The following is a 115,343-nucleotide window of genomic DNA, read 5'->3' on the forward strand; positions in this document are numbered from 1 at the left end:
CCCTTGAGGTCTACCGCAATTTGTTGCTCAACTACCACCCCTCGCCCGCTACTATTCAATGATCCCTGTGTTGCGCTTGGACTTGAAACTGCCCATACAGATCGGGCGCAAGCTGCTATCAATTTTGATGAATTTTAGCTTGCAAGATGATTGAAGAGTCACCGCAAAGGCGGCTCTGTCCTATACGCACTGCCAGCAACAAAAAAGGGCCTTATCGGCCCTTTTTGTTCAATGCATCAACCCACCCATTTGCGCGCGTTGTGCCACAGCTGCATCCACGGGCTGGCGTGGCCCTTGTCCAGGTTCGTCCAACTCATCTGCACATTGCGAACGACGCGCTCGGGGTGTGGCATCAGCGCCGTGAAGCGCCCGTCTGCCGTGGTCACTGCTGTCAGACCGCCTGCGCTGCCGTTCGGATTGGCCGGATAGGCGTCGGTCGGCTGGCCGTGGTTGTCGGTAAAACGCATCGCGGCAATCGCCTTTGACGCATCGCCCCGATGCGCAAAGTTCGCATAACCCTCGCCATGCGCCACGGCAATCGGCAGTCGGCTGCCGGCCATACCGGCAAAGAACAGGCTTGGGGATTCCAGCACTTCCACCATCGACAGGCGGGCTTCAAAACGCTCGCTCTGGTTGGTGGTGAAGCGTGGCCAGGCTTCAGCGCCGGGAATGATGTCGGCCAGTTCGGCAAACATCTGGCAACCGTTGCACACGCCCAGACCAAAGGTGTCGCTGCGGCCAAAGAACCCGCTGAACTGCGCAGCCAGCACCGGATTAAAGGTGATTGAACGTGCCCAGCCAATGCCCGCGCCCAGCGTGTCGCCGTAGCTAAAGCCGCCACAGGCGACAACACCGGCAAAGTCGGCCAGTTGCGCACGGCCCGTTTGCAAGTCGGTCATGTGAACGTCGATGGCTTCAAAACCCGCTTGCGTGAAGGCATAGGCCATTTCCACATGCGAGTTCACGCCCTGCTCGCGCAGCACCGCCACTTTGGGCCGCGACAGCATCAGCGCCGGCGCGTTCAGGCTCACAGCTTGCGGCAAGAAAACATGCAGACCCGGATCAGCCGGTTCACCAGCGGCGGCGTGTTCCGCGTTGGCGCAGGCCGGGTTGTCGCGCTGCTGGCAAATCTTCCAGCTCACGGCATCCCAGACCTGATGCAGGTCTTGCAGCCTGGCCTTGAACACCGCTTTGGTGTCGCGCCAGACCTGCACTTCGCCTTTGCCGACTTCCAGCGACGCGTGGTCGGGACGGGTCTTGCCGACAAAATGACTGAACTTGGACAGCCCGTGCGTGCGCAGCGTCTGCATCACGTCATTGCGGGCCGAGGTGGCGACCTGAATCACCGCCCCCAGCTCTTCATTGAACAGCGCTTTCAGCGTCAGCTCATCGCGGCGGCCACCGACTTGCGACGCCCAGTTTTTGCTGTCGCCGGTGTCCATGCGGCTGTCGCTGATGCCGTCGCCTTCCAGCAGCAGCATGTCGATGTTGAGCGACACGCCGACATGGCCGGCAAACGCCATTTCGCAGGCGGTGGCGAACAAGCCGCCATCGCTGCGGTCGTGGTACGCCAGGATTTTTCCCTGAGCGCGCAATTCGTTGATGGCGTTGACCAGATTGACCAGGTCTTTCGGGTCATCCAGGTCGGGCACGTCGCCGTCTTCCAGGTTCAAGCTTTGCGCCAGGATGGAGCCGCCCATGCGCATCTGGCTCTTGCCCAAATCGATCAAAATTAGCGTCGTGTCGGCTTCGACCGTGTTCAGCTCGGGCGTGAGCGTGCCGCGCACGTCGGCCAGGGTGGCAAAGGCGCTGACGATCAGCGACACCGGCGAGGTGACTTTCTTGGCTTGGCCGCTGTCGTCTTTCCAGACGGTGCGCATCGACAGCGAATCCTTGCCGACCGGGATCGACACGCCCAGCGCCGGGCACAGTTCCATGCCCACGGCCTTGACAGTGGCGTACAGCGCGGCGTCCTGCCCCGGCTCGCCACAAGCCGCCATCCAGTTGGCTGACAGCTTGACGCGCGGCAGTTCAATCGGTGCGGCCAGCAGGTTGGTGATGGCTTCGGCCACCGCCATGCGGCCCGACGCGGCGGCATTCACGGCAGCCAGCGGCGTGCGTTCACCCATGCTCATGGCCTCGCCGCCAAAGCCTTTGTAATCGGCCAGCGTGACGGCGCAATCAGCGACCGGCACTTGCCACGGGCCGACCATCTGGTCGCGGTGCGTCATGCCGCCCACGGTGCGGTCGCCGATGGTGATGAGGAAACGTTTCGACGCCACGGTCGGGTGACTCAGCACGTCGATGCAGCTTTTTTGCAGATCAACACCGGTCAGGTCAATCGGCTTGATCGTCTGCGCGACAGTTGACACGTCGCGGTGCATCTTGGGTGGTTTGCCCAAGAGCACATTCATCGGCATGTCCACTGGCGCGGGCGCATCGTTGTCCGACAGCACGAGCTGCTTTTCTTCAGTCGCCACGCCAATCACGGCAAACGGGCAGCGCTCGCGCAGGCAAAAGGCTTCGAACTGCGCCAGCGATTCAGGCGCAATCGCCATCACGTAGCGCTCCTGGCTTTCGTTGCTCCAGATTTCTTTGGCGCTCAGGCCGCTTTCTTCCAGCTTGATGGCGCGCAAATCGAAGCGTGCGCCGCGTCCAGCGTCGTTGACCAGTTCGGGGAAGGCGTTGGACAGGCCGCCCGCGCCCACATCGTGAATCGCCAGAATCGGATTGTTCAAGCCCAACTGCGCGCACTGGTTGATAACTTCCTGCGCGCGTCGTTCGATTTCAGGGTTGCCACGCTGCACCGAATCGAAGTCGAGCTGGGTGGCATTCGCGCCCGACGCCATCGAGCTGGCTGCGCTGCCGCCCATGCCGATGCGCATGCCGGGGCCGCCGATCTGGATCAGCAGCGTGCCGGCGGGGAACAAAATCTTGTGGGTCAGTTCGGCATCGATGGTGCCGACGCCGCCGGCAATCATGATGGGCTTGTGGTATCCCCAGCGCTGGCCGCCCACGGTTTGCTCGTATTCGCGGAAGTAGCCGTTCAGGTTGGGCCGGCCAAATTCGTTGTTGAACGCCGCGCCGCCCAATGGGCCTTCCGTCATGATCTGCAGCGGGCTGGCGATGTGGCCGGGCTTGCCGTAATCGCCATCAAACAGTTTAGACACCGTGAAGCCCGTCAAACCGGCCTTGGGTTTGGAGCCGCGTCCGGTCGCGCCCTCGTCGCGAATCTCGCCGCCCGCGCCGGTTGATGCGCCGGGGAACGGTGAAATCGCCGTCGGGTGGTTGTGCGTCTCGACCTTCATCAGCACATGCGTCAGCACGTCGTCACTGGCGCTATAGGTTTGATAGCTGGTAGCGCCCGTCCCGTCTGCGCCAGAGGCTGATTTGGCATAAAAACGCTGGATTTTTGCGCCTTCCATGACAGACGCGTTGTCGGAATACGCCACCACCGTGTGCTGGGGATTCAGCTTTTCGGTGTTGCGGATCATGCCGAACAGGCTCATGTCTTGGCGCACGCCGTCAATCGTGAAGTCGGCGTTGAAGATTTTGTGGCGGCAATGCTCGCTGTTGGCCTGCGCGAACATCATCAGTTCGACATCGGTCGGGTTGCGCTGCAGCTGGGTGAAGGCGTTGACCAGGTAGTCGATTTCGTCAGCGGCCAGCGCCAGGCCGAACTCGGTGTTGGCTTGTTCCAGCGCGGCTTTTCCGCCCTGCAGCACGTCAATGGTTTGCAGCGGCTCGCCGTGCAATTCGGTAAACAGACCCACGGCGGCTTGCGCCCGCTCGGTCATCACGCTTTCGAGCATGCGGTCGTGCAGCAACGCGGCGACTTGCGCGCGCTGCGCCTCGTTCAGGGCCGACTTGCTGAAAAAGCCTGATTTCAGGCTCAAGCGGTATTCGGTGATGCGCTCGATGCGCTTGACGCCCAAGCCGCAGTTGTGCGCAATGTCAGTGGCTTTGGACGCCCACGGCGACACGGTGCCAAAACGCGGCGAGACGATGAACAGGATGTTGTCGGCGGCATTGGCGGCGGGTTGCTCGCACGGTTCGCCATAGCTGAGCAAGGCCGCCAGCTGGGTTTTCACGGCCTCGGGCGGAATCGCTTCTGTAGCCACCAGATGGACAAACCGGGCGCTGATGCCCACGATCTTGTCGTGAATGGCTTGCAGGCGAGGAAGAAGTTGCTGGACGCGAAAGTCGCTCAGGGCACTGATGCCGTGGGCTTCGCCCTCAAAAGTCGTCAAGTGCAGAGTCACAGTAGCAATAGCCTTTTGGTGGAGGAATGGGTGGCAGCTGGCAAGCTGAATGTTGAGTTTGGCGCACCCGGTCGGGGCAAATTTCAGGCAACTGAATCAACGTCTGCGGGCGCGCGCGTCAGCGGGCAATTTTATCAGCGCCCCGGCTGCGTCGCTGAAACGGCTCGCCCGCCCCTTTTTGCCCCATTTCTCGCGCCAATAGGGTGCCAAAAACCTTTGCCAAGCAGAGTTAAAGCAGGTGCTGGAGTCCGGTGGGATAATTCCGGCATGAGTATTACTTACAAAAATGCAGCAGAAATCGAAGGTCTGCGGGTGGCGGGCAGGCTCGCTGGTGAATTGCTGGACTACCTGACGCCCTTTGTCAAACCCGGCGTGACCACCAACGAAATTAACCAGTTGACGCACGACTACATGGTCAATGTGCAGCACACCATCCCGGCGACGCTGGGTTATGGGCCGCCGAGCTATCCGCCTTATCCCAAATCACTGTGTACCTCGGTCAACCATCAGGTCTGCCACGGCGTGCCGAACGACAAGCCACTCAAAAAGGGCGACATCGTCAATCTGGATGTCACGGGCATCAAGGACGGCTGGCATGGCGACAGCAGCCGCATGTTTTTGGTGGGCGACGTATCGATTGCGGCCAAGCGGCTGTGCCAGGTGACTTATGACGCCATGTGGAAAGGCATCATGTGCGTCAAGCCCGGCGCGCACCTGGGCGATGTGGGCCACGCCATCCAGACGTTTGCAGAAAAGCAGGGTTACTCCATCGTTCGCGAGTTCTGCGGCCACGGCATCGGTGCCAAGTTCCACGAAGACCCGCAGGTCATGCATTACGGCCGCCCCGGCACGCGCGAAGAACTCAAGCCCGGCATGGTGTTCACCATCGAGCCGATGATCAACATCGGCAAGCGTGACATCAAGGACGGCCCGGAAAAAGACGGCTGGAGCATCGTGACACGCGACCATTCGCTTTCGGCCCAATGGGAGCACATGGTGCTGGTCACCGAAACCGGCTACGAAGTGCTGACACTGTCCGCTGGCAGCCCGCCGATTCCGGACTTTGTGCCACAAACTGCGACCGCACCCGCCAAGACCTGATCCGGCTTTGAGTCGCCATGCTCAGCGCTTTGCCGGGCAGCCCTTTCGTATTTTCAAGTCAGGTGTTTCATTCATGACTGAACTGGCTTTCTTTCGCGAACAATACCGCCTGGGCAAAGAAGCGGTGCTGGCCTCCCTTGCGGGCAGCGGCGCTTCCGCACGGGGCATTCATGGTTTGCTGCAAAAGCTGGGCCGGCTGACCGACACGGCCTTGCAGGGGTTGTGGCAGGCAGGCGACTTTCCACCCGAAGCCTGCTTGATCGCAGCCGGCGGCTTTGGCCGGGGCGAGCTGTTTCCCCATTCCGATGTCGATGTGCTGCTGCTTCTGCCCGATGCAGTCTTTGACATTGAAGACCACCCGCTGCTCAAGGCCAAGGTGGAAACCTTCATCAGCAACTGCTGGGACTGCGGCCTGCACATTGGCTCCAGCGTGCGCACAGCGGCCCAGTGCGTTGAAGAAGCCGCCAAAGATGTCACGGTGCAGACATCGCTGCTGGAAATGCGCCTCATCACCGGCTGCAAAGCGGGCTATGCGCGGCTGCAAAAGCAGCTTGACGCCGTGCTGGATCCGAAAGCTTTTTTTGTCGCCAAAACGCTGGAAATGCGCCAGCGCTACAACAAGTTTGAAAATACGCCGTACGCGCTGGAGCCCAATTGCAAGGAATCCCCAGGCGGACTGCGCGACCTGCAAGTAATGCTCTGGGTGGCGCGCGCGGCAGGTCTGGGCAAGTCCTGGGACGAGTTGGCACGCAATGGCCTGGCGACTGCTTTTGAAGTGCGGCAGATCAAGGCCAATGAAGCGCTGCTGAGCCTGATACGCGCACGGCTGCACATCATTGCCGGCAGGCGCGAAGACCGGCTGGTGTTCGACCTGCAAACGGCAGTGGCTGAATCCTTTGGCTATTCCGCCCAGATTGACCACCGGATTGAACAGCCCCACGCGCTCGATACCATGCAGGCGGCGCTGCCGCTGGACCACGCCATGTCACCCCGAGGCAGCCGCTCGGCAAAACGCCCGCCCACGCGCCCCAGCGAAGCGCTGATGCGCCGCTATTACTGGACGGCCAAGGCCGTCACGCAGCTCAACCAGATTTTGCTGCTCAATATTGAAGAAAAGCTCAACCCCTGCGACTATCCGCCGCGCCCCCTGAATGAGCGATTTTTCGACAAGGCCGGCATGCTGGAAGTGGCCAGCGACGATTTGTACCTGCGCCATCCGCACGCTATTTTGGAAACTTTTTTGCTGTTTGAAACCAACGTCGGCATCAAGGGCCTGTCGGCGCGCACGCTGCGGGCGCTGTACAACGCCCGGGGTGTGATGGACGCCAAATTTCGCAGCGACCCGGTCAACCGGGCGACATTTTTGCGCATCCTGCAGCAGCCCCAAGGCATCACGCACGCCATGCGGCTGATGAACCAGACCTCGGTGCTGGGCCGTTACCTCTGGGCGTTTCGCAACATCGTCGGGCAGATGCAGCATGACCTGTTCCATGTCTACACGGTTGACCAGCACATCTTGATGGTGCTGCGCAATGTGCGGCGCTTTTTCATGGCCGAGCATTCGCATGAATACCCGATGTGCTCGCAACTGGCCGCCGGCTGGGACAAGCCCTGGATATTGATCATTGCCGCACTGTTCCACGACATTGCCAAGGGGCGCGGCGGCGACCATTCCGAGCTGGGGCGCAAGGAAGTCCGCCTTTTTTGCCGCCAGCATGGCATTGCCGCGTCGGACGCCGAGCTGATCGAATTCCTGGTCGGCGAGCATCTCAGCATGAGCCAAGTCGCCCAAAAGCAAGACCTGAGCGACCCGTCGGTGATTGCCGCTTTTGCCCAGCGAGTCGGCAATGAGCGTTACCTGACGGCCCTGTACTTGCTGACAGTCGCCGACATTCGCGGCACCAGCCCCAAGGTCTGGAACGCCTGGAAAGGCAAGCTGCTCGAAGATCTGTACCGTTACACGCTGCGGGTGCTGGGCGGCCGTGCGCCCGATGCGGCGGCTGAAGTGGAAAGCCGCAAGCGCGAAGCGCTGACCCTGCTGGCGCTGCACGCGCAGCCTTTCGAGTCGCACAAGGCGCTGTGGGACACGCTGGACATCAGTTACTTCATGCGTCATGAGGCAGCCGATATTGCCTGGCACGCACGCCACCTGTCGCGCCATGTCGGCAAGGCCACCGTCATTGTCCGCGCCCGCCGCTCGTCTGTGGGGGAAGGCATGCAGGTGCTGGTGTACACACCCGATGCGCCCGATTTGTTCGTGCGGATTTGCGGCTACTTTGACCAGGCTGGTTTCAGTATTCTGGATGCCAAGATTCATACGGCTAAAAATGGCTATGCGCTGGATACCTTCCAGGTCACCAGTCCGTCGCTGGAAGAGCATTACCGCGAGCGCGGCGCCATGGTCGAGGCCGATCTCAACCGCACACTTGAAGAACGCGGCGCGCTGCCTGCGCCCGGCAAAGGCCGCGTATCACGCCGCGTGAAAAGCTTTCCGGTCATTCCGCGCGTGGATTTGCGCCCCGATGAAAAAGCCCAGCGCTGGCTGCTCAGCGTGTCGGCCAGCGACCGGGTCGGGCTGCTTTACCTGATTGCACGGGTGCTGGCCAAACACCATATCAACGTCAAGCTGGCCAAAGTGACAACACTGGGTGAGCGCGTTGAAGATACTTTTTTGATTGACGGCCCCGAGTTGCAGCACAACAAGGCGCAAATCGCCATCGAAACCGAGTTGCTGCAGGCGTTGAACGAGTGAAAACCCTCAGCAATCTCTGAGAAATTATTGCTTTTTGACAGCCAATAGCTGCTAAATTACCGCGATTGCCGCTCCACCGAGAGCTGGCATGCATCAATCAGCCGCTACAGGCTACCTGGTGTCGGAAGAGTCTGCAGTGCCGCTTCAAGCATCGCTGCAGCGCCGAAGGAGCAACCACCCCGGAAACTCTCAGGCAAAAGGACCGGCATCATTATTGATCTCTGAAGAGCTGTCGCAGGCCACGTCATGCGGCGCACCGAAGGAGCAAGCCGCCCTCGCCACAAGCGAGGGCTGGTGAATCTCTCAGGTCCAGAACAGAGGGGGTGCCCGGTGCGCAGTTGCGCGCGGGCTCAACCCCCCTGACGTTGCTGGAGCCTTTCATGAAAAAAATCGCCGTTATCGGTGGCGGAATCACCGGCGTGACCACCGCCTACTCACTGGCCAAACGCGGCTTTTCAGTCACCTTGTTTGAAAAGCATCGCTATGCCGCCATGGAAACCTCGTTTGCCAATGGCGGGCAGCTTTCTGCGTCCAACGCCGAAGTCTGGAACCACTGGTCCACCCTGCTCAAGGGCTTGAAGTGGATGCTCAAGAGCGACGCCCCGCTGCTGGTCAGCCCCAAGCCCAGCTGGCACAAGATTTCCTGGTTCGCCGAGTTCATCGCCAACATGCCCCACTACCGCAGCAACACCATAGAAACCACGCGCCTGGCCGTTGCCGCACGCAGGCACCTGCTGGGCTGGGCCGAACAGGAAGGCATTGACTTTGACCTGAAAAAAGAAGGCATTCTTCATATTTACCGCAACAAAGCCAGTTTTGACCATGCCGGCAAAGTCTCGCAACTGCTGGCCGAAGGCGGCTTGCCACGCCGCGCCGTCAGCCCTTCAGAGATGCGCGCCCTGGAGCCGACGCTGGCCGGGGAGTATTACGGCGGCTATTTCACCGAGAGCGACTCGACCGGCGACATCCACCGCTTCACCAAAGGCCTGGCCGAAGCCGCCGTGCGACTGGGCGTGACCTGCCTGTACGAGCAAGATGTGACCCGCGTCACAGCAGACGCAACCCAGGCCTGCGTGACGGTGGGTCATGGCGAGCATGCAACCCGCGCGGTTTTTGACGGTGTGGTGGTCTGCGCCGGCACCGCCAGCCGCGCGCTGGCCGCCTCGCTGGGCGACCGCGTGAACATCTACCCCGTCAAGGGCTACTCCATCACCGTGAACCTGCAAGACGCGCAAAGCCAGGCGGCTGCGCCGGTGGTCAGTTTGCTGGACGATGAAACCAAGCTGGTCACCAGCCGCCTGGGTCTGGATCGCTTCCGGGTGGCCGGCACAGCCGAGTTCAATGGCTACAACCGCGACATTCGCGCTGACCGCATCAAGCCGCTGGTGGACTGGGTGCAGCAGTGCTTTCCCGGTGTCAACACCCAGAGCGTCATACCCTGGGCGGGTTTGCGGCCCATGATGCCCAACATGCTGCCGCGCGTTGGCCGGGGCCGCTCGCCCTGCGTTTTTTACAATACCGGCCACGGTCACCTGGGCTGGACACTGTCAGCCATCACCGCCGAGATGGTGGGCGATGTGGTGAGTGAAGCCTTCAAACCCACGGGCGTGCTGCAAGGAAAGCCCGTTCCGGCCTGAAAACCCAAGCCTCATGCGCCAGTTGACATCTGGCGCTGACGGCTTTTCCTGATGCGGCTGCGATTGGCTAGAATCGCCCGCCGCCATCAAAACCACCAGACCCTGCCGGCCCACAAGCCAGGATATTTATCAATAACCGCCAGCGGCGGGTGGGCTCGTTTGCCTCAATAACTATTATCCGGAGACAAAATTATGGAAACACTGACTTCAATCGTCGCAGCGATCAACGACTTCGTCTGGGGGCCGCCCATGCTGGTGCTGATTCTCGGCACCGGCCTCTTTCTTCAGCTGCGGCTCAAGCTGATGCCGATTTTGCGCATCGTCACCGGCTTTCGCATGGTCTGGAAAGGCCGCAAACCCGAGTCGGGCGCCAAGGGGGAAATCACCCCCTATGCCGCCTTGATGACCGCGCTGGCCGCCACCGTGGGCACGGGCAACATTGCCGGCGTTGCCACGGCCATTGCCATTGGCGGGCCGGGCGCGCTGTTCTGGATGTGGATGACGGCGCTGGTCGGCATGGCCACCAAGTACGCCGAGGTGCTGCTGTCGGTGCATTTTCGCGAGGCCGATACGCAGGGCGAATACATGGGCGGGCCGATGTTCGCCATCAAGAACGGCCTGGGCAAGCGTTGGGCCTGGCTGGGTGCGGCTTTTGCACTGTTTGGCGGCCTGGCCGGCTTTGGCATCGGCAATATGGTGCAGTCCAACAGCATCGCTGCCGTGCTGACCGCCAGCTTTGGCATCTCGCCCTGGGTGTCGGGCGTGGTGTTGACGGTGCTGACCGGCTTTGTGCTGCTGGGCGGGGTCAAGCGCATTGGCGCGGTGGCTGAAAAGCTGGTGCCGGCCATGTGCATTGGCTACGTCGTCGCCTCGCTGATCGTGCTGGGCCTGTATGCCGACCAGATTCCGGCCGCTTTCGCGCTGATCTTCAAGCACGCCTTCACGCCGCTGTCGGCCACGGGCGGCTTTGCCGGTGCCACCCTCATGCTGGCCATGCGCTATGGCGTGGCGCGCGGCATTTTCTCCAATGAAGCCGGACTGGGAACAGCCGGCATCGCGCAGGCCGCCGGCCAGACCAAAAGCGCCGCCGAGTCCGGACTGGTCGGCATGATGGGCACTTTTATTGACACCATCGTTGTCTGCACGATGACCGGCTTGGTGCTTATCGTGACGGGTGCCTGGAACAGCGGGCTGAAGGGAGCTGAGTTGAGTTCGAGCGCCTTTGCCACGGCCTTTCCGGGGTTTGGTCAGTATTTTCTGGCGATTGCACTGGCGGTGTTCGCCTTCACCACCATTTTGGGCTGGGCCTATTACGGTGAAAAATGCTGGGCCTATTTGTTTGGCAGCAAGATCGAAGTGCCTTACCGCGTGCTGTGGACACTGTTTGTGATGGTCGGTGCGGTCACGCACCTGGACTTCGTCTGGCTGCTGGCCGACACCCTGAACGCCTTCATGGCTTTCCCCAACCTGGTGTCGCTGGTGCTGCTGTCGCCGGTCGTGAGCAAGGTCACCAACGACTACTTTGCGGGCAAGGCTGACGCCGTGCCGGTGCGCTACAAGATGTCGGCTCCCAAGTGAACTAATCAGACGGCAGCGGGCGCGGCCGGCTCAGTCGTCGGCCGCGTCCAGCCCCGGAAACAGCACCTCGGTGTAGCCGAACTGGCTGAGGTCCCGAATCCGCATCGGGTAGAGCTTGCCGATCAGGTGGTCGCATTCATGCTGCACCACGCGCGCATGAAAGCCGTCAACGCTGCGGTCAATCGGATCGCCGTACTGGTCAAACCCGGTGTAGCGGATGTGCGAGAAACGCGGCACCTTGCCGCGCAGGCCGGGCACTGACAGGCAGCCTTCCCAGTCGGTTTCTTCGTCCGCACTCAAAGCCGTAATCACGGGGTTAATCAGCACAGTGCGCGGTACCACGGGTGCATCGGGGTAGCGCGCGTTCAGCTGGTCGCTGCCAAAAATCACCACCTGCAGGTCCTCGCCAATCTGCGGCGCAGCCAGGCCCGCGCCATTGACCGATTGCATGGTGTAGAACATGTCCGAGATCAATACATGCAGCGCATCGGTGTCGAAGGCTGCCACGGGTTGGGCGATGCGCAAAAGCCGTGCATCGCCCATTTTGAGAATTTCACGAAGGGTCATGGACGTCAAGCATAGCGGCTGACGGCACAATCATGAACATGGCCCCTGAAGATAACCCGCCTTCCCTGCCGCCGCTCGCTGGCGCACCGCCCGCCAGACGCGCGCTGCCGGCGCCGGTGCGCTGGCTGCTGTTGGGGTTGGCGCTGCTTAGCCTGGCGCTGGGCATCGTCGGCATCTTTTTGCCAGGGCTGCCCACGGTGCCGTTTGTGCTGCTGGCCGCCTGGGCCGCCAGCCTCAGCTCACCCCGGCTGTCGCGCTGGCTGGACAACCATCCGCAGTTTGGCAAGCCGCTCAATGAATGGCGGCGGCACGGCATGGTGCGCCGGCGCGCCAAGTGGGCGGCGACGCTTGGCATGACCGTCAGCGCCACGGCGTCGCTGGTGCTGCTGCAAGCCCACTGGGCGGCGCTGCTGGCCGTCGCCTGCATGGCGTGCGTACTGGTCTGGCTATGGCGCAGGCCCGAACAGCCGGCGGATTGAATCAACAGCGGTTCGCCAGCCACCGGCTCCAGCCCGTATCAACCCAGGTCAATCCGGCACAGTCTGTCAGCAGCGCGCCTACTCGGTGGTGCTGGAACTCCAGTAAGCCTGGCGCACCATGGGCAGCGCCGACAGATGGTCAATGATGCGGTCCATCACAACGCCATCGACCGACGTGGCAGTCAGCGTCGCCTGAATCTTCACGTTGCGCTCGCCAAAGGGCAGCACTTGCAGGTCGCGCGTCGGGTAGTCGCGGTCTGCAAGCTCCTGCTCCAGCAAGGCCAGCGCCTCTTTTTGCCGGTCACTGCGGGTGACGACGTAAACGCTGTTCGTCACTTCGGCCGACGTGACATCCAGCGGCTGGCGGTTGATCTTGTCCACGATGGGCCGCAGCAGCGTGTTGGCCGCCAGCACAAACAAAGACCCCATGATGGCTTCGACCACCAGCCCCGCACCGCAGCACGCGCCCACCGCAGCCGAGCACCACAGCGTGGCGGCTGTATTGAGGCCGCGCACATTGCCTTCTTCGCGCATGATGACGCCGGCGCCCAAAAAGCCGATGCCCGACACCACATAGGCCACCACCCGCACCGCGCCCTCCGCGCCAAACAGCGCGGTGGCCATGTCGACAAAAATCGTCGCGCCCAACGCCACCAGCACATTGGTGCGCAGCCCGGCAGTGCGCTGGCGGTACTGGCGCTCCACGCCAATCAGGCCGCCCAGCACAAAAGCTGCCGTCAGGCTGATCAGGGTGTCAAACAAAGAGGAATAGTTAAGGGTCTGAATCGCTGGCATAGGCCGGTGATTGTCCCCTCAAACCAGCGTGGCTTTTTGCGCGCCATAGGCGCAGTAGCTTGAGTTGATGCAGTCGATTCGGCGGTTTCAGTCGCCCGGCGACTCAAGCAACGCCCGCAGCGCAGCCTCGTCAATGACGGCCAGCCCCAGCGCTTCGGCCTTGACCAGCTTGCTGCCGGCGTCAAGCCCAGCGACCACGTAATCCGTCTTCTTGCTGACCGAGCCGGCCACCTTGCCGCCGGCCAGCTCGATCATGTCCTTGGCCTCGTCACGGCTTAGACAAAAATACTTATTTTAATTCTCCTGTCTCTAAAAAATCCATGAATTCACTCTTACTCAAAATCTTCGTTCCCTGATCTTGTGCCTTTTTAAGCTTTGAAGGTCCGGCAGACTCACCGGCGACAAGGTATTGCAAATCTTTGGTCACACTGGAAACAACTTTTAGATGAGCCTGTTCGGCGGCTAATGCCAGCCCCTCCTTATCCGAATTACCAAATCCTGTAAAACATACCTGAAATCTATTATCTTTAGCTGCAGCTTTTAAAGTCCCCTTTGCATAAATCAACGCCCAGCCGTCTTGTTCACTCAGCAGATCAATGTCTGCGTTAGTCATGTCAGTTTTTGATAACAAAATTCGCCTAAGCTTATCGCTTATTTGCATTTTTTTTACTTCATTAAAGTTATTCACCATAGTTGTCCACCCGAATCCAAAATCATCAACTTCTTTAATTACTGTACACCACGGCTCCTCTCGAAGTTTTTGTGCAAAAATTCGATAGTAATTAGGCATTATCAAGTCAGATGCAACGGCATTTAATAACAATCTAGGACTATGGAACTCAGTTGCTAGTTGTTCATATTTTTTATCACCAATTCCACTTAAAAAGCCAGCTGTAATTGGTATATTAATAAGTTTTAAACTTTCCAACTCCTCTTGCCTAATTGCTTTAAGCAAACGTTGAAAATTAATTGGCTCAGATTTTTCATCTAAATTCTGAAGAACTATTCCAGAATTATTTATTAACTCATTAATTACAATACGATTGTGATCTTGTTGGAAAAATAAATAAATTGATATGGCCGTTTCATGACCGACATCATCAAAAAGTTCCAAAATAGATGACGACGCTGCTCTTAATTTATTTATTTCACCGAACTGTTTAGCCAACTGCTTAGAAGTAGTCACTCCTACATTAGGTATTCCCAACGCAAAAATAAAATTTCGCAACCTTGCTTGCTTAGATTTATTAATCGATTCAAGCAAATTAGTTACAGACTGATGCTGTAAAGTAGAATTACCTCCCAGTGATAAGCCAAGCAATTGGTTATACTTAAGCTTATATAAATCAGCTGAAGTTTCAACCAGTCCAGTCTCTACTAGCTTATCAATTAACTCTTCTCCAAGACCATCGATATTCATTGCCGTACGTTGTGAAAAATGCCAAATAACCTGTTTTTGCTGGGCTGGACAGAAAAGGCCACCTGTACAGAAGTAATCAGCTTTACCTACCTCGCGCACAGCGTCGGAGCCGCAAATCGGACACTGGTGTGGCATAGTGAATTTTCCAGCCCCTTTCTCCAGCAAACTGTTTCTTTTTCTTTTCTGAAAAAATTTCCGTCTCTCCCTTTTAACGAGAGGCCTAGAGCGCTTTATAGATCTCTTCACACTTTTGATCCGTTTTCGCTTTGGATATGGCAATTTCAAAGGAACGCGCTTGTCAAGCAGCACGCTGACCACCTCGGGAATCACGTCGCCGGCACGCCGCACGATGACGGTGTCGCCGACGCGCACATCCTTGCGCCGCGCTTCGTCCTCGTTGTGCAGCGTGGCGTTGGTCACGGTCACGCCGCCGACAAACACCGGCGCTAATTTTGCCACCGGCGTCAGCTTGCCGGTGCGCCCGACCTGAATGTCGATCACCAGCACCGTGGTCAGCTGCTCTTGCGCCGGGTATTTGTGCGCCACCGCCCAGCGTGGCTCACGCGTCTTGAAGCCCAGCTCGCGCTGCAGTGCCAGACTGTTGACCTTGTAGACCACCCCGTCGATGTCGTAGGGCAGCTGGTCGCGTTGCTGCCCGATGCGCTGGTGAAACGCTATTAATTCAGAAGCGCCCAGCACAGACTGCGTCTGCACTGCGACCGGAAAACCCCATGATTTGAGGGTTTGAAGCAAGCCATAATGCGTGGCAAATTGCGGCCCGCCCTGATCGGGCGGCGTGACTTCGCCCACGCCATAGGCAAAAAAGCGCAGCGGGCGCTGGGCGGCAATCGCCGGGTCGAGCTGGCGCACCGCGCCGGCGGCGGCGTTGCGCGGGTTGACGAAAGTTTTTTGGTCGCGCGCGCGCTGCGCTTCATTCAGGCGCTCGAAGTCAAGACGCGCCATATAGACCTCGCCGCGCACTTCCAGCACGGGCGGCGCTTCTGGCGGCAGCACCAGCGGAATCTGGCGCATCGTGCGGATGTTGTGCGTCACGTCCTCGCCGACCTCGCCGTCGCCGCGCGTGGCGGCATGCACCAGCACACGGTTTTCGTAGCGCAAATTCATCGCCAGGCCGTCGAACTTGAGTTCGGCCACGTACTCGACGGGCGCGCCATTCACCACGTCCAGCGCAGCCTGCGACAGCGGCTGCGTGCGCCTGGCGCCTTCCAGCTTGCCCTCGAACCGGCGCTGCTCCGTGGCCAGGTAAGTGCGCAGTTGCTGCTCGAACTTTTCCGCGCCTGCAGCCGACACGTCGGTTTCGGTGTGAATCGACAGCATGGGCACGGCGTGGCGCACCGGTGCCAGGTCGGACATGGCCGCGCCGCCCACGCGCTGGGTGGGCGAGTTTGGCGTCACCAGTTCGGGGTGCTGCGCCTCCAGCGCCTCAAGTTGCTGGTAAGCGCGGTCGTATTCGGCGTCGGGCACCTGGGGCGCGTCCTGCACGTAATACTGGTGCGCCCACTGGTTAAGCTGCGCGCGCAGCTCGTTTACTTCTTTTTTAATAGCAGGTGACGCCCGCCCAGCTTGCGCAGGGTCATCAAACAGTCCTGGATTCATGGTGATTAACGCCCCTTGACGCCTCAGCTGAACAGCCGCCGGCCCAACGCCGAGCCTGCCGACAGTTCGCGCGCATCCATGTGGTCGTACAGCGCCTCCAGATCGGCATGGATCACCTCCATCGCCTCGGGTCTGACGCGAACGGCGTTGTCGTCGATGATCACGCCGTCCATGCTGCGCGCCAGCGTAATGGCCACTTCACACATGCGCGCAAAAGGTGCTTCGTCGCGCAGCACTTGGGGCACATCGAGCATTAAAGACAGCTCATACAACGCGGTTTGCTCGGACTCTTCCGACTGGGCCGACTGCGCATCAAAGGTCAACAACAAGATCGGGCCGTGCCCCGGCTGACTCGCTGGCAGCAGCATGCGCCCGGCAATCGAGGACGGAACAAACCCCATGCTGGCCGCGCATTGCTGCAGATAACCCGGACTCCAGGCGGTCTTGACGGCGCGCACGGTAAAGCTCAGCTGGGCGTCGTGCGCGCCGGCAAAATAGTCCAGCTCACGGGCGCGGGCGACTTCCCCCTGCATTTCCGCAAACTCTACTTCGCCGCCGATGGCATCGGAAAAAGCCTGGGCTTTGATGACGAATTCCGAATACTCAATCGCATTCAATGCGCCCGTGCGGTTTGCCAACTGAACGCCGCACTGAAAAGCGCTGTAACGCTGCTCGGCTGCAGGAAATTCCCATTGGCCGGTGGCCGCATTCAACCCTTCAATCGCAAAAGGCTTGCTGCCCACACGGCGCGTCGTGGGCATGGCGGCCAAGGCCACTTCGCCGGCCAGCGGCGACTCCAGCACCACGGGCGCTATCGCATCAATCAGGATGTCCAGCCCCGGCTTTTTCTCCAGCTTGGTGAACTGCGTCAATGAGGCCAGGCCAGAGTCGGCCTCAAGGCTGTGTTCCTGCGGCTCGGCGGGCGAAGGGTTTTGCTGCAGCGACGACTGGGTTTGCGGCGCGGGTGGTGCCGGGGTTTCGGCGCTGGCAGCCACTTTGGGCGTGGCCTGCTTGGGCAGGTTTTTGCGGGCTGTCCATGCGCCGTGGGCCACCACGCCCGCCAGGACCAGACTGCCACCGACCGCTAAACTGATTTGTAAGGATGTGCTCATGATTTTTATGGGTTCAGGCTGCTTCGGCAAAACTCAGGGCGACCTGCATGTCAACGGCGACGATGCGGGACACGCCCTGCTCTTGCATGGTGACGCCAATCAACTGCTCGGCCATTTCCATGGCGATCTTGTTGTGGCTGATAAATAAAAACTGGGTCTCTTTGCTCATGCTGGACACGAGTTTGGCATACCGCTCGGTGTTGGCGTCGTCCAGCGGCGCATCGACCTCGTCCAGCAGGCAAAAAGGCGCCGGATTGAGCTGGAAAATCGCAAACACCAGCGCAATCGCCGTCAGCGCCTTCTCGCCGCCCGACAGCAGGTGAATCGTCTGGTTTTTCTTGCCCGGCGGCTGCGCCATGACCTGAACGCCGGCATCCAGAATTTCGTCACCAGTCATCATCAGCCGCGCATTGCCGCCGCCAAAAAGCTCCGGGAACATGCGGGAAAAATGCCCGTTGACGGCGTCAAACGTGCTGGACAACAAATCACGCGTTTCCATGTCGATTTTTTTGATCGCATCTTCGAGCGTCGCCATCGCCTCGTTCAGGTCGGCCGACTGCGCGTCCAGAAACTGCTTGCGCTCCCGGGCCGTGCACAGTTCGTCCAGCGCCGCCAAATTCACCGCGCCCAGCGCCTGAATATCGCGCTGGATGCGGTCAATTTCGCCTTGCAACCCGGTCATGCGCACTTGGCCGGCTTGAATCGACGCCTCAACGGCGGGCAAGTCGGCCTGGGCTTCCAGCAGCAACTGGGTATATTGCTCAAAACCCAGCCGCGCCGCCTGCGCCTTGAGCTGGAATTCGGTGATGCGCTGGCGCAGCGGCTCAAGTTCACGCTCCAGTTGCAGCCGCCGCTCATCGCTGGCGCGCAGCTTGTGGCTCAAGTCGTCGTACTGGCTGCGCTGGGCGGCCACGTCAGCTTCGCGCGCCAGCTTGGCATTCAGCGCATCCTGCAGCCCGCCCTGTGCGGCGGCGTCGTTCAGGCGCGACAACTCGTCGCGGGCGCGGGTTTCTTCGGCGGCAATCGAAGCGGCCTGGCTGGTGGCAATGGCGATAGAACGCGACAGCTCTTCGCGGCGCGCGGCCAGGCTGCGCAGCGCAAACTGCGCCTCCTGCATTTGCCGCTCCAGCGTGCGCTGCTGTTCACGCGATTCAGCCCGGCGGCGCTCGGCATCAATCACCCGGTCGTCCAGCCGGGCGTGGCGCTCCTGGCTGTCGGCCAGCTGCATGTCGAGCTCTTCAAAGCGGGCTTCTGCGGTGAGCTTGCGTTCCTGCAAGGCTTCAAGCTGGACTTCAATTTCGGCCCTGTCGGCCTGAATCTGCTGACTGCGCGCACGCGCCTGCTCGGCCAGCTGGCCGAGGCGCAGCACTTCGACCTGCAGCGCATGGTTCTGGTTCTGGCTGTCAGCGGCTTCGCGGCGCGCCGCCGCCAGGCGCTGGCTGGCGTCTGCATAAGCGGCTTCGGCCCGGCTCAGGGCGGCTTTGGCTTCTTCGCTGATCAGCAGTTGCGCGCGTAAACTTTTCTCGAGGTTTTCAATGTCCTGCGCCCGCGCCAGCAAGCCGGCCTGCGCAGAATCAGGCGCATAAAAACTCACGCTGTGCGCGCTGACGGCATGGCCACTCATGACATAAATCGCCTCGCCCGCCTGCAGGCGTTCGCGTGCCGCCAGCGCGTCGTCCAGCGTGGGCGCGGTGTAGCTGCCGTGCAGCCAGTCGCCCATCAACGCCGACAGGCCGGCATCGTTCAGGCGCAGCAAATCAGCCAGTGGCTTGAGGTTGAGCGCCGGGTTGGATCGGCCAGGCGCTGCGGCGTTGGGTGGCGAATAAAACGAGAGTTTGGCAGGCGGGCCTTCCTGGCTGCCGCGTCCGTCAGTGCCCGCAAAACCCCGCACCATCTCCAGCCGGCTGACTTCCAGCGCGCCCAGACGCTCGCGCAAGGCGGCTTCCAGCGCGTTTTCCCAGCCTTGCTCGATATGCAGGCGGCTCCACAGGCCCTGCAGGTGTTCCAGGCCGTGCCGCGCCAGCCAGGGCTTGAGCTTGCCGTCGGTCTTGACTTTTTCCTGCAGCGCCTTGAGCGCCTCCAGCCGCGCCGACAAGTCGGCGCGGCGGGCTGATTCGGTGTTGACGTTGTGCTGCAAAGCGCGCCGGTCTGCATCCAGCTGCGGCACGCTATCGGTCAAGTCTTGCAGGCGGGCCTCGGCCTGGGCCTGCGCTTCCTGCGCGCCGGCCAATTGCGCGCCCAGGCTGGCAAGCCGCGCTTCATCGGGCACATTGAGCGCCTTCTGGTCAGCCGACAAGCGCTCATGGCGCAGGCCCAGCGTGCGCAGTTGCTCTTCAACATGGCGCTGTTCGGCGGCCAGCACCTGGAGTTGCTGCTGCACCTGCGTCACGCCGGCGCGTTGCGCATTCGCCGCGGCCTGGGCCTGGCGCAGCGCTTCTTCAAGCGCTGGCAGTTGGTCTTGCTGCTCTTCAAGCTGTGCGGTCAGCAACCCGGCTTTTTCTTCGGCATCAAAACTTTGCCCGGCCAGCGTTTCGGACTCCAGGGCGGCGTCTTCGCTGCGCGTGGCCCACTGGGCGGATTGCTCTTTCAGCTGAACCAGGCGCTGTTCGACACGGAGCCGGCCATCGACCACGAAGCGGATTTCTGCTTCCAGCCGGCCCACCTCGGCGCTGGCTTCATAGAGTTTGCCCTGCGCCTGGTTGACGTGGTCGCCCGCCGCGTAGTGGGCCTGGCGGATGGTTTCCAGATCGGCTTCGATATGGCGCAAATCGGCAATGCGGCTTTCCAGGTCATTGACTGATTTTTCGGCGTCCAGCCGGACTTTGGACTGGTCGGCTTCGCTCTCGGCGCGCTTCAAAAACCACAGCTGGTGCTGCTTCAAGGTGCCGGCGGCCTGCAGTGTGTTGTAGCGCAGCGCGACCTCGGCCTGCTTTTCAAGCCGCTCCAGGTTGGCATTGAGTTCGCGCAGGATGTCGTCAACGCGGGTCAGGTTTTCGCGCGTGTCGCTCAGGCGGTTGGCGGTTTCGCGGCGGCGCTCCTTGTATTTGGACACGCCAGCGGCTTCCTCCAGGAACAGGCGCAACTCTTCGGGCTTGGACTCGATGATGCGGCTGATGGTGCCCTGGCCAATGATGGCGTAGGCGCGCGGCCCCAGCCCGGTGCCCAAAAACATGTCCTGCACATCGCGCCGGCGCACCGGCTGGTTGTTCAGGTAATAGCTCGAATTGCCGTCGCGGCTCAGCACCCGCTTGACGGCGATTTCCTCAAACTGGCCCCACTGGCCGCCGGCGCGGTGGTCAGCATTGTCAAACACCAGCTCGACGCTGGCGCGGCTGGCCGACTTGCGCGTGGTGGTGCCGCTGAAAATCACGTCCTGCATCGACTCGCCGCGCAGCTCGGACGCTTTGGATTCACCCAGCACCCAGCGCACGGCGTCCATGATGTTGGACTTGCCGCAGCCGTTCGGCCCGACCACGCCCACCAGCTGCCCCGGCAGCTGGAAATGGGTCGGATCGGCAAAGGACTTGAATCCGGCTAACTTGATTGAATTGAGACGCACGGCTGACCTGTGTTGTTGAGCCTGGGGCTGACGCGTTGATGCTTTTTGACGCTGGTGAACCCGCAGCGCCACTGACGGGCTTGCACACGGCCTGTGATGTTACCCGAGCGCAGGGCGGACTTTTAACGCTTGCCAAACACCTTAATGCTCACTATTGAGCCCCGCATAATCGTGCGACATCCTTGAATCTCGGACTCATGACTGAAAAATCACTCTTTTCCTCGCACGGCATCAAAGACAACCACAACCGAGGCAAAGTTGCCGACTTTTTACAAGCCCGGCTGGTCAAAGGAAGTAGCCTGTCCGTGGTGTCGGCTTATTTCACTATTTACGCCTATGAAGCCTTGCACAAGGAACTCGACGGCATCGAATCGCTGCAATTTTTGTTTGGTGAACCGCGCTTTATCCAGTCACTTGACCCCGCCAAGACCGACAAAAAAGCTTTCAAGATAGAAGACGAAGGCTTGAGCCTGGCCAATCGCCTCCAGCAAAAGGAAGTCGCCCGCCGCTGTGCCGAATGGATCAGCGGCAAGGCTGAAATCCGCTCCATCCGGCAAACCAACCTGCTGCACGGCAAGCTGTATCACATTGACGACGGGCGGCGCGAGCACGCATTGATGGGCAGTTCCAATTTCACCCGGCGCGGTTTGGGCCTGTCCGCCACGCCCAATATTGAACTCAACATGGTGGTGGACAGTGACCGCGACCGCACCGACCTAAAAGCCTGGTTTGACGAACTATGGCAAGACACGGCGCTGGTGGAAGACGTCAAAACCCAGGTGCTGGACTACCTGGCGCAACTCTATGTGGACCATTCACCAGAGTTTATTTACTTCAAAACCCTGTTTCATGTTTTTGAAAAACACCTCTCAGGCCAGCAAGCGCAGGCACAGTTTTTTGAAAACACCGCCATTACCAGCACCGGCATCTGGAAAGCCTTGTTTGAATTTCAGAAAGATGGTGCCAAAGCCGCCATCCAGAAAATCAACACCCACAACGGCTGCATTCTGGCCGACAGCGTGGGCTTGGGCAAAACCTATTCCGCCCTGGCGGTCATCAAATACCATGAGCTACGCAACCACCGCGTGTTGGTGTTATGCCCCAAAAAACTGCGCGACAACTGGACGGTTTACCTCAGCAACAGCGAACTCAACCCCTTTTGGGGCGACAAGTTTTCATACCATGTGCTGTCGCACACTGACCTTTCCCGTGAAACCGGCAAAGTAGGCGACCTAGACCTCGGCCAGCTCAATTGGGGCAATTACGACCTGGTAGTCATCGACGAATCCCACAACTTTCGCAACAACGTCAAAGGCAGGCGCGACGAAGACGGCAACGTCATCAAGAAAAGCCGCTATGAATGGCTGCTGCAAGACATCATCCAAAAAGGCGTCAAAACCAAGGTCATGCTGCTCTCGGCAACGCCGGTCAACAACGACCTGAAAGACCTGCGCAACCAGCTTTACCTGGTGTCAGAGGGTCAAGACCATGCGTTCATGCAAAGCACCGGCATTGTCAGCATCAAGCAAACCCTCAATAACGCGCAAAAAATCTTTAGTGACTGGGCCAAACACACCAGCGAGCGCAACCCCAAAGACCTGATGGACCGCCTGCCCGCAGGCTTTTTTACCCTGCTTGACGAGCTGACTATTGCCCGCTCCCGCAAGCACATTCAAAAGTATTACCGCGCTTCATTGGCCGAAATTGGCCAGTTCCCCAAGCGTGCCAAGCCGTTATCGGTGTACGCGGACATCGACAAAAAAGGCCGTTTCCCCACCTACGACAAGCTCAATGCAGAGATTGAAAAATACCAGCTTTCGATTTTTAAGCCGTCAACCTACGTTTTTGAAGAATACAAAGACCAGTACCAGAGCGCCAAGGATGTGCGCAACTTCAGTCAGGAAAAGCGTGAAAAGTTTTTGATCGGCATGATGAAGGTCAACTTCCTGAAACGGCTGGAGAGTTCGGTGAAATCGTTCGCCATCACCATAGACCGCACCGTCAAGAAGATCGAAGACCTGGAATATCGCCTGCGCGCCTTTCAGACACTGCGCGACGGCAAGGCCGAAGACCTGCAAGCCACCTTGTTTTTGCTTGAAGCCGAGGAAGACGAAGAGCTGCGGGAAGTTTTTCAAGTCAGCAGCCTGAAATACCAGCTCGAACACATGCGTGTCGATGACTGGCTGGCCGACTTGGTCGCTGACAAGCAGCAGCTCTCCTGGCTGGCTGAAAGCGCCAATGCGGTGGATGCCGAGCGCGACGCCAAGCTCGCCAAACTCAAAAAGCTCATCGAGACCAAAGTCACCCAGCCCAGCATCAACCGCCAAGGCGAAGCCAATCGCAAGATCATCGTTTTTTGCGCCTTTGCAGACACCGCTGCCTATCTGTATGAACAGCTTGAAAGCTGGACTCAGCAAACGCTCAAGGCAAACATTGCCCTGGTGTCCGGCGGCACGCGGCCAAACCGCAGCACCTTTGGCGCGGCAGACTTCAATCAAATTCTGACCAACTTTGCCCCCCGCGCCAAGCAGCGCAGCAAAATGCCAAAAATGCCGCAGGACGGCGAAATTGACATCCTGATCGCCACCGACTGCATCAGCGAAGGCCAGAACCTGCAAGACTGCGACCTGCTCGTCAACTACGACATTCACTGGAACCCGGTGCGCATCATTCAGCGCTTTGGCCGGATTGACCGCATCGGCAGCCTGAACGACAGCATTCAGCTCGTCAACTTCTGGCCCACGCCCGACCTGAACAAATACCTCAACCTTAAAAACCGCGTGGAAGCGCGCATGGCGCTGGTGGATATTTCCGCCACCAATGAAGACAACGTGCTGAGCCACAGCGAACTCGAAGAGCTGATTCACCAAGACCTGAAATACCGCGACAAACAACTCATGCGCCTGAAAGACGAGGTGCTGGACCTGGAAGACTTCAACGAATCGGTGGCCCTGAACGAGTTCACGCTGGACGATTTCCGCATGGACCTGAGCAACTACCTGGCCGCCAACCGCGCCCAGTTGGAAGAAGCGCCCTATGGCTTGTATGGCGTCGTGCCCGCCAGTGCCGAGCTGGCAAGCGTCAAGCCCGGCGTGATTTATTGCCTGCGCCAGCAGCAAGCGCCCGCGCAAGGGCATGAAACCGTGAATCCGCTCAGCCCCTATTTTTTGCTCTATGTCCAGGCCGACGGGTCGATACGCTACAACTTCACCGCGCCCAAACAGGTGCTCGACATCTTCCGCGCGCTGTGCCAGGGCAAGACTGAACCCCATGCCGATTTATGCAAGCTGTTTGACGCTGAAACGCGCCATGGACAAGACATGAGCGCCTATTCCGCCCTGCTTGAAAAAGCCATAGAAGCCATCGTCGCCCAGTTCAGCCGAAAGAATGCCGCCAACCTGTTCACCGGCCGGGGCGGCAAGCTCATGGATGCCACCAAGGCCGTGAAAAGCAATGGCGACTTTGAGCTGATTACCTGGCTGGTGATAAAGTAGATACATTTTCATATCTACTTTAAGGAGTTTGCCATGCCAGCAACTGCAAAAGTTTTTTCGACCGGCAACAGCCAGGCGGTGCGCCTGCCCAAGGCGTTTCGGGTCGATGTGGCTGAAATGTGGATCACCAAAAACGAGGTGACGGGCGAGATCACCCTCAAGCCCAAAAATGAAGACCAGCGCCAGCGCAATCTGGCGGAACTGCTGCGCTTGATCAAGGAATCCCCTTTTTCAGAAGATTTCATTCCTCCGCGCGAGGATGCCTGGGCGCGTGACCCGTTCGCGGACTGGGTTGAACCGTCGCCCGACGAGGGTGCCAAGCTGTGACCCCTTATTTGCTCGACACCAACATCCTGAGCTATTTTTTAAGGGACAGTCATCCGGGTCTGTATGCGCGCATGGCTGAGGTGCTGGACCGCAAGGAGGCGGTTATCTCTGCCATTACCCGCGCTGAAGTGCGATTTGGCCAGAGCCGCATGACGCTGCAAGACAAACGGCGTCGGCGCATTGACCTGCTGCTGGAGCAATTGCCCACATTGCCCTGGACACAAGCGGCAGCCGATGCCTATGGCACTTTGAAAATGCAATTGCAAAGCATGGGACGGCCCATTGGCGAACTCGACACCCAGATTGCCGCCCACGCGCTGGCCGAAGACCTGATTTTGGTCACCCACAACACCCGCCACTTTGAAAAAGTGCCGGGTTTGAAACTTGAAGACTGGATGATTTGAAGATGAGCAGCCCACAATTCCTCGGCAAGCTTCAATCCGCGCTGCAAAACCTGGCTACTGGCGACCTGCACGCCAGTGCCACTGCCCTGCTGGCCACGCTGGGCTACACCAGCCCCAAGACGCTGGACCTGCCCACTCAGCCCCAAGCTTTTGTCCACGAAGTGGAAAACCTTCTGGGCGACAGCCAACAACTGAACCCCGTCAACGCCAAACTGGCCGACTGGAAAAGCGCCGCCTTTCTGTTCCAGCTCACCAACGACGAGTTGCCAGCGCTGGCCGCCGGGCAAGCCAACTTGCTTGACGGCGGCAGCGTGCAGACCTGGCAGGTGGAAAGCTTCGTCTTTCTGGCGCTGGATTTAAAACCCGGCACCTGGAGCCGCACCCGGCTGGCCGCGCTGACACGCGAAGTCAACCGCCTGTTCCCCATGCCAGCGATTTTGCTGTTTCGCCATCCCGGCGAAGACGGTGCGCCGCTGCTGTCTATTTCCGTGATTCACCGCCGCGCCAACAAACGCGACAGCGCGCTGGACGTGGTTGAAGGCAAGTTGTCCCTCATCAAGGACATTGACCTCCAACAGCCCCACGCCGCCCACCTGCGCATTCTGGAAAGCATGGCGCTGACAGAAGTGGACACCAAGTACATTCCGTCCAGCTTTGAAAAGCTGTACGCAGCCTGGCTCAAGGTGCTCGATGTCAAGGCGCTCAACGACCGTTTTTACAAAGACCTGGCCGAGTGGTATTACTGGGCGATTCGCAAAAGCACCGGCGTGGAGTTTCCCAAAGGCCAGCCGCTTGACGATTCAGACGACCCGGCCACCAGCGGCCGCCCCACGGTCGCCCTGATTCGCCTGCTGACCCGGCTGATCTTTGTCTGGTTCCTGAAGGAAAAGCGCTTGGTACCCGCCGAGCTGTTTGACGAAACCGCGCTGGGCAAGCTGCTCAAAATGCCGCCCGACCAGCATGGCGCGCAGGGCAACTACTACCGCGCCATTTTGCAAAATCTGTTTTTCGCCACACTCAACACTGAAATGACAGACGTGGACGAAAACGGCCACAAGCAGCGCGTCTGGCGCGAAGCCGCCGGCTTCAAGCGCATGGACAAATACCTGATTCACACGGTTTACCGCTACAAAAGCGAATTCAAGGACGCTGACCGTGCGCTGGCCTTGTTCAAAAAGGTTCCATTCCTGAACGGCGGCCTGTTCGAGTGCCTGGACAAGCTGGTCACGCCCGAAGACTTGCAACGCGATTCGACACTGGCCGCGTTGGTCGCAGCCGAAGGCAAGCAAACCGTGTTGCGCGTCGATGGCTTTTCGGAACGCGCCGACAACGCCATGCACATTCCCAACGCGTTGTTCTTTGGCGAGGGCACCGACGAAGTGGACCTGAACGACGTATTCGGCACCAAAAACCGCAAGTACAAGCCACGCGGCCTGCTGAAGATTTTTGACAGCTACAAGTTCACCATCGAAGAAAACACGCCCGTCGAAGAAGAAGTGGCGCTGGACCCGGAACTGCTGGGCAAGGTGTTTGAAAACCTGCTGGCCAGCTACAACCCCGACACCCAAACCACCGCCCGCAAGAAAAGCGGCTCCTTCTACACCCCGCGCGAAGTCGTGGACTACATGGTCGATGAAGCCCTGGTTTGTTACCTCGAAAGGCCTCTAGCGCAAGCAGAACGGGCGCAACCAGCTATTCAATCGATAGCAAACGGATTGCTCGACCTGGACGACGGCCCCGGCGATCTGAACTTTGCCGCCGAATTACGCCCTCTCCCTCTGGGAGAGGGCGGGGGTGAGGGCCTCCCCGCACGCTCCCCCGACAGCCAAAACACGCAAGCCCGCCTGCGCCGCCTGCTCAGCTACCGCCACACCCGCCACGATTTTTCAACCGTCGAAACGCACACGCTGATGGCCGCCATCGAGCGCCTTCGCGTGCTCGACCCGGCTTGCGGCTCGGGCGCTTTCCCCATGGGCATGCTGCAAAAGCTGGTGGCCGTGCTGCGCAAGCTCGACCCCGACAACGTACTGTGGAAAGGGCAAAACCGCGCCCCGCTGGCCGAGCGACTCGCCAGCGCCAAAACGGTGCCAGACCCGTCTCTGCGCGACGAGCAAACCACCACGGCCATCGCCACGCTGCAAAAGTTCGATGCCGACTTTGCCGACCCCCACTACGCCGACTACACCCGCAAGCTCTACCTGATTGAAAAGTGCCTGTACGGCGTGGACATTCAGCCCATTGCGGTGCAGATTGCCAAGCTGCGCTTTTTCATCAGCCTGGTGGTCGAGCAAAAGCCCGGCAACCGCCAGCTCACGCCGCTGCCCAACCTGGAAACCAAAATCGTCGCCGCCAACACATTGCTGCCTATTCCGCGTGGCGGTAGCGGGCAGCAGGATTTGCTGGCCAACCCAGCGGTCGCCGAAAAAGAAACCGAGTTGCGCGACGCCAACGCCAGCCACTTTGCCGCCAAACGCTTTGCCGACAAACGCAAGCGCAAGGAACGCATCCTGCGTCTGCGCGACGAGCTGGCCGCCCTGCTCCAGTCCGAGCTGACGCTCAAACCCGGCGACGCCGAACGCATGACCGCCTGGGACCCGTTCGACCAGAACCGCCATGCCGGTTTCTTCGACCCCGAATGGATGTTTGGTTTTCAAAGCGGTTTTGACATCGTCATCGGCAACCCGCCCTATGTGCGGCAGGAAGCCTTCAAGGACGACAAGCCCCAGCTCAAGCCGCACTACGCCACCTACAGCGGCACGGCCGATTTGTATGTGTATTTTTACGAGCGCTCGTTTCAGCTGCTCAACCCCGGCGGCTGCTTGAGTTTCATCACCAGCAACAAATGGTTTCGCGCCAAATACGGCGCTGACCTGCGCCAGTACATGGCCACGCATACCGAGCTGCGCCAAATCATTGACTTTGGCGACGAAGCCGTGTTTGACGCGTTGGCCTACCCGACCATCGTGATTGCCATCAAGCGCGACAAACCCGTGGCGCTGATGGATGCCCAAAACGAGGTGCTGGTGCTGAACTGGGACAGCCAGAACCCCGACTACCGCGTCAGCGACTTTCCCGACGTGTTTGCCGCCGAGCGCTTTGCCGTGCCGCAATGCGAACTCAAGCCGGGCGGCTGGCAACTGGAGCCGCCGCGCAAGCGAAAGTTGCTGGAGCGGCTGCGCAAAGCGGGCCAGCCGCTGGGGGAGTATTGCAAGGGACGGTTTTACTACGGCATCAAGACCGGACTGAACGAAGCCTTTGTCATTAACCAGGAGCAACGCGATGCGCTGGTGGCGCAAGACCTGAAATCGGTGGAAATCATCAAGCCGTATTTGAAAGGGCGAAACATTAAACGCTGGAGTATTGAGCCAGATGACGAGTTTCTGGTCTATGCATATCGAGGCGTAGATATTAAAAATTACCCCGCTGTGCTTACGCACCTCCAGACCTTCAAGACAAAATTGATAGAAAGATCTGGTGAACAGCAATGGTACGAGTTGCAAGCGTCGCCCGCAGACACTGACCGTTTTACATCCCCAAAAATTATTTACCCTGACATTGCCACTGGTCCTCAGTTTGCTTGGGATAAGGATCAATTTTTTTCAGCCGATACAACATTTATGATTCCGAATGCTGAAAAATCGACGCTCGGCATTCTCAATAGCAGTGTTACTGCATGGTTTTTTTCGCAAATCAGTCCGAGCGTAATGAACAGCTATTTCAGATTTAAATCACAGTATTGCCAACAAATTCCTATTCCGCCTACCAACACGCAACAGGTGGATGTACTGGAATGCATCGTGGAAGCCATCACCGCTGGCACCCGCCGCCCCGAATACGAACGCCTCCTCAACGGCCTGGTCTATGAACTCTTCTTCCCCGAAGACCTGCACGCCCAAAGCATCCGCCTGTTCGACGCCTGCGCCGCCGCCGGTATCTGCACGGGCATGAATGCCAAAGCCCTGGCCGCAGAAATCTTTCACCCCCGCCACCCGATTTGCGGCCAGTTGTTCGAGTTGCAGACGCTCGAAGTCGTGCGCCTGATCGAAAACCAACCCCCGGCCCCGGAATCTGCCTCGTTTTTTGAATCAAATCAGCCTCTAGCGCAATCTGTATAAGCGCAAGCAGCTATTAAATTCATAGTAAAAATGAAATCTAAACTCGTTAAACCCGACCCCGCAGCCCAGCCCTGCGGGCTAAATTTCGCTCGATGGATACGGTTCAATGTCAAGTAGTTTCACCGCCTATATAGACGAGTCCGGCGACGAGGGCTTTGTGTTCCTGCCTGGCGAAAAGGGCAGCAGCCGCTGGCTGGTGCTTTCAGCCGTGGTGTTTCGCAAATCCAAAGACTTGGAAGCCGTGCGGGTGATGCGCGAGGTGCGTGCTTTGCTGGGTAAAGACCCCAAAAAGGCGCTGCATTTCCGCGAAATGAAGCATGAGCACCGGGTGCCGTATGTACGGGCACTGGCTACGGCGCCGATTCGCACGGTGAGCGTGCTTATTCACAAACCCTTCATCACCGAGCCAGAAAAATTTCAGAGCGAGGCGTTTCGCCTGTACCGCTATGCAACCCGTTTGCTGGTTGAGCGCGTGTCGTGGCTGTGCCGGGACACCCGAAAAGACAATGAAGGTGACGGCAGTTGTGAACTCATCTTTTCAAACCGCAGCGCCATGTCTTATGAAGACCTGCGCAACTACCTGTTGCACCTGAAAGACAAGCCTGGCACCGACGCGCGAATTGACTGGAACGCCATAAAGCCCGAGCAGGTTCGCGCGGTAAATCACGACCAATTGGCTGGGTTGCAAATGGCTGATGCAGTAGCTTCAAGCCTTTTTTTCGCGGTGAATTTGACGCAGTACAGTGAGGTTGAAGACCGTTATTTCAGGATGCTGCGACCCACTATCTACCGCCATGCGAAATCTGGCGAGCTGGGTTACGGTTTGAAGTTTTGGCCGGGTAGCCTGGAGGCACTTGCTGAAAACATGACTCATCTAGCCAGCTTTCTGCCCCCAAAGTGATGCTTGTATAAAACAAGCACCCAAAAAAATGCAGGCCCCAAGTTCGAGTGTCCCACCCATTCGGGCTGCCAGTGTTGCCACTGGCCTCTACAAACCTTGCGCTTGCCTGCAGTTTCTATTTTAGCCAACTAAACAAAAAAAGTGAAGCTCGCTAAATTATGGGAAACCCCGGAGAGGCAACGCAAAGGCACCCAGTGCAGGAAAAACTGCCCCTCGAAGGTGGTAACCCAGCCTCTGAAGGTGGTAAGCGGAGCTTGCCACCTTGCTCGGCAAAGACCTCAAGTACCTGCGCAACAAGCACTTGTCAGCCATGGTTCAGGCGGGTGAGCTGGTCTTTCAATTCACCGAATCACAGATTACAGGCTTACCAGTTGCCAAAAACCCGATGAAACTTGATGCCAACCAACTCCTTGACCACAAATACTGGCTGCTGCACGCCTTGGGCAATGGCGGATTTGGCGAGGTTTGGCTTGCTCAGGATACGGTGCTGGGAGATCACCACGTCGCGATCAAATTTCTAACGGCTTGCAGTCCCGACCAAGACAAAGCATTTCTGGTTGAAATGCGTGCGCTGGCGGGGTTGAACCTGCCGGGCATCGTGACTTTTCATCACCATTTCCGCCATCAAAAACAACTGGCTCTGGTCATGGCGTATTGCGCAGGTGGCAGCCTGTTGCAGCGGCTGCGCGACAGGCTGCCAGAGGATGCGCAGGGTTGGGTCAATCAGGTGGCGGACTGGATGCTCCAGCTCTGCGAAACGCTGGCTGTCGTTCATGCGCGGGGCTTGGTGCATCACGACATCAAGCCTTCAAACATTTTGTTGCGCGATGGCATGGCCGTGATTGCGGACTTCGGCATTGTGAACACGACGGGCGGCACCGTCATTTACAGCTCGCCCGGTAAAGGCTTGGGCCTTGCCCGTCGGGATGATGCACGGGAAGATATTTATGCCTTGGGCGTGACACTACTGGAACTCTTGAACCGTGCGCATCCGTGGAACGCATTGACGGGCGAAGCATTGGAGCAAGCCAAACACCTTCGCACCTTGCCAGCCGGTTTGAACCAGCCGACGTGGTTGATTGAGATTGCGCTGAAGGCGATTCACCCTGAAGCTGAGCTGCGTTTTCAAACCGCCGCCGACATGGCTGCCGCGCTACGTGCCCGCAGTGTGCCGGTCAGCGTGGATCGCAATGCCATGAAGGCGCACCGGGCGGTGCTGGCGGGGGAGCAGGCGTTAAAACGCGGTGCCTGGCGCAAGGCGGAACAAGCAGCTGCGGGCGCGCTGCGGCTCAGTCCACGTTTGCCAAGTGCTGTCTTGCTGGCGGGCCGCATCAAACTGCTGCAACATCAAACCGATGCGGCTTTTGACATTCTCAAAGATGCTGCCCACGGCCCCAGCCGAAACCTGATGGGCGTGGAGCTGGGCTGGCTTTACTTGCAGCGTGGCGAAATGGCGATGGCGCTGTCCACGCTGAGCGATGAAGTCACCCGCAATCCTTTGAATATCGAAGCGCATTGCCTGTTGCTGGAGTGCTATTGGAGCGTCAGGCGTTTTGACGAAATGAAGCATCTGGCTGAAATTTTGCGGGCGGAAAAATGTGACAACTCGGCCATCGAAAACGCGGGCCTTCTGGCGCGGCTCGGGCTGCGGGAGCTGGATCCTGACTGGTTGCAAAAGCAACTGGCCCGCGCCAAAGGCAGCCCGTTTTCGATCTACAACGCCCAGGTCGCTTTGGTGGGGCCGCAAGCGTTGGGGGGCTGGGACTGTTTATTACAGAAACTGGTGTTTCAGGACTTCCGCTTTGGCGTATCCGCTGCCAGTAAATCGACGAACACAGTGATGGTTGAATATCAGGGCAACAAGGTGGCGTTCACTGACAAGCTGATTTCGATTGGAAAACTGGCAGGGAATAGTTTGCAGATTGATTCACCATCGACCAGTCGGCGGCATGCCGTGATCGTGAATATGGGGAACGAAGTCTGGCTTCACGATTTGCACAGCACCGTTGGAACATGGGTTGATGGCATCCTGGTTCGTGGAAAGCAGCCGTTGCTGGGCGTGCATGACGTGAAAATTGGCCGTGTTCCGCTGCGAGTGTGGTCGCGCGAGGATAGGGTTGTATGAAAATGGCCCTGCGCACCGTTTTTCAAGCCAAATCAACCTCTAGCGCAAGCTGCGTATGTACAAGCAGCTATTAAATTTATAGTAAAAACACTCAGCCTTACTCATGAAACAACCGTCCGACATCAAGCAGCGCATCCGGCAGGCCCAGACGCGGGCGGTGCTGGCGGTCAAAGCGGAGCTGATTCGCCTGTATTGGGAAATCGTGCAGATGCTGGACGCCCATTTGTGCCACAAGCTGCGGCACAAATGGGCGTTGCTGAAAAGGTGATAACCCAGCATCTAAAGGTGTTCGTAAACTCTCAGTTTTTAAGAGCGTCGTCCCCGCGAAGGCGGGGAACCAGCAACACGGACTGAAACGCTCAAACAAGTCTGGATTCCCGCCTGCGCGGGAATGACGGCCGACTCAAGCCCGCAAGAGCTGCAAACCAGCCTGCCCAGCATCGAGCAGATTGAACGGGAGCCGGGGCGCCGTCAGAGATAATCGCCCCCCATGAATCCCCTGCTTTCCCGCCTTCAGCCTTACCCCTTCGAGCGGCTGCGCCAGTTGCATGCCGATGTCACGCCCAACCCGGCCTACAAACCCATCAGCCTGGGCATTGGCGAGCCGCGCCATGCCACGCCGCAGCTCATCAAGGATGCGCTGACCGGCAGCCTGGCGGGCCTGGCCAGCTACCCCGGCACGCTGGGCGAGCCCAAGCTGCGCCAGACCATGAGCGACTGGCTGGCCCGGCGCTACGGCGGGCTGAAGGTGGACATGGCGACGCAAATCCTGCCGGTCAATGGTTCGCGCGAGGCGCTGTTTGCGCTGGCGCAAACCGTGATTGACCCGAGCCAGCCGGGCGCGACGGTGGTCTGCCCGAATCCGTTTTATCAAATCTACGAAGGCGCGGCGCTGCTGGCCGGCGCGCAGCCGTGGTTTGCGCCGAGCGAGGCGGCGCGCAACTTTGGCATCGACTGGGCGGCCGTGCCTGAATCGGTGTGGCAAAAAACCCAGCTGCTGTTTGTCTGCTCGCCGGGCAATCCGACCGGCGCGGTGATGGGCCTGGACGAGTGGAAACTGCTTTTTGAACTCAGCGACCGCTACGGCTTCGTGATTGCCTCGGACGAGTGCTACAGCGAGATTTATTTCCGTGACGAGCCGCCGCTGGGCGGACTGCAAGCGGCGGCACAACTGGGCCGGATTGATTTCAAAAACCTGATCTCGCTGACCAGCCTGTCCAAGCGCAGCAACGTGCCCGGCCTGCGCAGCGGTTTTGTCGCCGGTGACGCGGCGCTGATCAAATCGTTTTTGCTCTACCGCACCTACCACGGCAGCGCCATGAGTCCCATCGTGCAAACCGCCAGCATTGCCGCCTGGGCCGATGAAGCGCATGTGGTGGACAACCGCGCCCAGTACCGCGAAAAGTTTGCGCAGGTCACGCCGCTGCTGGCGGGTGTGATGGACGTGGCGCTGCCCGACGCCGGTTTTTACCTGTGGGCGGCCATTCCCGAGGTGTTCAAGGGGTCGGACACCGCGTTTTCGCGCGAATTGCTGGCTCTTTACAATGTGGTTGTGTTGCCCGGCAGTTACCTGGCGCGCGATGCGCAGGGCGTTAACCCGGGTGCCGGGCGGATTCGCATGGCGCTGGTGGCCGAAACTGCCGAATGCGTCGAAGCGGCGCAGCGCATCGTTCAATTCATTCAATCCAAAGTTCATTGAAAAAACCAACATGACTCAAGACAATTTGCAAGCCATCATCGACGCCGCCTGGGAAAACCGTGCCAACCTGTCGCCTTCTGCCGCGCCCAAAGAAGTGCTCGATGCCGTCGAATTCGCGATTGAGCAACTCAACACCGGCAAACTGCGCGTCGCCACCCAGCAAGGCGTGGGCCAGTGGACGGTGCACCAGTGGCTCAAAAAAGCGGTGCTGCTGAGCTTTCGCCTGAAAGACAACGAACTCATGCGCGCCGGCGAGCTGGGTTTTTACGACAAGGTGCCGACCAAGTTTGCGCACCTGAGCGACCAGGAAATGCGTGCCACCGGCGTGCGTGTGGTGCCGCCGGCGGTGGCGCGGCGCGGCAGCTACATTGCCAAGGGCGCGATCCTGATGCCCAGCTATGTCAACATCGGCGCTTACGTCGATGAAGGCACGATGGTCGATACCTGGGCCGCCGTCGGCTCGTGCGCGCAGATCGGCAAAAACGTGCACCTGTCGGGCGGCGTCGGCATTGGCGGCGTGCTGGAGCCGATGCAGGCCAACCCGACCATCATTGAAGACAACTGCTTCATCGGTGCGCGCTCCGAAGTCGTCGAAGGCGTGATCGTTGAAGAAAACTCGGTGCTGTCGATGGGCGTGTACATCGGCCAGAGCACGCCGATTTATGACCGCGAGCTTGATACCGTGAGCTATGGCCGCATTCCGGCCGGCTCGGTCGTGGTGTCGGGCAACTTGCCCAAGGCCGGCGGCAAGTACAGCCTGTACTGCGCGGTCATCGTCAAGCGCGTGGACGCCAAGACCCGCGCCACGACCAGCCTGAACGACTTGCTGCGCGATTGAGCATGCCCCCACGCTTGTCGCTTCGCGTACTGCGCTGCCCCCCGAGGGGGCGCTGCGCCTGCGGCCCGGCAAAGCCGGTTCCGCGGCCCCTGCTGGGCTGGAGCGGGCCGCTTGCTTACCTTGATGCGCACGTTGCGCCTGCAGCGTGTTAACGCAGAGCCCTTGAATCAACTCTGACGAAAGCTGAACCATGAGCATGATGGAAAGAATTCTGCGTTTGATGGTGGACAAGAAGGCGTCTGACGTTTACCTGTCGGCCCATTCGTCCGCCCTCATCAAGATCAACGGGCAAGCCATCCCCATCAACGCGCAGATTCTGCCCGCCGATGCGCCGCGCAACCTGCTGGCCGAGGTGCTGCCGCCCAAGCGGATTGAAGAACTCGAAGAACTCGGCGAGCTCAACATGGGATTGGCGGTGGAGGGCCTGGGCAATTTCCGCATCAGCGCATTCCGGCAACGCAGCAGTTATGCGGTGGTCATTCGCTACATTCCCACCATCATCCCGCCGCTGGCCAGCCTGAAGCTGCCGCCGGTGCTGAGCGAGCTGATCATGGAAAAGCGCGGCCTGCTGCTGATGGTGGGTGCCACCGGGGCCGGCAAAAGCACGACGCTGGCCTCGATGATCGACCGGCGCAACGAGACCGTAGCCGGCCACATCCTGACGATTGAAGACCCGATTGAGTACTCCTTCATCAACAAGAAATCGGTCATCAACCAGCGTGAAATCGGCAGCGACACCCAGTCGCTGCAGGTGGCGCTGAAAAACGCGCTGCGCCAGGCGCCCGACGTGATCATGATCGGCGAGATTCGCGACCGCGAAACCATGTCCGCCGCGATTGCCTATGCGCAGTCGGGCCACCTGTGCCTGGCCACCATGCACGCCAACAACAGCTACCAGGCGCTCAACCGCATCCTGAGCTTTTACCCGGTCGAAGTGCGCCCCACCATGCTGGGTGACCTGGCCGCTGCCCTCAAGGCCATCGTCTCGCAGCGTCTGCTGCGCACCAGCACCGGCGCGCGCCTACCCGCCGTCGAGGTGATGCTCAACACCAAGCTGGTGTCCGAGCTGATCGAGCGCGGCGACTTTTCCGGCGTCAAGGAGGCCATGGAAAAATCCATGGCAGAAGGCTCCCAGACGTTTGAGAAAGATATTGCCAAATTGATTGGCGAAGGCGCAGTGACGCGCAAGGAAGGCCTGCTGCATGCCGACTCGCCCACCAACCTGATGTGGCGGCTTGAAAACGACTTTACAGCGGCCAAAACCCGTTCCAACGCAGTCGTGGCCGACCCGGATGATCACCCTTCATTTACTGAAATCACGCTGGATGTGAGGCATTGAAAATGCCTGCCCGCACGCTTTTCACTGCGTTTAACTTTCGGCCCCTTCGGCTGCGACTGCCCTAACTATGTCCCGAACACTCCTGCTGGCTGAACAGCTGATTTCCCGCCCTTCCATCACCCCTGACGATGCGAATTGTCAGGCCATCCTGATGGCACGGCTGGTGCCGTTGGGTTTCACATGTGAAACCATCGTCAGCGGCCCCGAGAATTTTCGCGTCACCAATTTGTGGGCTAAATTTGAAGGTTTTAGCCCCTCTGTGCAAGCTGAACGGGCACAGACAGCTATTGAATCCATAGCAAATTCCAGCTTTTCAAAAGCTCCGGTCAAGACGCTGGTTTTTGCCGGCCACACCGACGTGGTACCGACCGGCCCGCTGGAGCAGTGGCACAGCCACCCGTTCACGCCCACCCACCGTGCGGGCAAACTGTACGGACGCGGCGCGGCTGACATGAAAGCATCGATTGCCGCCATGGTCGTGGCTGTCGAGGAATTTCTGGCGGTGCAGCCCCAACCCGCCTTGTCCATCGCCTTCCTGATTACCAGCGACGAAGAAGGCCCCGGCATCGACGGCACGGTGGTGGTCTGCGAGCAACTCAAGGCGCGCGGCGAGGCGCTCGACTACTGCATCGTTGGTGAACCCACTTCGGTCACGCAGCTCGGCGACATGATCAAGAATGGCCGGCGCGGCACGCTGAGCGGCAAACTCACCGTCAAGGGCGTGCAGGGCCACATCGCCTATCCGCATCTGGCCAAAAACCCGATTCACCTGTTTGCACCGGCACTGGCCGAACTGGTCACCGCCCGCTGGGACGAAGGCAATGATTTTTTCCCGGCCACCAGCTGGCAGGTGTCCAACATGCATGGCGGCACCGGCGCCACCAATGTCATTCCGGGCGACCTGACGGTGGACTTCAACTTCCGTTTTTGCACCGAATCAACGCCCGAAAGCCTGCAGCAGCGGCTGCTGGCCATTTTGAGCAAGCACCAGCTGGAATACGACCTGAAATGGACGCTGGGCGGCCTGCCCTTTTTGACCACGCCCGGCACGCTGGTCGAGGCGGTGCGCGGCGCAATCCGGCAGGAAACCGGCCTGGACACCGCGTTGTCCACCACCGGCGGCACCAGCGATGGCCGGTTCATCGCCAAAATCTGCCCGCAAGTTATTGAACTGGGTCCGATCAACGCCACCATCCACCAGATCAACGAGCATGTCCTGGTGGCATCGCTCGACCCGCTGAAAAACATTTACAAGGGCGTTCTGGAACGCTTGGCAGGCTTGGACGTTCCGGCGGAATCCAGCGCTTGCGCCACCACGCCATGACATCAGTCAACCCTGAGCTCACCGTTCTTGCGCTGATCGAACACATGGCTGACCGGCTGGAAGCGGCTGGCTTGACCTTTTCCGACGGCTTCGGCCACGGCACGACCAATGCCTTCGATGAAGCCGCCTGGCTGGTGCTGTGGAAGCTCGGTCTGCCGATTGACGACCTTGATGCTTGTGAAAAAATGCCGGTAGCGCCCGCAGATCAAGCGCGGGTCGCTCTTCTTTTTGACGAGCGTATCAACAGTCGCCAACCTGCCGCCTACCTGACCAACGAAGCCTGGCTGATGGGCGTGCCGTTTTATGTCGATGAGCGCGTGATCATTCCGCGCTCCTTCATCGCCGAGCTGCTGGTTGAGGGCAGCATTGACGACTGGCTGAGCGACCAGACGCAGCGCGTGCTCGATTTGTGTACCGGCAACGGCAGCCTGGCCGTGCTGGCCGCCATGGCCTACCCGGAAGTGGTGGTGGACGCCGCCGATATCAGCCTGGATGCGCTGGCCGTGGCGCGCATCAATGTGGACCGGCACCAGCTGGCTGATCGCATCACGCTGATTGAATCGGACGGCTTGGCCGATTGCCCCGGCGGCTACGACCTGATTTTGTGCAACCCGCCGTATGTCAATGCCGCCAGCATGGCCGCCCTGCCGGCTGAATTTCGGGCCGAGCCCAGCCTGGCGCTGGCGGGCAATAGGCACGGCGGCAGCGACGGCATGGACTTCATTCGCAGCCTTTTTCTGACGATTGCCGCGCAAATGAACGAAAATGCCGTGTTGGTGCTGGAAATCGGCAACGAGCGCGCGAATTTTGTACGCGCTTTTCCGCACCTGGAGCCGCTCTGGTTTGAAACCAGCGCCGGCCCCGACCAGGTTTTGCTGCTGACGCGGGAACAGCTGGCTTGACCCTTGGCTTCTATTTCAGACCGCAAGCGCTTTGCCGGGCGCGCTGCGGTCTGATCCTATTTCTTCAGTCTGTTAATTAAATGATTACCCTTAAAAACGTGGTGCTGCGTCGCGGCTCCAAAGTGATTCTCGACAGCGCGTCTGTCACCCTGAACCCTGGCGAAAACGTCGGTCTGGTGGGCCGCAACGGCGCGGGCAAGTCGTCGCTGTTCGCCATGCTCAACGGCACGCTGCACGAAGACGGCGGTGAATACTACATTCCGGCGCAATGGAAGATGGCGCAGGTCGCGCAGGATATGCCCGAAACCGAGCAAAGCGCCACCGACTACGTGATCGAAGGCGACGTGGTGCTGCTGGCCGCGCAAACCGAGGTCGATGCGGCCGAAGCCAGCGGCGACGGTGACCGCATGGCCCACGCCTACATGGACTTGTACGACTCGGGCGCGCACGATGCACAGGCACGCGCGCAGGCCTTGATTCTGGGGCTGGGCTTCAAGCTCAACGAACTCGACAACCCGGTCAACAGCTTTTCGGGCGGCTGGCGCATGCGCCTGCAATTGGCGCGCGCGCTGATGTGCCCGTCGGATTTGCTGCTGCTGGACGAGCCGACCAACCACTTGGACCTGGACGCGCTGGTCTGGCTGGAAGCCTGGCTCAAGCGCTACCAGGGCACGATGCTGGTCATCAGCCATGACCGCGAATTTCTGGATGCCGTGACCGATGTGACGATGCACATCGAAAGCGCCAAACTGACCCGCTACGGCGGCAACTACAGCAAGTTTGAAGACCTGCGCGCCGAGCAGATGGCGCTGCAGCAAGGCGCTTTCAACAAGCAGCAGGACAAGATAGCCCACCTGCAAAAGTTCATCGCCCGCTTCAAGGCCAAGGCCAGCAAGGCCAAGCAGGCGCAAAGCCGCGTGAAAGCGCTCGACCGTATGGAGAAAATCGCGCCATTGCTGGCCGAAGCCGATTTCACCTTCGAGTTCAAGGAACCGGCGAACCTGCCGAACCCGATGCTGTCGATGCAAAACGCCTACTTCGGTTACCCGGCCCCTGAAGACGCGCCCGAAGGCACGCCGCCCACGGTCATTGTGCAAAACGTCAGCAAATCGGTGCTGGCCGGCCAGCGCATCGGCATTCTGGGCGCCAACGGTCAAGGCAAGTCGACGCTGGTGAAGACCGTGGCGCGCGCGCTGGCGCCGATTGAAGGCGAGATGACCGAAGGCAAGGGCCTGAACATCGGCTACTTTGCGCAGCAGGAACTCGACGTGCTGCGCCCGGCGGACAACCCGCTGGAGCACATGATCCGGCTCGTCAAGGAAGTCAGCGCCGCCGGCAAGATGGGCAGCCAGCCGACCCGCGAGCAGGACTTGCGCAGCTTTCTGGGCAACTTCAACTTTGGCGGCGACATGGTCAAACAGTCCGTCGGCTCCATGAGCGGCGGCGAAAAAGCGCGTCTGGTGCTGTGCATGATCGTCTGGCAACGGCCCAATTTGCTGTTGCTTGACGAGCCGACCAACCACCTGGATTTGGCCACGCGCGAGGCGCTGTCGATGGCGCTCAATGAGTTTGAAGGCACGGTGATGCTGGTCAGCCATGACCGCGCCTTGCTGCGCGCCGTGTGCGACGAGTTCTGGATGGTCTCGCGCGGCGGTGTCGAACCATTTGACGGCGACCTGGACGACTACCAGCGCTATTTGTTGGATGAAGCCAAGCGCATGCGCGAAGAAGCGAAGAAGTCGAACAACAGCGCCGCCACCCCGGCCGCTACCAAAAAAGTAGCTGCCAGCGCAGATGCAGCAAGCGCCACAGGCACTTTTGAGGCTAAAAATTCGTCTGGCAAGAAAGAAGACGCCCAGCGCCGCCAGCAGCAGCTTGACGCCGCCAAGCCGCTGCGCAAGGATCTGGAAAAAATCGACCGCCAGATGCTGAGCATGAACAGCGAAAAATCCAACCTGGAGACGCTGCTGACCACCTCCAAATCGCCGGCAGAAATTGCCCAGGCCGGCAAGCGCCTCAAGGTGATTGAAGCCGACCTGGCCAAGCTGGAAGAGCGCTGGATGGAAGTGACGGAAAAGCTCGAAGCCGTCGCCGCCTGAAACGCCACAGACCGAGCCGGTGATTGGCTAGAGGCGATGGCTGACAAGCCTTGCCGTGTGATAAAAGCCATTGCACGCAAGACGCCACCCCATGAAAGGTTTTTTGAACCATGCCTACTGCCCTGCAACTGGCCGCTGACGACGCGGCGCTTCAATCAGCGGTCATTCGCAGCCGCAAGCTGCTGCACAAGCGCGCGATGTTCGCTGCTGTTGCCAGCGCTGTGCCGGTGCCCGGCCTGGACTGGGCGGTGGATGCGGCGCTGCTGTCCAAACTGATTCCCGCCATCAACAAGGAGTTTGGTCTGGCGCCCGAACAGATCGACCAGCTCGACCCGAAAAAACGCGAGCAGGTGCAAAAAGCCGTGGCCATGGTCGGCTCGGTGCTGGTGGGCAAATTCATCAGCCGCGACCTGATCATCAAGGCGACTACCCGGATTGGCACGCGCATGGCGACCAAGCAGTTGGCCAAGTACATCCCGCTGGCCGGCCAGCTCGTGGCGGCCAGCGTGGGCTATGCTGCCATCCGTTACTTTGGCGAGGAGCACATGAAGGACTGCATCCGGGTGGCCCAGCAGGCGCAACTGCGGTTGAACTGAAGCGGCCCGTCTACCGGAACCAGGCCGCACCGGAAACCGCTGCTTAAACGGTTTCCATCCGGTCCCGGATCTGCTGCAGGGCGCCCGGATCATCCATGGACGTCAGGTCACCGGCATCGCGGCCTTCGCACACCGCCTGAATCACGCGGCGCAGCAATTTGCCACTGCGCGTCTTGGGCAACGCTGTCACAAAACGAACCCGCGCCGGCCGGGCCACTGCGCCCAGGTCACCGTCCACGCGTTTCATGATCTCGGCTTCCAGCTTGGCGCAGGCTACGCTGTCGCCCATCACGCCGGAATCCTTCAGCACCACAAACGCCATGGCGACCTGGCCCTTGAGCCCGTCGGCCACGCCCACCACCGCCACCTCGGCCACCTGCGCATGGCCGGAAATGCTTTCCTCGATCTCGCGCGTGCCCAGGCGGTGACCAGCGACGTTGATCACGTCGTCGGTGCGGCCCAGGATGAAGAAGTAGCCGTCCGCGTCGCGGATGCCCCAGTCAAAGGTGCTGTACACCAGCTTGTCCGGAATGCTCTTCCAGTAGGTGTTGACGAAGCGCGCATCGTCTTGCCAGATGGTCTGCATGAAGCCCGGGGGTGTTGGGCCTTCGATGACGACCACGCCTTTTTCGCCAGGCTTGGTGAGTTCTTCGCCGGTGGCTTCGTGCAGCAGCTTGACGTTGTAGCCGTACATCGGAACGCCGGGGCTGCCGAATTTACTCGGCTTGGGCTCAACACCGTTGGCAATCGTCAGAATCGGCCAGCCGCTTTCGGTCTGCCAGTAGTTGTCGATGATTGGCACGTTGAGGCCTTCGCTGATCCAGCGCGCCGTCGGTTCGTCCAGCGGCTCGCCAGCCAGAAACAGCGCACGCAGGCTCGACAAATCGTATTTCGTCAATAGCGCGGGGTCTTGCTTTTTCAGCACGCGCACGGCGGTGGGCGCGCTGAACATGACCGTGACCTTGTACTTTTCGACCAGTTCCCACCAGATGCCGCCATTGGGCTTTTTGTCCATGCCTTGCGTCGGCAGGCCTTCGTACATGATGGTCGCCATGCCGGCAATCAGCGGGCCATAGACGATGTAGCTGTGGCCGACGACCCAGCCGATGTCGCTGGTCGAGAAGAAGGTTTCGCCCGCCTTGCCGTCGAAAATATGCTTCATGCTGGCGGCCAGCGCCACGGTGTAGCCGGCGGTGTCGCGCTGCACGCCCTTGGGCTTGCCGGTGGTGCCGCTGGTGTAGATGGTGTAGCTGATGGCGGTCGAGTCCAGCCATTCGCACGGCACTTGCGCGTCGAAATGCGTGGTGCGCAACTCGTTCCAGAGATGGTCGCGACCCTCCACCAGTTCCATCTTGGCCAGGCCCCGGTCGGCCAGCAGCACGGCGCCCGGCTTGTGGCTGGACAGGCGAATCGCCTCGTCGAGCAGCGGCTTGTACGGCAGCGCCTTGCCACCGCGCGAGCCGCCGTCGGCGCTGACGATGACTTTCGGTGCGGCGTCCTCGATGCGCGACGCCAACGAGCCGCTGGCAAAGCCGCCGAACACCACGCAATGGATGGCGCCGATGCGCGCGCAGGCCAGCATGGCAAAAGCCGCCTCGGCAATCATGGGCATGTAGATCAACACGCGGTCGCCTTTTTCGACACCGAGCGCCTTCAGGCTGGCGGCCATACGCTGGACCTCGGCATGCAGGTCGGCGAACGTGTAAATTTTCTCGGTGCCGGTTTCGCTGGAAACGGCGATCAGCGCGGCCTGGTCGGCGCGGTCTTTCAGGTGTCGGTCGACGGCGTTGTGGCACAGGTTGGTCAGGCCGCCTTCATACCATTTGACGAATGGCGGGTTGTCGTAGTTGCAGACGCGATCAAACGGCTTGTGCCATTCGATCAGCCCCGCCTGTTCGGCCCAGAAGGCATCGGGCTGATCGATAGACTGGCGGTAAAAGTCGGCGTAGCGGGTCATGGGGTTCTCCGGGTTTTGCAGAGGCTTCGCCCATTTCATTTCCCGTTCGATGCAAATCGAAAACCACCCTATCGCAGAAGGCTTTTATTGCATTGAAGGAACTTGAACAAGCGGTGTCTCCGGGCGATGGGCGCGTGCCTGAAACGTTAAAACTGAATTCATAATTATGAACAACGGTCTTGCGGCAAGCTGACGGCGACGCACCCAAGCGTGCGAGTTGCGGCTATTCGCTCTGTTTTTAATAGCTGACAACGCCCGTTGCTATTGCGCAAGGACTGTTTTTTATGCTGAAAATTGATTTTTCAGCTGCTGCGCTTCAGCATTGCGGCGTTTCGGTGCCCCATCGGCGGCCCGGCCCGCTGACGCCGTTGCCCGTTGCGTTGTATAGGGCGGGGCGAGGCGCTCAAGCGGGTAGCGCTGGGTGCGATAACAGCGCCATCGCGCTGATTCGCGCCCTTATTATTTGATCAGCGCCAGCAAATCCCTGAAGGCTAGGTGTTCACAGGTACGCGCCCATTCAAAAGCCACCATCTCGGTCGTGACCAGTTCCGCGCCGGCACCGGCCAGGCGGTCAAAGGCGGCGTCACGGTTGCGCTCGCTGCGTGAGCTGCAGGCGTCCGTCACGACCCACACGTCGAACTCTTCTTCCAGCAGTTCCAGCGCCGTCTGCATCAGGCAGACATGGGCTTCGCAACCGGCGATGACGATCATGCTGCGGCCTTCGTCTGGTTGGGACTCGGGTGGTTTTTGCATGTGCTTGGGCAGACTGCGGGCGTTGCCGCCTTGGGCCGGCTTGCGCACGGGCGGGCGCAGCCACTCGACCAGGCCATCAGACGCGGCGCTGAAATGCATCTTGGCCATGGTTTTGCCGCCGGCAGAATCAATGGCCGCCTGCAACTCGGGCAGGTTCTGGCCGAGCTTTTCGGGGTTTTGCGCCGTGCCCCAAACCGGTACGTCCATGAGGCGGGCCATGCGCGCCAGCCGCAGCGCATTGGCGACCACCATTTCATTTTCAAAAATCACCGGCATCAGGCGGGTCTGGTAATCGATCAGCACAAGTTGGGAGTCGTCGGCATCTAGCAGCATGGTTATTCCTTAGGGTTGGCGGCCATTATCCCTGCCCTTGCGGGGGGTGACGGCGGCGGTGGCGCGCTAGCAGGGGCTTGACGAAAGCCTGTCGCCCGCCAGCGGCGCGTCATGAATTTCTCAGGATTTGGCCGGCTTGGGCAACTCTGCAAACTTCAGCAGATGCGTCGCCAGCAGGGTTTCAGTCAAAAAGCAGACCAGCGCCGACAGGAAACACACCACACCAGCCAGAAAGCAGACGGTGGCGATCTTGAAAATCGGCAGTTCGCTGGTTTCGCCCAGGAACAGCAAGACGATGGTGGTGCCGATCAAAATGGCACAAAACGTCAGCAAGGCCAGGCAGCCATTGACCAGCCAGCCCCGGTGCCTGAGCCGGCGCAGTTCGTCATAGATCTTGGCGGCGCGCACGGCTTCGATCACACCGGTTTCAAGCCGTCCCTCAAGAAACCTGGCCCGGTCGATGATGCGCGCCAGCCGCCCGGCCACGGCGCCGATCATGCCGGATACGGCAGTCAGCAAAAAAACCGGGGCGACGGCCAGTTGTATGCCGTGGCTCACAGAAGAAAGGTCGGTCGCAAAATTCATCCGGGCTCCGCTGCATGAGGTAATGGGCGGTCATTCTCCCATGCCAAGCGCGCGGTTTTGGCCATCACAACGCAATGCACGACCTGTCATGGCACACTGCCGGGCCAACACTTTTCGTGTTTTACCTCTCTACCAAGGATCACCATGCTGCCCAACAAAGAAGGACAACACGTCCCGCAAGCCACCTTCAAAACCCGCAAGAACGACAAATGGGTTGACATTACCAGCGCCGATCTGTTCGACGGCAAGACCGTCGTGGTGTTCTCGCTGCCCGGCGCCTACACGCCGACCTGCTCGTCCACCCACCTGCCGCGCTACAACGAACTGGCCAACACCTTCAAGGCGCATGGCGTTGATAACGTGGTGTGCATTTCGGTCAACGACGCCTTCGTGATGAACGAATGGGGCCAGGCGCAGGAAGCAGAAAACCTCACGCTCATCCCCGACGGCAATGGCGAATTCACCGAAGGCATGGGCTTGCTGGTGGACAAAAGCAGCCTGGGATTCGGCAAGCGCTCATGGCGCTATTCGATGCTGGTCAAAAACGGCGTGATTGAAAAAATGTTCATCGAGCCTGAAAAAGAAGGCGACCCGTTTGAAGTGTCCGATGCCGACACGATGCTCGGCTACCTCGCCCCGGGCGCGAAAGCTCCCGAGCCGATCACGGTGTTCACCAAGCCCGGCTGCCCGTTTTGCACCAAGGCCAAGTCGCTGCTGCGCGAAGCAGGCCTGCGCTTCGAGGAAATCTCGCTGGGCAATGGCATCACGTCGCGTAGCCTGTACGCGGTAGCCGGGGCAGGCACCGCACCGCAGGTGTTTTGCGGTGGCCAGAAAATCGGCGGCTCTGAAGATCTGGAGGCCTGGCTGGCACAACGCGGTCAATAATCCGCCTTGCAACTTACGAGAACTTGCGCTGGGCGTCCAGCGCAAGTCCGGCACCGATGCTGCCGAACAAATCGCCTTCAACGCAACGGGCCTGCGGCGTCAGCGCCAGCACCCGTTCGCGCAGCAAAGGCACACCGCTGGAGCCGCCGGTAAAAAATACCGTGTCAATGGCCGACGCCGTGATGCCGGCATCCACCAGCAGGCGGGAAACCGTCTGCTCTACCGAGGTGACCAGGGCATCAATGGCGCGGTCGAGTTCAGCCCGGTGCAGCGTCACCGTCTCGCCAGCGGCAATGCGGCCGATGTCGATGTGCGCCACCGACGCGCCGGACAGGGAAATTTTGGCTTCTTCGACCTGCAGCGCCAGCCAATGGCCGGCCCGTTCGCGCACCAGACTTTGCAGTCGTTCCAGTTTGGGTTTGTCGGCGGCATCGCGGTGCAGTTCGGCAAGTTGCGCCCAGGCCTTGCGGGTGTAGGCCTGGTTGATGGTGTGCCAGGTCGCCAGGTTGAAATAAGGCGACGAAGGCATTTCGCGTCCGCTTTTAAGCAGGCTGCCCAGCCCCAGCATGGGCATCATGCTGGCCAGGCTCAGCGCCTTGTCAAAATCGGTGCCGCCAATATGCACGCCGCCACTGGCCAAAATGTCATCGCGCCGCTCAGCGCGGCCGGCACGCTCGGGACCGACGCGGATCAAGGTGAAGTCGGACGTGCCGCCGCCAATGTCGACCACCAGCACCAGCTCTTCGCGCGAAATCTGCGACTCGTAGTCAAACGCGGCGGCAATCGGCTCGTATTGAAAAGCGATGTCACGCAGGCCCGTCTTGCGGGCAATCTCTTCGAGCGTGTCTTGCGCCCGCTGGTCGGCGCTGGCGTCGTCATCGACAAAAAATACCGGACGCCCCAGCACGGCACGGGTGAATTCACGGCCAGCGGCCCGTTCGGCCCGGCGCTTGAGTTCGCCAATGAACTGCGCCAGCAAATCCTGAAACGGCACCGCACGGCCCGCCACCTCGGTATGCTCGTCCATCATGGACGTGCCCAGCAGGCTTTTGAGCGAACGCATCAGCCGGCCTTCGTGGCCGTCGAGGTAATCGGCCAATGCGGCGCGGCCATAACTGACATGGGCGTCTTCAGCATGAAAAAAGATCACCGAAGGCAGCGTCAGCTTGTCATCTTCGAGCGGCAACAGGGCGCGCTGCCCGGGCCGGCTCCAGCCTGCGGTGGAGTTGGACGTTCCAAAGTCAATGCCGCAGGCGGCCACGGGCAAAGGCATGGCGCTCATCGTTCGGCCGTCTTGCTGAAGCCGTTTTCTGCCCAGGTCACGGCGCTGGCGCGGTTCAGCTTGAAGGAAGGCGGCACCTGCACTTCGGCCAGAAGTTCGCCAGTGTCGTCATGGGCGCTGAGCACCGCATGCGGATGCTCTTCATCCGGAACGATGTCGAGCGACACGGTGATGCGTGCGGCGTTGGCTGTCACGGTGATGCGCTGGTGCAGCGTCGCGTGCAATTGCTGCTCATGCCGGCGCACAAACTCCGAGGCCGTTTTCACCAACGTATTGAAGGCGTTGACATCGAGCGGCTTGGGATTTTTCTTGTCGCGCCCCATGGTCCACGGCCCGATCAGCGCCGGCTCGGGTTCGCCGTCCTTGATCATGGCGACGGCCCAGCCATCGTCGTCTTCGTTCTTGAGCACGCGGGCAGTCCAGCCGTCGCCGCACCACAGGCGCGGCTCCTGGACTTTGGGACTATCGCTGGAAAAAAGGTCGGTGGCCGGTTCAGGCGTCGGGAGGCGGGGATCAGTCAAGGCAGTGGCACTCAGGTCAAAAATCGCGCCCTGAAAAAAGGCGGCGCAGGATGGGATGCGGATTTTACTGTTGGCGGGACGGCCCCACATCGAAAGTGCCGGACAGAAACGGTGTTAATGCATTAAAACGGGCGCTGGCGCTGCACACCAAGCTGCTCTGGAACTTCAGGGACAACACCCGTTTTTACTAAAGTCGCCCTGAAAATCCAGGCGCCTGGCTGCGCTGGCCGCGATGGCAGCGTGATGCCCGCTCTACCTCAACCCTGAATCTCGAAGTGCGCCTCGCCCATGTAGCGGTTGGGGCCAAACGCGGCGGTCACGGCGGCCGATTCGGCCGCCTGCCACTGGTCAAATACCTGCTGCTCTGCGTCAGTGAGCGTGTCAGGTGCGGGCGCATCACCATAAGTGGCCACCATGCGCCGGTAAGCGCCGTAGACCGGCAGCACCAGGCTGGCATCGCCCAAGGTGTCATCAAGCGCCGCTCTGAAGCGCTGTTCGGCGGCTTGGCGTTCCCGGTCGGACACGTCTTCATAGGTGTAAAGCTTGAGGGTGTAGCTCATTTTTCATCTTTCGCGGGGGCTTTGGCGGATGCAGCGGTGCCTTGTGCGATGGCGATGCGCCGGCGCAGGCGGGCTGCCTCTTCAGTGTCGCCGCCCTGCTCTGCGCGCTGGGCCTGCACGCCCAGCCAGGCCAGCAGCGGACGCCGCCAGCCCTGGCTTGAGGCGGTGTCGATGGCCTGCGCAATCACGGGCGGGCTGGCTTTGCCGGTCTGCAGCAAGACACCGGCGGCGACCAGCTGCGACAGCGGGTCAGCAATGCCTTTGAGGGCCGTGGCGTCGCCTGCAGCCGTGGCGCGCTGGGCTTCGGGCAGCAAGCCGACATCTTGCAGTTGTCCCTGGCCGCGCAGGTAATCGGCATAGGCTTGCTGCGCCCGGTTGGCGTCAAGCCTGAGGGACTCAAAACCCGCACACGGTTCAAACACCAGGCTGGCGACACGGGTGGCGCAGTGCAGCAACTCGGCCGTCGCCAACAAATCGGGGCGGCCGGTGCGCGACAACTGGCTGCGCGCACGCCTAAGTTCGGCGGTTTCGACACGGCTGTTGCCTTCCATATAGGCGGCCACGGAACGCTCCATCGAACCCTTGGCTTCGACTTGCCAGTCAGGCGGCTTGGGGCCGCTGCTGCAAGCGGCCAGCACCCACACGGCGCTGAACGTCAATGCGCTTTTCATCCATACAGGGTAATTTTTCATGGCAGTTTGATCTCCGCATCACGGGCGAACGGCCATTTCCGGTTGATCTCGGTCACCAGGGCTTCGACTTTTCGCAGGCTGGCTTCCACATCCCCGCGCAAAGCGCCCAGATCGGACGTGGCGTCTTTGGCGTTGGCGGCGACGGCTTGTGCATCGACCAAAATAGCATCGACCTTTCTCAAACTGGTGCGCGCCTCGCCCAGCATGGCATTGAGCTGCACGACGGTGGCGCGCGTCTCGGGCAACACGCCTTTGTCGCCAAATACCTGGCTATCGGTTTTGGCGGCAATGCCGTCGAGCTTGGCCAGCAATGAATTGGTGCGATCCAGCGTGGCAGAAAACTTCTTCGCCTCGGCTTCGCTGCCCAGTAGCACCGTCAATGCGCCGCCAGGGCCGTTCAGGCGTCCGGTCAATACCTGCAAATTGGCCAGGCTGGCCCCCACCGAACCGCTGCTGCCTGTCAGGCTGTTGAGGTTGTCGATCAGATCTTTGGCGGCCGCGATGACTCTGGGAATTTCTGCGCTGGCATCGCCCTGGAGCACGGTGCGCACCGCGCCATCGGGCAGAGGCGGGTCGTTCATCAGCCCCGTGTAGGCACGGATATTGGGCCCGCCGACAATGCCTTTGACCAGCGTGAAGACGCTGGACGTGCGCAGCCAGTGCGCATCTTTTTCGGCCACATCCACCAGAATCCGGGCCTTGCCGTCTTCGGCCAGTTCGATGCGCTGGACACGGCCAATCGGAAAACCGGCAAACGTGATGTCCATGCCCGCCACCACGCCTTCTGAATCCTCCGCCATCAGCACCAGGCGCTGGGTACTTTCAAAGGCACCACGCGCATACAACACATACAGCGTCGAGCCGCACACCAGCAGCAGCATGAACAGCAGCAGCAGCCTGGCTTTGAGCTCCAGATTGGTGACGTTTTCAGGGGCCGGAAACGGTGCGGGAGGTGGTGCGGATTGCGATGTGTCTTGCGCCAGGGGCGGCAACAACGGCGGCATGGGACTGTGGGGTGAACTCATGAAGGTGTCGTTTTAGAGAAGTCAGTAATAGTTGCCAACCAGCGAAGCCACTTCAATCAACAAGATGACAGCAAACATGCGCACCAGACCGCGCATTTCAGCACTGGTGCGCACACTGGCACCGCGCATTCCGTACAGGGCTGATGCCATCGGAATCAGCGATACGGCCAGGCTGAAAAAGATGGTTTTCAACACAAAAATCAGCGTCACTGCCGGCGTAAAGACTTGTCCAAAAAGCCGCGTGTACCCCGGCAGCCCGGACACGGAAAATCCATAGACCGCCACATAAGCCACCATCAGCGCCACGACGCTGCTCAACGCCGCCAACGTAATGCCAGAAAACATGCCGGCGACGACACGCGGCAGCACCTCGCGGCGCATCGGCTCCACGCCTTTGCGGCGCATCTCGTCCAGCTCGCCGCTGGCCTGCATGGCCGTCAGTTCTGCCCCATCGGGAATGGTGCAGCGCAAAGCCACAAACATTGCGGCGGTCAGGGGAATCAGCTCCAGCACCAGCACACGAATAACCACCTGCAGCGCATACTGCGACAGCCCGTAGCTCATCGCAGTGACCAGCACAATGCGCGTGAGCACCACCGTCACCAGGGCGCACAGCAGGGAAAAGCCCAGCAAAATGGGCGCCGTATTGAGGTAGATATGCCGCCCAAGCACCACACGGCTTTCGCGGCTGTAGCTTGACGGCGACAGCGTCAGCACCATAATCACCGCGCCCAGATGCGCCAGTTGCCACCATTCAAAAATCCAGTGCTGCGCTGCCTGACCCGTTCGTGTCAGACGGCTGTGCCAGGTAGGGGTGGGATTCATGCGTGCATGATAACGGCGGGCCTGTTCAATGCCTGTAGGATGCGCGGCTAAACTTCTTCGCCTGATTTCGCCTGGGGCTTGCCCCTTGGCCACAAAAAACCTCTTATGGCTCTTACCACCTGGACTGCTTACTTTTTCGCCTCTGTCCTGATTGCGCTTTCACCCGGCTCGGGCGCGGTGCTGGCGATGAGTCACGGCCTGAGTTACGGCGTGCGGCGCACCCAGGCGACCATTTTCGGGCTGCAGGCCGGCCTGCTGGTCATTTTGCTGGTGGCGGGCGCTGGCGTCGGGTCGCTGCTGGTGGCGTCCGAGCTGGCTTTCAGCATCGTCAAAACGCTGGGCGCGTCTTACCTGATTTACATCGGCTGGATGCAGTGGCGCTCTACCCAGGGGCTTGCTGGCGACAATGCAGCATCGTCGCCAGCCTTTGAGAAATCAGCAAAACTACTGTCGCCCCGCAAGCTTTTTCTCACCGGCCTGCTGACCAACGTCACCAATCCCAAGGGCATTTTGTTCATGGTGGCGGTGCTGCCCCAGTTCATCAACCCCCTGCGTCCGCTCTGGCTGCAGTTGCTGCTGATGGCCATCACCACGGTGGCTGTCGATCTGGTGGTCATGCACGGCTACGCCTATGCCGCCAGCCGCCTGCAAAAACTGTTCAAGAACGCCCAAGCCATCAAATGGCAAAACCGTGTGTTTGGCGGCCTGCTGATGGCCGTGGGCGTCGGCCTGTTTTTTGTCAAGCGCAGCCAGCAGGCCGTGCTTTCTGCTTGAAGAGCGACGCACTGCCGCATGCTACCTAATGACCTGACCGGCCAGGCAGCAAGCGAATGAGCTTGCCGTTGGCGCTGTCGGTCAGCACATAAAGCAGTCCGTCAGGCCCCTGCCTGACATCGCGGATGCGTTCACCGATATCCGTCAGCAGCTTGTTTTCCCGCACCACTTTTCCGCCAAAAGGCTGCGACAGCTCAATGCGGTCGAGGTAAGAAAACTTGAGCGATCCGACAAACAGGTTGCCGCGCCAGGCCTTGCCGTAACGCTCGCTCGTCAAAAAAGCCATGCCCGAAGGCGCAATCGACGGCACCCAGTAGTGCAGCGGTTGCGCCGTGCCGGCTTGCTGCGTCAGCCCTGCGCCGATCTTGCCACCGCCATAGTTTTCGCCATAGGTGACGACAGGCCAGCCGTAATTGGCGCCCGGTTGCGGCAGGTTGATTTCGTCGCCGCCCTGCGGCCCGTGTTCATGCGTCCAGAGCGTGCCGTCAGGGGCCAGCGTGGCGCCCTGCATATTGCGGTGGCCATAACTCCAGATTTCTGGCAGCGCACCGGCTTTGCCGACAAACGGATTGTCTGGTGGCACCGAGCCGTCCTTGTTGATGCGCACGACCTTGCCGTGGTGGTTATCGAGCTTTTGCGCATCTTCCTTGCGCGAAAAGCGCTCGCCCAGCGTCAGGAACAACTTGCCATCGGGCAGTCCATCAATACCCGCAGCGCGGCTTTCAACAATGCGGCAGCCAAAATGGGCAGTACTGGCAAATTTCGGCTTCTGGCTGAATATGACCTTGACCTGCTCCAGCCGGGCATTGTCAGCACTGAGCGTGGCGCGCGCCAGCGCCGTGCTGTTGGCCCGTCCGTCAGCGGAAGGCTCAGAAAAACAAAAAAAGATCTGCCGGTTGCGCACAAAGTCACTGTCGGCAATGACATCAAGCAACCCGCCCTGCCCGCCCACCGCCATGCCGGGCAGGCCTGTGACAGGCGCACCCAGCTTGCCGTTGGCCGCCACGACGCGCAGCCGCCCGGGTCGTTCGGTTACCAAAAATTGGCCTGCGGGCAAAAAAGCCAGGCCCCAGGGGTTTTGCAAGCCGGCGGTCACAATTTCAGGGCGCACTTCCTGCGCCTGGACGCAAGGAAGCACCAGACTTGAAAACAAAACGGTGACAGCGGGCAGCCAGCGTCTGCCAAAGGTTGGAAACATGGTGAGGTCCTTGAAGGGGTTGTCGGGTTTGGCAAATTTCTCCTGGCCCGATGAATCAGGCCATTTAAAAACCTGATGACGTACGACAAACAATTTACAGCCAGAAAGAAAAATCCTGCTTCATGAACGACTGTTGATAAAAAACCAACATTACGATCAGCAAGTGTGATTATTCGCACCAAAGACGCAAAAAACACACCACCGCTCAATGCTTTCGGGTAGAAGTTTTGCATTGACGTAGGACTAGACCTTCAAGTATGCTTGCCGCCATGCGAATGACCCCCCCTGCTCTCGTCCTGGCCATCGCTGGCCTTTTTTGTTCCATTTCAGCCCATGCGGCACCGGGCAGCTCCGGCGACGATATAGAAAGGTTGTTATCCGACAGAGGTCTGATGACCAAAATTGATCAGGTTCGCCAGAACGTCAGCCAGACAGCTTCCGATCTGGTCATCAACGCGATGGGACTTTTGGGCGTTCCCTACAAATGGGGCGGCAACACAACAGAAACCGGGTTTGACTGCAGCGGCTTTGTGGTTTCTGTCTACCAGCAAAGCATCGGGCTGCTGCTTCCGCGAAAAGCCGAACAGCAGGCAGCGGCTACCGAAAAAATCGACAAAACCGAGCTGCAGCCTGGCGATCTGGTGTTTTTCAACACCATGCGCCGCGCGTTCAGCCATGTCGGGATTTATGTGGGCAATGGCAAATTTATCCATGCACCCAGAGCAGGCTCTGAAGTACGCCTCGAAAGCATGGGCAGCAGCTACTGGCTGCAGCGTTTTGATGGTGCCCGCCGGGTAGCCACCGGACAATCAAATATGGCCACGCAGCCAAGCCAAGCAGCTCAGGCACTGGCCACGACAACCTTCAACCTGAAGGCTTTCTCGGCTTTCTCCAGCGACGCAAATTCGCTGCGCTAACCGCCGGCTCAACCAGAAGATTGACAGCCACTGCCGCTGGCTTTCTTCTGCCAATATTCACTACATATTTGATAGCAGCTTGCGCACACCCTGCATGCGCAAGCGGTGTCTTTTGTTAAATATTTTCCAGCAGCGTGACGGGCAGACGCTGACAACAACGCAATCACCTCACGCCGCAGTTCACCCCTAAAAAAAGCGCCTCAAGTCCAATTACCCGGACTTGAAACGCTTTTTCCATTCCGGCATTTCACCGGATTTATGAAAACTACTTGCGCGCTGGCGGCAAGTCCGTGCAACTGCCATACGCCACTTCCGCCGCCATGCCGATGCTCTCGCCCAGCGTCGGGTGCGGGTGAATCGTCTTGCCGATATCGACCGCGTCCGCGCCCATTTCAATCGCCAGCGCCACTTCGCCAATCATGTCGCCCGCGTGCGTGCCGACCATACCGCCGCCCAGTATCTTGCCGTGGCCGTGCGCTTCCGGGCTGTCGTCAAACAGCAGCTTGGTCACGCCTTCGTCGCGGCCATTGGCAATCGCGCGGCCCGAGGCCGTCCACGGGAACAGGCCCTTTTTGACCTTGATGCCTTGCGCCTTGGCCTGGTCTTCGGTCAGGCCGACCCATGCGACTTCCGGGTCGGTGTAGGCGACACTTGGGATCACCCGCGCATTGAACGCGGCGCTGGCCAGTTCCTTGTTGCCTTGCAACTCGCCGGCAATCACTTCGGCGGCCACATGCGCCTCATGCACCGCTTTGTGCGCCAGCATCGGCTGGCCAACGATGTCGCCGATGGCGAAAATGTGCGGCACGTTGGTGCGCATCTGAATGTCAACGTTGATGAAACCGCGATCCGTCACGCTGACGCCGGCTTTTTCAGCCGCCAGCTTCTTGCCGTTGGGTGTGCGACCGACGGCCTGCAGCACCAGGTCATACACCTGCGGTGCGGGCGCGGTGCCGCCCGGCTCAGCGCTCTCGAACGTCACCTCAATGCCTTCGGGCAGAGCGCGGGCACCCACTGTCTTGGTCTTGAGCATGATGTTGTCAAAGCGCGGCGCGTTCATTTTTTGCCAGATTTTGACCAGGTCGCGGTCGGCGCCCTGCATCAGGCCGTCGAGCATTTCCACCACGTCCAGGCGCGCGCCCAGTGTGCTGTAAACCGTGCCCATTTCCAGGCCGATGATGCCGCCGCCCAGAATCAGCATGCGCTTGGGGACTTCCTTGAGTTCCAGTGCGCCTGTCGAGTCGACCACGCGCGGGTCTTCAGGCATGAAAGGCAGGCGCACGGCTTGCGAGCCCGCGGCAATGATGCAGTTCTTGAAACCGATGGTCTGCGTCTTGCCGGTTTTTTCCTGCGATGTGCCGCTGGTTTCCTCGACTTCGACATGGTTGGCACCGACAAAAGTGCCGTAGCCGCGCACCACGGTGACCTTGCGCATCTTGGCCATTGCGGCCAGACCGCCGGTCAGCTTGTTGACGACCTTTTCCTTGTGCCCACGCAGTTTGTCGATGTTGACGCTGGGCGCACCAAAATCCACGCCGAGCGCCGCCATGTGGCTGACTTCGTCCATCACGGCGGCAACATGCAGCAGCGCCTTGGACGGAATGCAGCCCACATTCAGGCAGACGCCGCCCAGCGCGGCATAGCGCTCGACTAGCACGACCTTCAGGCCGAGGTCAGCCGCGCGAAAGGCAGCCGAATAGCCGCCGGGGCCGGCACCGAGCACCAGCAGGTCGCAGTCCAAATCAGCCGTGCCGCCAAAGCTGGCGGCAGCTGGCGCTGCAACGGCGGCGGCAGGCGCTTCAGTTTTGATAGCTGTTGGCGCAGTCGCTGCTTGCGCAGGAGCCTGTTTGGGTGCTTCAACCGGTGCTGCAGCCGCATTGGCGGCACCAGCAACTTCCAGCGTCAGCACAACCGAGCCCTGCTTGACCATATCGCCAAGCTTGACCTTGATTTCCTTGACCACGCCGCCTTGCGACGCCGGGATTTCCATGGACGCTTTGTCGCTTTCCACGGTGATCAGGCTTTGTTCGGCCTTGATGGTGTCGCCGGGCTTGACCAGCACTTCGATGACGGAGACTTCGTCAAAGTCGCCAATGTCAGGCACCTTGATGTCGATGAGGTTTGCAGAGGCACTCATGAGGAGGCTTTCAATTTGAGGGTGAATACGTCAATCGGTCTGCCATGCCCATCAGGTTGACACTTTCAGACGTGTCAACCTTGAACAGCTGGCTGTTCGCTTCAAAACGGTGGCTCAGGCGGGTATCGCCAAAGGTCATAAACGTGTCAGCAGCCATTACCACCCGGCCCACTTTTTTGACCCCCACCCGATTTGTCACAGAAAGACGCGACGGAAATCTGCCAGCACCTGGCCAAAATAAGCGTTGAAACGGGCGGCGGCCGCACCGTCAATCACGCGGTGGTCCCAGCTCAGCGACAGCGGCTGCATCAGACGCGGCGCAAAAGCCTTGCCGTCCCAGACCGGCTCGATGCGGCTCTTGCACACGCCCATGATGGCGACTTCAGGCGCATTAATGATGGGCGTGAAATAGCGCCCGCCAATACCGCCCAGCGACGAGATCGTGAAGCAGGCGCCCTGCATGTCGGCCGGACCAAGCTTGCCGTCGCGCGCTTTCTTGGCCAGCTCACCCATTTCCTGCGAAATCTGGATGATGCCTTTCTTGTCGGCGTCCTTGATCACCGGCACGACCAGGCCGTTCGGTGTGTCCGCGGCAAAGGCAATATTGAAATACTGCTTGAGCACCAACTGATCGCCGTCGAGCGAGGAATTGAACTGCGGAAACTTCTTGAGCGCGGCCACCGAGGCCTTGATCAGGAACGCCAGCATGGTGATCTTGACGCCAGACTTTTCGTTTTCCTTGTTCATCTGCACGCGGAAGGCTTCGAGTTCGGTGATGTCGGCATCGTCGTGGTTGCAAACGTGCGGAATCATCACCCAGTTGCGGTGCAGGTTGGCACCGCTGATCTTCTTGATGCGCGACAGCGGCTGACGCTCGACCGGGCCAAACTTGGTGAAGTCGACCTTCGGCCAAGGCAGCAAGTCCAGGCCGGCACCGGTGCCGCCACTGCTGGCTGCCGCTGCGGGCGTTTTGGCAATCTGCGCCTGAGTACGCGAATCGCCGGCCATGACGGATTTGGTGAAACCCTGCACATCGTCCTGCGTGATGCGGCCTTTGGGGCCGGAGCCCTTGAGTTCAGCCAGCGGCACGCCCAGCTCTCTAGCAAACTTGCGCACCGAAGGCGAAGCATGCGGCAGGCTGGTGGACGTCGCTGCCGTGGGTTGATGCGCGGGCTGGGCCTGGGCAGCGGCGGGCGCAGACGCCGGAGCGCTGGGCGCGGGCGCAGCAGATGCGGTAGCAGCGGCTGGAGCAGAAGCTGCCGGGGCAGCAGCTGCAGGCGCACTTGCTACCGCGCCTTCCAGAATCGCCAGCAGGTCACCGATATTGACGGTGTCGCCCAGCTTGACCTTAAGCTCCTTGATCACACCCGCATGACTGGACGGGATTTCCATCGAGGCCTTGTCGGACTCCACGGTGACCAGCGATTGCTCGACCTTGACGGTGTCACCTGCCTTGACCAGCACCTCGATCACGACCACATCCTTGAAGTCGCCAATATCGGGAACCCTGACTTCGACCGGGCCGGACGCCGCTGCGGCCGGGGCTGCAGGTGCCGGTGCAGCCGTTGCTTCGGTTTTAGGAGCTGCAGCAGCAGGCGCAGCCTGCGCGGGAGCCTGTTTTGGCTCCGATTCCGCAGCGCCTTCAACTTCCAGCGTCAGCACGACCGAGCCTTGCCTGACCTTGTCGTCGAGCTTGATCTTGATCTCTTTCACCACGCCAGCGTGGCTGGACGGGATTTCCATCGAGGCTTTGTCGGACTCGACCGTGATCAGCGACTGCTCGGCCGTCACGGTGTCGCCGGGCTTGACCAGCAGTTCGATAACCGTGACTTCGTCAAAGTCGCCGATGTCAGGGACTTGTATATCTACCAATGCCATGTTCTTGTCTCCGTTTACTTGCGTCTTGAACTGAATTTTTTACGTCAAGCGTAAAGCGGATTGATCTTGTCGGCATTGATGCCGTATTTCTGGATCGCTTCGGCCACCTTGGCGACCGGCACCGTGCCCTCTTCGCTGAGCGCCTTCAGGGCCGCCACCACGATGTAATGGCGGTTGATCTCGAAGTGCTCGCGCAGCTTGCTGCGGAAATCGCTGCGGCCAAAGCCGTCGGTGCCCAGGACCTTGTAGGTGCGGCCCTTCGGAATGTAGGAGCGAATCTGCTCGGCATAGGCCTTCATGTAGTCGGTCGAAGCGATGACCGGGCCGGCATGGGCTTGCAACTGGTCTTCAACGAACGAGGTACGCGGGGTTTCCAACGGGTGCAGCAGGTTCCAGCGCTCGGTGTCCTGGCCGTCGCGCGCCAGTTCGTTGAAGCTCGGGCAACTCCACACATTGGCCGAAACGCCCCACTCTTTTTCCAGCAGTTCCTGTGCGGCAATCGATTCGCGCAAGATGGTGCCCGAGCCGAGCAATTGCACCGTGGGCGCCAGTTTGGGGCCTTCCTGGCACATATACATGCCCTTGATGATCTGCTCTTCGGTGCCGGGCTTGAGGCCTGGCATGGCGTAGTTCTCGTTCAGCAGCGTGATGTAGAAATAGACGTTTTCCTGCTTTTCAACCATGCGCTTGAGGCCGTGGTGCAGGATCACGCCGACTTCGTGCGCATAGGTCGGATCGTATGAAATGCAGTTCGGAATCGTGCCGGCCAGGATGTGACTGTGGCCGTCTTCGTGCTGCAGGCCTTCGCCGTTCAGTGTGGTGCGGCCCGAGGTGCCGCCGAGCAGAAAGCCGCGTGCCTGCATGTCTCCCGCCGCCCAGGCCAGGTCGCCGACACGCTGGAAACCAAACATCGAGTAGTAGACGTAGAACGGCACCATGATGCGGTTGTTGGTGCTGTACGACGTGGCCGCTGCGATCCAGCTGCTCATGCCGCCGGCTTCGTTGATGCCTTCCTGCAGAATCTGGCCCTTCTTGTCTTCCTTGTAGTACATCACCTGGTCTTTGTCGACCGGGGTGTACTGCTGTCCAGCCGGGTTGTAGATACCGATCTGGCGGAAAAGGCCTTCCATGCCGAAAGTGCGGGCTTCGTCGACCAGAATCGGCACGACACGCGGGCCGAGCGCCTGGTCACGTAGCAACTGCGTCAGGAAACGCACATACGCCTGGGTGGTCGAGATTTCGCGGCCTTCGGCGGTGGGCTCCATGACGGCCTTGAAGGTCTCGATGGCCGGCACGGTGAAGTTTTCATCGGCCTTGGTGCGGCGATGCGGCAGGTAGCCACCCAGTGCCTTGCGGCGCTCGTGCAGGTACTGCATTTCGGGGGTGTCGTCAGCCGGTTTATAAAACGGCAAGTCGGCCAGCTGGCTGTCAGGAATCGGGATGTTGAAGCGGTCGCGAAAGGCCTTGATGTCCTCGTCGCCCAGCTTTTTGGTCTGGTGGACATTGTTCTTGCCCTCGCCAATCTTGCCCATGCCAAAACCCTTGACAGTTTTGATCAAGAGCACGCTGGGCTGGCCGGTGTGGTTCACGGCTGAATGGAACGCGGCATAGACTTTTTGTGAATCATGACCGCCACGGGTCAGCTTCCAGATGTCGTCGTCGCTCATCTTGGAGACCATCTCCAGCGTGCGCGGGTCGCGGCCAAAGAAGTGCTTGCGCACATAGGCGCCGTCGTTGGCCTTGAACGACTGGTAGTCGCCGTCGTTGCATTCCATCATGATCTTCTTGAGCGCACCTTCGGTGTCGCGTGCCAGCAATGGATCCCAGCCAGAACCCCAGATCAGCTTGATGACGTTCCAGCCAGCGCCCCGGAATTCGCCTTCGAGTTCCTGGATGATCTTGCTGTTGCCGCGCACCGGGCCGTCGAGCCGCTGCAAATTGCAGTTGATGACGAACACCAGGTTGTCGAGCTTTTCACGCGCGGCCAAACCAATAGCGCCCAGCGATTCGACTTCGTCCATCTCGCCGTCGCCGCAGAACACCCAGACCTTGCGGTTTTCGGTGTTGGCAATGCCGCGTGCATGCAGGTATTTCAGGAACCTGGCCTGATAAATCGCCATCAGCGGGCCAAGGCCCATCGACACCGTCGGGAATTGCCAGAAATTGGGCATCAGTTTGGGATGCGGGTAGCTGGACAGACCCTTGCCATCGACTTCCTGGCGGAAATTGAGCAATTGCTCTTCGCTCAGGCGGCCTTCAAGGTAAGCGCGGGCATACACGCCGGGTGACACATGGCCCTGGATGTAGAGGCAGTCGCCGCCGTGGTTTTCGTTTTCGGCATGCCAAAAATGGTTGAAGCCGGCGCCAAACAGGCTGGCCAGCGAGGCGAACGAGCCGATGTGGCCGCCCAGGTCGCCGCCATCGACCGGGTGCAGGCGGTTGGCCTTCACGACCATGATCATGGCGTTCCAGCGCATGTAGGCGCGCAGCCGCTGCTCAATGATCAGGTTGCCGGGCGAGCGTTCTTCCTGGTCGGTCTCGATGGTGTTGACATAACCGGTGGTGGCCGAGAAAGGCATGTCGATGCTGTTCTGGCGGGCATGCTCAAGCAGTTGCTCCAGCAGGAAGTGGGCGCGCTCGGAGCCGTTGTTTTCAATGACGGCGGACAGCGCGTCCATCCATTCGCGCGTCTCCTGCGTGTCTTTGTCGGGGGTCGTGCCGGTAATAGCACCCGCATTGGGGTTACCGGCTGCTTGGTTTTCGATGGGATTGGCCGCCATTTTGTCTCCTGGATAAATCTTATTCACTGATTGCCTGCAACGCGTTGCCCAGTTGGGCACCTGCATACAGGAGTGCATTTGTCTCGTGTTTTAAACGCAATGTAGGTTTAAGTCTCTAGTTTCTCATAATTTTTTGTTAATTTCAAATTGTGCTTGATGATTTTGTATTGTGAAATAAAACAAGCCAAATTTATGTTTTTTCGACTTCAGGATTAGCACATCCGTATTACACAGAGCTGAAATCAAACGGCGCGGACGGCCCAAAAAAGCGTTCATCTAAAATAAATATCCAGTCTATGTCCGATTCACACCTCCCCTCCGCTACCGACGTAGCTGCCAGCACTTTGCCTCTGCCCTTATGGAAACGCTGGTGGCGAAAACAGTCCCCTTCCCGGCAAGACCGCTTCATCACCCTGGGGCCGCTTTTTGCGGTGGTTCTGTTTCTGGCGGCGGTGGTTGCAGCTTTTGGCTACCTTCGGATTGAAGAAATTGACCGGGAGCAGCAAGCCGTTACCCGCGATGTCGAATACGCCCAGCAGCGCCTGCGCCTGCGCCTGCTGGAGCGGCAAGAGCAGCTCATGCGCATTGGGCGGGATGTGTCGAACAAGGAAATCGACGCCGAAGAATTCATCGTCCAGTCCGAAGCGCTGGTCAATCAGTACCCTGAACTGATGGCCGTCAGCTGGATCGACAGCAAACGGCGCATCAGGGCGACGTATGTGTCGCCCAGCGCCAACTTCACCGAATTGCGCGCTGTCGGCGAGCAACTCAAGGTGGGCGAGACAGACGGAACCTACGAGCTGGCGCGAGACTTGCGCCAGCCGGTTTATTCCCGGCCACTGATCGTGCAGGACACACGGCGCTACAACGCGGCCAGCCTTCAATTGCAAGTGCCGCTTGACGAGCAAGGAAAATTCACCGGCGTCATCATGGGCGAATACTCGGTAGACGGCCTGCTGCGCTTTGGCATTCCCACCGAAATCACGGCCAAATACGCGGTGGCACTGGTCGATGACAAGGGAACGGTGCTGGCGGGCAACCTGCCGCCAGCCCGCAAAGGCGCCGCTCAATTACTGCCCTGGACCGATGGCGCTGCCAAATACGAAATACCGGTTTCCCCGGTCGGCAACAGCCTCTTGATTCGGGCGGAAGGTTATCGCGCCTCGCTCGGTGTAGTCGGCAGCGGTTTTTTCTGGCTGGTCAGCGCACTGAGCGCATTAACCGTCTGGATGCTGCTGGGCAACTGGCGTCATACCCGTCGCCGCGTGCAGGCCCAGCAAGCCTTGCTGACGGAAACGCATTTTCGGCGGGCCATGGAAAACTCCATGCTGACCGGCATGCGCGCACTCGACCTGCAGGGCCGTATCACCTACGTCAACCCGGCCTTTTGCCAGATGACCGGCTTGAACGAAGACGAACTGGTCGGCTGCACCGCGCCCTTCCCGCATTGGCCTGAATCAGAGCTCGATATGTTGATGGCCAGACTCGATGACGAGTTGCAGGGCCGCACACCGCCCGGGGGTTTTGAAGTGCGGGTCAAGCGCAAGAACGGCAAAATCTTTGACGCCCGCATGTATGTGTCGCCGCTGATTAATCCGCAAGGGCAGCAAACCGGCTGGATGACGTCGATGACCGACATCACCGAACCCAAGCGCATCCGCGAAGAACTCACCGCCTCTTACGAACGCTTCACCACCGTACTCGAAGGCCTGGATGCGGCGGTATCGGTCGCGCCGCTGGGCAGTGAGGAATTGCTGTTTGCCAACAAGCTGTACCGCTCCTGGTTTGAAGGCGAGGTTTCAGGCCATCTCAACCTGATAGCCCAAGCCGGCGTACCTACTTTTGCGCCAACCGGCGATTCGCTCGACGCCGTTGACAGCATGGCGGGTTTGCCGACCGATTCGCTGACCGACGCCCAGACCGCCAATGCGGAGATTTTTGTGCCTGAGCTGGCCAAGTGGCTGGAGGTGCGTTCGCGCTACCTGACCTGGGTCGATGGCCGGCTCGCGCAAATGGTGATTGCCACCGACATCACGCCACGTCGCCATGCCGAAGAGCAAGCCGCCCAGCAAAACGAACGCGCGCAAAACGCCAGCCGCCTCATCACCATGGGCGAAATGGCGTCGAGCGTGGCGCACGAGTTGAACCAGCCGCTGACCGCCATCAACAACTACTGCAATGGCATGGTGTCGCGCATCAAGGCCAACCAGATCAGCAACGACGACCTGCTGATCGCGCTGGAGAAAACGGCCAAGCAGGCGTGGCGCGCCGGGCAGATCATCCAGCGCATCCGCGCTTTTGTAAAACGCAGTGAACCGAACCGCGCTTCGGCCGATGTGGCTATCCTCGTCAGCAACGCGATGGAACTCGCCGAGATCGAGCTCAGGCGTCACCATGTCCGCCTGATTCACTACATCGCAGCCCGCTTGCCCGACGTGATGGTGGACCGGATCCTGATTGAGCAGGTGCTGATTAACCTGATGAAAAACGCGGCTGAATCGATTGCCCAGGCCAATCGGCCCACGGCAAACCGCAATGTCGAGTTACGCGTGGTTCCCAAGCAAATCAACGAGCAAAGCGTGGTGGAGTTTTCAGTGCTTGACTCGGGTCAGGGCCTGTCGCCTGAAGTGATGGAAAAGCTGTTTGAAGCCTTCTATTCCACCAAGGCCGAAGGCATGGGTATTGGCCTGAAACTGTGCCGCAGCATTGTGGAATCCCACCAGGGCAGGCTGGAAGCGATGAACATCTACAATGGCGACGAAGTGGTCGGGTGCCGGTTTACTTTCTGGATTCCAGTGATACCCCCACTGTCACCGGCAACGTCTGCTCCCGATAGCATAGCGGCTGAAGACGCAGAGCTTCACTGAACACGCCCCCCTCATTTCATTTCAAAGTTCACGAAGAAAGCAAGGCATGAGTTTGACTCCCAAAAAAGGCACGGTTTATGTCGTTGATGATGACGAAGGCGTGCGCGATTCGCTGCAATGGTTGCTCGAAGGCAAGGACTACCGGGTGCGCTGTTTTGATTCAGCCGAGAATTTTCTGAGCCGCTACGATGCGCGCGAAGTGGCTTGCCTGATTGTCGATATCCGCATGGGCGGCATGACCGGCCTGGAGCTGCAAGACCGGCTGATTGAACGCAAGTCACCGCTGCCCATCGTGTTTATCACCGGCCACGGCGATGTGCCGATGGCCGTGGACACGATGAAAAAAGGCGCGATGGATTTCATCCAGAAGCCGTTCCAGGAAGATGCATTGGTCAACCTGGTTGACCGCATGCTAAGCCAGGCCAGAGAAGCCTTCAGCGACCATCAACAATCGGCCAGCCGTGACGCGCTGCTGGCCAAGCTGACATCCCGCGAAGCGCAGGTGTTAGAGCGCATTGTGGCGGGCCGCTTGAACAAACAGATTGCCGACGACCTGGGCATCAGCATCAAGACCGTCGAGGCGCACCGCGCCAACATCATGGAAAAGCTCAACGCCAACACGGTGGCCGACTTGCTCAAGATTGCCTTGAGCTCCAACGCCCCGAAAGCCTGACCCTCTCTCAAATAGCTATAATTTTTATAGCAAATAACGCCCGTAGTCAATGCACTAACGGGCGTTTTTACTTGGAAAATCAACGATGACAGCCCAACTCATTGACGGCAACGCCCTTTCCCGGCAACTGCGAAGCGAAGTCGCCCTGCGCGCAGCCGCCCTGCGCGCGCGCGGCATCACCCCCGGCCTGGCCGTGGTGCTGGTCGGCGACAGCCCGGCCAGCCAGGTGTATGTGCGCAACAAGGTCAAGGCCTGCGAAGACAACGGCCTGTATTCGGTGCTGGAGCGTTATACGGCCGACATGAGCGAAGCCGAATTGCTGGCGCGGGTCGAGGCGTTGAACAACGACCCCGCGATTCACGGCATCCTGGTGCAGTTGCCGCTGCCGGCGCACATCGACGCGCAAAAGGTCATCGAGGCGATTTCACCCGCCAAGGATGTGGACGGCTTTCATGTCGGCAGCGCCGGCGCGCTGATGGTCGGCCAACCGGGTTTCTGGCCCTGCACGCCTTACGGCTGCATGAAGATGCTGGAAAGCATCGGCTACGACCTGCGCGGCAAGCACGCCGTGGTGATTGGCCGCAGCAACATCGTCGGCAAGCCGATGGCGCTAATGCTGCTGCAGAAAAATGCCACCGTCACGATTTGCCACAGCGCCACCGCCGACCTAAAAGCCATGACGCTGCAGGCCGATGTGATTGTGGCGGCCGTCGGCAAGCGCAACGTGCTGACCGCTGACATGGTCAAGCCCGGTGCGGTGGTGATTGACGTGGGCATGAACCGCAACGACGAAGGCAAGCTTTGCGGCGACGTGGATTTTGACGGCGTGAAAGAAGTGGCGGGCTACATCACGCCCGTGCCCGGCGGTGTCGGCCCGATGACCATCACCATGCTGCTGGTCAACACCCTGGAAGCGGCGGAACGCGGCTAGAACGGGCAGCGGGCCGTTCATTCAAGCGGCGTGCTCTGACGCCGCGCTGCGTGGTTACCGCTCCAGGCGGGCGCTCAAACGCCACAACGTGAATCCGGCGCACAGCCACTGGCCCAGCAGCATCGCGCTGCCCAGTCCGTGCCAGAGCCGCAAATTGCCGCCCTCAACGCGGGCGCTGACAATGCGCGGTGCCACGGCAAATTCAACCAGCAAGGCCAGCAACATTCCGGCCACTATGAATTTAATAGCTGCATGCACAGGTGCAGCTTGCGCAAGCGGGTCTTTTTGATTGAAAACCAGCAATATCAGCAAGGCGCAGCCCGTGCTGAGCCAGGTTTGCGCGCCAAACAGTTTGGCCGCCATCGCGCCCGCAGCCGCCGGGCTTCCCAAGTGCATGAACAGCATTGGCACGACGACAAAACCAAGCGCCGTCAAGCTGCCCCACCACAGGGCCGCCGCCAACAGCCCGATTCGCGGGGCGACCTTCGGCGGCATCAACGGTAGCTGACCGACACGATCTCGTAGCGACGGATGCCACCGGGTGCCTGCACCTCGGCGCTGTCGCCCTCGTCCTTGCCGATCAGCGCGCGGGCAATCGGCGAGCCGATGTTGATCAGGCCCAGCTTGATGTCGGCCTCGTCTTCACCCACGATCTGGTAGGTCACGCTGTCGCCGGTGGTTTCGTCTTCGAGTTTCACGGTCGAGCCAAACACGACGCGCGTGCCCGGCTCGAAAGTGGTGGGATCGATGATCTGGGCCGCCGACAACTTGCCTTCAACTTCCTGGATGCGCCCTTCGATGAAGCCCTGGCGGTCTTTGGCGACTTCGTACTCGGCGTTTTCACTCAGGTCGCCCTGGGCACGCGCTTCTGAAATCGCGTTGATGACCCACGGACGCTGAACCGTCTTGAGGTTGTGCAATTCGGCTTTCAGCTTTTCTGCGCCGCGCTTGGTAATAGGTAAGGTTGTCATATTTTTTTTGTCCTGCAAAATGCGAAACCGCCACCAGTCACCTGGCGGCGGCGTATTGAATCGACTTGAACTTTTAGTTTAATGCAAGTTCAGTCGGGATCGACCGGGTGTTTCACCTGATCATCAAGCGGCCTGCGCCGCCAGTTGGGCATGCAGTTCCTGAATCGAATAAATGCTCAGGTTGTCCAGGTACTTCATGCCTTCGACGGCCGCTTCAGCGCCGGCGATGGTGGTGAAGGTCGTGACGCGGGCCAGCAGCGCCGAGGTGCGGATCTGCCGCGAATCGGCAATCGCATTGCGACGCTCTTCCACCGTGTTGATGACCAGTGCAATCTCGTTGTTCTTGATCATGTCCACGACGTGCGGCCGGCCTTCGGTGACCTTGTTGACCACGCCGCAGGCAATGCCGGCGGCGTTGATAGCCGCGGCCGTGCCCTTGGTGGCCACCAGCTCGAACTTGAGATCAACGAGTGCACGCGCCACGTCCACCGCACGCGCCTTGTCGTTGTTCTTGACCGTCAGGAACACCTTGCCGGACCTTGGCAGCTTGGTGCCTGCGCCGATTTGCGACTTCACGAACGCCTCGCCAAAGGTCTTGCCGACGCCCATCACCTCGCCGGTGGACTTCATCTCGGGGCCGAGAATCGTGTCCACGCCGGGGAACTTGACGAAGGGGAACACCGCTTCTTTCACGCTGAAGTAAGGCGGCGTGACTTCATGAATCACCCCTTGCGACGCCAGCGACTGGCCGACCATGCAGCGCGCAGCCACCTTGGCCAGCTGAATGCCCGTGGCCTTGCTGACAAACGGCACGGTACGCGAGGCGCGCGGATTGACTTCCAATACGTAGATGACATCCAGACCGTCGATGTGTTGAATGGCAAATTGCACATTCATCAGTCCAACCACGTTCAGCGCTTCGGCCATGGCGGCGGTCTGGCGCTTGATTTCGGTGACCGTCTCAAGGCTCAGCGAATACGGCGGCAGCGAACAGGCCGAGTCACCGCTGTGAACGCCAGCCTGCTCGATGTGCTCCATCACACCGCCGATGAAGGTCTTGCCTTCTGAGTCGCGGATGCAGTCGACATCGCATTCAATCGCATCGTTCAGGAAGCGGTCGAGCAACACCGGCGAGTCATGGCTGACCTTGACGGCTTCGCGCATGTAACGCTCCAGGTCGCGCTGCTCATGAACGATTTCCATCGCGCGGCCGCCCAGCACGTAGCTTGGGCGCACCACCAGCGGATAGCCCAGTGCGGCAGCTTTTTCAAGCGCTTCAGGCTCGGTGCGGGCCGTGGCATTCGGCGGCTGGCGCAAGTCGAGCGCATGCAGCAGTTTCTGGAAACGCTCGCGGTCTTCGGCCGCGTCGATCATGTCGGGCGAGGTGCCGATGATGGGCACGCCGTTGGCCTCAAGATCCAGCGCCAATTTCAAGGGCGTCTGGCCGCCGTACTGGACAATGACGCCGTATGGCTTTTCCTTGTCAACGATTTCCAGCACGTCTTCCAGCGTCAGCGGCTCGAAGTACAGCCGGTCGGACGTGTCGTAGTCGGTCGAAACGGTTTCGGGATTGCAGTTGACCATGATGGTCTCGTAACCGTCCTCGCGCATCGCCATGGCAGCATGCACGCAGCAATAGTCGAATTCAATGCCCTGGCCGATACGGTTCGGGCCGCCGCCCAGCACCATGATTTTCTTCTTGTCCGTCGGTGCGGCTTCACATTCGCTGCCTTCGGCTTCGTAGGTCGAGTACAGGTACGCGGTGTTGGTTTCGAACTCGGCGGCGCAGGTATCGACGCGCTTGTAAACCGGGCGCACGCCCAGCGCAATGCGCTTTTCGCGAATCGCCGTGTCGGTGGTCTTCAGCTGGCGCGCCAGGCGGCGGTCGGAAAAACCTTTTTGCTTCAGCGCGCGCAGCGTGGCAGCGTCAATCTGGTCCAGCGTCGTGGTTTCCAGCTCCAGCTCGATCTTGACGATCTGCTCGATCTGCACCAGAAACCAGCGGTCGATCTTGGTCAGCGCAAACACTTCATCGACGCTCAGCCCCATCGCAAACGCATCGCCCACGTACCAGATGCGGTCCGGGCCCGGCGCGCCGAGTTCCTTTTCCAGCACTTCGCGGTCTTGCGTCTTTTCGTTCATGCCGTCCACGCCTACTTCGAGTCCGCGCAAGGCTTTCTGGAACGACTCCTGGAAAGTCCGGCCCATCGCCATGACTTCGCCCACCGACTTCATTTGCGTCGTCAGGCGCGAATCGGCGGTCGGGAATTTTTCAAACGCAAAGCGCGGAATCTTGGTGACCACGTAGTCGATGCTCGGCTCGAAGCTGGCTGGCGTCGCGCCGCCGGTGATCTCGTTGCGCAGTTCGTCCAGGGTGTAGCCCACGGCCAGCTTGGCGGCTACCTTGGCAATCGGGAAACCCGTCGCCTTGGACGCCAGCGCCGACGAACGCGACACACGCGGATTCATCTCGATGACCACCATGCGGCCATCGTCCGGGTTGATGGAGAACTGGACGTTGGAGCCGCCGGTATCGACGCCAATTTCACGCAGCACAGCCAGGCTGGCATTGCGCAAAATCTGGTATTCCTTGTCGCTCAATGTCTGTGCCGGTGCCACGGTGATCGAGTCGCCGGTGTGCACGCCCATCGGGTCGAGGTTTTCAATCGAGCAGACGATGATGCAGTTGTCGGCAGTGTCGCGCACCACTTCCATTTCGTACTCTTTCCAGCCGAGCAGCGATTCTTCAATCAGCAGCTCGTTGGTAGGCGAGGCTTCGATGCCGCGCTTGCAGATTTCCTCGAACTCTTCGGGGTTGTAGGCAATGCCGCCACCGGTGCCGCCCAGCGTGAAGCTGGGGCGAATGACGGTCGGAAAACCCAGCGTTTTCTGCACAGTCCAGGCTTCTTCCATGGTGTGCGCAATGCCCGAACGCGCCGACCCCAGACCAATCTTGGTCATGGCATCCTTGAACTTCAGCCGGTCTTCGGCCTTGTCGATGGCTTCGGGTTTGGCACCGATTAGCTCGACATCGTATTTCTCGAGTACGCCATGACGCCACAGATCCAGCGCGCAATTGAGCGCAGTCTGGCCGCCCATGGTCGGCAAGATTGCATCAGGCCGTTCCTTGGCGATGATTTTTTCAACCGTCTGCCAGGTGATCGGCTCGATGTAGGTCACGTCGGCCGTGGCCGGGTCGGTCATGATCGTGGCCGGGTTGCTGTTGATCAGGATGACCTTGTAACCCTCTTCGCGCAGCGCCTTGCAGGCTTGCACGCCGGAATAGTCAAACTCGCAGGCCTGGCCGATGATGATCGGGCCGGCGCCAATGATGAGAACTGATTTGATGTCTGTGCGCTTAGGCATTCTTCTTCTCCTGGCTTTGCGCCATCAGCGCCGTAAAGCGGTCGAACAGGTAGGAAATATCGTGGGGTCCGGGCGAGGCTTCAGGATGGCCCTGGAAACAGAACGCCGGCTTGTCGGTGCGGGCCAGGCCCTGCAGCGTGCCATCAAACAGGCTGATGTGCGTCGGCCGCAGGTTGGCGGGCAACGTGGTTTCATCAACCGCAAAACCGTGGTTCTGGCTGGTGATGCTGACGCGGCCGGTGTCCAGGTCTTTCACCGGGTGGTTCGCGCCGTGGTGGCCGAACTTCATTTTGAAGGTCTTGGCCCCGCCGGCCAGCGCCATGATCTGGTGACCCAGGCAAATGCCGAACGTCGGGATACCGGTTTCGATCAGTTCGCCAATCGCCTCGATGGCGTAGTCGCAAGCCTGCGGATCGCCCGGGCCGTTGGCCAGAAAAATACCGTCAGGATTGAGCTTGAGCACGTCGGCAGCCGAGGTTTGCGCCGGCACCACCGTGATGCGCGCGCCGCGTTCGGTCACCATGCGCAGGATGTTCTTTTTCACGCCGAAGTCATAGGCGACGACATGAAAGCGGGGCGTGATCTGCACGCCGTAACCTGAGCCGAGCTTCCACTCGGTCTGGGCCCATTCGTAGGTATGCTTGACCGACACGACTTTGGCCAGATCCAGGCCGTCCATGCTCGGCGTTGCCTTGGCAGTGGCCACTGCCTTGTCGATGAATGACTGATTGACCGTCTCGCCAGGCGCGAGCGCCAGAATGCAGCCATTTTGCGCGCCGTGAATGCGCAGGTGGCGCGTCAGCTGGCGGGTGTCAATGCCGGCAATCGCGACGATGTTTTCGCGGATCAGGTAGTCGGCCAGCGTCATGGACGCGCGAAAGTTTGACGCGATGAGCGGCAAGTCCTTGATGATCAGGCCGGCGGCATGGACTTTGCTGCCTTCAACGTCTTCGGCATTGATGCCGTAGTTTCCGATATGCGGGTAAGTGAGGGTGACGATCTGCTGGCAGTAGCTCGGATCCGTGAGGATTTCCTGATAGCCGGTCATGGCGGTGTTGAACACCACCTCGCCGATCGTGGAGCCGGGCGCTCCAATCGAATTGCCGATAAAGACCGTGCCGTCTGCGAGCGCCAGGACGGCGGGCGGGGTATTTCCCTGTAGAGACAAAAGCACTGGGTTCTCCGGTTGTGTACGGTTCGCCCAAGCGTGCACGAAAAGTGTCTTCTCAGACGCTTGCGGGCTGCTTTTATGAATGGGTTTTGCTTGTTGTGCGCTTGGGCGAAGCTGGGATTTGAAAAGCCCACGATTATATAACGCCCCCACGCTCCCCACTGCGTGTGGTTCGCTGCCCCCCGAGGGGGCCGCTGCGCCTGCGGCCCGGCGAAGCCGGTTCCGCGGCCCCTGCTGGGTTGGAGGCCTCGCGCCCTTGCCTCGCGTTTGGTGTTATGCAGTTTTTGCTGCGCTTTCAGGGCTTCGTGCGTTTGAAGGCGCTTGCTGTGTCAGATCAGCGTGCGGCAAGCGACAGTGAACTGGCGTACAGGCAGATGGCTGCGGCGGCGGCGACGTTCAGGGATTCTTCGCCGCCGGGCTGGTCGATGCGCACTTTCAGGCTGGCGCGGTCCATGAGGTTATCGCTGACGCCCTGCCCTTCATGGCCCATCGCCCAGGCGCAGGGCATGGGTAATTTCTGCTGATGGACGAAGCTGCCGTGGTGTGAACTGGTCACCACAATCGGCACCGTCAGTGCCGCTAATGCCTCGGAGTCAACGCCTTCGACCAGGCGCAGGGCGAAATGCGCGCCCATGCCGGCGCGCAGCACTTTGGGCGACCACAGCGCGGCCGTTCCCTTGAGCGCAATGATCTGGCTGAAGCCAAAAGCCGCCGCGCTGCGCAGGATGGAGCCCACATTGCCGGCATCCTGCACGCGGTCCAGAATGACCGATGCCGCGCCGGGCTGGAGTTCAGGCACGGCCGGCAGTTCGAGCACGAAGCCCATGCGCGCCGGCGATTCGAGTCCACTGATCTCGGGCAGCAGCGCATCAGCGATCACTATGTTTTTCATAGCTGCCTGCGCCCACTCAGCATGCGCAAGAGGCCAAAAAGACTCTGAAAATACGGCCAGGACAGGTTTCAGGCCGCGCGCCAACGCAGCGCGGCATAAATGGTCGCCCTCCAGCCAGACCCGGCCCTGCTTGCGGTAAGCGGTGTTGTCGTGCGACAGCCGGTGCAGGTCTTTGACCAGCAGGTTGTCGCGCGACGAAACATGCGTGACGGGAACCGAAAAGCCGCTGGTCATCGCAACACTCCGGCCACGGGCGCGAACGAGCGCCGGTGCTGCGGGCAGGCGCCGTGCTGGCGCAAGGCGGCCAGGTGTTCGGCCGTCCCGTAGCCCTTGTGACCGGCAAAACCGTATTGCGGGTACTGCAGGTGATAGTCGCAGCACCAGCGGTCGCGGTAGACCTTGGCCAGAATCGACGCCGCCGAAATGGCCGGCACCAGTGCATCGCCCTTGACAATCGCCTCGGCCAGCATCAAGAGCCGGGGCAACTGGTTGCCATCGACCAGCACCTTTGACGGCTTGAGCCGCAAGCCTTCCACCGCACGTTTCATGGCCAGCAGGGTCGCCTGCAGAATATTCAGGCGGTCAATTTCTTCCACGCTGGCCATGGCAATCGAGCAGCACAGCGCCTTGGCCTGGATTTCGTCATACAGCTTTTCGCGCCGCAGCGCGGTGAGCTTTTTTGAATCCGCCAGGCCTGCGACGGGATTGAACGGGTCCAGGATGACGGCCGCCGCCACGACCGGCCCGGCCAGCGGCCCGCGCCCGGCCTCGTCGACACCGGCCATCAAGCCGGGCGAGTGCCACGAAAAAACAGTCTGCTCAGGTTTCAAGGATTTTCTGGATTGCATCGGTAGCCAATTGGGAAGTGTCTCGCTGCAGTTCTGCATGCAGCTGGGTGAATCGCTGTTCGACAGCCCTTATTTTCTCGGGGGCCGACGATTTTGCACCAATCCATTCACACAGCGCCTGCGCCAATGCCTCGGGCGAGGCCTGATCCTGCAACAGTTCAGGCACAACAAAATCACGGCACAAAATATTCGGCAAGCCGACCCAGGGCTGCAGTTGCTTGCGCTGCATGATCTGCCACGACAGCCAGTTCATGTTGTAGGCAATCACCATCGGGCGCTTGAACAGCACCGCTTCCAGCGTCGCGGTGCCGCTGGCAATCAGCGTGACATCGCAGGCCGCCAACACCGTGTGCGACTGGCCGGCAACGATCTGCACATCAGCGCGTACGCCAGCCTGATCAGCCAGTTGCTCGATCAGCGTTTTCAGCGCCGGAATCGCCGGTACTATGAATTTAATAGCTGGATACGCAAGCTTGACAAGCGCTGCAGCCTGAAAGAATCGCAAAGCCAGGTACTCTATTTCCGATTTCCGGCTGCCGGGCAAAATGGCGACGACCGTGACTTCGTCGCGCAAGCCCAGCGCCTGCCGGGCGGCCTGTCGGTCAGGCTGCATCGGAATCACGGCCGCCAGCGGATGGCCGACATAGGTTGCGGCAATCCCGTGCGTCGCCAGCAGGGCCGGCTCAAACGGAAAGATGCACAGCACATGATCCACGCTGCGCCTGATTTTCTCTACCCGGTCGGCCCGCCAGGCCCAGATTGAGGGGCAGATGAACTGCACCGTCTTGATGCCCTCAGCCTTCAGCGCCGCCTCCAGCCCGAGGTTGAAATCAGGCGCATCGATGCCGATGAAGACATCGGGACGCTTCCCTGGGCCCGTCAACAAGCGTTTTTTGAGTTGCTCGCGAATGCCGGAGATTTCGCGGTAGTGGCGCAGCACCTCGACATAGCCGCGCACAGCCAGTTTTTCGCTCGGCCACCAGGCCTCAAATCCTCGACGGGTCATTTGCGCGCCGCCGATGCCGCCAGATTTCAGCGCCGGCCAGCGTGACGTGAGGCCATCAAGCAGCAAGCCCGCCAGCAGGTCACCCGAGGTTTCACCTGCGACCATGACAATGTTCGGCGCCGAGTGTGCTTGGGAACTGACAGAAGTGCCCTGCCCGCTCCGGGGCAGCAGGGATTGTGGCGCGGCCGACATGGCAGCCCTAGCGAACGATTCCGCGCTGCGGCGAGGCTTGCTCTAAAAACAAGAGCATCATCTGCACGTCTGGCGCGGACTCTGGATGTTTTTGAGTCAATTCAGCGATCTGCAGCTTGGCCTGTTCCAGTGTCAGCCCGTCGCGGTACAGCGCCTTGTGCATGGCCTTGACGGATGAAATGCGGTCGGCCGAAAAACCCCTGCGACGCAGTCCTTCAAAGTTCATCGAGCGTGCCTTGGCCGGTTGCCCCTGGCACATGACAAAGGGCGGCAAATCAGCCAGCACCACCGAAGAAACGGCAGTAAAACTGTGGGCGCCCAGCCGCACGAACTGGTGTACGCCGGTAAAGCCGCCCAGGATCACCCAATCGTCAACATGCACATGACCGCCCAACGTGGTGTTGTTGGCAAAAATCGTCTGGTTGCCGACCACGCAGTCATGCGCCACATGCACGTAAGCCATGATCCAGTTGTCGTTGCCCATACGCGTCACGCCCAAGTCACCGGGCGAGCCGATATTGAAAGTGCAAAACTCGCGAATCGTGTTGCGGTCACCAATCACCAGCTCGCACGGCTCACCGGCGTATTTCTTGTCTTGCGGAATACCACCCAGGGCGTTGAACTGGAAAATCCGGTTGTCGCGGCCAATACTCGTGTGGCCTTCGATCACGCAGTGCGCGCCGACCGACGTGCCAGCGTCTATGCGGACATGGGGACCGATCACGGTGTAAGGCCCGACGGTCACCGAACTGTCGAGCTGGGCCCGGGGGTCAACCAGGGCCGTCGCATGGATGCCCGAAGGCGCGGCTGGCAGCGTCATGACCGTGCCCTCAGGCGACTGTGCGCATGGTGCACATCAGTTCGGCCTCACAGGCAATGTTTCCATCGACACGGGTCACGCCCTTGAACTTGAAAATACCGGCTTTCATGCGCAGCAGGCTCACGTCCATGATCAGCTGGTCGCCAGCAGTCACCGGACGCTTGAAGCGCGCGCCGTCAATGCCGGCAAAGTAATACACCGTCTTGTCGTCAGGCGTGACGCCGAGCGTGGAAAACGACAGCAGCGCCGCCGCCTGCGCCATCGCCTCAATCATCAGCACGCCGGGCATGACCGGATGCTTGGGAAAATGGCCCATGAAAAAAGGCTCGTTGATGGTGACGTTTTTCAACGCCTTGATGCTTTTGCCGGTTTCAAGCTCCAGCACCCGATCGACCAGCAGGATGGGATAGCGGTGCGGCAATAACTTCAGAATCTGGTGAATGTCCATCATGATTTTTCTTCTTTGAGGCTGTCCTGCAGTTGCAGCAGGGTTTTTTCTGTTTGTTTGAGCCGATCACGCAGTGCATGGAGTTGCTTGAGCGTGGCGGCATTTTTTTCCCAGGCGGCATTGTTGTCGATGGGAAACAGGCCGGTGTAGTGGCCAGGCTTCAGCAGCGACCGGGTCACGGTCGTGGCAGCCGAGACATGAACGCCGTCTGCCAGCCGCAAATGGCCGAGTACGATCGCGCCGCCGCCGATGGTGCAGTGCGCACCAATCGTCGCGCTGCCGGCGACACCGGCGCAGCCCGCCATCGCGCTGTGTTGGCCAACGCGCACGTTGTGGCCGATCTGCACCAGGTTGTCGAGCTTGACGCCGTCTTCGAGCACCGTGTCTTGCAGAGCGCCGCGATCAATACAGGTGTTGGCGCCGATTTCCACATCGTTGCCAATCACCACGGCACCGAGTTGCTCGATCTTGACCCACCGGCCATCGTGCGGCGCAAAACCGAAGCCGTCGGCGCCAATGACGGCACCGGGATGGATGATGCAACGTTCGCCAATGCGGCAGCCGTCTGCCACCGTCACACGCGCCGAGAGCCGGCTGCCTGCGCCAATGACTGCATTCGCGCCAATGACGCAATGCTCGGCAATGCGCGCGCCTTCGCCCACCACTGCGCCCGCAGCAATGCAGACGAACGCCCCGATGGATACGTTGGGTGCGAGGATGGCTTGCGGGTCAATCAGCGCACTGGGATGAATACGGGGTGCAGGAGCCAGGAAATGCGTGCGCTTCCATAGCTGCGTGATGAGCGCAAAGTAATGGTAGGGGTCATCCACCACGATGCAGGAGGCGCGCTGCATGGCGACCGCGCGTGATGAAGGTGCTACCACCACACATCCGGCTGCAGACTTGGCAAGCTGATTGCTATATTTTGGATTGCTCAGGAAGGTCAGGTCATTCGGGCCAGATGACTCCAGCGTGGAGAGCCGCTCGATCTGGAGTTCCGGATTGCCCACCAGTTCAGCTTGAACCTGACCCGCCAGTGACTGAACAATCTCGGCAAGACGAAGCGTCATGCGACGCCTGCCATTTCTGCATCCATTTTTAGGGGAACGCCCGTGCTTAACGCGAAGCGTTCAATGACTTGATGACCTTGTCGGTGATGTCATGCTTTGGGTTGACATACACCGATTCCTGCAGGATCAGGTCGTATTTCTCGGTTTCGGCCAGGGATTTAACCACCTTGTTGGCGCGTTCGATGACTTGCTGCAACTCTTCATTCTTGCGGGCGCTCAGGTCTTCCTGAAATTCACGGCGTTTGGTCTGGAAGGTGCGGTCTTGGTCAACCAGCTGGCGCTGGCGCGTGGTGCGCTGGCTTTCTGCCAGTGTTGGTGCTTCGCGCTCAAATTTGTCTGACTGCGATTTCAGCTGGGTGGCCATGTCAGTCAGCTCTTTTTCACGCTTGCTGAACTCCTGCTCGAGTTTGGTCTGGGCTGCTTTGGCGGAATTGGCTTCGCGGAAAATGCGGTCCAGGTTGACGACACCCACCTTGAACTCCTGGGCGCTGGCGGAGACACCTGCCGCTGCAATCACAAGGCCAAGGAGAATTTTGCTGGAAAAGTTTTTCATTAGAAAGAGGTACCAATTTGGAATTGCAGACGTTCGATTTTATCGCCGTCTTGTTTACGTAAAGGCAATGCATAGGCAATGCGAAGAGGTCCAACCGGGGAAATCCAGCTGATGCCAATGCCGGTAGAGGCCCGCAAGCCGTCCGTACCACTCAGCTTGTAGCTGTTTTCAAATACATTTCCGGCGTCAAAAAAACCGTACATGCGCAAGGTGCGGTCGTTTCCGGCGCCTGGAAACGGTGCAATCAGTTCGGCATTGAGCGTCAACTTCTTGGGTGCGCCGACTGACAGACCCGAAGAGTCACGGGGACCGAGCGAGCCCTGCTGGTAACCACGCACTGATCCCAAACCGCCTGAATAGTAGTTTTTGAACAGGGGATAAGGCTGGCCGTTCAGTCCTTTGCCCCAGCCCAGTTCACCGTTCAGGGCCACTGTGAATTGCTTGTTGAGGGGAATGTATTGTTGAATCTGGTAGTTGGCACGTACAAAGCGGATATCACCGGCGATACCCCAGTCGCCATAGACGCGTTGAAAGCGTCCTGATGTGGGAACCAGGGCGCTGTCACGGCTGTCACGGGACCAGCCAACAGTCAATGGAATTGAATTGCTCTTTTCGCCGAATTTATTAATATAGTCTTGGTAGCTCACGGGCAGGTTGTTTCCCGGAACAATCGTCAGCGACTCATACCCAGTACCAAAATAGACCGTGTCAGTTTCAGTAAATGGAACACCGAAACGGATACTGGCGCCGCGCGTTTTCAGTTTGTAGTCGCCGCCCTGCCCTGACAAAGGCTGGGAGGTGCGGTCATAGACATCAATCGAGCGAGAGATGCCATCGGCTGTGAAATAAGGGTCAATCGTGCTCAACACCAGTTGGCGATTGGACTTGCTGGTATTGACTTCAATGCCCAGGTAGTTGCCTGAGCCGAAAACGTTTTCCTGCTTGATGCCGAATGTCAAGGAAAGGCTGTCAGCACTGGAGTAACCAGCGCCCAGTTGCAGATTGCCGGTGGGCTTTTCAGCCACATTGACGTTGATATCGACCTGATCCTGCGTACCGCTGACTTCCTGGGTTTCCACATTCACTTCGGTGAAGAAACCCAGACGGTCAACCCGGTCACGGGAAAGACGGATCTTGTCGCTGTCGTACCATGAAGACTCGAACTGGCGGAACTCGCGGCGTACGACTTCGTCACGTGTGCGGTTGTTGCCGGCCACATTGATGCGCCGCACGTAGGCCCGGCGTGAAGGTTCTGCCTGCACCACGAAGACCACGCGGTTGTTGGCCCGGTCAATTTGCGGCACCGCTTGAACCTTGGCAAATGCAAAGCCGAAAGTGCCGAAATAGTCGGTAAATGCCTTGGTCGTTTCAGCTACTGCATCGGCGTTATAGGGCTCACCGGGTTTGATGGTCACCAGGGATTTGAATTCCTCTTCCTTGCCCAGATAATTGCCTTCGAGCTTCACGCCCGACACGATGAAACGTTCGCCTTCGGTCACATTGAGGGTAATCGCAATGCTCTGCTTGTCAGGGGTAATCGCTACCTGGGTGGTCTCAACCTTGAATTCCAGATAACCGCGTGAGAGGTAATAAGAGCGCAGGGTTTCTATATCCGCATTGAGCTTGGCGCGGGAGTAACGATTGGATTTGGTATACCAGCTCAGCCAGCCGCCGGTGTCCAGATCAAACAGACCCAATAACGTGGATTCACTGAAAGCCTTGTTGCCCGTGATGTGGATTTCCTTGATTTTTGCAACATCGCCTTCGACGACGGTGAAGGTCAGATTGACCCGGTTGCGCTCAATCGGTGTAACGGTGGTGATGACCTCGACGCCATACATGCTCTTGTTGATGTACTGGCGCTTGAGTTCCTGCTCGGCCTTGTCGGCCAGCGCCTTGTCAAATGGCTGACCATCAGCAATGCCTGCATCGCGCAACGACTTTTTCAGAATGTCCTTGTCAAACTCCTTGGTGCCGACAAAGTCCACATCAGCGACAGTAGGACGCTCTTCAACAATCACGACCAGCACGTCACCACTGGTTTCAAGCCGCACATCCTTGAACAGACCCAGGCCGAACAGGGCTCGAATGGCGCTGGAGCCCTTGTCATCGTTGTAGGTTTCGCCCACGCGAAACGGCAGCGAAGCAAAGATGGTGCCGGGCTCAACACGCTGCAAACCTTCGACCCGGATGTCCCTGACGGTGAAGGGATCTACCGCCCAGGCGGCATTAGCGAAAAACAGGCTGGCAGCGATGGCGCAGACAGCACGAACTTTGAATTGATTGATTTGCTTTTGCATGAATTGGAAGGAAGTTAGCCGACAAGCCGGGCGACATCATTGAAGAGGGCAATACACATCATGCCCAGCAGGATTGCAACGCCACCGCGCTGCAAACGGTCCATCCAGGCGTCGGACACGCCATGACCTGTGATCCATTCCCAAAGATAATACATCAGGTGACCACCGTCCAGAACCGGCAGAGGCAGCAAGTTCAAGACGCCCAGACTGACGCTGACCAGCGCCAAAAACACCAAGTAGGAAGTCCAGCCCAGCGAAGCGGACTTTCCGGCATAGTCGGCGATGGTGAGCGGGCCGCTCAAATTTTTAAGAGAGGCCTGACCAATCACCATCTTGCCCATCATCTTGAGCGTCAGCACGGACACTTCCCAAGTGCGAACAGCGCCGCCCCATAAACCCTCCAGCGGGCCATAACGAACCGTCACAAACTCCGGTGGTGCACCCACATACGCACCGATGCGCGCTACCGGAACGCCACCTTCCTGGCTGAGCTGCGGTGTTACGCTGAGTGCCACCGATCGTCCATCGCGCTGGACTTGCCAGTTTTGCGTCACTGCTGCTGAATTATTTGCGCCTGCAGCAGGAATGGACGTACGGATGGCTTCACGCAATTGCTGCCCATCGACAATGGCCTTTTCGCCGATTCGCTGAACCACATCGCCCGACTGCAGACCAGACCTTTGAGCCGCACTGCCCACCATGATCTCGCCAATGACAGGCTGAGTCCACGGCCCGAGAATGCCGATTTTTCGGAACAGTTGGGCATCTGCATCGGCCGCGTCAAGCTTGCTCAGCGGCAACACGACTGTTCGGCTCAATGGGCCAGATTCATCACCCACGACCAGTTGCAGATCACGGCTGTTGAGCGCGCCTTGCGTCATTCGCCAGCGAAGATCCTCGAACGAGCGCACCGTTTCCAGCGCTTCACCGTCGAAAGCCGCTTGCTGAACGGTTTCACGGCCACTCAGCCCGGCGCGTTCAGCCAGAGAACCGGCCACCGGACTGGCCAACACAGCTTTGGGCTCCTGCAAGCCACTCCAGTTCACCACTGAGTACAGCAGCACTGCCAGCAGCAAATTGGCCAAAGGCCCGGCTGCGACCACCGCTGCACGCGACTTCAGCGGCTGGGTGTTGAACGCCAGATGACGCTCAGCCGCGTCGACCGGCGCTTCGCGCTCGTCCAGCATCTTGACGTAGCCGCCCAGCGGCAGCATGCCAATGGCAAATTCAGTCTCTTTATTCTTGAGCCGCCAGGTGTAGATGGGTTTGCCAAAGCCGATTGAAAACTTCAGCACCTTGATGCCGCATGCCACGGCGACCCGGTAATGTCCGTACTCGTGCACGGCAATCAAAATGCCCAGCGTGACGAGAAAAGAAACCAAAGTCAGCATTTCAAGCCTCCAGACCTTCAGCCAATTGACCTGCTACCCGGCGTGCCTCGGCGTCAAGCGCCAGCAAACCTTCGATGTCGTGTACCTCAGCGACTGAGACAGCCGCCAGGGTTTCATGATTGATCTGATGAATATGGTCAAAACGGATGCGCTTATCCAGAAATGCCGCTACCGCGATTTCGTTGGCGGCATTCAGAACGGCAGCACTGCCCACCGGCGCCTTGAGCACGTCCCAAGCCAGAGGCAAGCCCGGAAAACGTACGTTATCAGGCACCTCGAACGTCATGTGAGCCAAGTTTTTGAAGTCCAGCGTTTTGGCACCAGAAGTGATCCGCTCGGGCCAGGACAAGCCATAAGCAATCGGCACCCGCATATCAGCGGTGCCCATTTGTGCTACCACCGAAGTGTCGTAATACTGCACCATCGAATGGATGATGCTCTGCGGATGAATCACCACTTCAATGCGCTCAGGGGCCAAGCCAAACAGGTATTTGGCCTCAATCACTTCCAGCGCCTTGTTCATCATCGTGGCGGAGTCGACAGAAATCTTGCGCCCCATGACCCAATTCGGATGGGCACAGGCTTCGTCGGGCGTGACATGCCGCAGGCTGGCAGGGTCACGGGTACGAAACGGCCCGCCGGATGCAGTCAGGATGATTTTTTCAACCCGCGCCGGCCAACTCGACGGATCTTCGGGCAGGGATTGGTAAATGGCCGAATGCTCGCTGTCGATCGGCAACAATTGCGCGTCGCCCTTGCGAACCGCTTGCATGAACACATCGCCGCCCACCACCAGGGCTTCCTTGTTGGCCAGCAGCAGGCGCTTGCCCGACCGGGCGGCAGCCATGCATGGTGCAAGACCGGCAGCACCGACAATGGCCGCCATCACGACATCTACCAGCTCATGAGACGCTATCATTTCCAGAGCATCCTGCGCACACAGGACGTGCACCAAGAGCCCATTTGCCTTTATTTTTTCAGCCAGCAGCCTAGCGTGAGGCTCGCTCACCATGATCGCATACTGCGGCTTGAATTGCGCACATTGCGCCAGCATGAGATCGACCTGGGTCGCGGCACTGAGCGAAAAGACCTCAAAACGGTCGGGATGGCGGGCAATCACATCCAGGGTACTGACACCGATGGAGCCAGTGGAGCCCAGAATCGTGATGCGCTGCTTTTGATGAATCATGAAGTATCGGTAAGGCTGTAAAGCTTAAAAAGAGACCAGCATCATCGCCAGCGGCAAGGTAGGAAGCAAGGCATCCACGCGGTCAAGCACACCACCGTGGCCGGGCAACAAACCGCTGGAGTCTTTGACCCCGGCGCTGCGCTTGATCAGCGATTCGACCAGATCGCCGACCACACTCATGGCCGCCATGAAAATGACAGCCAGCAGCATCAGCGCCATGCCATGACGCTGGGCAAGCTGGCTGTACAGCGTATCGCCGCCCACCAAAACCCAAACGATTGCCAACACCACAACGCCGGCCATGCCGCCCCAAACACCTTCCCAACTTTTGCCAGGACTGATGGACGGTGCCAATTTGCCCTTGCTGAATTTCCCGCCAAAGGTGCGGCCCGAAAAATAGGCAAAAATATCGGCTACCCAGACCAGCAGCAACACTGAAAGCAAGAACTCAATTCCCATGACGCGTGCCTGTGCAATGGCCAACCAGGCCGCCCACAGGGCAACCAAGCCACCCGCAACGCGCAAACCTTTGGGGATACGCGACCAGCCAGCAATACCCGAGCGCAGCAGCCACGCCCCTGTCAGCACCCACGCCGTACCGGCGACCGCCCAAAGCATGGGCAGCGGCTTTTCCAAAAACCCGGCATACCAGGACAAGCCGCAAGCCAGTACACACAGGGCCGCAAGCCCGAGTGAGCCGATAAACCCGATCGAATTAAGACGGCCCCATTCCCACGCACCGGCAGCAATCATCAGCAAAGCAAGAGCGCAAAACGGAATGGGCGTTTTATAAAAAAGGGCCGGCAAGAGAATTGCCAGCAGGAGGATGGCCGTAATGACACGCTGTTTAAGCATCAGACTGCCTTTTTATATTAGTTTCGATGAAGTCCGCTGACCTGTTCCGGAGTTTGCCCGAATCGGCGCTCGCGGGCACGAAATGCGGCAATGGCATTGTCTAATGCCGCCTCATCAAATTCTGGCCAGAGTTTGTCCGAAAAATAGAGTTCTGAATACGCAGCCTGCCACAGCAGAAAGTTGCTGAGCCGCAGTTCCCCACCGGTACGAATCAATAAATCCGGGTCAGGCACATGCGCCAGCGCCATCGCGCGGTCAAGAGAAAGCTCGGTAATGGCTTCCCCACGGCTGGCCAGTTTCTGGGCGGCCTGGGCAATATCCCAGCGTCCGCCGTAGTTGAAACAGATATTGAAAATCAGGCGCGTATTGCCCGCTGTGCTGAGTTCCGACTGGACAAGGGCTGAATTGACCTTGTCGGAAAATCGCTGGCGATCGCCGATAAAGTGAAGCTGAACCCCGTTGGCATTCAGGCTGGGCAACTGTCTGGTCAGTGCAACCACCAGCAAGTCCATCAACCCTGAGACTTCGTCAGAAGGCCGATTCCAGTTTTCAGATGAAAACGCAAACACGGTCAGCACGCCTATGCCGCGCTCCAGGCAAGATTTTACGCAGCGGCTGAGTGCATCAACGCCCTGCTTGTGACCGGCAATGCGGGGCAAATAACGCTTTTTGGCCCATCGGCCATTGCCATCCATGACGATGGCTATATGGCGCGGAACCTGGTTCATGGTGTTGTTCAAGAGAGGATAAAGAATGAACGGACTCGGCGCAACACATGCACCGAGCAGTGCGGATGCACAGGTCTTAAACCGCCATGATGTCTTGTTCCTTGCCGCTTACCAGTTTGTCTACATCAGTAATAAAACGGTCAGTAAATTTCTGAACTTCATCTTGCGTGCGGCGCTCGTCGTCTTCGGAAGCCAGTTTTTCCTTGACCAGTTTCTTGACGCCGTCGTTGGCATCACGGCGCAAATTACGGATGGCCACCTTGGCGTGTTCGCCTTCAGCACGAACGACTTTGGTGAGTTCCTTGCGGCGCTCCTCGGTCATGGCTGGCATCGGGACGCGAATCAGATCACCTTGCGATGCCGGGTTCAATCCCAGATCAGAATCCCGAATCGCTTTTTCGATCTTGGCGCCCATGCCTTTTTCCCACGGCGAAACACTGATGGTTCGCGCATCGAGCAGCGCCACGTTGGCCACCTGGCTAATCGGCACCATTGAGCCGTAATAGTCAACCTGCACGGTGTCGAGCAGACCGGGGTTGGCGCGCCCTGTGCGAATTTTGGTCAGGCTGTGTTGGAAAGAATCCAGGGACTGCTGCATTTTTTGCGTTGCTTGCTGCTTGATCTCAACAATGCTCATGGTCGAATCTCCTGATGACTAATTTCAAAAAATTGCAAAAACTGCAACGAACCTATCCGGGCATCCAGGCCTGAATCAGACGTGAACCAGGGTTCCCTCGTCCTCGCCCCGCACAACCCGACTGAGCGCGCCGTGCTTGAAAATACTGAAGACCTTGATGGGCAACTTCTGGTCACGGCACAACGCAAAGGCGGTAGCGTCCATAACCTCAAGATTCTTGCTTATGGCTTCGTCAAAGGTAATGGTGGTGTAACGGGTCGCCAAAGGATCCTTTTTTGGATCTGCGGAGTACACGCCATCCACCTTGGTCGCCTTGAGGACAATTTCAGCACCTATTTCAGCCCCCCGCAATGCAGCAGCAGTGTCAGTGGTGAAAAATGGATTGCCGGTACCGGCTGCAAAAATGACAACCTTGCCCTCTTCCAGATACTGGAGTGCCTTGGGCCGCACATAAGGTTCGACAACACGTTCAATGCCAATAGCGGACATGACCCGGGCGATCAGCCCGGCCTTGTCCATGGTGTCACCCAGCGCCAAGGCATTCATGACCGTCGCCAACATGCCCATGTAGTCGGCCGTCGCCCGGTCCATGCCGACCGATCCGCCGGCCACCCCGCGAAAAATGTTGCCGCCGCCAATCACCACCGCCACTTGCACACCCATACGGGTGATCTCGGCGATTTCTTCCACCATGCGAACAATGGTGGCGCGGTTGATGCCAAAGGCATCATCCCCCATCAAGGCCTCACCTGACAGTTTTAACAAGATCCGCTTGTAAGCTGGCATGGGGGCGCTTTCGTGATGAGGTTGAACGGATGAATTGGAAAACGGCCTTCAGGCTGAAGGAGAAAACTTAAGCGCTTTTCGCAGTAGCGTTAGCAGCAGCAACTTGGGCAGCCACTTCGGCAGCGAAGTCATCCACTTTCTTCTCAATGCCTTCGCCAACCACATACAGGGTGAAGGATTTGACGGTAGTCGTCTTTTCTTTCAGCATCTGTTCAACGGTCTGCTTGTCATTTTTGACGAAGGTCTGGTTATTCAGGCTGACTTCTTTCAGGTACTTCTGAACACCGCCTTCGATACGCTTGGCAACGATTTCTGCGGACTGAACCGCTTTGCCGGCAGCCTGAGCCACCGAAGCATCTTCAGCCGCCTTGGCTGCAGCCACTGAACGCTCGCGGGCGACCAACTCAGCAGGCACATCGGCGCTCGACAGCGCAACCGGTTTCATGGCCGCCACATGCATGGCCACATCCTTGGCAGCAGCCTCATCACCTTCAAATTCCACGACCACACCGATACGCGTGCCGTGCAGGTAAGAAGCCGACTTGCCATCCGCAAAACGCGTGAAGCGGCGAACACTCATGTTTTCACCAATCTTGCCGATCAGGCCCTTGCGCACATCTTCAACGGTGGGGCCAAAGCCCTCCATGGTCAAAGGCATGGCAGCCAGCGCAGCCAAATCGGCTGGATTGCTGTTGACGACGCCTTCGGCGACGGCATTGGCAAATGCCAGAAACGTGTCATTTTTGGTAACGAAGTCGGTTTCGCAGTTGATTTCTACCAGCGCCACATCGTCGCCCGAACGCGCCAGCGTCACAACGCCTTCAGCCGTAACACGGGAAGCAGCCTTGCCAGCCTTGCTACCGAGTTTGACGCGCAATAGTTCTTCAGCTTTTTCGAAATTGCCTTCGGCCTCGGTCAGTGCTTTTTTGCACTCCATCATTGGGGCGTCGGTCTTGGCGCGCAGTTCAGCGACCATGCTTGCAGTAATTGCTATTGCCATTTTTGATTCTCCGTTTTTCGTTTTAACCGGGACAGGGGCTGTCAATACAGCACTCGTCATATCATCAGCTTGTGAAAAAGGGGCTACGCGAGCCCCTTTTTCGCGTTTGGCGCAACGCCAAGAACTATCAGGCAGCTGCGTCTTGCACTTCTACAAATTCGTCAGCACCTTCAGTAGCGACAGCCTTGACGACATCATCCATGGCGCTAGCACGGCCTTCAATGACAGCATCGGCAAGACCACGAGCGTATAACTCGACGGCCTTGGAAGAGTCATCATTGCCTGGAATCACGTAGTCAATGCCGAGGGGCGAGTGGTTTGTATCAACCACGCCAATCAGGGGAATGCCAAGCTTCTTGGCTTCCAGAACCGCGATTTTGTGGAAACCCACGTCAATCACAAAAATGGCGTCAGGCAATGCCGTCATGTCTTGGATGCCGCCAATGTCTTTTTCCAGCTTTTCGATTTCGCGCTTGAAGGTCAGCTGTTCTTTCTTGCTGATCGAATCCAGGCCGGCTTCCTGCTGGGCCTTCATCTCTTTCAGGCGCTTGATGGATGTCTTGACCGTCTTGAAGTTGGTGAGCATGCCGCCCAGCCAGCGCTGGTCAACATAAGGGATGCCTGCGCGCTGGGCTTCAGCGGCGACGGTTTCGCGGGCGGTACGCTTGGTGCCGACCATCAGGATGGTGCCGCCGTTTGCGGTCAGCTGCTTGGCGAATTTCATCGCATCCTGGAACATCGGCAGCGATTTTTCCAGGTTGATGATGTGAATACGGTTGCGATGGCCAAAAATGAACGGGGCCATTTTTGGATCCCAGAAGCGGGTTTGGTGACCAAAGTGGACGCCGGCTTCCAGCATTTCGCGCATGTTCGTGGACATAATTAACTCCAAAGGTTGTGTCTTAAATCAGCGCTTATCGCCGGAAGGATTTCCGGGCGACACCTTGAGTGGCTGATTTGCGATTTGCCCTGCAAAAGGCTGAATCGCCATCTGCAGAGCCTGCTGAGTATAACATTGCCATCCTCATGAATCAGCCAACCCCTATGCCCTACGTCGATCTTCACGCCCTGCGCCAAGCCCTTGATTGCGGCCAGACCAGCGTTGGAGAAATTCTTGAGCAGTCGCTTGCCATCGCCCGGAGCGACGCCTGCCGCCATGCGTTTATGCCTGGGCAAACAGACATTGCGCGCGAGTCACCCGCCATCACGGCGACGAAGGGTCGCGCCCTTGCGCTGGCCGGCATTCCGGTATCGGTCAAAGACCTGTTTGACGTGGCGGGCGAGGTCACAACAGCTGGATCAACCGTACTGGCCACTGCACCGGCCGCACAGTCCGATTGCATCGCCGTGGCACGGCTGCGCGCTGCAGGCGCTGTGCTGATGGGCCGAACCAACATGGTGGAGTTTGCTTTTTCCGGCGTCGGCATCAACCCCCATTTCGGCACCCCGGTGAATCCGGCTGACACGGAAACCGCGCGCATTCCGGGCGGCTCCTCGTCGGGTGCGGCTGTATCGGTGGCAACCGGCGCGGCCTTCGTGGGACTCGGCTCTGACACGGGCGGCTCTATCCGGATTCCGGCTGGGCTGTGCGGCATCGTGGGTTTCAAAAGCACCGCGCGATGCGTGCCTGCGACCGGTGCCGTACCGCTGTCTACCAGCCTGGACACGGTTTGCGCCCTCACCCGCTCGGTTCGCGATGCTGTCACGGCCCATGAAGTGCTGTCTGATCGCCGCGTGCTGCTTGCCGGCAAGCCCCTGTCAGCGTGCCGGCTGGCAGTGGCACGTACCCAAATGCAGGACGGCCTGAGCAGCACGGTGGCCACGGCATTCGAGCAAAGCCTGCAGGTGCTGCGCCAGGCCGGGGCACAGATCGAAGAAATCGCGCTGAATGAAATTGATGAACTGGCCAGCATCAATGCCACCGGCGGTCTGTCAGCCGCAGAAAGCTATGCCTGGCACCGAAAGCTGATCGCGGAACATGAAGCGCAATACGACCCGCGTGTGGCGCAGCGGATTTTGCGCGGTGCCCGCATGAGCGCAGCCGACTACATCGACTTACTGGCAGCGCGTCAGGACTGGATTACCCGGATGCAAGCGCGTTTGCGCCGCTTTGACGCGGTGCTTTCCCCGACGGTTCCGATTGTGGCTCCGTCGATCGCCAGCGTGCTGACCGATAACGACGAGTTTTTTCGCATCAACGCGCTGCTGTTGCGCAACACGTCGGTGGTGAACATGCTGGACGGCTGCGCGATTTCCATCCCGTGTCACACGCCCGGGCAATTGCCGGTGGGCCTGATGATCTGGCACGCAGCGCTGCACGACGATGCATTGCTGGACCTGGCCCTGCACGTCGAATCCGCGCTCGCTGCTTCACTACAAAAACAATAGCTGACTGCGCATATGCAGCATGCGCAAGAGGCCTATTTGACTTGAAATTTTAAGTTTAGGGGCTTTTTATGCCTGTTTACAGGCACGCTGCGGCTTCGTTTGGCGATGCTGCCTTCAATACCCCGCCATTCACAGCAACTTACCGGCAAGGCAAAGGGACGCGCTGCATGCTCCCCGGCGTTGCACTCCTGATCGATCTGGTGGCCGTAAAAACTGACATGCAAGGTTTGGACCTCACCCGCCCCGGCTGACGCGCAGCGTCAAAGCGGAATTGTCCTACAGCCTTTGTTAGGGTCAAGCCGTGAGTTGCGGCATCAAAACCATTAAAGTCAATGCAACCCGGCGTCTTGTACCGGGCCATCTACACTTTGATTGGAGAATTCATGGGCATGTTCAGTTTTATCAAGGAAGCCGGTGAAAAGCTGTTTGGCCGGGGCGAAGCGAAAGCCGCCCAGGAAGCCGCAGCTGCAAAACCCACACCAGAAAACGTGGCCGCACTGAGCAAAACCGCAGGCGATGCCATTGAGACCTACGTCAACAGCATGGGTCTGAAGGTGGATGCGCTGGAAATAAGCTATGACGCGCCGACAGGCACCGTCACTGTCGCTGGCGTCGCGCCTGACCAAGCGACCAAGGAAAAAGTGCTGCTGTGCTGCGGCAACGTGGCCAACGTATCGACCGTCAAGGACATGATGACGGTTGCCAACAGTTCTGCCGAATCAAAAATGTACGTCGTGGTCAGCGGTGACAACCTGTCCAAGATCAGCCAGCATTTCTACGGCACACCGAGCAAATACACGCAGATTTTTGAAGCCAATAAGCCCATGCTGAGCGATCCGGACAAGATTTATCCGGGCCAGGTTCTGCGGATTCCTGCGGAAGCCTGATAGCACAGTGCCCTTAAGGCATTGAATTGATTAAGCCCGGTCCGCCGGGCTTTTTTACGTCTGGGTTTAAAGTTTGACCGTCTGAATCCCGAAAAAATCAAAAGCGCCTGCCGTACGCGCAACCCCATACTTCTTCAGTCCTTGCTTTCAGCCACCTCATCGCCTTGCATGTGAGCCAGAAAGTCCAGAAAGCTGCGCACCGCCGGAACCTGTCCACGGCGCGAAGGAAAAACAGCGTGTGCCAGGCCCGGCTTGATCGTCCAGCCCGGCAAGACATGCACAAGCAACTGCGCCTGAATCTCAGCCTGACTGAGATTTGCCGGCAAAAACCCGATACCCGTGCCGGCCAGCATGGCCAGCTTGAGCGTCTGCAAGTCATCCGCCACGTAGCGCGGCTGGTGGTGAAGAACAAACTCCTGCCCTTGCGGCCCCTGCAGCAGCAGGGCGTTGCGCCCATCGATTGAGGACATGGCCACCGAGTCAAGCTTAATCAACTCCTCGGGCGTAGTGGGTGCGCCCTGCCGCCAAAGCTGCTCCGGGCTGGCGAGTAAAAACGCAGAGGTCGGCCCCAGTTGCTTGATGACCAAGCTACCGCTGTCGTCCAGCGTGGGACGCACGCGCAGCGCAACATCAATGCCCTCCTCTACCAAGTCCACCACCCGGTTGGTCACCCGCATGTCGAGCTTGACTTGCGGGTACAAAGCCAAATACTGCGGAATCAGGTAGCCCAGCGAGCTTTGCGCCAGCGTGACCGGACAGGCGATGCGCAATATGCCGCGCGGCTGCACCTGCATGTGGGCGACGGCTTCGGCGGCAGCCAGCGCTTCATCGCGCATTGCGCTGCAGTGGCGCAGGTAAATTTCACCGACCTGCGTCAACAGCATTCTTGGCGGCAATTCGGTTTCACGCCAACTCACTGCCCAAATCGTCGCCTCGTGGCGCGCGGCCCATCCAGCCACGCAAGTCAGCTATCTGGACTTGGCCGTGGACACACCCAGCCACCTGTCGGCTGAATCCCTGGGCTTTCGCATGCCCGCTGGTACCGCCACGCTGAGCGAGACAGAGCAGCGCGAAAACGCCATTTCTGAAGCCCTGGTGACACAATTTTTGGCGGCAGATGTGGTGGTGATTGGCGCGCCGCTGTACAACTTTTCCATTCCAACCCAGCTCAAGGCGTGGATTGACCGCATTACCCAGGCCGGCCGAACGTTCACCTACACCGACAAAGGCCCAGTGGGACTGGCAGGCGGCAAAACGATCATCGTGGCGTCAACCCGGGGCGGCATGTATTCCACCAGCGACGCCGGCAATGCGATGGAGCACCAGGAAAGCTACCTGAAAACCATCTTTGGCTTTTTTGGCGTGACCGATGTGCGATTTGTCCGGGCAGAAGGTCTGGCGATGAGCGAAGCCGGCAAAGCGGCTGCGCTGGCATCTGCCGGAGTGGACATCCTGGCGCAAACCCAAACCGCCGCCAACCAGGCGCAAGCCGCACTGGCAGCCTGATACGCGCCAGCGTATCCGCTGATTTCAAACACTGCAGGTCAATACTGACCTGCAAGCGCAAAAGCCCGTATTGCACGGGCTTTTTTTGTGGGCGTGTCGAAAAAGCCCGCGCTGCCCGACTTCAAGCGTGCTTTTTAACCCAGGCGACATAAGCATCCACCCAGCCCTGCAAAAACTTCAGACTGGCCTCGCCGATATTCCCATCGGCGTCATACAGACCGTCCTTTTGGTGAATGAAGGCCTCGGGCTGACCCAGCGTGGGCATGTTCAGGTACGCCAGTATATTGCGCAAGTGCTGCTGAGCCATGGCCGTGCCAATCGGCCCGCCAGAAACGCCGATCACGCCGGCCGGTTTGCCGTTCCAGGCACTGTGCCCATACGGACGCGATGCGTGGTCAATCGCGTTTTTCAGCACGCCAGGAATGGAGCGGTTGTATTCAGGCGTGACGAACAACACGCCCGTCGCGGCGCTAATTTCGTCCTTGATGCGCGTCACCTGGGCCGACGGGTTGCCGTCATCGTCCTGGTTATACAAAGGCAGGTCGTCGATGCGCACATAGGTAAAACCGAATTCGGCGGGAAACAGTTTTTCAAGAGCAGTCGCCAGTTTCTTGTTGAAGGAATCCTTGCGAATACTGCCAACCACGACGGCAATGGTGTGTTGCGCCATAAAAATCTCCAGAAAACCGGTCATGGCGTTGACCAGCAGGTGAATAAAAAGCCCCGGCTAAAACAAAGGCGTGGGGCCACAAACGCCTGAAAAAAAAGGCCGCTCGACGAATGAGGCTGCTGCGCCAGCTGCCTGCACAGTCTTTGAAAAAATATGCCCCGGCTCATTCTGCAGCAACTCCTGACGGGGCATGCGCGCGTGGGTCGCCGGTTGATTGCGTAATCCTTGATCTAAACCCGGTTTTATCCAGCGTGTTAATCCCGGCTTTCACAGGCCACCGTCAATCAAGGATTAACATTCACGGGTTAGAACATGCCCATGGTTACAGACCATTCGACCGACAAGAATAGTGAGGCGTAGCCACTCGCCGGCACACACCCCCTAGAAGGACACTGATGAAAAGAGTTGATGATTTCCGCCTGAAATTCGGCAAAAAAGAACTGGTTCCGATCATGATTGGCGGAATGGGCGTTGATATTTCCACCGCTCAACTGGCGCTTGAGGCGGCGCGCCTGGGCGGCATCGGTCACATCTCTGATGCCCTGGTGCATGACGTCTCCGACCGCCGGTTTGACACTGAGTTTGTCAAGGGCAAAACCAAGTTCTACAAGAGCAACATCAACAACTCGGACAAAAGCAGCATTCAGTTTGATCTGGGCCAGCTGGCCGAAGCCACCAAACTGCACGTTGGCAAGACCATGGAATCCAAGCAGGGCGATGGCCTGGTGTTCGTCAACGTCATGGAAAAGCTGACCATGAACTCGCCGCGCGACACCTTGCAGGTGCGGCTCAATTCCGCGCTGGATGCGGGTATTGACGGCATCACCCTGAGTGCGGGCCTGCATTTGGGCTCGTTCGGCCTGATGGCCGACCACGCACGGTTTCGCGATGCCAAGCTGGGCATCATCGTGTCGTCGGTGCGCGCCTTGCAGCTCTTCCTGCGTAAAACAGCGCGGCTGCAACGGCTGCCGGACTATGTGATTGTTGAAGGCCCGCTGGCCGGTGGCCATCTGGGCTTTGGCATGGACTGGGAAAAATACGACCTGGCCACCATCATGGCCGAAATCGTCGCCTTTCTGAAAGCCGAGCAACTCGACATTCCCCTGATTGCAGCGGGTGGCATTTTCACCGGCAGTGATGCCGTGGGCTTTCTGGAAAGCGGCGCTGCAGCGGTGCAGGTGGCAACGCGCTTCACCATTGCCAATGAATGCGGGCTGCCCGCCAAGGTCAAGCAGGAATACTTCAAGGCCAGCGAAGAAGACATCATCGTCAACACGATTTCGCCCACCGGCTACCCGATGCGCATGCTGAAAAGCACACCGGCGATTGGCTCGGGCATCCGGCCCAATTGCGAAGCCTATGGTTACTTGCTGGACGGCAATGGCAACTGCGCCTACATCACCGCCTACAACGCGCAAATCGTCATCCACCCTGATGGCAAAAACCTGTCGGTGATGGACAAAACCTGTCTGTGCACCCACATGCGCAACTACAACTGCTGGACTTGCGGCAGCACAACCAACCGCCTGAAAGACACCACGCACCGCCTGCCGGACGGCACGTACCAGCCCGTGAGTGCCGAGCACATCTTTCAGGACTACCAGTTCAGCGTCGATCACCAGGTCTTGCTGCCCGAACTGGCCACGGCTTGAGCGTTAACCCGGTTGCCGCCAAGCCTGCCGGTTGGCGGCAAGCTGATTGACACGCTGGCGAAAGCGCATCAGCCCTGCCGTCAGCGCTCATTCCTTGTTCACCTTGCCGCGCAATTCCTTGGTGGCTGAACGCTGGCTTTTGCTTTCCAGCCGGCGCTGCCGGGAGCCGTAAGTCGGTTTGGTCGCGCGGCGGGCTTTGGGTGGATTGGATACGCCATCGATGACCTGCTGCAGGCGGGCCAGCGCATCGGCCCGGTTCATCTCTTGCGTGCGGTGCTGCTGCGCCTTCAACACCAGCACGCCTTCGCGCGTGATGCGGCTGTCGCTCAGGCACAGCAGACGCTCCTTGATCTCGTCGGGCAGCGATGAGGCCACGATGTCATAGCGCAGATGCACCGCACTGGAAACTTTATTGACGTTTTGCCCGCCCGCACCCTGCGCCCGGATCGCGCTCAATTCCACCTCACGCTCATCAATTAAAAACTTCAGCATCGCTCAGTGCGCCTTCGGGTCGGAGGTGCCGTGCAACAGGTGCGCCGCACGGCACACTTTGCGCGTGCCAATGCAGGGCGTAATAGAGATGTGTTGCATTGAATTGAAATGGGCATCAGCAAGAAAACTGCAATTATCGGCGCTGGGACTGTCGCCTGCCACGCCGCACCAAGGCACAAGCGCACTGGAAAGCCAGCATAAAAATCCTGTTGTGCGCAACGTGTGGACTCAAAACTGCGCCGTTTCAAGACAACCCGGTGCTTTTCATGAAGCTTCTGGCGCGCGCACAGCCAAGTATGGATGAAAATTTAGCCAAATAGGGCTTTTGTGCAATATCCACGTGCGCTATAAGCTATGAATAAAGGAGCAATTCAACGCGCTGGCGGAACTGTTTCAGGCGCAACGATGGAGCCCTGTCAACAGAATCAAGCCCGGTATCAGGCCAGTTCAGCCCGACCGTGGCCCGGCACGCGTTCATGCAACAGCTTTATCCCCAGATCATCGAGCGCATTGAAATCGAGCCGCCCTGAAAGTTGGTGTTGAAAAACCGCATAGGCTCACGCGACTCCACAGCGCCCGCCGCATACAGCAGCGGCAAAAAATGCTCATGTGTCGGATGGGCCATCTTGGCCAGAGAGCCGAGTTTCTGGAAATTTTGCAGCGCCTCCAGATTGCCTTGCTGCAGATAGCCGCCCATCGTCTGGTCAAACTCCAGCGCCCAGTCATACGCCTGGTTGCCTTGGGCGCCGCGCTGCATCTGCCCGAGGTTGTGCACGATATTGCCGCTGCCAACAATCAACACGCCCCGGTCGCGCAAGGCTTTGAGCTGCTTTGCCAGCGCGTAATGGTCTTCCGGGGCGTGGCTGTAGTCCATGCTGAGCTGGATGACGGGGATATCGGCCTCGGGAAACATCGGCTTGAGCACCGACCAGGCGCCGTGATCCAGCCCCCATTCGCTGACGTCCAGGCCCAGTGGGGCCGACAAACGCTGCCTGACCATCAAACTCATCGCCCGAGCTGCTGCCGGATCGCCAAGTGCGGGGTATTGCTGGTCAAACAGTTCCTGCGGAAAGCCGCCAAAATCATGAATGGTTTTGGGCTGCGTCATGGCCGTCAGCCACCAGCCGGTGGTCAGCCAATGGGCTGAGATACACAAAATCAGTTGCGGGTTGGGGATTTCGGTGCCAAACCTGGCACCCAGCGCTTGCCAGCTGCGCCGGTATTCGTTGTCACCTATCGCATTCATGGGGCTGCCGTGACCCAAAAACAGCACCGGCATGCGCTCGGTTTTTTTCAAAGAAACCACTTGGTCAAGGGCGGCGGTGTCAAGTGTAGTAATCATGGTGACTCCTGGAAGAGCTGAATAGAGGGAAAATTTTGTTGGATGAAAGTTGCATAACGGGTAACGGCCCTGAAACAAAAACCGCGCCAGAAATCGCACTGCTGCAATTGTGGATTGCCCCTTATCGGGCAAGCAGAAAATCTGACCGCATTACCATACGCACAGATGAAAAAATCATCAAAGTCCTTACTCAAAAGCAAGGATTTATCGTAAAACTTGTAAGCAAATTTTAAATTTGGCTGTTTATCATTAGCACGTCAAACTTAACGCCTGTTATATTGCACTGCAACATATTTCGTTTTTACCCGCCGTATCCAAAAAAAGGTTCGTTCCCATGCTGTACCAGCTTTATGAATCCCAGCGCACGTTGATGGAGCCGTTTGTCGACTTCGCACAGGCCGCTGCAAAACTCTACGGTGGCTCGTCGTCACCCATCGGCAAAACTCCGCTTGCCCAGCGCGTGTCTGCAGGCTACAGCCTGATGTACCGACTCGGCAAGGGTTATGAAAAGCCTTCCTTTGACATCCATACAGTAGACGCTGACGGCGTCGCCCTGGCGATTCAGGAACGCATCGAACTCGACAAGCCTTTTTGCGAGTTGCGCCGCTTTAAACGCTTTTCTGACGACACGGCCACGCTCGCCAGGCTCAAGAACCAGCCTGCAGTGCTGGTCGTAGCGCCTTTGTCGGGCCACTACGCAACCTTGCTGCGCGACACCGTCAAAACAATGCTGAAAGATCACAAGGTCTACATCACCGACTGGAAAAACGCACGCAACGTGCCTTTGTCCGACGGCACGTTCAACCTTGACGACTATGTCAATTACGTCCAGGAATTTATCCGCCACCTGCAGGGCAAATATGGCAACTGCCATGTGATCAGCGTGTGCCAGCCGACGGTGCCTGTGTTTGCCGCCATCTCCCTGATGGCTTCGCGCGGCGAAACCACGCCCCTGTCGATGATCATGATGGGCGGCCCGATTGATGCCCGCCAGTCGGCCACGGCAGTGAACGACCTGGCCACCACCAAGCCCTACGAGTGGTTTGAAAAAAATGTGATCTACCCTGTTCCCGGCAACTTTCCGGGCAAGGGTCGCCGTGTTTATCCGGGCTTTTTGCAGCACACCGGTTTCGTGGCCATGAACCCGGATCGCCATGCCACCAGTCATTACGACTACTTCAAGAACCTGATCAAGGGCGACGACGCCAGCACCGACGCGCACCGCAAGTTCTACGACGAGTACAACGCCGTGCTGGACATGGATGCCGACTACTACCTTGACACCATCAAGACCGTTTTCCAGGAATTCAAACTGGTCAAAGGCACCTGGGAAGTCATGTCGGTTGATGGCAAGCTCGAACGCGTGATGCCAAGCGACATCAAGACCACCGCCGTGATGACCGTAGAAGGCGAGCTCGATGACATTTCCGGCGCCGGACAAACCCGTGCCGCACTGGCGATGTGCAGCGGCGTGCCCGAGTCGCACAAAACCCACCTGGAAGCCAAGGGCGCGGGCCATTACGGCATCTTCAGCGGCCGGCGCTGGCGCGATGTGGTCTATCCAGCGGTGAAAGCCTTCATTCTGGAAGAGAACAAGTCGCTCATGCCTGCTGAAACCTTGCCAGTGGCTGCCAAAAAAGCAGCGCCAGTGGCCAAAGCAGCCAAAGCGCCTAAAGCAGCGAAGAAGCCAACGCCCGTTACCACCGAAGCAGCAACGCCAGAGGCACGACCCGCGCCAAAATCCGAAGCCAAACCAGCTGTCAAACCGGTTGCCAAGCGCGCCTCCAAACCCGTTCTTGTGGCAGTCAAGCAAGCTAAAGCCCCGGCTGCAGCCGCACCTGTTGCCACCCCTGAGAAGGCAGCCCCGGCAGTCGTTGCATCGTCCGTTGCAGCTGTACCCGCTAAAGCGGCGACAACCGCAGAAACCGCCGCAACGCCACTTCCGCCCGAGCAGTCAGCCGCTTGACAATGCCCTGCGCTGCCGACTTCACAGCGGCGCAGGGAAATCAAGCTTTGCCAGTGGGAAAATAGGCGCGTGAACCCACCCGCCTTCTTTACCCCAAAAACCCTTTTTGACCGCATCCATGCTGCATTGCCCCAAACGCAATGCACACGCTGCGGTTTTCCTGATTGCGCGGCCTACGCGCAGGCCATCTCATCAGGTCTAGCCGCCATCAACCAGTGCCCGCCTGGCGGTGCTGAAGGTGTGGCGCTGCTTTCGCAAATCACCGGCTTGCCGGCACTGCCGCTGAATCCATCCAACGGGGTTGAAGGCCCGCGCACCATGGCCGTGATTGACGAAGCCTGGTGCATCGGCTGCACCTTGTGCATCAAAGCCTGTCCGGTGGACGCCATCATGGGCAGCAACAAGCTGATGCACACCGTGATGGAAACTTACTGCACGGGTTGCGAATTGTGCGTGCCCGTCTGCCCGGTGGACTGCATCAGCCTCGAAAACGTCACTGGCCAGCAAACCGGCTGGAGCGCCTGGTCTTCAGCAGAAGCCAAGACGGCCCTGTTACGCTACGAATTTCATAGCTACAGAAGCACGCAGGACAAGCACGTCAACCCTGAAACGCTTGAAAACGTCGAAAAATTGCCGCTGGCAGAGCATCCTGAGGCCGTCAAAAGCGCAGCGGTGGCTGAATCTGCCAGTACGCCAGCCGAACGCAAGCGCGCTGTCATTGAAGCCGCACTGGCCCGCGCCCGGGCGCAGCGCGGCGCCCAAGCCTGAAGCCACGCCTGCCGCTGATTCGGGCGATTGCTGTTAAGCCGCCGCGCCCTGGGCCAGGGTTGCAAAAGCACTGATCACTTCAGGCGGTGCCTGCACCAGCTCAATCAGCACGCCCTCGCCCGACACCGGAAAGGCGTCATTCGACTTGGGATGCAAAAAGCAGATGTCAAAACCGGCCGCGCCTTTGCGAATGCCGCCCGGCGCAAACCGCACGCCCTGCGCGGTCAGCCATTCAACCGCCGTGGGCAAGTCATCAATCCACAAGCCGACATGGTTGAGCGGCGTGGCATGCACGGCGGGCTTTTTGTCGATGTCAATGGGCTGCATCAAATCGACTTCAACCTTGAACGGGCCGCTGCCGATGGCGCAGATGTCTTCATCCACGTTTTCCCGCTCGCTGACAAAATTACCGGTGACTTCCAGCCCCAGCATGTCCACCCACAGTGTGCGAAGCCGGTCTTTGCTCGGGCCCCCAATGGCGATCTGCTGGATGCCCAGCACCTTGAACGGGCGGCGGTTCATACGAACTCCACAATCGGCTGATCGACGCTCAGCGACTCACCCTTGGCGGCCAGCACCTTGCCGACTACGCCGTCCGCCATCGCAAACAGCACGTTTTCCATCTTCATGGCTTCAATCACCGCCACACGCTCGCCCGCCTGCACTTTTTGACCGACCTGCACCGACACTTCGGCCAGCAGGCCCGGCATGGGCGACAGCACAAAGCGGCTCAGGTCAGGCGGTGCCTTGAACGGCATCAGCGCATGCAACTCGGCCGCGCGCGGCGACAACACCAGCGCATCGAGCCGGGTGCCGTTGTGAATAATGCGTATCGCCAGCGGGTTCTTGCCCACGCCGCGTTCGACTTGCGCGGCAAACGGCTGGCCGTTGACGGTGCCGCGAAGGCGCGTGCCGCCCAAATGCCATCCGCTGCATATTTCATAGCGCTTGTCGCCCGTCTCTACGGCGCTGGAGCCCGAAACGGCTTGATAATCCCGAACCACGGCGGGTTTTGGCGTGTTGGTGCCGCCCTCGCCCAGGCCAATCACCACATATTTTTCGCCGACGGTCACGCCGTGGCCCGGCAACTGGCCGCTGATGCCTGCAGCACGCGCCCGGATGCGGCGGTTCACATACGCCGCCAGCGCCACCAAAAAGTCGGCATCGTCATGCGGTACGTCTTCGGCTTTGAAACCGTCGGCGTAGTTTTCGGCGATGAAGCCGGTGTTGAAGTCACCAGCGACAAACTTCGGATGTGCCAGCAAGGCCGCCTGGAACGGAATGTTGCTGCTCACGCCGCGAATCACGAAGCTGTTGAGCGCCTCGCGCATCTTGGCAATCGCGTCATTGCGGTCGGTGCCGTGAACGATCAGCTTGGCAATCATCGAGTCGTAATACATCGGAATCTCGCCGCCGTCCTGCACGCCGGTATCCACGCGCACGCCAAACCAGTGCGACGTGTCGGAAGCAAACATGGTTTCCTTCGGCGGCTGAAAGCGCACCAGCCGGCCGGTCGAAGGCAAAAAGCCCCGGAACGGGTCTTCGGCGTTGATGCGGCACTCAATCGCCCAGCCGTCGCGCTTGACTTCAGCCTGGGTGAGCGGCAGCTTTTCGCCCGCTGCCACACGAATCATCAACTCCACCAAGTCCAGGCCGGTGATGCATTCGGTGACCGGATGCTCGACCTGCAGACGGGTGTTCATTTCCAGGAAATAAAAACTCTGGTCTTTGCCGACGACAAATTCAACCGTGCCGGCTGATTGGTAATTCACCGCCTTGGCCAGTTGCACGGCCTGCTCACCCATCGCTTTGCGTGTCTCGTCGCTGATGAACGGGCTGGGCGCTTCTTCAATGACCTTCTGGTGACGGCGCTGGATGGAGCATTCGCGCTCATTGAGGTAAATGACATTGCCGTGGCTGTCGCCCACCAGCTGGATTTCGATGTGGCGCGGTTCCTCGACAAACTTCTCAATGAATACGCGGTCATCGCCAAAGCTGTTGCGCGCTTCGTTGCGGCAGCTGGTGAAGCCTTCAAACGCTTCCTTGTCGTTGAAGGCAACGCGCAAGCCTTTGCCACCGCCGCCCGCGCTGGCCTTGATCATCACCGGATAGCCAATACTTTGCGCAATTTCCACCGCTTTTTCAGGCGTTTCAATCGCGTCGTTGACGCCGGGAATGCAGTTCACGCCCGCCGCACCGGCCAGCTTTTTGGATTCGATCTTGTCGCCCATGGCGGCAATTGAGTAATGCTTGGGGCCGATAAAAACGATGCCTTCTTCTTCCACGCGTTTGGCAAAACCGGCATTTTCGCTCAGGAAACCGTAGCCCGGATGCACCGCTTCGGCGCCGGTCTGTTTGCAGGCGGCAATGATTTTTTCCGCCTGCAAATAGCTGTCGCGGCTCGGCGCGGGGCCGATGTTGACAGCTTCGTCGGCCAGCTCGACATGGCGCGCATCCTTGTCGGCATCGGAATACACCGCCACCGTTTTAATACCCATTTTGCGGGCGGTAAGAATGACGCGGCAGGCAATTTCGCCCCGGTTGGCGATCAGAATTTTGGTAAACATGCAATATTTCCCCAGGAATGAATCAATTTTGAGTGTTTGGGCGGTTGCGTTACGTGCAGGCTTGGCGGGTGCATGGTGTCAATATTCATTGAACAGCAAACCCGACATGCAGGCAAAGTATTCGCGCAGCCAGGCGTTGTAGCGCATGTACAAAGGCGTTGGGGCACCGGCGGTTCTGACGTTTTTCCAGCCTGCTTTTTTGGCAATCCAGCCGGCCCGCAGCGTGTGGAAATCATTGGTCACCAGCAACATCGGCACCGCCGGCCCCAAACCGATTTTTTGCACCAGCTGCAAGGAAAAGACCAGGTTTTCATGCGTACTGGTGCTGCGGTCTTCGAGCAGGATCTGTCCTTTGCCCAGCCCTTTGCCTTGCAGATAGCCGGCCATGACGCTGGCTTCTGAAAGCACTTGGCCAAAATCCACACCCCCGCTGACCACGACCTTGGCGTCTGGATAGCTGCGGGCCAGGCTAAAGGCCAGGTTCAGCCGCTCGACCAGTGCCGGCGAAGGTTGCGCGTTGGGCGTGCTGGAGCCGAGCACCACAATCACTTGCGGGGTAAAGCCCTGCAAATCCTGCGACTGCTGGCGCAGCGTCAGCCAGGCGAAAAACGCCGCCAGCGACAGCAACCAGACGCCAAAGCCCGCCTGCACCAGAGCCCAGATGCGCCGACGCTGCGGCTGGCTATCCAGCCACCGGCGCCAGGACGCGCCACACAAGGCCAGCGCCACCAGCACCGCGCCCAGAAAGGCCGGAATCAGCATGCCCAGATGCGTCACCTTGACGGTGACCAAGTAAAGACTTTGGGTCAGCAGCAATGCGCCCAGCAACAGCCGCACCCAGGAAGTGAAACGCAAGCGCATCATTTTCCTAACGGCAGCGGCCTGAAGATACGCACTGCTTTGGGCTGATTCCCGACTGGCGAGCTTTTCTCACAGCGGAATGTTCCCGTGCTTGCGCCACGGATTTTCAAGCTTCTTGTCCTTCAGCATCACCAGCGAGCGGCAGATGCGCTTGCGGGTTTCGTGCGGCAGGATCACGTCGTCAATGAAGCCGCGTGCGCCAGCCACGAACGGATTGGCGAAACGCGCTTTGTACTCGGCTTCTTTCGCGGCCAGTTTGACCGGGTCACCCTTGTCTTCCCGAAAGATGATCTCGACCGCGCCCTTGGCGCCCATGACGGCAATCTCGGCATTCGGCCAGGCAAAGTTCACGTCGCCGCGCAAATGCTTGGAACTCATGACGTCGTACGCGCCGCCGTAGGCCTTGCGGGTGATGACGGTGATTTTCGGCACGGTGCATTCAGCGTAGGCGTAGAGCAGCTTGGCGCCGTGCTTGATGATGCCGCCGTATTCCTGCGAGGTGCCGGGCATGAAGCCGGGCACATCGACAAAAGTGATGACCGGAATATTGAAGGCATCGCAAAAGCGCACAAAGCGCGCCGCCTTGATCGAGCTTTTGATGTCCAGGCAACCGGCCAGCACCAAAGGCTGGTTGGCGACGATGCCGACCGACTGGCCTTCCATGCGGGCAAAACCGATGATGATGTTTTTGGCGTACTCGGGCTGGATCTCGAAAAAGTCGCCATCGTCGACCGTCTTGGTGATGAGTTCCTTCATGTCGTACGCCTTGTTGGCGCTCAAGGGCACCAGCGTGTCCAGGCTCATGTCCATGCGGCTGGCCGGGTCGGCGCTTGGGCGCACCGGCGCTTTTTCGCGGTTGTTCAGCGGCAGGTAGTTGTACAGGCGGCGCAGCATGATGAGCGCTTCAACATCGTTTTCAAAGGCCAGGTCGGCCACGCCGCTCTTGGTGGTGTGGGTGATGGCACCGCCCAGTTCTTCGGCCGTGACTTCCTCGTGTGTCACGGTCTTGACCACTTCGGGGCCGGTGACGAACATGTAGGACGAGTCCTTGACCATGAAAATGAAGTCGGTCATGGCGGGCGAATACACCGCGCCGCCGGCTGACGGCCCCATGATCATGCTGATTTGCGGAATCACGCCGCTGGCCATGACGTTGCGCTGGAACACGTCGGCGTAACCGCCCAGCGACGCCACGCCTTCCTGAATGCGCGCACCACCCGAGTCGTTCAGGCCGATGACTGGCGCGCCAACCTTCATGGCCTGGTCCATCACTTTGCAGATTTTCTCGGCATGCGCTTCGCTCAAAGCGCCGCCAAACACGGTGAAATCCTGGCTGAAAACGAAGACCAGTCGGCCATTGATCATGCCGTAGCCGGTAACCACGCCGTCGCCCGGAATCTTGTTGTCTTGCATGCCAAAGTCGTTGCAACGGTGCTCGACAAACATGTCCCATTCCTCGAACGTGCCTTCGTCCAGCAACACTTCGAGGCGCTCGCGCGCCGTCAGCTTGCCTTTGCCGTGTTGCGCATCAATGCGCTTTTGGCCACCGCCCAGACGCGCTGCTGCGCGCTTTTTTTCAAGTTGCTCAAGAATTTCCTGCATAGCTCGCTTTCTGTAGAGTCTGGTTTGATGCTATCTATTGAATAGCTGCTTGCGCCCGCTGCGCATGCGCAGAGAGCAGATTTCTTGCCGCAGTCGAGGCCGGAAGCTGTCCTTGGCCCACCTGCTCCAGCAGCGACGGCAACAAAGCACCGACTGCCGGGTCTTGGCGAAACGCCAGTTTCAGGCCGGCATCAATGCGTTCCCACATCCAGCTCAGCGCCTGATGCTGGCGGCGGCTGCTGAGCTTGCCGTTTGTGGTCTGCAATTTTTTGAACTCGCTGACCGCCGCCCAGAACGCATCGACGCCTGTGTTGTGCAACGCGCTGAGTTGCAGCACCTGCGGATGCCAGTGCGTGTCAAATTCAGCGGCTTGCGCGGCATTCATGGCGTTGTTGACCAGGCCGAACAGGCGCATGGCGGATTTAATTTGTGCTTCGGCGCGCATGGCGGCGTTGGCGTCGATGTCGGCCTTGTTGATGACGACCAGATCGGCCAGCTCCATCACGCCTTTCTTGATCGCCTGCAAATCATCGCCGGCGTTGGGCAATTGCATGACCACGAACATGTCGGTCATGTTGGCGACGGCGGTTTCGGACTGGCCGACGCCGACGGTTTCGACAATCACCACGTCGTAGCCGGCGGCTTCGCAAACCAGCATGGCTTCGCGGGTTTTTTCAGCGACGCCGCCCAACGTGCAGCTCGAAGGGCTGGGCCGGATGTAGGCCGATTCATGCACCGACAGCATTTCCATGCGTGTCTTGTCGCCCAGAATAGAGCCACCCGACACGCTTGATGACGGGTCGATGGTCAGCACCGCCACGCGGTGGCCCTGCTTGATCAGGTACAGGCCCAGCACTTCAATGAAGGTCGATTTGCCAACGCCCGGAACGCCGCTGATGCCCAAACGAAACGCATTGCCGGTGTGCGGCAGCAGCAGGGTCAGCAACTCGTCGCCCTGCGCGCGGTGGTCGGCGCGGGTCGATTCGAGCAAAGTGATGGCTTTGGCAATGGCGCGGCGCTGGATTTGCAGGTCATTGCCCAGAATGCCCTGCAACAAGCCCGCTGTTTTGCCTGCGTTGGCGGTGTCGGTTGGATTCATGGTCTGAGGTGGCAGCACAGTAGCGGCTTCAGGCAATCGCCTTTTTGATCTGCTCCAGCACATCCTTGGCGCTGGCCGGAATCGGTGTGCCGGGGCCGTAGATACCTTTGACGCCTGCTTCGTACAGCATTTCGTAGTCCTGGCGCGGAATCACGCCGCCGACAAACACGATGATGTCGTCTGCGCCCTGCTTCTTGAGCTCGGCAATGATGGCCGGCACCAGCGTCTTGTGGCCGGCGGCCAGCGTGCTCACGCCCACGGCATGCACGTCGTTTTCAATCGCCTGGCGGGCGCATTCCTCGGGCGTCTGGAACAGCGGGCCCATGTCCACGTCAAAGCCGAGGTCGGCAAACGCCGTGGCGACGACCTTGGCACCCCGGTCATGGCCGTCCTGGCCGAGCTTGGAAATCATCACGCGCGGGCGGCGGCCTTCGGCTTCGGCAAAGGCGTTGATTTCGCTTTTCAGGCTTTCCCAGCCTTCCGCCGAGTCATAGGCGGCGGCATACACGCCGCTGACTTTTTGCGTGTCGGCGCGGTGGCGGCCATAAACTTTTTCCAGCGCATCGCTGACTTCGCCCACCGTGGCGCGCAGACGCATCGCCTTGATGCACAAGTCCAGCAGGTTGCCGCTGTTGTCCTCTGCTGCAAAAGTAATAGCATCCAGCGCTTGTTGTACCTGCGCTGTGTCACGTTTTTGCTTGATTTCGTTGAGCCGGGCAATCTGGCCGTCGCGCACCGCCACGTTGTCGATGTCGCGGGCTTCGATGGCGTCTTCAGTCTTGAGCTTGTACTTGTTGACGCCGACGATCACGTCCTTGCCGCTGTCAATGCGGGCCTGCTTTTCAGCCGCCGCTGCTTCGATCTTGAGCTTGGCCCAGCCGCTGTCCACGGCCTTGACCATGCCGCCCATCGCTTCGACTTCTTCGATCAGGGTCCAGGCGGCGTCGGCCATGTCTTGCGTCAGTTTTTCCATCATGTAGCTTCCTGCCCAAGGGTCAATGACGCTGGTAATGTGGGTTTCTTCCTGAATGATGAGCTGGGTGTTGCGGGCAATGCGCGACGAGAACTCGGTGGGCAGCGCAATCGCCTCGTCGAACGAATTGGTGTGCAGGCTTTGCGTGCCGCCAAACACGGCCGCCATCGCCTCGATGGTGGTGCGCACGACGTTGTTGTACGGGTCTTGCTCGGTCAGGCTCCAGCCGCTGGTCTGGCAGTGGGTGCGCAGCATCAGGCTCTTGGGGTTCTTGGCGTCAAAGCCCTTCATGATGCGGCACCACAGCAAGCGGGCCGCGCGCATCTTGGCGACTTCAAGGTAGAAGTTCATGCCAATCGCCCAGAAAAAGCTCAGGCGTCCGGCAAAACCGTCAACGTCCAGCCCCTTGCCCAAGGCGGTTTTGACATATTCCTTGCCGTCAGCCAACGTGAAAGCGAGTTCCAGCGCCTGGTTCGCGCCGGCTTCCTGCATGTGGTAACCGCTGATCGAGATCGAGTTGAACTTGGGCATGTGATGCGCCGTGTACTCGATGATGTCGCCAATGATGCGCATGCTGGGCGCAGGCGGGTAGATGTAGGTGTTGCGCACCATGAACTCTTTGAGCACATCGTTTTGGATGGTGCCGCTCAGCTTGTCCTGGCTCACGCCTTGCTCTTCAGCCGCCACCACGTAACCCGCCAACACCGGCAAGACCGCGCCGTTCATGGTCATGGACACGCTGACTTTGTCCAGCGGAATCTGGTCGAAAAGGATTTTCATGTCCTCGACCGAATCAATCGCCACACCGGCCTTGCCCACGTCGCCGGTCACGCGCGGATGGTCAGAGTCATAGCCCCGGTGCGTGGCCAGATCAAACGCCACCGACACGCCCTGCCCGCCAGCACTAAGGGCCTTGCGGTAAAACGCGTTGGATTCTTCTGCGGTTGAAAAGCCGGCGTACTGGCGAATTGTCCACGGGCGCACCGAATACATCGTGGCCTGCGGGCCGCGAATGAAAGGCTCCAGACCCGGCAAGGTGTTGGTGTAAGGCAGGTCTTTGATGTCATCAAAGGTGTACAGCGGCTTGACGCTGATGCCGTCGGGCGTTTGCCAGTTCAGTGCCTCCACATCCCCGTTGGGAGCAGATTTGGCGGCCAACTTGGCCCAGGCATCAAGGTGGGCAGCGTTGAATGACGGTGGTGTAGGGCTCATGATGGGATCAGCAGTCTTTTGTTGGGTTTTGCCGCTGAGTCAGCCTTTTACAGGCAGACCCGTGCAACAAATGCAGTCTGTAAACAAGCTGGCAAGTCTACATTATTTATAATTATTGATTCAAAAAATTTTCAGAACGCTTACACTTGTTGCCATGGCTGAACTTTCCCTATCCCCGCGCGCACTTTACCAAGACGTTGCCGAGTTGTTGCGAGAGCGCATTTTCAGCCATGAGCTGGTGCCCGGCAGCTGGATTGACGAGCTCAAACTGGCCGAGGAATATGGCATCAGCCGTACCCCTTTGCGTGAAGCGTTGAAGGTATTGGCCACCGAAGGGCTGGTGACCATGAAAGTGCGGCGTGGCGCTTATGTCACTGAGGTATCAGACACCGACCTGTCCGATGTGTACCATTTGCTCGCGCTGCTTGAAAGTGATGCTGCAGGCGTGGTAGCTTCAAGCGCATCGCCGGCCCAGATCAGGGAATTGCAAAGCTTGCACGACGAGCTTGAAAAAGAGGTCGGCAACCGGGAACGCTTTTTTGCACTCAATGAAGCGTTTCACATGCGTTTGCTGGAAATTGCCAACAACCGCTGGCGCAACCAGATGGTGGCCGATCTGCGCAAGGTGATGAAGCTGAACCGGCACAACTCGCTACTGAAAAGCGGCCGGATTGAAGAGTCTCTGGCAGAGCATCGGGCTATCATGGCCGCCTTGACGGCGCGCAATGCCGAAGCGGGTGCCCAGCGCATGCGTGAACACTTCAAAAATGGACTGGAAGCGGCCGCTTGATCACGGCCCGTCAATAACTCAAGCTGCAGTCAGCACCGGCTCATGCGCCAGCGCCATCACCGCGTGGGGCGACAGCCCTTTGAGCTTGTGGTCGCTCCAGACCTGACGCCAGCGGCGTGAACCCGGCAAGCCATGGCGCAAGCCCAGCATGTGGCGGGCAATGGCGCTGAACGCCGTGCCGTGTGCCACCGCTTCGCGAATCATGTAATCACACATCTCAAGCTCGACCTGTTCGCGCGTTAGGTCGCTGGGCTGCTGGCCAAAAAAATCCGTGTCCCACGAAGCCAGCCACCACGGGTTGTGATAAGCCTCCCGGCCAATCATGACGCCGTCGAGCGCCTGCAATTGCCCGTCCACCTGATCGCCGGTGGTGATGCCGCCGTTGACGCAAATCGTCAAATGCTCGAAGTCCTGCTTCAGGCGGTGCACCAGTTCATAGCGCAGCGGCGGCACTTCCCGGTTTTCTTTCGGGCTCAGGCCTTTGAGCCACGCATTGCGGGCATGCACAATGAACGTGTTGCAACCGGCTTCACTGACCGTGCCGACAAAGTCGCGCACAAATTCGTAGCTCTCGGTCTTGTCGATGCCAATCCGGTGCTTGACCGTGACCGGCACACGCACCACATCGACCATCGCCTTGACGCAGTCCGCCACCAGTTGCGGCTCGTTCATCAGGCAGGCGCCAAACGCACCGCGCTGCACGCGCTCGCTGGGGCAACCGCAGTTGATATTGATCTCGTTGTAACCCCACTGCTCGCCCAGCTGCGCGCACTGTGCCAGGTCGGCGGGCTCGCTGCCGCCCAGCTGCAAGGCCACCGGATGCTCTTCGACGTTGAAGCGCAAATGTCGCGCCACATCGCCATGAATCAACGCGCCCGTGGTCACCATCTCGGTGTAGAGCAGTGCATGGCGCGACATCAGCCGGTGAAAAAAACGGCAGTGCCGGTCAGACCAATCCATCATGGGCGCAACGCTCAGTCGCCATGGGTTGTCTGAAAGAGCAGAAACGTCGGTAGAAACGGGGATTGACATGGCCCCATTTTCCCTGAAAGCGAATTCAGCCCGGATGGCACCGGCTGGAGAACGCTAAAAAACCAGCGAAGTAGTCATTAAAACGTTGCGCGGCACGCTTCTTCGCACTGCTCACCTGACTCAAGCCGCGCATTTTCAGTGCCTACTTCGCCCTGCCGCAAAGGTCTGTAAGGCAGTTAATATCAGTATTTACGAAATACTTTCCGCCAGCCTGACCCATGGTTAACACCCAAAAAAGAAGAATGACCACCATGACTGCCCTTGACTCCAAGACCCGCGCCGATTTTTCAGCCCCTCGTACGCGCTCGGCGCTACTGGGAATAATCGCCCCGCTGACCTTGCTGACGGCCTGCACCACGGTGCAGTTGCCGACCTGGACGCCTGCCGTTTTGCGTCCCGCCGTCAACACCACAACAGCCCCCGCGCAGAGGTCTATTGAGCCAGCGGTCGGCGTACAAACTTATCCGGTAGCGCCGCCGTCGATCACTGCGGCAGCGCCCGCACAAGCGCCAACCCCTTACAGCGCAGCAGTTGCCGCCCGGTTCCCGGCGCCTTCGGTGGTCTACAAGACACCCGGCCTGCAAGCGGGCCGCGCGCACTTCACCACACAAGATGAAATCCACGGCTGGCTGCGCGATCAGACGGCATCGCTGTCACGTTCGGTCGGTATCAAGGCAGCGGTGTTGCCTATTGGCACGTCACAGCAAGGTCAGCCCTTGGAAGCACTGGTTTTGACACGCGGCACCGGCACCGACCCTGCTGCACTGCAGGCGACAGGCCGGCCTACCGTGTTACTGATAGGCCAGCAGCACGGCGACGAACCGGCCGCCAGCGAAGCCATGCTGGTGGTGGCGCGCGAGCTGGCGCAAGGACTGTTGCAGCCGCTACTGGAACGCATTAATGTGGTGATTATTCCGCGCGCCAATCCTGACGGCGCGGACAGGGGCGAACATGTCACGGCAAACGGCCGCGACATGAGCCGCGATCATTTGTTGCTCGACACGCCCGAAGCCCAGGCGCTGGCCCGCCTCACGCGCGACTACCTGCCCACGGTGGTGCTGGATGCGCACGAATACACAGCCGTCAGCCCGTACCTGCAAAAATTCGGAACCGTGCAGAAATTTGATGCGCTTTTGCAGTTCAGCACAACCGCCAATCAGCCAGAATTTTTAAGCAAAGCCGATGAAGAGTGGTTTCGCCGGCCCTTGCTGGCGGCGCTCAAAGGCCAAAGCCTGAGTTCTGAGTGGTACTACACGACGTCAGCAGACCCTGCCGACCGGAAAATCTCCATGGGCGGCAGCGAGCCTGAAACCAGCCGCAATGTGGACGGCCTTAAAAATGCCATCAGCCTGCGGGTCGAGTCGCGCGGCACCGATCTGGGCCGGCTGCATATCCAGCGGCGCGTGCATACCCATGTCACCGCCATCACCAGCGTGCTTGGCAGCACCGCCCAGCGCGCCAGTGAACTCGGGCAGTTGCGCCCCTACATTGACAAAGAAGTCAGCGCACAAGCCTGCCGGGGCGAAGCGGTCGTGGCCGCCGCCACAACACCCGCCCAATACGACCTGCTGATGCTCGACCCGGTCACCGGTGCCGATAAATCCATCACGGTAGACTGGGACTCAGCGCTGGCGCTGCGCACCCTGAAAGCACGTGTGCGTCCATGCGGCTACTGGCTGTCGGCCAACTCAACCATAGCCGTTGAGCGGCTTCAGCTCCAGGGTGTGCAGGTGCTCAGGGTGCTGGAACAAAGTGCCATGCTGGGCGATATCTACCGCACAGCCAGCGCATCCCGGCAAAACGTACGCACCCAGAGCGCAGCTGGCACGCCGATTGTCAAAACCGAAGTGACGCTGGTGCGCGGCGTGATTGATGCCCCCACAGGAAGTTATTACGTTCCCATGAATCAGCCTTTGGCCAATCTGGTCATGGCCGCCCTGGAACCCGATACGCAAAGCAGCTATTTTTCAAACCAGTTGCTTGACAACCTGGCCAGTACCGCACGCGTCATGTCCGAGCCTTCGTTGAAGGCAGAGGCACTGCCCTGAACAGGCGCAGGTGTTGTTGGCAATACAGCGGTTCGGGCAGCTCAGGCACGAAAAGCCATTTTCTTTCGGTAAAGCGACAAGCCGCTGGCCTACAGACACAACTTGGCGGGCGTGTCGTAATAGGCGTCTAACCGAAAAGGAAAAATTTCAATGCAATCATTTCTGATGGATTCCAAAATGACGACCATGCAAGGCGTCTTCTATCCGACCGGTTATTCGTTTTTGATGTTTCCAGACGCTGCAAATGCAGAACAAGCCGCCCGCGAACTCGAAGCGGCAGGCTTTTCCGACCAGGACGTGTTGCTGTTGACGCCGCGCGTGGTGCTCAAGGAGATTGGCAAGATTGACGGGGAATCAACGGTTGAGCTGCCGTCTGTTGGTACCGAAGGGGCGACAGTTCGCAAGTACATTGACCTCGCTAGAGAAGGCCATCACGCCTTGATGGTTAAAACGCCTTCCAATGACGATACGGAGCGCATGATGGAAATCGTGCGCAAACTGCCTTTCTCGTATGGCCAGAAGTACCACATGCTGGCCATGGAAGATCTGGAGTAAATCCTCAGCAAGGCTCTGGTCTTGCGTGAAGCAATTGCAGTAGTGAGTAGCTTCACGACCCATTGGTCACAGCTATTTTTCAGATGCAGATTGCTGCTATAAATATAGCAGTCTGCGCTTATACAGCGTGCGCAACAGCTGCTTTTTATCTAAAAATCGCCAGAACCATGCGCCAGACTTTCGAATTTTGTGATTCGATTGATAAACGCCAGTTTGACCGTTCCCGTAGGGCCATTGCGCTGCTTGCTGATGATGACTTCTGCCACCCCCGGCTCTTTGCAGGCTTCCTTGGTGTAGTACTCGTCACGGTAAATAAACATGATGATGTCGGCGTCCTGCTCGATGGCGCCTGACTCCCGCAAATCGCTCATCATCGGACGCTTGTCGGTGCGCGACTCAACGCCCCGACTGAGCTGCGACAGCGCAATCACCGGGCATTGAAGCTCTTTGGCCAGCATCTTCAGGCCGCGCGAGATTTCGCCCACGGCGGTGGCGCGGTTCTCATCGGCCATGCCACTCGACACGCTCATCAGCTGCAAATAGTCCACCACGATCAATCCCAGCTTGCCGCACTGACGCGCCAGCCGCCTGGCATTGGCACGCAGCTCGCTGACCGTAAGGCCGGCGGTTTCGTCAATATGCAGGGAAATGGTTCTCAGCTTTTCAATGGCTTCGGTCAGGCGCGGCCATTCCTCGTCGGTCAGCGCGCCGGTGCGCAGGTGCGTCTGGTCGATCCGGCCAATCGAACCGACGATGCGCACGGCCAGTTGGGAAGCACCCATTTCCATCGAAAACACAGCCACAGGCAAACCTTCATGCAGGGCCACATGCTCGGCGATGTTGATGGCCAGCGCCGTTTTACCCATCGATGGCCGGGCCGCCAGAATGATCAAATCACCCGCCTGAAAGCCGGATGTCATGCGATCCAGGTCGACAAAACCGGTCGGTACGCCCGTGACATCATTCGGGTTTTCCGACATCTCGGTCACGCGGTCCAGCAAGTCCACCACCAGTGTGTCCATGCTCTGAAAGCCTTGCTGCGACCGGCCACCCTGCTCGCCGATGTTCAGAATTTTCTGCTCGGCCTCATCCAGAATGACGGTGACGGCCTTGCCTTGCGGGTTGAAGGAATTGGTCGCAATTTCATCCGAGGCGGCCACCAGCTTGCGCAAGATTGAGCGCTCGCGGACGATCTCGGCATAACGCCGGATGTTGCTGGCGCTCGGCACATATTGGGCCAGTGAGTTCAGGTAGCTCAGGCCGCCGATTTCCTCATTTTTGCCCAGGTTCTGCAGCCGTTCATAGACCGTGATGATGTCGGCAGGCTTGGAGGCGTTGATCAGCCAGCCAATGGCGGCATAAATAAGCTGGTGCTCGTGGCGGTAAAAATCCTGGTCGTCCAGCAGATCCCCGACGCGGTCCCAGGCGCTGTTGTCCAGCAGCAAGCCGCCTAAAACGCTGGACTCGCCTTCAATCGAATGCGGTGGAATGCGAAGCTGGGCAATCTGGCGGTCGGCGCTGTAAGCAGTTTCGGCGAATGGAGAAAATACGGCTGACATGGTGCTCCTTGGAGGGTAGATGGTACGCCGTAAGCCTCAAAACGCACGGGACAAACCTGGAAATAAGCTGGGGAAAACAGGTGGAAATCAAGCTTGAAGAGGTGCATCTCATCGTGGAGAGGCTGAAACGCATGCGGCCCGACAACAGAACGACTATTTCAGTATAAAAAAGACCCATTGCGCACACTGCGTATGCACTAGCAGCTATTAATACAGTAGCAAAAATACGGGAATTTTTGCATTTTTTGACTGCAAATCAAAGGGGGCACCACTCTGGCGAAATCCCTGTTTCTCCAAGAAAAAAGCCGCTCCGAGGAGCGGCTTTTCAGGGTAACACGTGAAGGGATTTAAGCAGTTTCGCCGTAAACCGTTACCGTGATTTCGACCACAACGTCAGTGTGCAATGCAACGCTGACAGTATGATCGCCAACGATCTTGATCGGACCGTTTGGCAGGCGGATTTGCGATTTGGTCACTGCAAAACCTTGCTTGGACACTTCCTGGGCAATGTCGGCATTGGTGACGGAGCCGAACAGGCGACCATCAACACCGGCTTTTTGCGTCAGCTTGACGGTGGTGCCACCGAGCTTTTCGCCTTGCGCTTGCATTTCGGCCAGCTTGGCAGCGGCAGCTTTTTCAAGATCAGCGCGTTTGACTTCAAACTCCTTGATAGCCGATGCGGTGGCGCGACGGGCGCTGCCGAAAGGGATCAGGAAGTTGCGTGCGTAGCCGTCTTTGACTTTGACGACGTCACCCAGATTGCCCAGGTTCACGACTTTGTCGAGCAGAATAATTTGCATGGTCGTATCTCCTTACAGGCTCTTGTGCTGGTCGCTGTAAGGCAGCATCGCGAGGAAGCGAGCGCGCTTGACGGCGGTGTTGATCTGTCGCTGGAAAATCGCGCGGGTGCCGGTCAGGCGTGCGGGAATGATTTTTCCATTTTCAGAAACGAAATCGCGCAGGGTGTCGATATCTTTGTAGTCGATTTCTTCAACGCCAGCGGCTGTGAAGCGGCAAAAACGCTTGCGCTTGAACAGCAGGGATTGGGTATTGCGCTTGGGGCGCTTGTCTTTGTTAAAACGTTTTGGTCCGGCCATGATGGACTCCTTAAATAGGGTTCAGTACTTGCTCTGCCTGAAGGATCGGGTGAAGAGCTTGAAGATGAAAAACAACGCCTTTGCTGGTGCGTGCATTAATCAGAAAACCGGTGAACCTGAAAGACTTGCTCAAAGGAAGCTTGACGGCCTGTTCAGCCAGCGTTCCAAAAGCAACTGCCCTTATCGTCAATTTGACCTGTCTGTTCACCCCGGCTTCAAGCATTTCAGACGCGTGTTCGAGAATGAAATTAATGGCAGGGATTCCAGCGGGCGTGTAGCGCAGAGGACTTAGCTCGGCGATACCTGCGGTCAGTTCAACGTGGTTCACTGCGGCTCAAAGTTGCACAACAGCGCAGCGTTCAACAGCATGAGGCGAATTAAGCCGCAAACTCCTGCTGTTGGGTTTTACGGGCTTCTTCTCTCTCGACGTTGCGCATCATGAGGGACGGGCCGGTTTCAGCCTTTTTCTTCACGACGGTCAGGTGGCGCAGCACGGCGTCGTTGAACTTGAACGCGTGCTCGATTTCTTCCATCACAGCCTGGCTGGCTTCGATGTTGATGCAGAGGTAATGGGCTTTGGCTAGCTTCTGGATCAGGTACACCAGCTGGCGACGGCCCCAATCTTCCACACGATGCACAGTTCCGCCGCCGGCGGTAATCATGCCCTTGTAGCGTTCCAGCATGGCTGGGACTTGCTCGCTTTGATCCGGGTGGATCAGCAAGACGATCTCGTAATGACGCATAACTCTCCTTTTGGTTGATTAAAGCTGCCCCAGCGTCTAACCAGATATGGTTTTGGGTGCAGCAAGGCGAAGCCCATGATTATAGCCCGTCGGCCGCCTGGTGCGGGATTTGGCCCTTATGCTGCGCGTCTGGCACTGCCAAACCCCGGTCATAGGTTTTCAGGTCTGGATAACGGATGTATTCCACCAGCGACTCCATCTCCTGGCTGGGCGCACGTGTTACCAGACTGACCAGAAAAATCACAGCAAAGCCAACAGGTACGCCAAAAAAGCCGGCAGAAATCGGCTCGATTCCCCACCAGAGCTGGACCGGTGTTGTGACGCCAAAAGTGTCACGCAACCAAGGCTGGGTGGTCACCATGTAGTAAGTCGTGACGCTCAGCCCGGCCATCATGCCCAGGGCAGCAGCCTTGCCGGTGGCACGCTTCCAGAAAATTCCCATGCTGAGCGCGGGGAAAAAAGATGCGGCGGCAAAGGAAAACGCCGCAGAAACCAAAAACAGGATATCAGCGGGTTTCTGGGCGGCCACATAAGCCGCCAGCAAGGCAACAATGAGCAAGAGTATTTTGGAGACCGTGACCCGGCTCAAGGTGGAAGCATTGGGGTCGATCATCTTGTAATAGAGGTCATGGCCCAGCGCGTTGGCAATCGCCAGCAGCAAACCGTCAGCCGTTGACAGCGCCGCCGCCAACCCGCCCGCAGCGACCAGCGCTGAAATAACATAAGGCAGGCCAGCCAGCTCAGGCGTCAGCAGCACCACAATGTCGCCGCCAATCGTGATTTCATTGAGCTGAAGGATGTTGTCCTTGTTCACGTCCAGCACCGACAGCAACGCTGGATCGACCTTGTTCCACGCGTGAACCCAGGCGGGCAACTGGTCAAAAGAGGTGCCGACCAGCACCGTAAAAACTTCATATTTCACCAGCACAGCCAGCGCAGGGGCGGTGCAATAAAGCAGAAAAATAAAAAACAGTGACCACGTCACGGATCGCCGGGCTTCACGCACGCTGGGCACGGTGTAGTAACGCATCAAAATATGCGGCAAAGCCGAAGTGCCGACCATCAGGCAAAAAACCAGCGCCAGAAAATTTCGGCGCGAGGTATCGTAGGCCTCTTTTTCTTGCGGTGTGCCATCGGGATTCCCGGTAAATTGGGCGGCATGTGCAGGCATGCCATTGAGTGGCTGGCTTTTGATCTCGTCAGCAGCTCTTGCCAACTCCCACTGACGCAGCGCCGCAGCCTCATCCTTGGGCAAGGCGGCCAAGGCCTTGCCGGCCGCAGAAACTTCAGCGACGGGCGCATTACTTGACTTGAGAGCTTCCAGCTTTTTGGTGGCTGCCAGCTTGTCAGCCACCATTGAAAGCGCCGGATGCTTCATTTTTTCGGCCAGGACTTCGGCCCTTTGTTTGAAGATGGCGCGAACTTCAAGTTCACGCGGATCACTGGCCAGCTCTTTTTCCTTGGCGGTGACTTTCTCCAGCTGGTAGCCATAAACTGCATGCGGCACGGGGACACCGGTCTGCTTGACCGACAGCCAGACCACCGGCACCAGGTAGGCCACCAGCAAAATAATGTATTGGGCAACCTGTGTCCAAGTGACGGCGCGCATGCCGCCCAGAAACGAGCAGACCAGCAGTCCGCCCAGCCCGAGAAAAATACCCAACTCGAAAGCTATGCCGGTCAGGTAAGAAGTGATGAGTCCGACGCCGTAAATCTGTGCCACCAAATAAGTAAATGAGCACAAGATGGTCGCCGCGACACCAATCAGCCGGGGCCAATGCCCGCCATAACGTTCGCCCAGAAAATCAGGAATCGTGAACTGCCCGAATTTGCGCAGGTAAGGTGCCAGCACCAGCGCCACCAGGCAATACCCGCCCGTCCATCCCATGATGAACGCCAGACCGCTGTAACCGGTCAGGTACAAGGTGCCGGCCAGACCCAAAAATGAAGCCGCAGACATCCAGTCGGCACCAATCGCCATGCCGTTATAAATGGCCGGAACACGGCGACCCGCTACGTAATATTCGTTGGCGTCGGTGGTGCGGCTCATGATGCCGATACCCGCGTACAGCGCGATGGCGGACAGCAAAAACGTCATGCCTATCCAGGTACGCGGCATACCCCAATGTTCCAGCACCGCAAGCACCGCCACGAAAAGCAAAAAACCCAAGGTGTACCAGCGATAAATGCTGTGTAACTGGCCTTTGAACTGGCGCGACGAAAGCAGCACTTCTCCACTGGCGTCTGAGGCATCGGACACGTTCATGCCTCCTCTTCAGGCGGATCAGGCTCCAACTCAAGGTCGAGCCGGTTCATGTACCACGCATAAAACCCAATGATCAGGCCATACACCAGCAAGCTGCCTTGCGCGCCCATCCAGAAGCTGAAAGGCCAGCCAAAAAAACGAAAGTTCAGAAAGCGCGCGAAGTAGGAAACACCAAAGGTGACAAAAAACCAGACCAGCAGCAGCAAGGCCGTAACAAGCAGGTTTTTGCGCCAGTAGCGGCGACGCGCTTCAGCCGAGGGCATCAGGCGCTCCCTTGGGAAACTGCATAGGGACTGGCGCGTGCATGTGATGCGTCTGCTCGTTAAGCGCACCGGCCATGCTGATTTCGCGCTCCAGTTGCGCCGCCACCCTAGGCTCGAACTGGCGCAGGTGATCAATCACTTTGCGGGATTTTTCCGGCTCGCCCAAC

General features: G+C 59.1%; 94 protein-coding genes, 1 pseudogene and 1 riboswitch (1 of these 96 running past the window's edge). Of the genes and pseudogenes, 35 read left to right on the top strand and 60 right to left on the bottom strand.

Annotated elements, in window-relative coordinates:
- Positions 1 to 236: 236 nt before the first annotated feature.
- The gene (purL, locus tag RCH06_RS05085; protein WP_327080357.1) at positions 237 to 4,262 is read right to left on the bottom strand and encodes a phosphoribosylformylglycinamidine synthase; all 4,026 of its coding nucleotides are present in this window, start codon (positions 4,260 to 4,262) and stop codon (positions 237 to 239) included.
- A 267-nt stretch (positions 4,263 to 4,529) separates the two neighbouring features.
- Between purL and map the strand changes: the two genes are divergently transcribed.
- The 4 genes from map to RCH06_RS05105 all read left to right on the top strand — a co-directional run bounded on the left by map (position 4,530) and on the right by RCH06_RS05105 (position 11,330).
- Entirely contained in the window at positions 4,530 to 5,363 is an 834-nt protein-coding gene (gene map / locus RCH06_RS05090) for a type I methionyl aminopeptidase (RefSeq protein ID WP_327080358.1), read from the top strand.
- Positions 5,364 to 5,436: 73 nt separating this feature from the next.
- The gene (locus tag RCH06_RS05095) at positions 5,437 to 8,115 is read left to right on the top strand and encodes a [protein-PII] uridylyltransferase (protein ID WP_327080359.1); all 2,679 of its coding nucleotides are present in this window, start codon (positions 5,437 to 5,439) and stop codon (positions 8,113 to 8,115) included.
- 112 nt (positions 8,116 to 8,227) lie between these two features.
- Positions 8,228 to 8,330, top strand: a riboswitch (glycine riboswitch).
- Between the two features lie 165 nt (positions 8,331 to 8,495).
- Positions 8,496 to 9,752: a D-amino acid dehydrogenase gene (locus tag RCH06_RS05100; protein WP_327080360.1), complete on the top strand. Its 1,257-nt coding sequence runs from the start codon at positions 8,496 to 8,498 to the stop codon at positions 9,750 to 9,752.
- 192 nt (positions 9,753 to 9,944) lie between these two features.
- Positions 9,945 to 11,330 (top strand): alanine/glycine:cation symporter family protein, encoded by a 1,386-nt coding sequence (locus RCH06_RS05105; protein ID WP_327080361.1) that lies wholly within the window; start codon positions 9,945 to 9,947, stop codon positions 11,328 to 11,330.
- 30 nt (positions 11,331 to 11,360) lie between these two features.
- On the opposite strand, the gene def is transcribed toward RCH06_RS05105, so the two are convergent.
- Complete coding sequence (gene def / locus RCH06_RS05110) at positions 11,361 to 11,897, bottom strand: peptide deformylase (RefSeq protein ID WP_327080362.1); 537 nt, start codon at positions 11,895 to 11,897, stop codon at positions 11,361 to 11,363.
- A 32-nt stretch (positions 11,898 to 11,929) separates the two neighbouring features.
- Between def and RCH06_RS05115 the strand changes: the two genes are divergently transcribed.
- Positions 11,930 to 12,376, top strand: a complete 447-nt coding sequence (locus RCH06_RS05115) for a YbaN family protein (protein ID WP_327080363.1) — start codon at positions 11,930 to 11,932, stop codon at positions 12,374 to 12,376.
- 78 nt (positions 12,377 to 12,454) lie between these two features.
- On the opposite strand, the gene RCH06_RS05120 is transcribed toward RCH06_RS05115, so the two are convergent.
- The 5 genes and pseudogenes from RCH06_RS05120 to smc all read right to left on the bottom strand — a co-directional run bounded on the left by RCH06_RS05120 (position 12,455) and on the right by smc (position 20,879).
- Complete coding sequence (locus RCH06_RS05120) at positions 12,455 to 13,171, bottom strand: MgtC/SapB family protein (protein ID WP_327080364.1); 717 nt, start codon at positions 13,169 to 13,171, stop codon at positions 12,455 to 12,457.
- A gap of 87 nt (positions 13,172 to 13,258) precedes the next feature.
- Positions 13,259 to 13,450: pseudogene (locus RCH06_RS05125) on the bottom strand (BRCT domain-containing protein); the annotation flags it as partial.
- A 10-nt stretch (positions 13,451 to 13,460) separates the two neighbouring features.
- Complete coding sequence (ligA, locus tag RCH06_RS05130) at positions 13,461 to 16,208, bottom strand: NAD-dependent DNA ligase LigA (protein ID WP_327080365.1); 2,748 nt, start codon at positions 16,206 to 16,208, stop codon at positions 13,461 to 13,463.
- Positions 16,209 to 16,231: 23 nt separating this feature from the next.
- Positions 16,232 to 17,320 (bottom strand): cell division protein ZipA C-terminal FtsZ-binding domain-containing protein, encoded by a 1,089-nt coding sequence (locus RCH06_RS05135; RefSeq protein WP_327080366.1) that lies wholly within the window; start codon positions 17,318 to 17,320, stop codon positions 16,232 to 16,234.
- 13 nt (positions 17,321 to 17,333) lie between these two features.
- Entirely contained in the window at positions 17,334 to 20,879 is a 3,546-nt protein-coding gene (gene smc, locus RCH06_RS05140) for a chromosome segregation protein SMC (protein ID WP_327080367.1), read from the bottom strand.
- A 197-nt stretch (positions 20,880 to 21,076) separates the two neighbouring features.
- Between smc and RCH06_RS05145 the strand changes: the two genes are divergently transcribed.
- The 14 genes from RCH06_RS05145 (at position 21,077) to RCH06_RS05210 (ending at position 41,042) form a co-directional block, all read left to right on the top strand.
- Entirely contained in the window at positions 21,077 to 24,373 is a 3,297-nt protein-coding gene (locus RCH06_RS05145; protein ID WP_327080368.1) for a helicase-related protein, read from the top strand.
- A 33-nt stretch (positions 24,374 to 24,406) separates the two neighbouring features.
- Positions 24,407 to 24,700: an antitoxin gene (locus tag RCH06_RS05150; protein ID WP_327080369.1), complete on the top strand. Its 294-nt coding sequence runs from the start codon at positions 24,407 to 24,409 to the stop codon at positions 24,698 to 24,700.
- Positions 24,697 to 25,104, top strand: a complete 408-nt coding sequence (locus tag RCH06_RS05155) for a type II toxin-antitoxin system VapC family toxin (protein WP_327080370.1) — start codon at positions 24,697 to 24,699, stop codon at positions 25,102 to 25,104. Before RCH06_RS05150 ends, RCH06_RS05155 begins: the two co-directional genes overlap by 4 nt.
- A gap of 2 nt (positions 25,105 to 25,106) precedes the next feature.
- On the top strand, positions 25,107 to 29,219 hold the full coding sequence (locus RCH06_RS05160; RefSeq protein WP_327080371.1) for an Eco57I restriction-modification methylase domain-containing protein: 4,113 nt from the start codon (positions 25,107 to 25,109) through the stop codon (positions 29,217 to 29,219).
- A 106-nt stretch (positions 29,220 to 29,325) separates the two neighbouring features.
- Positions 29,326 to 30,120 carry a DUF3800 domain-containing protein gene (locus RCH06_RS05165; RefSeq protein ID WP_327080372.1) on the top strand — a complete coding sequence of 265 codons (795 nt, stop codon included), beginning with the start codon at positions 29,326 to 29,328 and terminating at the stop codon, positions 30,118 to 30,120.
- 262 nt (positions 30,121 to 30,382) lie between these two features.
- The gene (locus tag RCH06_RS05170; RefSeq protein ID WP_327080373.1) at positions 30,383 to 32,245 is read left to right on the top strand and encodes a protein kinase domain-containing protein; all 1,863 of its coding nucleotides are present in this window, start codon (positions 30,383 to 30,385) and stop codon (positions 32,243 to 32,245) included.
- Between the two features lie 103 nt (positions 32,246 to 32,348).
- Complete coding sequence (locus tag RCH06_RS05175; RefSeq protein WP_327080374.1) at positions 32,349 to 32,513, top strand: hypothetical protein; 165 nt, start codon at positions 32,349 to 32,351, stop codon at positions 32,511 to 32,513.
- A gap of 222 nt (positions 32,514 to 32,735) precedes the next feature.
- The gene (gene dapC, locus RCH06_RS05180; RefSeq protein WP_327080375.1) at positions 32,736 to 33,944 is read left to right on the top strand and encodes a succinyldiaminopimelate transaminase; all 1,209 of its coding nucleotides are present in this window, start codon (positions 32,736 to 32,738) and stop codon (positions 33,942 to 33,944) included.
- A gap of 10 nt (positions 33,945 to 33,954) precedes the next feature.
- Entirely contained in the window at positions 33,955 to 34,782 is an 828-nt protein-coding gene (gene dapD, locus RCH06_RS05185) for a 2,3,4,5-tetrahydropyridine-2,6-dicarboxylate N-succinyltransferase (RefSeq protein ID WP_327080376.1), read from the top strand.
- 190 nt (positions 34,783 to 34,972) lie between these two features.
- Positions 34,973 to 36,121 (top strand): PilT/PilU family type 4a pilus ATPase, encoded by a 1,149-nt coding sequence (locus RCH06_RS05190; RefSeq protein ID WP_327080377.1) that lies wholly within the window; start codon positions 34,973 to 34,975, stop codon positions 36,119 to 36,121.
- Positions 36,122 to 36,188: 67 nt separating this feature from the next.
- A complete protein-coding gene (dapE, locus tag RCH06_RS05195; RefSeq protein WP_327080378.1) occupies positions 36,189 to 37,445 on the top strand; it encodes a succinyl-diaminopimelate desuccinylase in 1,257 nt (418 codons plus the stop codon).
- Positions 37,442 to 38,347: a 50S ribosomal protein L3 N(5)-glutamine methyltransferase gene (prmB, locus tag RCH06_RS05200; protein WP_327080379.1), complete on the top strand. Its 906-nt coding sequence runs from the start codon at positions 37,442 to 37,444 to the stop codon at positions 38,345 to 38,347. The genes dapE and prmB overlap by 4 nt, the downstream gene beginning before the upstream one ends.
- An 80-nt stretch (positions 38,348 to 38,427) precedes the next feature.
- The gene (locus RCH06_RS05205) at positions 38,428 to 40,446 is read left to right on the top strand and encodes an ABC-F family ATP-binding cassette domain-containing protein (RefSeq protein WP_327080380.1); all 2,019 of its coding nucleotides are present in this window, start codon (positions 38,428 to 38,430) and stop codon (positions 40,444 to 40,446) included.
- Between the two features lie 110 nt (positions 40,447 to 40,556).
- The gene (locus tag RCH06_RS05210; RefSeq protein ID WP_327080381.1) at positions 40,557 to 41,042 is read left to right on the top strand and encodes a hypothetical protein; all 486 of its coding nucleotides are present in this window, start codon (positions 40,557 to 40,559) and stop codon (positions 41,040 to 41,042) included.
- 43 nt (positions 41,043 to 41,085) lie between these two features.
- On the opposite strand, the gene RCH06_RS05215 is transcribed toward RCH06_RS05210, so the two are convergent.
- From RCH06_RS05215 to RCH06_RS05225, 3 genes are all read right to left on the bottom strand, one after another.
- Entirely contained in the window at positions 41,086 to 42,999 is a 1,914-nt protein-coding gene (locus RCH06_RS05215; protein ID WP_327080382.1) for a propionate--CoA ligase, read from the bottom strand.
- A 459-nt stretch (positions 43,000 to 43,458) separates the two neighbouring features.
- Entirely contained in the window at positions 43,459 to 44,085 is a 627-nt protein-coding gene (locus RCH06_RS05220; RefSeq protein ID WP_327080383.1) for an isochorismatase family protein, read from the bottom strand.
- A 120-nt stretch (positions 44,086 to 44,205) separates the two neighbouring features.
- A complete protein-coding gene (locus RCH06_RS05225; RefSeq protein WP_327080384.1) occupies positions 44,206 to 44,670 on the bottom strand; it encodes a DUF2721 domain-containing protein in 465 nt (154 codons plus the stop codon).
- Positions 44,671 to 44,814: 144 nt separating this feature from the next.
- Here RCH06_RS05225 and RCH06_RS05230 point away from each other — a divergent pair, with 144 nt between their 5' ends.
- On the top strand, positions 44,815 to 45,555 hold the full coding sequence (locus RCH06_RS05230) for a glutathione peroxidase (RefSeq protein ID WP_327080385.1): 741 nt from the start codon (positions 44,815 to 44,817) through the stop codon (positions 45,553 to 45,555).
- A gap of 13 nt (positions 45,556 to 45,568) precedes the next feature.
- On the opposite strand, the gene RCH06_RS05235 is transcribed toward RCH06_RS05230, so the two are convergent.
- The 6 genes from RCH06_RS05235 to RCH06_RS05260 form a co-directional block, all read right to left on the bottom strand.
- Positions 45,569 to 46,837 (bottom strand): Hsp70 family protein, encoded by a 1,269-nt coding sequence (locus tag RCH06_RS05235; RefSeq protein ID WP_442799599.1) that lies wholly within the window; start codon positions 46,835 to 46,837, stop codon positions 45,569 to 45,571.
- A complete protein-coding gene (locus tag RCH06_RS05240) occupies positions 46,834 to 47,358 on the bottom strand; it encodes a hypothetical protein (protein ID WP_327080386.1) in 525 nt (174 codons plus the stop codon). Before RCH06_RS05240 ends, RCH06_RS05235 begins: the two co-directional genes overlap by 4 nt.
- A gap of 257 nt (positions 47,359 to 47,615) precedes the next feature.
- Positions 47,616 to 47,918, bottom strand: coding sequence for a hypothetical protein (locus tag RCH06_RS05245; protein WP_327080387.1), 303 nt, complete (start codon positions 47,916 to 47,918; stop codon positions 47,616 to 47,618).
- Positions 47,915 to 48,610, bottom strand: coding sequence for a hypothetical protein (locus RCH06_RS05250; protein WP_327080388.1), 696 nt, complete (start codon positions 48,608 to 48,610; stop codon positions 47,915 to 47,917). The genes RCH06_RS05245 and RCH06_RS05250 overlap by 4 nt, the downstream gene beginning before the upstream one ends.
- A complete protein-coding gene (locus tag RCH06_RS05255) occupies positions 48,607 to 49,635 on the bottom strand; it encodes an MlaD family protein (protein ID WP_327080389.1) in 1,029 nt (342 codons plus the stop codon). Before RCH06_RS05255 ends, RCH06_RS05250 begins: the two co-directional genes overlap by 4 nt.
- Before the next feature lie 21 nt (positions 49,636 to 49,656).
- A complete protein-coding gene (locus tag RCH06_RS05260) occupies positions 49,657 to 50,460 on the bottom strand; it encodes an MlaE family ABC transporter permease (RefSeq protein WP_327080390.1) in 804 nt (267 codons plus the stop codon).
- 105 nt (positions 50,461 to 50,565) lie between these two features.
- On the opposite strand from RCH06_RS05260, the gene RCH06_RS05265 reads away from it, so the two are divergent.
- Positions 50,566 to 51,234, top strand: a complete 669-nt coding sequence (locus tag RCH06_RS05265; protein ID WP_327080391.1) for a LysE family transporter — start codon at positions 50,566 to 50,568, stop codon at positions 51,232 to 51,234.
- 25 nt (positions 51,235 to 51,259) lie between these two features.
- Here RCH06_RS05265 and RCH06_RS05270 read toward each other — a convergent pair whose 3' ends face one another.
- A complete protein-coding gene (locus RCH06_RS05270) occupies positions 51,260 to 52,432 on the bottom strand; it encodes a PQQ-dependent sugar dehydrogenase (RefSeq protein WP_327080392.1) in 1,173 nt (390 codons plus the stop codon).
- A 257-nt stretch (positions 52,433 to 52,689) separates the two neighbouring features.
- On the opposite strand from RCH06_RS05270, the gene RCH06_RS05275 reads away from it, so the two are divergent.
- Entirely contained in the window at positions 52,690 to 53,349 is a 660-nt protein-coding gene (locus RCH06_RS05275; protein WP_327080393.1) for a C40 family peptidase, read from the top strand.
- Positions 53,350 to 53,614: 265 nt separating this feature from the next.
- On the opposite strand, the gene lpdA is transcribed toward RCH06_RS05275, so the two are convergent.
- The 4 genes from lpdA to aceE are packed head-to-tail and all read right to left on the bottom strand — an operon-like array spanning position 53,615 to position 60,144.
- The gene (gene lpdA / locus RCH06_RS05280; RefSeq protein ID WP_327080394.1) at positions 53,615 to 55,486 is read right to left on the bottom strand and encodes a dihydrolipoyl dehydrogenase; all 1,872 of its coding nucleotides are present in this window, start codon (positions 55,484 to 55,486) and stop codon (positions 53,615 to 53,617) included.
- A gap of 10 nt (positions 55,487 to 55,496) precedes the next feature.
- Positions 55,497 to 55,625 carry a hypothetical protein gene (locus RCH06_RS05285; protein ID WP_327080395.1) on the bottom strand — a complete coding sequence of 43 codons (129 nt, stop codon included), beginning with the start codon at positions 55,623 to 55,625 and terminating at the stop codon, positions 55,497 to 55,499.
- A 56-nt stretch (positions 55,626 to 55,681) separates the two neighbouring features.
- Positions 55,682 to 57,364: a dihydrolipoyllysine-residue acetyltransferase gene (gene aceF, locus RCH06_RS05290; RefSeq protein WP_327080396.1), complete on the bottom strand. Its 1,683-nt coding sequence runs from the start codon at positions 57,362 to 57,364 to the stop codon at positions 55,682 to 55,684.
- A gap of 44 nt (positions 57,365 to 57,408) precedes the next feature.
- Positions 57,409 to 60,144, bottom strand: a complete 2,736-nt coding sequence (gene aceE / locus RCH06_RS05295; RefSeq protein ID WP_327080397.1) for a pyruvate dehydrogenase (acetyl-transferring), homodimeric type — start codon at positions 60,142 to 60,144, stop codon at positions 57,409 to 57,411.
- Positions 60,145 to 60,440: 296 nt separating this feature from the next.
- Here aceE and RCH06_RS05300 point away from each other — a divergent pair, with 296 nt between their 5' ends.
- The 3 genes from RCH06_RS05300 (at position 60,441) to folD (ending at position 64,615) form a co-directional block, all read left to right on the top strand.
- Positions 60,441 to 63,011, top strand: a complete 2,571-nt coding sequence (locus RCH06_RS05300) for a PAS domain S-box protein (RefSeq protein WP_327080398.1) — start codon at positions 60,441 to 60,443, stop codon at positions 63,009 to 63,011.
- 46 nt (positions 63,012 to 63,057) lie between these two features.
- Positions 63,058 to 63,684, top strand: coding sequence for a response regulator transcription factor (locus RCH06_RS05305; protein ID WP_327080399.1), 627 nt, complete (start codon positions 63,058 to 63,060; stop codon positions 63,682 to 63,684).
- An 85-nt stretch (positions 63,685 to 63,769) separates the two neighbouring features.
- On the top strand, positions 63,770 to 64,615 hold the full coding sequence (gene folD / locus RCH06_RS05310; protein ID WP_327080400.1) for a bifunctional methylenetetrahydrofolate dehydrogenase/methenyltetrahydrofolate cyclohydrolase FolD: 846 nt from the start codon (positions 63,770 to 63,772) through the stop codon (positions 64,613 to 64,615).
- A gap of 54 nt (positions 64,616 to 64,669) precedes the next feature.
- On the opposite strand, the gene RCH06_RS05315 is transcribed toward folD, so the two are convergent.
- From RCH06_RS05315 to rpsB, 20 genes are all read right to left on the bottom strand, one after another.
- Positions 64,670 to 65,110 (bottom strand): DUF4149 domain-containing protein, encoded by a 441-nt coding sequence (locus RCH06_RS05315; RefSeq protein ID WP_327080401.1) that lies wholly within the window; start codon positions 65,108 to 65,110, stop codon positions 64,670 to 64,672.
- Positions 65,110 to 65,586: a transcription elongation factor GreA gene (greA, locus tag RCH06_RS05320; protein ID WP_327080402.1), complete on the bottom strand. Its 477-nt coding sequence runs from the start codon at positions 65,584 to 65,586 to the stop codon at positions 65,110 to 65,112. Before greA ends, RCH06_RS05315 begins: the two co-directional genes overlap by 1 nt.
- Before the next feature lie 123 nt (positions 65,587 to 65,709).
- Complete coding sequence (carB, locus tag RCH06_RS05325) at positions 65,710 to 68,952, bottom strand: carbamoyl-phosphate synthase large subunit (RefSeq protein ID WP_327080403.1); 3,243 nt, start codon at positions 68,950 to 68,952, stop codon at positions 65,710 to 65,712.
- Positions 68,945 to 70,126: a glutamine-hydrolyzing carbamoyl-phosphate synthase small subunit gene (carA, locus tag RCH06_RS05330; protein WP_327080404.1), complete on the bottom strand. Its 1,182-nt coding sequence runs from the start codon at positions 70,124 to 70,126 to the stop codon at positions 68,945 to 68,947. The genes carB and carA overlap by 8 nt, the downstream gene beginning before the upstream one ends.
- A gap of 331 nt (positions 70,127 to 70,457) precedes the next feature.
- A complete protein-coding gene (locus tag RCH06_RS05335) occupies positions 70,458 to 71,249 on the bottom strand; it encodes a TrmH family RNA methyltransferase (protein ID WP_327080405.1) in 792 nt (263 codons plus the stop codon).
- Positions 71,246 to 71,863 (bottom strand): ribonuclease HII, encoded by a 618-nt coding sequence (gene rnhB, locus RCH06_RS05340; protein WP_327080406.1) that lies wholly within the window; start codon positions 71,861 to 71,863, stop codon positions 71,246 to 71,248. Before rnhB ends, RCH06_RS05335 begins: the two co-directional genes overlap by 4 nt.
- Complete coding sequence (lpxB, locus tag RCH06_RS05345) at positions 71,835 to 72,974, bottom strand: lipid-A-disaccharide synthase (RefSeq protein WP_327080407.1); 1,140 nt, start codon at positions 72,972 to 72,974, stop codon at positions 71,835 to 71,837. The genes rnhB and lpxB overlap by 29 nt, the downstream gene beginning before the upstream one ends.
- A 94-nt stretch (positions 72,975 to 73,068) precedes the next feature.
- Complete coding sequence (lpxA, locus tag RCH06_RS05350; RefSeq protein ID WP_327080408.1) at positions 73,069 to 73,881, bottom strand: acyl-ACP--UDP-N-acetylglucosamine O-acyltransferase; 813 nt, start codon at positions 73,879 to 73,881, stop codon at positions 73,069 to 73,071.
- Positions 73,882 to 73,891: 10 nt separating this feature from the next.
- Positions 73,892 to 74,332 carry a 3-hydroxyacyl-ACP dehydratase FabZ gene (gene fabZ, locus RCH06_RS05355; protein ID WP_327080409.1) on the bottom strand — a complete coding sequence of 147 codons (441 nt, stop codon included), beginning with the start codon at positions 74,330 to 74,332 and terminating at the stop codon, positions 73,892 to 73,894.
- The gene (lpxD, locus tag RCH06_RS05360; RefSeq protein ID WP_327080410.1) at positions 74,329 to 75,399 is read right to left on the bottom strand and encodes a UDP-3-O-(3-hydroxymyristoyl)glucosamine N-acyltransferase; all 1,071 of its coding nucleotides are present in this window, start codon (positions 75,397 to 75,399) and stop codon (positions 74,329 to 74,331) included. The genes fabZ and lpxD overlap by 4 nt, the downstream gene beginning before the upstream one ends.
- A gap of 46 nt (positions 75,400 to 75,445) precedes the next feature.
- Positions 75,446 to 75,952, bottom strand: a complete 507-nt coding sequence (locus tag RCH06_RS05365) for an OmpH family outer membrane protein (protein WP_327080411.1) — start codon at positions 75,950 to 75,952, stop codon at positions 75,446 to 75,448.
- Positions 75,952 to 78,252 carry an outer membrane protein assembly factor BamA gene (gene bamA, locus RCH06_RS05370; RefSeq protein WP_327080412.1) on the bottom strand — a complete coding sequence of 767 codons (2,301 nt, stop codon included), beginning with the start codon at positions 78,250 to 78,252 and terminating at the stop codon, positions 75,952 to 75,954. The genes RCH06_RS05365 and bamA overlap by 1 nt, the downstream gene beginning before the upstream one ends.
- Positions 78,253 to 78,266: 14 nt before the next feature.
- Positions 78,267 to 79,643 (bottom strand): RIP metalloprotease RseP, encoded by a 1,377-nt coding sequence (gene rseP, locus RCH06_RS05375; RefSeq protein ID WP_327080413.1) that lies wholly within the window; start codon positions 79,641 to 79,643, stop codon positions 78,267 to 78,269.
- Position 79,644: 1 nt separating this feature from the next.
- Positions 79,645 to 80,832: a 1-deoxy-D-xylulose-5-phosphate reductoisomerase gene (gene ispC / locus RCH06_RS05380; protein ID WP_327080414.1), complete on the bottom strand. Its 1,188-nt coding sequence runs from the start codon at positions 80,830 to 80,832 to the stop codon at positions 79,645 to 79,647.
- Between the two features lie 24 nt (positions 80,833 to 80,856).
- Entirely contained in the window at positions 80,857 to 81,687 is an 831-nt protein-coding gene (locus tag RCH06_RS05385; protein ID WP_327080415.1) for a phosphatidate cytidylyltransferase, read from the bottom strand.
- A gap of 17 nt (positions 81,688 to 81,704) precedes the next feature.
- Complete coding sequence (gene uppS / locus RCH06_RS05390) at positions 81,705 to 82,415, bottom strand: polyprenyl diphosphate synthase (protein WP_327080416.1); 711 nt, start codon at positions 82,413 to 82,415, stop codon at positions 81,705 to 81,707.
- 76 nt (positions 82,416 to 82,491) lie between these two features.
- Entirely contained in the window at positions 82,492 to 83,052 is a 561-nt protein-coding gene (frr, locus tag RCH06_RS05395; protein WP_327080417.1) for a ribosome recycling factor, read from the bottom strand.
- A 75-nt stretch (positions 83,053 to 83,127) separates the two neighbouring features.
- Positions 83,128 to 83,838 carry a UMP kinase gene (pyrH, locus tag RCH06_RS05400; RefSeq protein WP_327080418.1) on the bottom strand — a complete coding sequence of 237 codons (711 nt, stop codon included), beginning with the start codon at positions 83,836 to 83,838 and terminating at the stop codon, positions 83,128 to 83,130.
- A gap of 67 nt (positions 83,839 to 83,905) precedes the next feature.
- Positions 83,906 to 84,838, bottom strand: coding sequence for a translation elongation factor Ts (gene tsf / locus RCH06_RS05405; protein ID WP_327080419.1), 933 nt, complete (start codon positions 84,836 to 84,838; stop codon positions 83,906 to 83,908).
- 127 nt (positions 84,839 to 84,965) lie between these two features.
- A complete protein-coding gene (rpsB, locus tag RCH06_RS05410; protein ID WP_327080420.1) occupies positions 84,966 to 85,718 on the bottom strand; it encodes a 30S ribosomal protein S2 in 753 nt (250 codons plus the stop codon).
- Between the two features lie 146 nt (positions 85,719 to 85,864).
- Here rpsB and RCH06_RS05415 point away from each other — a divergent pair, with 146 nt between their 5' ends.
- Together RCH06_RS05415 and lysM are read left to right on the top strand one after the other, a co-directional pair.
- Entirely contained in the window at positions 85,865 to 87,226 is a 1,362-nt protein-coding gene (locus RCH06_RS05415; RefSeq protein ID WP_327080421.1) for an amidase, read from the top strand.
- Positions 87,227 to 87,609: 383 nt separating this feature from the next.
- Positions 87,610 to 88,113 (top strand): peptidoglycan-binding protein LysM, encoded by a 504-nt coding sequence (gene lysM, locus RCH06_RS05420; RefSeq protein ID WP_327080545.1) that lies wholly within the window; start codon positions 87,610 to 87,612, stop codon positions 88,111 to 88,113.
- 134 nt (positions 88,114 to 88,247) lie between these two features.
- On the opposite strand, the gene RCH06_RS05425 is transcribed toward lysM, so the two are convergent.
- Positions 88,248 to 88,997: a LysR substrate-binding domain-containing protein gene (locus RCH06_RS05425; protein WP_327080422.1), complete on the bottom strand. Its 750-nt coding sequence runs from the start codon at positions 88,995 to 88,997 to the stop codon at positions 88,248 to 88,250.
- Between RCH06_RS05425 and RCH06_RS05430 the strand changes: the two genes are divergently transcribed.
- Entirely contained in the window at positions 88,972 to 89,619 is a 648-nt protein-coding gene (locus tag RCH06_RS05430) for an FMN-dependent NADH-azoreductase (RefSeq protein ID WP_327080546.1), read from the top strand. The two genes, RCH06_RS05425 and RCH06_RS05430, sit on opposite strands and share 26 nt — an antisense overlap.
- Positions 89,620 to 89,740: 121 nt before the next feature.
- Here RCH06_RS05430 and RCH06_RS05435 read toward each other — a convergent pair whose 3' ends face one another.
- Complete coding sequence (locus RCH06_RS05435; protein WP_327080547.1) at positions 89,741 to 90,289, bottom strand: NADPH-dependent FMN reductase; 549 nt, start codon at positions 90,287 to 90,289, stop codon at positions 89,741 to 89,743.
- A gap of 395 nt (positions 90,290 to 90,684) precedes the next feature.
- Between RCH06_RS05435 and RCH06_RS05440 the strand changes: the two genes are divergently transcribed.
- A complete protein-coding gene (locus tag RCH06_RS05440; protein WP_327080423.1) occupies positions 90,685 to 91,941 on the top strand; it encodes a nitronate monooxygenase in 1,257 nt (418 codons plus the stop codon).
- A gap of 87 nt (positions 91,942 to 92,028) precedes the next feature.
- Here the strand turns inward: RCH06_RS05440 and arfB are convergent, their stop codons facing one another.
- Both arfB and ygiD read right to left on the bottom strand, forming a co-directional pair.
- The gene (arfB, locus tag RCH06_RS05445; RefSeq protein ID WP_327080424.1) at positions 92,029 to 92,433 is read right to left on the bottom strand and encodes an alternative ribosome rescue aminoacyl-tRNA hydrolase ArfB; all 405 of its coding nucleotides are present in this window, start codon (positions 92,431 to 92,433) and stop codon (positions 92,029 to 92,031) included.
- A gap of 487 nt (positions 92,434 to 92,920) precedes the next feature.
- On the bottom strand, positions 92,921 to 93,775 hold the full coding sequence (ygiD, locus tag RCH06_RS05450; RefSeq protein WP_327080425.1) for a 4,5-DOPA dioxygenase extradiol: 855 nt from the start codon (positions 93,773 to 93,775) through the stop codon (positions 92,921 to 92,923).
- A 38-nt stretch (positions 93,776 to 93,813) separates the two neighbouring features.
- Between ygiD and RCH06_RS05455 the strand changes: the two genes are divergently transcribed.
- From RCH06_RS05455 to rsxB, 3 genes are all read left to right on the top strand, one after another.
- Positions 93,814 to 94,008 (top strand): hypothetical protein, encoded by a 195-nt coding sequence (locus tag RCH06_RS05455; RefSeq protein WP_327080426.1) that lies wholly within the window; start codon positions 93,814 to 93,816, stop codon positions 94,006 to 94,008.
- Between the two features lie 101 nt (positions 94,009 to 94,109).
- A complete protein-coding gene (locus RCH06_RS05460) occupies positions 94,110 to 95,741 on the top strand; it encodes a polyhydroxyalkanoate depolymerase (RefSeq protein WP_327080427.1) in 1,632 nt (543 codons plus the stop codon).
- A 69-nt stretch (positions 95,742 to 95,810) separates the two neighbouring features.
- Positions 95,811 to 96,509: an electron transport complex subunit RsxB gene (gene rsxB, locus RCH06_RS05465; protein WP_327080428.1), complete on the top strand. Its 699-nt coding sequence runs from the start codon at positions 95,811 to 95,813 to the stop codon at positions 96,507 to 96,509.
- Between the two features lie 33 nt (positions 96,510 to 96,542).
- On the opposite strand, the gene RCH06_RS05470 is transcribed toward rsxB, so the two are convergent.
- From RCH06_RS05470 to scpA, 6 genes are all read right to left on the bottom strand, one after another.
- Positions 96,543 to 97,031 (bottom strand): VOC family protein, encoded by a 489-nt coding sequence (locus RCH06_RS05470; protein ID WP_327080429.1) that lies wholly within the window; start codon positions 97,029 to 97,031, stop codon positions 96,543 to 96,545.
- Positions 97,028 to 99,076, bottom strand: a complete 2,049-nt coding sequence (locus RCH06_RS05475; protein ID WP_327080430.1) for an acetyl/propionyl/methylcrotonyl-CoA carboxylase subunit alpha — start codon at positions 99,074 to 99,076, stop codon at positions 97,028 to 97,030. Before RCH06_RS05475 ends, RCH06_RS05470 begins: the two co-directional genes overlap by 4 nt.
- Before the next feature lie 78 nt (positions 99,077 to 99,154).
- Complete coding sequence (locus RCH06_RS05480) at positions 99,155 to 99,931, bottom strand: YdcF family protein (RefSeq protein ID WP_327080431.1); 777 nt, start codon at positions 99,929 to 99,931, stop codon at positions 99,155 to 99,157.
- Positions 99,932 to 100,006: 75 nt separating this feature from the next.
- Positions 100,007 to 101,539, bottom strand: coding sequence for an acyl-CoA carboxylase subunit beta (locus tag RCH06_RS05485; RefSeq protein ID WP_327080432.1), 1,533 nt, complete (start codon positions 101,537 to 101,539; stop codon positions 100,007 to 100,009).
- A 34-nt stretch (positions 101,540 to 101,573) separates the two neighbouring features.
- Positions 101,574 to 102,638: a methylmalonyl Co-A mutase-associated GTPase MeaB gene (gene meaB / locus RCH06_RS05490; protein ID WP_327080433.1), complete on the bottom strand. Its 1,065-nt coding sequence runs from the start codon at positions 102,636 to 102,638 to the stop codon at positions 101,574 to 101,576.
- Positions 102,639 to 102,666: 28 nt separating this feature from the next.
- Positions 102,667 to 104,823 (bottom strand): methylmalonyl-CoA mutase, encoded by a 2,157-nt coding sequence (gene scpA / locus RCH06_RS05495; RefSeq protein ID WP_327080434.1) that lies wholly within the window; start codon positions 104,821 to 104,823, stop codon positions 102,667 to 102,669.
- Between the two features lie 154 nt (positions 104,824 to 104,977).
- Here scpA and RCH06_RS05500 point away from each other — a divergent pair, with 154 nt between their 5' ends.
- A complete protein-coding gene (locus tag RCH06_RS05500; RefSeq protein ID WP_327080435.1) occupies positions 104,978 to 105,613 on the top strand; it encodes a GntR family transcriptional regulator in 636 nt (211 codons plus the stop codon).
- 18 nt (positions 105,614 to 105,631) lie between these two features.
- Here RCH06_RS05500 and dusA read toward each other — a convergent pair whose 3' ends face one another.
- The gene (gene dusA / locus RCH06_RS05505) at positions 105,632 to 106,645 is read right to left on the bottom strand and encodes a tRNA dihydrouridine(20/20a) synthase DusA (protein ID WP_327080436.1); all 1,014 of its coding nucleotides are present in this window, start codon (positions 106,643 to 106,645) and stop codon (positions 105,632 to 105,634) included.
- A 251-nt stretch (positions 106,646 to 106,896) separates the two neighbouring features.
- On the opposite strand from dusA, the gene RCH06_RS05510 reads away from it, so the two are divergent.
- Both RCH06_RS05510 and RCH06_RS05515 read left to right on the top strand, forming a co-directional pair.
- Complete coding sequence (locus RCH06_RS05510) at positions 106,897 to 108,693, top strand: M14 family metallopeptidase (protein WP_327080437.1); 1,797 nt, start codon at positions 106,897 to 106,899, stop codon at positions 108,691 to 108,693.
- A gap of 150 nt (positions 108,694 to 108,843) precedes the next feature.
- On the top strand, positions 108,844 to 109,248 hold the full coding sequence (locus RCH06_RS05515) for an RNA-binding protein (protein WP_327080438.1): 405 nt from the start codon (positions 108,844 to 108,846) through the stop codon (positions 109,246 to 109,248).
- 149 nt (positions 109,249 to 109,397) lie between these two features.
- On the opposite strand, the gene dnaB is transcribed toward RCH06_RS05515, so the two are convergent.
- From dnaB to RCH06_RS05555, 8 genes are all read right to left on the bottom strand, one after another.
- Complete coding sequence (gene dnaB, locus RCH06_RS05520; protein WP_327080439.1) at positions 109,398 to 110,807, bottom strand: replicative DNA helicase; 1,410 nt, start codon at positions 110,805 to 110,807, stop codon at positions 109,398 to 109,400.
- A 347-nt stretch (positions 110,808 to 111,154) separates the two neighbouring features.
- The gene (gene rplI, locus RCH06_RS05525; RefSeq protein WP_327080440.1) at positions 111,155 to 111,607 is read right to left on the bottom strand and encodes a 50S ribosomal protein L9; all 453 of its coding nucleotides are present in this window, start codon (positions 111,605 to 111,607) and stop codon (positions 111,155 to 111,157) included.
- A gap of 12 nt (positions 111,608 to 111,619) precedes the next feature.
- Positions 111,620 to 111,904 carry a 30S ribosomal protein S18 gene (rpsR, locus tag RCH06_RS05530; RefSeq protein ID WP_026779352.1) on the bottom strand — a complete coding sequence of 95 codons (285 nt, stop codon included), beginning with the start codon at positions 111,902 to 111,904 and terminating at the stop codon, positions 111,620 to 111,622.
- A 10-nt stretch (positions 111,905 to 111,914) separates the two neighbouring features.
- Positions 111,915 to 112,232, bottom strand: coding sequence for a primosomal replication protein N (gene priB / locus RCH06_RS05535; RefSeq protein WP_327080441.1), 318 nt, complete (start codon positions 112,230 to 112,232; stop codon positions 111,915 to 111,917).
- 49 nt (positions 112,233 to 112,281) lie between these two features.
- Entirely contained in the window at positions 112,282 to 112,647 is a 366-nt protein-coding gene (rpsF, locus tag RCH06_RS05540) for a 30S ribosomal protein S6 (protein WP_011801780.1), read from the bottom strand.
- 79 nt (positions 112,648 to 112,726) lie between these two features.
- Positions 112,727 to 114,907: a sodium:solute symporter family protein gene (locus RCH06_RS05545; protein ID WP_327080442.1), complete on the bottom strand. Its 2,181-nt coding sequence runs from the start codon at positions 114,905 to 114,907 to the stop codon at positions 112,727 to 112,729.
- Between the two features lie 2 nt (positions 114,908 to 114,909).
- Positions 114,910 to 115,176 carry a DUF4212 domain-containing protein gene (locus RCH06_RS05550; RefSeq protein ID WP_327080443.1) on the bottom strand — a complete coding sequence of 89 codons (267 nt, stop codon included), beginning with the start codon at positions 115,174 to 115,176 and terminating at the stop codon, positions 114,910 to 114,912.
- Positions 115,163 to 115,343, bottom strand: the final stretch of a protein-coding gene (locus tag RCH06_RS05555) for a tetratricopeptide repeat protein (RefSeq protein ID WP_442799601.1). The gene runs 491 nt beyond the window's last position; only the last 181 of its 672 coding nucleotides appear in the window; its start codon lies off the right edge, out of view; the stop codon is at positions 115,163 to 115,165. Before RCH06_RS05555 ends, RCH06_RS05550 begins: the two co-directional genes overlap by 14 nt.

The organism is Polaromonas sp. CG_9.5, assembly GCF_035984465.1.
GTDB lineage: Bacteria > Pseudomonadota > Gammaproteobacteria > Burkholderiales > Burkholderiaceae_C > Polaromonas.

What these genes read in the sequence shown, in the direction of transcription:
- rseP (WP_327080413.1), bottom strand. Translation starts at nt 79,643, where the DNA reads ATGCTGACTTTGGTTTCTTTTCTCGTCACGCTGGGCATTTTGATTGCC.
- frr (WP_327080417.1), bottom strand. Translation starts at nt 83,052, where the DNA reads ATGAGCATTGTTGAGATCAAGCAGCAAGCAACGCAAAAAATGCAGCAG.
- map (WP_327080358.1), top strand. Translation starts at nt 4,530, where the DNA reads ATGAGTATTACTTACAAAAATGCAGCAGAAATCGAAGGTCTGCGGGTG.
- RCH06_RS05175 (WP_327080374.1), top strand. Translation starts at nt 32,349, where the DNA reads ATGAAACAACCGTCCGACATCAAGCAGCGCATCCGGCAGGCCCAGACG.
- lpxB (WP_327080407.1), bottom strand. Translation starts at nt 72,974, where the DNA reads ATGGTCGCAGGTGAAACCTCGGGTGACCTGCTGGCGGGCTTGCTGCTT.
- RCH06_RS05210 (WP_327080381.1), top strand. Translation starts at nt 40,557, where the DNA reads ATGCCTACTGCCCTGCAACTGGCCGCTGACGACGCGGCGCTTCAATCA.
- RCH06_RS05485 (WP_327080432.1), bottom strand. Translation starts at nt 101,539, where the DNA reads ATGCAGGAAATTCTTGAGCAACTTGAAAAAAAGCGCGCAGCAGCGCGT.
- rpsB (WP_327080420.1), bottom strand. Translation starts at nt 85,718, where the DNA reads ATGTCCACGAACATGCGCGAAATGCTGGAAGCCGGCGTCCACTTTGGT.
- prmB (WP_327080379.1), top strand. Translation starts at nt 37,442, where the DNA reads ATGACATCAGTCAACCCTGAGCTCACCGTTCTTGCGCTGATCGAACAC.
- lpxD (WP_327080410.1), bottom strand. Translation starts at nt 75,399, where the DNA reads ATGACGCTTCGTCTTGCCGAGATTGTTCAGTCACTGGCGGGTCAGGTT.
- RCH06_RS05300 (WP_327080398.1), top strand. Translation starts at nt 60,441, where the DNA reads ATGTCCGATTCACACCTCCCCTCCGCTACCGACGTAGCTGCCAGCACT.
- RCH06_RS05285 (WP_327080395.1), bottom strand. Translation starts at nt 55,625, where the DNA reads ATGACCTTTGGCGATACCCGCCTGAGCCACCGTTTTGAAGCGAACAGC.
- RCH06_RS05135 (WP_327080366.1), bottom strand. Translation starts at nt 17,320, where the DNA reads ATGAGCACATCCTTACAAATCAGTTTAGCGGTCGGTGGCAGTCTGGTC.
- RCH06_RS05225 (WP_327080384.1), bottom strand. Translation starts at nt 44,670, where the DNA reads ATGAATTTTGCGACCGACCTTTCTTCTGTGAGCCACGGCATACAACTG.
- RCH06_RS05150 (WP_327080369.1), top strand. Translation starts at nt 24,407, where the DNA reads ATGCCAGCAACTGCAAAAGTTTTTTCGACCGGCAACAGCCAGGCGGTG.
- RCH06_RS05165 (WP_327080372.1), top strand. Translation starts at nt 29,326, where the DNA reads ATGTCAAGTAGTTTCACCGCCTATATAGACGAGTCCGGCGACGAGGGC.
- RCH06_RS05205 (WP_327080380.1), top strand. Translation starts at nt 38,428, where the DNA reads ATGATTACCCTTAAAAACGTGGTGCTGCGTCGCGGCTCCAAAGTGATT.
- rpsF (WP_011801780.1), bottom strand. Translation starts at nt 112,647, where the DNA reads ATGCGTCATTACGAGATCGTCTTGCTGATCCACCCGGATCAAAGCGAG.
- rnhB (WP_327080406.1), bottom strand. Translation starts at nt 71,863, where the DNA reads ATGCAATCCAGAAAATCCTTGAAACCTGAGCAGACTGTTTTTTCGTGG.
- dapD (WP_327080376.1), top strand. Translation starts at nt 33,955, where the DNA reads ATGACTCAAGACAATTTGCAAGCCATCATCGACGCCGCCTGGGAAAAC.
- RCH06_RS05100 (WP_327080360.1), top strand. Translation starts at nt 8,496, where the DNA reads ATGAAAAAAATCGCCGTTATCGGTGGCGGAATCACCGGCGTGACCACC.
- def (WP_327080362.1), bottom strand. Translation starts at nt 11,897, where the DNA reads ATGACCCTTCGTGAAATTCTCAAAATGGGCGATGCACGGCTTTTGCGC.
- RCH06_RS05120 (WP_327080364.1), bottom strand. Translation starts at nt 13,171, where the DNA reads ATGCCAGCGATTCAGACCCTTAACTATTCCTCTTTGTTTGACACCCTG.
- RCH06_RS05550 (WP_327080443.1), bottom strand. Translation starts at nt 115,176, where the DNA reads ATGCCCTCGGCTGAAGCGCGTCGCCGCTACTGGCGCAAAAACCTGCTT.
- RCH06_RS05470 (WP_327080429.1), bottom strand. Translation starts at nt 97,031, where the DNA reads ATGAACCGCCGCCCGTTCAAGGTGCTGGGCATCCAGCAGATCGCCATT.
- arfB (WP_327080424.1), bottom strand. Translation starts at nt 92,433, where the DNA reads ATGCTGAAGTTTTTAATTGATGAGCGTGAGGTGGAATTGAGCGCGATC.
- RCH06_RS05145 (WP_327080368.1), top strand. Translation starts at nt 21,077, where the DNA reads ATGACTGAAAAATCACTCTTTTCCTCGCACGGCATCAAAGACAACCAC.
- dapE (WP_327080378.1), top strand. Translation starts at nt 36,189, where the DNA reads ATGTCCCGAACACTCCTGCTGGCTGAACAGCTGATTTCCCGCCCTTCC.
- RCH06_RS05425 (WP_327080422.1), bottom strand. Translation starts at nt 88,997, where the DNA reads ATGCTGTTGACGCAGGTCGGTGAAATTTACCTGCGCCACTGCAGCGCA.
- RCH06_RS05250 (WP_327080388.1), bottom strand. Translation starts at nt 48,610, where the DNA reads ATGAAAAATTACCCTGTATGGATGAAAAGCGCATTGACGTTCAGCGCC.
- dnaB (WP_327080439.1), bottom strand. Translation starts at nt 110,807, where the DNA reads ATGTCAGCCGTATTTTCTCCATTCGCCGAAACTGCTTACAGCGCCGAC.
- dusA (WP_327080436.1), bottom strand. Translation starts at nt 106,645, where the DNA reads ATGTCAATCCCCGTTTCTACCGACGTTTCTGCTCTTTCAGACAACCCA.
- lysM (WP_327080545.1), top strand. Translation starts at nt 87,610, where the DNA reads ATGGGCATGTTCAGTTTTATCAAGGAAGCCGGTGAAAAGCTGTTTGGC.
- RCH06_RS05265 (WP_327080391.1), top strand. Translation starts at nt 50,566, where the DNA reads ATGGCTCTTACCACCTGGACTGCTTACTTTTTCGCCTCTGTCCTGATT.
- RCH06_RS05260 (WP_327080390.1), bottom strand. Translation starts at nt 50,460, where the DNA reads ATGAATCCCACCCCTACCTGGCACAGCCGTCTGACACGAACGGGTCAG.
- ligA (WP_327080365.1), bottom strand. Translation starts at nt 16,208, where the DNA reads ATGAATCCAGGACTGTTTGATGACCCTGCGCAAGCTGGGCGGGCGTCA.
- bamA (WP_327080412.1), bottom strand. Translation starts at nt 78,252, where the DNA reads ATGCAAAAGCAAATCAATCAATTCAAAGTTCGTGCTGTCTGCGCCATC.
- RCH06_RS05095 (WP_327080359.1), top strand. Translation starts at nt 5,437, where the DNA reads ATGACTGAACTGGCTTTCTTTCGCGAACAATACCGCCTGGGCAAAGAA.
- RCH06_RS05335 (WP_327080405.1), bottom strand. Translation starts at nt 71,249, where the DNA reads ATGACCAGCGGCTTTTCGGTTCCCGTCACGCATGTTTCGTCGCGCGAC.
- RCH06_RS05365 (WP_327080411.1), bottom strand. Translation starts at nt 75,952, where the DNA reads ATGAAAAACTTTTCCAGCAAAATTCTCCTTGGCCTTGTGATTGCAGCG.
- ispC (WP_327080414.1), bottom strand. Translation starts at nt 80,832, where the DNA reads ATGATTCATCAAAAGCAGCGCATCACGATTCTGGGCTCCACTGGCTCC.
- RCH06_RS05255 (WP_327080389.1), bottom strand. Translation starts at nt 49,635, where the DNA reads ATGAGTTCACCCCACAGTCCCATGCCGCCGTTGTTGCCGCCCCTGGCG.
- carB (WP_327080403.1), bottom strand. Translation starts at nt 68,952, where the DNA reads ATGCCTAAGCGCACAGACATCAAATCAGTTCTCATCATTGGCGCCGGC.
- RCH06_RS05230 (WP_327080385.1), top strand. Translation starts at nt 44,815, where the DNA reads ATGCTGCCCAACAAAGAAGGACAACACGTCCCGCAAGCCACCTTCAAA.
- RCH06_RS05115 (WP_327080363.1), top strand. Translation starts at nt 11,930, where the DNA reads ATGAACATGGCCCCTGAAGATAACCCGCCTTCCCTGCCGCCGCTCGCT.
- dapC (WP_327080375.1), top strand. Translation starts at nt 32,736, where the DNA reads ATGAATCCCCTGCTTTCCCGCCTTCAGCCTTACCCCTTCGAGCGGCTG.
- RCH06_RS05190 (WP_327080377.1), top strand. Translation starts at nt 34,973, where the DNA reads ATGAGCATGATGGAAAGAATTCTGCGTTTGATGGTGGACAAGAAGGCG.
- RCH06_RS05440 (WP_327080423.1), top strand. Translation starts at nt 90,685, where the DNA reads ATGAAAAGAGTTGATGATTTCCGCCTGAAATTCGGCAAAAAAGAACTG.
- RCH06_RS05515 (WP_327080438.1), top strand. Translation starts at nt 108,844, where the DNA reads ATGCAATCATTTCTGATGGATTCCAAAATGACGACCATGCAAGGCGTC.
- aceF (WP_327080396.1), bottom strand. Translation starts at nt 57,364, where the DNA reads ATGGCATTGGTAGATATACAAGTCCCTGACATCGGCGACTTTGACGAA.
- RCH06_RS05160 (WP_327080371.1), top strand. Translation starts at nt 25,107, where the DNA reads ATGAGCAGCCCACAATTCCTCGGCAAGCTTCAATCCGCGCTGCAAAAC.
- RCH06_RS05385 (WP_327080415.1), bottom strand. Translation starts at nt 81,687, where the DNA reads ATGCTTAAACAGCGTGTCATTACGGCCATCCTCCTGCTGGCAATTCTC.
- lpdA (WP_327080394.1), bottom strand. Translation starts at nt 55,486, where the DNA reads ATGAGTGCCTCTGCAAACCTCATCGACATCAAGGTGCCTGACATTGGC.
- RCH06_RS05500 (WP_327080435.1), top strand. Translation starts at nt 104,978, where the DNA reads ATGGCTGAACTTTCCCTATCCCCGCGCGCACTTTACCAAGACGTTGCC.
- RCH06_RS05305 (WP_327080399.1), top strand. Translation starts at nt 63,058, where the DNA reads ATGAGTTTGACTCCCAAAAAAGGCACGGTTTATGTCGTTGATGATGAC.
- RCH06_RS05475 (WP_327080430.1), bottom strand. Translation starts at nt 99,076, where the DNA reads ATGTTTACCAAAATTCTGATCGCCAACCGGGGCGAAATTGCCTGCCGC.
- folD (WP_327080400.1), top strand. Translation starts at nt 63,770, where the DNA reads ATGACAGCCCAACTCATTGACGGCAACGCCCTTTCCCGGCAACTGCGA.
- RCH06_RS05105 (WP_327080361.1), top strand. Translation starts at nt 9,945, where the DNA reads ATGGAAACACTGACTTCAATCGTCGCAGCGATCAACGACTTCGTCTGG.
- RCH06_RS05315 (WP_327080401.1), bottom strand. Translation starts at nt 65,110, where the DNA reads ATGCCGCCGAAGGTCGCCCCGCGAATCGGGCTGTTGGCGGCGGCCCTG.
- aceE (WP_327080397.1), bottom strand. Translation starts at nt 60,144, where the DNA reads ATGGCGGCCAATCCCATCGAAAACCAAGCAGCCGGTAACCCCAATGCG.
- RCH06_RS05215 (WP_327080382.1), bottom strand. Translation starts at nt 42,999, where the DNA reads ATGACCCGCTACGCCGACTTTTACCGCCAGTCTATCGATCAGCCCGAT.
- RCH06_RS05275 (WP_327080393.1), top strand. Translation starts at nt 52,690, where the DNA reads ATGCTTGCCGCCATGCGAATGACCCCCCCTGCTCTCGTCCTGGCCATC.
- fabZ (WP_327080409.1), bottom strand. Translation starts at nt 74,332, where the DNA reads ATGATGGACATTCACCAGATTCTGAAGTTATTGCCGCACCGCTATCCC.
- RCH06_RS05415 (WP_327080421.1), top strand. Translation starts at nt 85,865, where the DNA reads ATGAATCAGCCAACCCCTATGCCCTACGTCGATCTTCACGCCCTGCGC.
- pyrH (WP_327080418.1), bottom strand. Translation starts at nt 83,838, where the DNA reads ATGCCAGCTTACAAGCGGATCTTGTTAAAACTGTCAGGTGAGGCCTTG.
- RCH06_RS05270 (WP_327080392.1), bottom strand. Translation starts at nt 52,432, where the DNA reads ATGTTTCCAACCTTTGGCAGACGCTGGCTGCCCGCTGTCACCGTTTTG.
- greA (WP_327080402.1), bottom strand. Translation starts at nt 65,586, where the DNA reads ATGACAACCTTACCTATTACCAAGCGCGGCGCAGAAAAGCTGAAAGCC.
- RCH06_RS05220 (WP_327080383.1), bottom strand. Translation starts at nt 44,085, where the DNA reads ATGCTGCTAGATGCCGACGACTCCCAACTTGTGCTGATCGATTACCAG.
- RCH06_RS05435 (WP_327080547.1), bottom strand. Translation starts at nt 90,289, where the DNA reads ATGGCGCAACACACCATTGCCGTCGTGGTTGGCAGTATTCGCAAGGAT.
- meaB (WP_327080433.1), bottom strand. Translation starts at nt 102,638, where the DNA reads ATGAATCCAACCGACACCGCCAACGCAGGCAAAACAGCGGGCTTGTTG.
- RCH06_RS05235 (WP_442799599.1), bottom strand. Translation starts at nt 46,837, where the DNA reads ATGAGCGCCATGCCTTTGCCCGTGGCCGCCTGCGGCATTGACTTTGGA.
- RCH06_RS05245 (WP_327080387.1), bottom strand. Translation starts at nt 47,918, where the DNA reads ATGAGCTACACCCTCAAGCTTTACACCTATGAAGACGTGTCCGACCGG.
- uppS (WP_327080416.1), bottom strand. Translation starts at nt 82,415, where the DNA reads ATGAACCAGGTTCCGCGCCATATAGCCATCGTCATGGATGGCAATGGC.
- lpxA (WP_327080408.1), bottom strand. Translation starts at nt 73,881, where the DNA reads ATGACGCTGCCAGCCGCGCCTTCGGGCATCCATGCGACGGCCCTGGTT.
- RCH06_RS05460 (WP_327080427.1), top strand. Translation starts at nt 94,110, where the DNA reads ATGCTGTACCAGCTTTATGAATCCCAGCGCACGTTGATGGAGCCGTTT.
- tsf (WP_327080419.1), bottom strand. Translation starts at nt 84,838, where the DNA reads ATGGCAATAGCAATTACTGCAAGCATGGTCGCTGAACTGCGCGCCAAG.
- ygiD (WP_327080425.1), bottom strand. Translation starts at nt 93,775, where the DNA reads ATGATTACTACACTTGACACCGCCGCCCTTGACCAAGTGGTTTCTTTG.
- rplI (WP_327080440.1), bottom strand. Translation starts at nt 111,607, where the DNA reads ATGCAAATTATTCTGCTCGACAAAGTCGTGAACCTGGGCAATCTGGGT.
- scpA (WP_327080434.1), bottom strand. Translation starts at nt 104,823, where the DNA reads ATGAGCCCTACACCACCGTCATTCAACGCTGCCCACCTTGATGCCTGG.
- rpsR (WP_026779352.1), bottom strand. Translation starts at nt 111,904, where the DNA reads ATGGCCGGACCAAAACGTTTTAACAAAGACAAGCGCCCCAAGCGCAAT.
- RCH06_RS05510 (WP_327080437.1), top strand. Translation starts at nt 106,897, where the DNA reads ATGACTGCCCTTGACTCCAAGACCCGCGCCGATTTTTCAGCCCCTCGT.